This is a genomic window from Bacillus sp. LJBS06 (assembly GCF_016924995.1).
GTDB lineage: Bacteria > Bacillota > Bacilli > Bacillales > Bacillaceae > Bacillus > Bacillus stercoris.
Genome location: NZ_CP070483.1, coordinates 149,538 through 264,880, shown reverse-complemented (window position 1 = coordinate 264,880; position 115,343 = coordinate 149,538). Strand labels below are relative to the sequence as shown.

General features: G+C 44.5%; 97 protein-coding genes, 11 tRNA genes, 9 rRNA genes and 1 pseudogene (1 of these 118 only partly in view). 34 read left to right on the top strand and 84 right to left on the bottom strand.

Features of this window, described 5'->3' with window-relative positions:
* Positions 1 to 309, bottom strand: the start of a protein-coding gene (glnK, locus tag JQX68_RS01455) for a two-component system sensor histidine kinase GlnK (RefSeq protein WP_080478299.1). The gene continues 924 nt to the left of window position 1, outside the view; only the first 309 of its 1,233 coding nucleotides appear in the window; the start codon lies at positions 307 to 309; its stop codon lies off the left edge, out of view.
* A 301-nt stretch (positions 310 to 610) separates the two neighbouring features.
* Between glnK and JQX68_RS01450 the strand changes: the two genes are divergently transcribed.
* The 4 genes from JQX68_RS01450 (at position 611) to mmuP (ending at position 5,659) form a co-directional block, all read left to right on the top strand.
* Positions 611 to 1,594, top strand: coding sequence for a glutaminase (locus JQX68_RS01450; protein WP_205440467.1), 984 nt, complete (start codon positions 611 to 613; stop codon positions 1,592 to 1,594).
* Positions 1,595 to 1,615: 21 nt separating this feature from the next.
* Positions 1,616 to 3,052: an alanine/glycine:cation symporter family protein gene (locus tag JQX68_RS01445; protein WP_014662627.1), complete on the top strand. Its 1,437-nt coding sequence runs from the start codon at positions 1,616 to 1,618 to the stop codon at positions 3,050 to 3,052.
* Positions 3,053 to 3,178: 126 nt separating this feature from the next.
* Positions 3,179 to 4,126 carry a homocysteine S-methyltransferase gene (mmuM, locus tag JQX68_RS01440; RefSeq protein WP_205440466.1) on the top strand — a complete coding sequence of 316 codons (948 nt, stop codon included), beginning with the start codon at positions 3,179 to 3,181 and terminating at the stop codon, positions 4,124 to 4,126.
* Between the two features lie 120 nt (positions 4,127 to 4,246).
* Positions 4,247 to 5,659, top strand: a complete 1,413-nt coding sequence (gene mmuP, locus JQX68_RS01435; RefSeq protein WP_205440465.1) for an S-methylmethionine permease — start codon at positions 4,247 to 4,249, stop codon at positions 5,657 to 5,659.
* 36 nt (positions 5,660 to 5,695) lie between these two features.
* On the opposite strand, the gene JQX68_RS01430 is transcribed toward mmuP, so the two are convergent.
* From JQX68_RS01430 to gamR, 3 genes are all read right to left on the bottom strand, one after another.
* Entirely contained in the window at positions 5,696 to 6,766 is a 1,071-nt protein-coding gene (locus JQX68_RS01430) for a branched-chain amino acid aminotransferase (protein ID WP_041521238.1), read from the bottom strand.
* Positions 6,767 to 6,975: 209 nt separating this feature from the next.
* Entirely contained in the window at positions 6,976 to 7,251 is a 276-nt protein-coding gene (locus JQX68_RS01425; RefSeq protein ID WP_069148885.1) for a DUF1648 domain-containing protein, read from the bottom strand.
* 33 nt (positions 7,252 to 7,284) lie between these two features.
* The gene (gene gamR / locus JQX68_RS01420) at positions 7,285 to 7,992 is read right to left on the bottom strand and encodes a transcriptional regulator GamR (RefSeq protein WP_003234841.1); all 708 of its coding nucleotides are present in this window, start codon (positions 7,990 to 7,992) and stop codon (positions 7,285 to 7,287) included.
* Positions 7,993 to 8,210: 218 nt separating this feature from the next.
* Here gamR and nagB point away from each other — a divergent pair, with 218 nt between their 5' ends.
* From nagB to gltP, 3 genes are all read left to right on the top strand, one after another.
* The gene (gene nagB, locus JQX68_RS01415) at positions 8,211 to 8,960 is read left to right on the top strand and encodes a glucosamine-6-phosphate deaminase (RefSeq protein ID WP_040084296.1); all 750 of its coding nucleotides are present in this window, start codon (positions 8,211 to 8,213) and stop codon (positions 8,958 to 8,960) included.
* Between the two features lie 20 nt (positions 8,961 to 8,980).
* Complete coding sequence (gene ptsG, locus JQX68_RS01410; protein WP_205440464.1) at positions 8,981 to 10,876, top strand: glucose-specific PTS transporter subunit IIBC; 1,896 nt, start codon at positions 8,981 to 8,983, stop codon at positions 10,874 to 10,876.
* A gap of 136 nt (positions 10,877 to 11,012) precedes the next feature.
* Positions 11,013 to 12,257: a glutamate-aspartate/proton symporter GltP gene (gene gltP / locus JQX68_RS01405; RefSeq protein WP_069148882.1), complete on the top strand. Its 1,245-nt coding sequence runs from the start codon at positions 11,013 to 11,015 to the stop codon at positions 12,255 to 12,257.
* Between the two features lie 34 nt (positions 12,258 to 12,291).
* Here gltP and trhO read toward each other — a convergent pair whose 3' ends face one another.
* The 11 genes from trhO to purT form a co-directional block, all read right to left on the bottom strand.
* Complete coding sequence (trhO, locus tag JQX68_RS01400) at positions 12,292 to 13,260, bottom strand: oxygen-dependent tRNA uridine(34) hydroxylase TrhO (protein WP_014662617.1); 969 nt, start codon at positions 13,258 to 13,260, stop codon at positions 12,292 to 12,294.
* Between the two features lie 208 nt (positions 13,261 to 13,468).
* On the bottom strand, positions 13,469 to 14,347 hold the full coding sequence (locus tag JQX68_RS01395; RefSeq protein ID WP_136654912.1) for a helix-turn-helix transcriptional regulator: 879 nt from the start codon (positions 14,345 to 14,347) through the stop codon (positions 13,469 to 13,471).
* Positions 14,348 to 14,455: 108 nt separating this feature from the next.
* A complete protein-coding gene (locus JQX68_RS01390) occupies positions 14,456 to 15,796 on the bottom strand; it encodes an erythromycin esterase family protein (RefSeq protein WP_147772846.1) in 1,341 nt (446 codons plus the stop codon).
* Positions 15,797 to 15,901: 105 nt separating this feature from the next.
* Complete coding sequence (locus tag JQX68_RS01385; RefSeq protein WP_014662615.1) at positions 15,902 to 16,180, bottom strand: hypothetical protein; 279 nt, start codon at positions 16,178 to 16,180, stop codon at positions 15,902 to 15,904.
* A 54-nt stretch (positions 16,181 to 16,234) separates the two neighbouring features.
* On the bottom strand, positions 16,235 to 17,026 hold the full coding sequence (locus tag JQX68_RS01380; RefSeq protein WP_040084306.1) for a phosphatidylserine decarboxylase: 792 nt from the start codon (positions 17,024 to 17,026) through the stop codon (positions 16,235 to 16,237).
* Positions 17,019 to 17,507 carry a DedA family protein gene (locus tag JQX68_RS01375; protein ID WP_014662613.1) on the bottom strand — a complete coding sequence of 163 codons (489 nt, stop codon included), beginning with the start codon at positions 17,505 to 17,507 and terminating at the stop codon, positions 17,019 to 17,021. The genes JQX68_RS01380 and JQX68_RS01375 overlap by 8 nt, the downstream gene beginning before the upstream one ends.
* Positions 17,498 to 18,031, bottom strand: a complete 534-nt coding sequence (gene pssA, locus JQX68_RS01370; RefSeq protein ID WP_040084308.1) for a CDP-diacylglycerol--serine O-phosphatidyltransferase — start codon at positions 18,029 to 18,031, stop codon at positions 17,498 to 17,500. The genes JQX68_RS01375 and pssA overlap by 10 nt, the downstream gene beginning before the upstream one ends.
* Positions 18,032 to 18,229: 198 nt before the next feature.
* Positions 18,230 to 19,114 (bottom strand): enantioselective carboxylesterase CesB, encoded by an 885-nt coding sequence (gene cesB / locus JQX68_RS01365; RefSeq protein ID WP_147772845.1) that lies wholly within the window; start codon positions 19,112 to 19,114, stop codon positions 18,230 to 18,232.
* 171 nt (positions 19,115 to 19,285) lie between these two features.
* The gene (locus JQX68_RS01360) at positions 19,286 to 19,684 is read right to left on the bottom strand and encodes a YbfJ family protein (protein WP_069148878.1); all 399 of its coding nucleotides are present in this window, start codon (positions 19,682 to 19,684) and stop codon (positions 19,286 to 19,288) included.
* Complete coding sequence (gene mpr, locus JQX68_RS01355) at positions 19,647 to 20,588, bottom strand: extracellular metalloprotease Mpr (protein ID WP_014662610.1); 942 nt, start codon at positions 20,586 to 20,588, stop codon at positions 19,647 to 19,649. Before mpr ends, JQX68_RS01360 begins: the two co-directional genes overlap by 38 nt.
* Positions 20,589 to 20,732: 144 nt before the next feature.
* Positions 20,733 to 21,902, bottom strand: a complete 1,170-nt coding sequence (gene purT, locus JQX68_RS01350; RefSeq protein WP_255220397.1) for a phosphoribosylglycinamide formyltransferase 2 — start codon at positions 21,900 to 21,902, stop codon at positions 20,733 to 20,735.
* Between the two features lie 191 nt (positions 21,903 to 22,093).
* On the opposite strand from purT, the gene JQX68_RS01345 reads away from it, so the two are divergent.
* From JQX68_RS01345 to JQX68_RS01330, 4 genes are all read left to right on the top strand, one after another.
* On the top strand, positions 22,094 to 22,921 hold the full coding sequence (locus JQX68_RS01345; protein ID WP_014662606.1) for an AraC family ligand binding domain-containing protein: 828 nt from the start codon (positions 22,094 to 22,096) through the stop codon (positions 22,919 to 22,921).
* The gene (locus JQX68_RS01340; RefSeq protein WP_205440463.1) at positions 22,918 to 23,838 is read left to right on the top strand and encodes a DMT family transporter; all 921 of its coding nucleotides are present in this window, start codon (positions 22,918 to 22,920) and stop codon (positions 23,836 to 23,838) included. The genes JQX68_RS01345 and JQX68_RS01340 overlap by 4 nt, the downstream gene beginning before the upstream one ends.
* A gap of 73 nt (positions 23,839 to 23,911) precedes the next feature.
* On the top strand, positions 23,912 to 26,101 hold the full coding sequence (locus JQX68_RS01335) for a glycoside hydrolase domain-containing protein (protein ID WP_205440462.1): 2,190 nt from the start codon (positions 23,912 to 23,914) through the stop codon (positions 26,099 to 26,101).
* Between the two features lie 76 nt (positions 26,102 to 26,177).
* A complete protein-coding gene (locus JQX68_RS01330) occupies positions 26,178 to 26,603 on the top strand; it encodes a hypothetical protein (RefSeq protein ID WP_205440461.1) in 426 nt (141 codons plus the stop codon).
* Between the two features lie 34 nt (positions 26,604 to 26,637).
* Here the strand turns inward: JQX68_RS01330 and JQX68_RS01325 are convergent, their stop codons facing one another.
* The 3 genes from JQX68_RS01325 to JQX68_RS01315 form a co-directional block, all read right to left on the bottom strand.
* Positions 26,638 to 27,888 carry an MFS transporter gene (locus JQX68_RS01325; protein WP_205440639.1) on the bottom strand — a complete coding sequence of 417 codons (1,251 nt, stop codon included), beginning with the start codon at positions 27,886 to 27,888 and terminating at the stop codon, positions 26,638 to 26,640.
* A complete protein-coding gene (locus tag JQX68_RS01320; protein ID WP_205440460.1) occupies positions 27,885 to 28,802 on the bottom strand; it encodes a bifunctional helix-turn-helix transcriptional regulator/GNAT family N-acetyltransferase in 918 nt (305 codons plus the stop codon). The genes JQX68_RS01325 and JQX68_RS01320 overlap by 4 nt, the downstream gene beginning before the upstream one ends.
* Before the next feature lie 89 nt (positions 28,803 to 28,891).
* Positions 28,892 to 29,140: a YbeF family protein gene (locus JQX68_RS01315; RefSeq protein ID WP_040084322.1), complete on the bottom strand. Its 249-nt coding sequence runs from the start codon at positions 29,138 to 29,140 to the stop codon at positions 28,892 to 28,894.
* A 292-nt stretch (positions 29,141 to 29,432) separates the two neighbouring features.
* Between JQX68_RS01315 and glpT the strand changes: the two genes are divergently transcribed.
* Together glpT and JQX68_RS01305 are read left to right on the top strand one after the other, a co-directional pair.
* On the top strand, positions 29,433 to 30,767 hold the full coding sequence (gene glpT / locus JQX68_RS01310; protein WP_069150741.1) for a glycerol-3-phosphate transporter: 1,335 nt from the start codon (positions 29,433 to 29,435) through the stop codon (positions 30,765 to 30,767).
* Between the two features lie 98 nt (positions 30,768 to 30,865).
* Positions 30,866 to 31,756 carry a glycerophosphodiester phosphodiesterase gene (locus JQX68_RS01305; protein ID WP_147772841.1) on the top strand — a complete coding sequence of 297 codons (891 nt, stop codon included), beginning with the start codon at positions 30,866 to 30,868 and terminating at the stop codon, positions 31,754 to 31,756.
* Positions 31,757 to 31,784: 28 nt separating this feature from the next.
* On the opposite strand, the gene JQX68_RS01300 is transcribed toward JQX68_RS01305, so the two are convergent.
* On the bottom strand, positions 31,785 to 33,410 hold the full coding sequence (locus JQX68_RS01300) for a Na/Pi cotransporter family protein (protein WP_147772969.1): 1,626 nt from the start codon (positions 33,408 to 33,410) through the stop codon (positions 31,785 to 31,787).
* Between the two features lie 205 nt (positions 33,411 to 33,615).
* On the bottom strand, positions 33,616 to 35,235 hold the full coding sequence (locus JQX68_RS01295) for a glutamate/serine transporter AimA (protein WP_040084326.1): 1,620 nt from the start codon (positions 35,233 to 35,235) through the stop codon (positions 33,616 to 33,618).
* 266 nt (positions 35,236 to 35,501) lie between these two features.
* Here JQX68_RS01295 and JQX68_RS01290 point away from each other — a divergent pair, with 266 nt between their 5' ends.
* Positions 35,502 to 35,762 (top strand): hypothetical protein, encoded by a 261-nt coding sequence (locus JQX68_RS01290; protein WP_003234883.1) that lies wholly within the window; start codon positions 35,502 to 35,504, stop codon positions 35,760 to 35,762.
* Positions 35,763 to 35,801: 39 nt separating this feature from the next.
* On the opposite strand, the gene cypC is transcribed toward JQX68_RS01290, so the two are convergent.
* Positions 35,802 to 37,055 (bottom strand): CYP152 family fatty-acid peroxygenase CypC, encoded by a 1,254-nt coding sequence (gene cypC, locus JQX68_RS01285; RefSeq protein WP_147772840.1) that lies wholly within the window; start codon positions 37,053 to 37,055, stop codon positions 35,802 to 35,804.
* A 172-nt stretch (positions 37,056 to 37,227) separates the two neighbouring features.
* Here cypC and blaOXA point away from each other — a divergent pair, with 172 nt between their 5' ends.
* Positions 37,228 to 38,031, top strand: a complete 804-nt coding sequence (gene blaOXA, locus JQX68_RS01280; protein WP_147772839.1) for a class D beta-lactamase — start codon at positions 37,228 to 37,230, stop codon at positions 38,029 to 38,031.
* Between the two features lie 26 nt (positions 38,032 to 38,057).
* Here the strand turns inward: blaOXA and JQX68_RS01275 are convergent, their stop codons facing one another.
* From JQX68_RS01275 to JQX68_RS01260, 4 genes are all read right to left on the bottom strand, one after another.
* Positions 38,058 to 38,249, bottom strand: a complete 192-nt coding sequence (locus JQX68_RS01275; RefSeq protein ID WP_003234886.1) for a DUF5370 family protein — start codon at positions 38,247 to 38,249, stop codon at positions 38,058 to 38,060.
* A gap of 18 nt (positions 38,250 to 38,267) precedes the next feature.
* Complete coding sequence (gene csgA, locus JQX68_RS01270; protein ID WP_069148869.1) at positions 38,268 to 38,516, bottom strand: sigma-G-dependent sporulation-specific acid-soluble spore protein CsgA; 249 nt, start codon at positions 38,514 to 38,516, stop codon at positions 38,268 to 38,270.
* Positions 38,517 to 38,626: 110 nt separating this feature from the next.
* Complete coding sequence (locus JQX68_RS01265; protein ID WP_014662593.1) at positions 38,627 to 40,015, bottom strand: amino acid permease; 1,389 nt, start codon at positions 40,013 to 40,015, stop codon at positions 38,627 to 38,629.
* 315 nt (positions 40,016 to 40,330) lie between these two features.
* A complete protein-coding gene (locus tag JQX68_RS01260; protein ID WP_069148868.1) occupies positions 40,331 to 41,515 on the bottom strand; it encodes a DUF4885 domain-containing protein in 1,185 nt (394 codons plus the stop codon).
* A gap of 131 nt (positions 41,516 to 41,646) precedes the next feature.
* On the opposite strand from JQX68_RS01260, the gene JQX68_RS01255 reads away from it, so the two are divergent.
* Together JQX68_RS01255 and JQX68_RS01250 are read left to right on the top strand one after the other, a co-directional pair.
* Positions 41,647 to 42,504, top strand: a complete 858-nt coding sequence (locus JQX68_RS01255; RefSeq protein ID WP_103031472.1) for a hypothetical protein — start codon at positions 41,647 to 41,649, stop codon at positions 42,502 to 42,504.
* 85 nt (positions 42,505 to 42,589) lie between these two features.
* Positions 42,590 to 43,360 (top strand): serine/threonine-protein kinase, encoded by a 771-nt coding sequence (locus JQX68_RS01250; RefSeq protein WP_014662590.1) that lies wholly within the window; start codon positions 42,590 to 42,592, stop codon positions 43,358 to 43,360.
* Here the strand turns inward: JQX68_RS01250 and JQX68_RS01245 are convergent.
* The 15 genes from JQX68_RS01245 to JQX68_RS01175 all read right to left on the bottom strand — a co-directional run bounded on the left by JQX68_RS01245 (position 43,345) and on the right by JQX68_RS01175 (position 57,302).
* Positions 43,345 to 43,608 carry a hypothetical protein gene (locus JQX68_RS01245; RefSeq protein WP_081483590.1) on the bottom strand — a complete coding sequence of 88 codons (264 nt, stop codon included), beginning with the start codon at positions 43,606 to 43,608 and terminating at the stop codon, positions 43,345 to 43,347. The genes JQX68_RS01250 and JQX68_RS01245 overlap by 16 nt on opposite strands.
* Positions 43,609 to 43,666: 58 nt before the next feature.
* Positions 43,667 to 44,653 carry a two-component system sensor histidine kinase YbdK gene (gene ybdK, locus JQX68_RS01240; protein WP_014662588.1) on the bottom strand — a complete coding sequence of 329 codons (987 nt, stop codon included), beginning with the start codon at positions 44,651 to 44,653 and terminating at the stop codon, positions 43,667 to 43,669.
* On the bottom strand, positions 44,650 to 45,321 hold the full coding sequence (ybdJ, locus tag JQX68_RS01235) for a two-component system response regulator YbdJ (RefSeq protein ID WP_040084337.1): 672 nt from the start codon (positions 45,319 to 45,321) through the stop codon (positions 44,650 to 44,652). Before ybdJ ends, ybdK begins: the two co-directional genes overlap by 4 nt.
* Position 45,322: 1 nt before the next feature.
* Positions 45,323 to 46,300: an alpha/beta fold hydrolase gene (locus JQX68_RS01230; RefSeq protein WP_147772838.1), complete on the bottom strand. Its 978-nt coding sequence runs from the start codon at positions 46,298 to 46,300 to the stop codon at positions 45,323 to 45,325.
* Positions 46,301 to 46,552: 252 nt separating this feature from the next.
* Positions 46,553 to 46,978 (bottom strand): sporulation killing factor biosynthesis/export protein SkfH, encoded by a 426-nt coding sequence (gene skfH, locus JQX68_RS01225; protein WP_147772837.1) that lies wholly within the window; start codon positions 46,976 to 46,978, stop codon positions 46,553 to 46,555.
* A 4-nt stretch (positions 46,979 to 46,982) separates the two neighbouring features.
* Positions 46,983 to 47,498, bottom strand: coding sequence for a sporulation killing factor biosynthesis/export protein SkfG (skfG, locus tag JQX68_RS01220; protein ID WP_147772836.1), 516 nt, complete (start codon positions 47,496 to 47,498; stop codon positions 46,983 to 46,985).
* Positions 47,499 to 47,858: 360 nt separating this feature from the next.
* On the bottom strand, positions 47,859 to 49,031 hold the full coding sequence (locus JQX68_RS01215; protein ID WP_147772835.1) for an MFS transporter: 1,173 nt from the start codon (positions 49,029 to 49,031) through the stop codon (positions 47,859 to 47,861).
* Positions 49,032 to 49,157: 126 nt separating this feature from the next.
* Entirely contained in the window at positions 49,158 to 49,460 is a 303-nt protein-coding gene (locus JQX68_RS01210; RefSeq protein ID WP_003234907.1) for an ArsR/SmtB family transcription factor, read from the bottom strand.
* 518 nt (positions 49,461 to 49,978) lie between these two features.
* Entirely contained in the window at positions 49,979 to 50,341 is a 363-nt protein-coding gene (locus JQX68_RS01205; RefSeq protein ID WP_014662581.1) for a Na-translocating system protein MpsC family protein, read from the bottom strand.
* 57 nt (positions 50,342 to 50,398) lie between these two features.
* Positions 50,399 to 50,689: a DUF6407 family protein gene (locus JQX68_RS01200; RefSeq protein WP_014662580.1), complete on the bottom strand. Its 291-nt coding sequence runs from the start codon at positions 50,687 to 50,689 to the stop codon at positions 50,399 to 50,401.
* Positions 50,690 to 50,747: 58 nt separating this feature from the next.
* The gene (locus JQX68_RS01195; RefSeq protein WP_040084347.1) at positions 50,748 to 51,275 is read right to left on the bottom strand and encodes a carbonic anhydrase; all 528 of its coding nucleotides are present in this window, start codon (positions 51,273 to 51,275) and stop codon (positions 50,748 to 50,750) included.
* Between the two features lie 68 nt (positions 51,276 to 51,343).
* The gene (locus JQX68_RS01190) at positions 51,344 to 53,956 is read right to left on the bottom strand and encodes a DUF2309 domain-containing protein (RefSeq protein WP_147772834.1); all 2,613 of its coding nucleotides are present in this window, start codon (positions 53,954 to 53,956) and stop codon (positions 51,344 to 51,346) included.
* Between the two features lie 14 nt (positions 53,957 to 53,970).
* Positions 53,971 to 55,488, bottom strand: coding sequence for an NADH dehydrogenase subunit 5 (locus tag JQX68_RS01185; RefSeq protein ID WP_014662577.1), 1,518 nt, complete (start codon positions 55,486 to 55,488; stop codon positions 53,971 to 53,973).
* A 658-nt stretch (positions 55,489 to 56,146) separates the two neighbouring features.
* Positions 56,147 to 56,680 carry a methylated-DNA--[protein]-cysteine S-methyltransferase gene (gene adaB / locus JQX68_RS01180; RefSeq protein ID WP_147772833.1) on the bottom strand — a complete coding sequence of 178 codons (534 nt, stop codon included), beginning with the start codon at positions 56,678 to 56,680 and terminating at the stop codon, positions 56,147 to 56,149.
* A complete protein-coding gene (locus JQX68_RS01175) occupies positions 56,664 to 57,302 on the bottom strand; it encodes a bifunctional transcriptional activator/DNA repair enzyme AdaA (protein ID WP_147772832.1) in 639 nt (212 codons plus the stop codon). The genes adaB and JQX68_RS01175 overlap by 17 nt, the downstream gene beginning before the upstream one ends.
* 272 nt (positions 57,303 to 57,574) lie before the next feature.
* Between JQX68_RS01175 and JQX68_RS01170 the strand changes: the two genes are divergently transcribed.
* Entirely contained in the window at positions 57,575 to 58,486 is a 912-nt protein-coding gene (locus JQX68_RS01170; protein WP_040084352.1) for a DNA glycosylase, read from the top strand.
* Between the two features lie 140 nt (positions 58,487 to 58,626).
* Here JQX68_RS01170 and JQX68_RS01165 read toward each other — a convergent pair.
* The 12 genes and pseudogenes from JQX68_RS01165 to JQX68_RS01110 all read right to left on the bottom strand — a co-directional run bounded on the left by JQX68_RS01165 (position 58,627) and on the right by JQX68_RS01110 (position 66,673).
* Positions 58,627 to 58,766, bottom strand: a pseudogene (locus JQX68_RS01165) (hypothetical protein).
* 44 nt (positions 58,767 to 58,810) lie between these two features.
* Complete coding sequence (glmS, locus tag JQX68_RS01160; protein ID WP_040084354.1) at positions 58,811 to 60,613, bottom strand: glutamine--fructose-6-phosphate transaminase (isomerizing); 1,803 nt, start codon at positions 60,611 to 60,613, stop codon at positions 58,811 to 58,813.
* A 433-nt stretch (positions 60,614 to 61,046) separates the two neighbouring features.
* Positions 61,047 to 62,393: a phosphoglucosamine mutase gene (gene glmM, locus JQX68_RS01155; protein ID WP_014662570.1), complete on the bottom strand. Its 1,347-nt coding sequence runs from the start codon at positions 62,391 to 62,393 to the stop codon at positions 61,047 to 61,049.
* An 18-nt stretch (positions 62,394 to 62,411) separates the two neighbouring features.
* Positions 62,412 to 63,854, bottom strand: coding sequence for a CdaA regulatory protein CdaR (gene cdaR / locus JQX68_RS01150; RefSeq protein WP_040084356.1), 1,443 nt, complete (start codon positions 63,852 to 63,854; stop codon positions 62,412 to 62,414).
* Positions 63,847 to 64,668, bottom strand: coding sequence for a diadenylate cyclase CdaA (gene cdaA, locus JQX68_RS01145; protein ID WP_014662568.1), 822 nt, complete (start codon positions 64,666 to 64,668; stop codon positions 63,847 to 63,849). Before cdaA ends, cdaR begins: the two co-directional genes overlap by 8 nt.
* A gap of 159 nt (positions 64,669 to 64,827) precedes the next feature.
* On the bottom strand, positions 64,828 to 65,454 hold the full coding sequence (rsiW, locus tag JQX68_RS01140; RefSeq protein ID WP_040084357.1) for an anti-sigma-W factor RsiW: 627 nt from the start codon (positions 65,452 to 65,454) through the stop codon (positions 64,828 to 64,830).
* Positions 65,455 to 65,467: 13 nt separating this feature from the next.
* The gene (sigW, locus tag JQX68_RS01135; RefSeq protein ID WP_003223646.1) at positions 65,468 to 66,031 is read right to left on the bottom strand and encodes an RNA polymerase sigma factor SigW; all 564 of its coding nucleotides are present in this window, start codon (positions 66,029 to 66,031) and stop codon (positions 65,468 to 65,470) included.
* A gap of 229 nt (positions 66,032 to 66,260) precedes the next feature.
* Positions 66,261 to 66,332, bottom strand: a tRNA-Gln gene (locus tag JQX68_RS01130).
* A gap of 4 nt (positions 66,333 to 66,336) precedes the next feature.
* A tRNA-Tyr gene (locus tag JQX68_RS01125) sits at positions 66,337 to 66,421 on the bottom strand.
* A gap of 21 nt (positions 66,422 to 66,442) precedes the next feature.
* A tRNA-Thr gene (locus tag JQX68_RS01120) sits at positions 66,443 to 66,515 on the bottom strand.
* A 4-nt stretch (positions 66,516 to 66,519) separates the two neighbouring features.
* Positions 66,520 to 66,595: transfer RNA gene (locus JQX68_RS01115), tRNA-Val, on the bottom strand.
* Positions 66,596 to 66,598: 3 nt separating this feature from the next.
* A tRNA-Glu gene (locus JQX68_RS01110) sits at positions 66,599 to 66,673 on the bottom strand.
* A gap of 179 nt (positions 66,674 to 66,852) precedes the next feature.
* Between JQX68_RS01110 and JQX68_RS01105 the strand changes: the two genes are divergently transcribed.
* From JQX68_RS01105 to JQX68_RS01045, 13 genes are all read left to right on the top strand, one after another.
* The gene (locus tag JQX68_RS01105) at positions 66,853 to 67,308 is read left to right on the top strand and encodes a 2-thiouracil desulfurase family protein (RefSeq protein ID WP_069148854.1); all 456 of its coding nucleotides are present in this window, start codon (positions 66,853 to 66,855) and stop codon (positions 67,306 to 67,308) included.
* A gap of 12 nt (positions 67,309 to 67,320) precedes the next feature.
* Positions 67,321 to 67,803: a GNAT family N-acetyltransferase gene (locus JQX68_RS01100; RefSeq protein WP_069839729.1), complete on the top strand. Its 483-nt coding sequence runs from the start codon at positions 67,321 to 67,323 to the stop codon at positions 67,801 to 67,803.
* Positions 67,804 to 67,912: 109 nt separating this feature from the next.
* On the top strand, positions 67,913 to 68,827 hold the full coding sequence (gene murQ, locus JQX68_RS01095) for an N-acetylmuramic acid 6-phosphate etherase (protein WP_147772831.1): 915 nt from the start codon (positions 67,913 to 67,915) through the stop codon (positions 68,825 to 68,827).
* 16 nt (positions 68,828 to 68,843) lie between these two features.
* Entirely contained in the window at positions 68,844 to 69,695 is an 852-nt protein-coding gene (locus tag JQX68_RS01090) for a MurR/RpiR family transcriptional regulator (RefSeq protein ID WP_147772830.1), read from the top strand.
* Between the two features lie 26 nt (positions 69,696 to 69,721).
* Complete coding sequence (locus JQX68_RS01085) at positions 69,722 to 71,089, top strand: PTS transporter subunit EIIC (protein WP_014662563.1); 1,368 nt, start codon at positions 69,722 to 69,724, stop codon at positions 71,087 to 71,089.
* 56 nt (positions 71,090 to 71,145) lie between these two features.
* Positions 71,146 to 72,471 (top strand): N-acetylmuramoyl-L-alanine amidase, encoded by a 1,326-nt coding sequence (gene amiE, locus JQX68_RS01080; RefSeq protein ID WP_147772829.1) that lies wholly within the window; start codon positions 71,146 to 71,148, stop codon positions 72,469 to 72,471.
* Positions 72,472 to 72,498: 27 nt separating this feature from the next.
* Positions 72,499 to 74,427: a beta-N-acetylhexosaminidase gene (gene nagZ / locus JQX68_RS01075; RefSeq protein ID WP_147772828.1), complete on the top strand. Its 1,929-nt coding sequence runs from the start codon at positions 72,499 to 72,501 to the stop codon at positions 74,425 to 74,427.
* 13 nt (positions 74,428 to 74,440) lie between these two features.
* A complete protein-coding gene (locus JQX68_RS01070; RefSeq protein WP_147772827.1) occupies positions 74,441 to 75,685 on the top strand; it encodes an exo-beta-N-acetylmuramidase NamZ family protein in 1,245 nt (414 codons plus the stop codon).
* Positions 75,686 to 75,874: 189 nt separating this feature from the next.
* A complete protein-coding gene (gene btr / locus JQX68_RS01065; RefSeq protein ID WP_147772826.1) occupies positions 75,875 to 77,464 on the top strand; it encodes a bacillibactin transport transcriptional regulator Btr in 1,590 nt (529 codons plus the stop codon).
* Between the two features lie 89 nt (positions 77,465 to 77,553).
* Positions 77,554 to 78,507 (top strand): iron ABC transporter substrate-binding protein FeuA, encoded by a 954-nt coding sequence (gene feuA, locus JQX68_RS01060; RefSeq protein WP_014662558.1) that lies wholly within the window; start codon positions 77,554 to 77,556, stop codon positions 78,505 to 78,507.
* Between the two features lie 18 nt (positions 78,508 to 78,525).
* Positions 78,526 to 79,530, top strand: a complete 1,005-nt coding sequence (locus tag JQX68_RS01055; protein WP_014662557.1) for a FecCD family ABC transporter permease — start codon at positions 78,526 to 78,528, stop codon at positions 79,528 to 79,530.
* Positions 79,523 to 80,533, top strand: a complete 1,011-nt coding sequence (gene feuC / locus JQX68_RS01050; protein WP_014662556.1) for an iron ABC transporter permease FeuC — start codon at positions 79,523 to 79,525, stop codon at positions 80,531 to 80,533. The genes JQX68_RS01055 and feuC overlap by 8 nt, the downstream gene beginning before the upstream one ends.
* Positions 80,530 to 81,282: an alpha/beta hydrolase gene (locus JQX68_RS01045; RefSeq protein WP_147772824.1), complete on the top strand. Its 753-nt coding sequence runs from the start codon at positions 80,530 to 80,532 to the stop codon at positions 81,280 to 81,282. The genes feuC and JQX68_RS01045 overlap by 4 nt, the downstream gene beginning before the upstream one ends.
* A 9-nt stretch (positions 81,283 to 81,291) precedes the next feature.
* Here JQX68_RS01045 and JQX68_RS01040 read toward each other — a convergent pair whose 3' ends face one another.
* The 5 genes from JQX68_RS01040 to JQX68_RS01020 form a co-directional block, all read right to left on the bottom strand.
* Positions 81,292 to 82,212: a bile acid:sodium symporter family protein gene (locus tag JQX68_RS01040; protein WP_080478297.1), complete on the bottom strand. Its 921-nt coding sequence runs from the start codon at positions 82,210 to 82,212 to the stop codon at positions 81,292 to 81,294.
* 145 nt (positions 82,213 to 82,357) lie between these two features.
* Complete coding sequence (locus JQX68_RS01035; protein WP_069148843.1) at positions 82,358 to 83,794, bottom strand: SulP family inorganic anion transporter; 1,437 nt, start codon at positions 83,792 to 83,794, stop codon at positions 82,358 to 82,360.
* Between the two features lie 241 nt (positions 83,795 to 84,035).
* Positions 84,036 to 85,082 carry a zinc-dependent alcohol dehydrogenase gene (locus tag JQX68_RS01030; protein WP_147772823.1) on the bottom strand — a complete coding sequence of 349 codons (1,047 nt, stop codon included), beginning with the start codon at positions 85,080 to 85,082 and terminating at the stop codon, positions 84,036 to 84,038.
* Entirely contained in the window at positions 85,057 to 86,007 is a 951-nt protein-coding gene (locus JQX68_RS01025; RefSeq protein WP_147772822.1) for an inositol monophosphatase family protein, read from the bottom strand. Before JQX68_RS01025 ends, JQX68_RS01030 begins: the two co-directional genes overlap by 26 nt.
* A complete protein-coding gene (locus tag JQX68_RS01020) occupies positions 86,004 to 87,272 on the bottom strand; it encodes an aspartate aminotransferase family protein (protein WP_014662550.1) in 1,269 nt (422 codons plus the stop codon). Before JQX68_RS01020 ends, JQX68_RS01025 begins: the two co-directional genes overlap by 4 nt.
* Before the next feature lie 268 nt (positions 87,273 to 87,540).
* On the opposite strand from JQX68_RS01020, the gene JQX68_RS01015 reads away from it, so the two are divergent.
* Positions 87,541 to 88,764 carry an MFS transporter gene (locus tag JQX68_RS01015; protein ID WP_147772821.1) on the top strand — a complete coding sequence of 408 codons (1,224 nt, stop codon included), beginning with the start codon at positions 87,541 to 87,543 and terminating at the stop codon, positions 88,762 to 88,764.
* Between the two features lie 37 nt (positions 88,765 to 88,801).
* Here the strand turns inward: JQX68_RS01015 and rrf (JQX68_RS01010) are convergent.
* The 15 genes from rrf (JQX68_RS01010) to JQX68_RS00940 form a co-directional block, all read right to left on the bottom strand.
* Positions 88,802 to 88,917: ribosomal RNA gene (gene rrf, locus JQX68_RS01010) — 5S ribosomal RNA — on the bottom strand.
* 54 nt (positions 88,918 to 88,971) lie between these two features.
* A 23S ribosomal RNA gene (locus tag JQX68_RS01005) occupies positions 88,972 to 91,899 on the bottom strand.
* Positions 91,900 to 92,068: 169 nt separating this feature from the next.
* Positions 92,069 to 93,618, bottom strand: a 16S ribosomal RNA gene (locus JQX68_RS01000).
* Between the two features lie 188 nt (positions 93,619 to 93,806).
* Positions 93,807 to 93,922 (bottom strand): 5S ribosomal RNA (gene rrf, locus JQX68_RS00995).
* Positions 93,923 to 94,055: 133 nt separating this feature from the next.
* Positions 94,056 to 96,983: ribosomal RNA gene (locus tag JQX68_RS00990) — 23S ribosomal RNA — on the bottom strand.
* A 169-nt stretch (positions 96,984 to 97,152) separates the two neighbouring features.
* Positions 97,153 to 98,702 (bottom strand): 16S ribosomal RNA (locus tag JQX68_RS00985).
* Positions 98,703 to 98,874: 172 nt separating this feature from the next.
* Positions 98,875 to 98,950 (bottom strand) — tRNA-Ala (locus JQX68_RS00980).
* Between the two features lie 7 nt (positions 98,951 to 98,957).
* Positions 98,958 to 99,034: transfer RNA gene (locus JQX68_RS00975), tRNA-Pro, on the bottom strand.
* Between the two features lie 27 nt (positions 99,035 to 99,061).
* Positions 99,062 to 99,138 (bottom strand) — tRNA-Arg (locus JQX68_RS00970).
* Positions 99,139 to 99,169: 31 nt separating this feature from the next.
* Positions 99,170 to 99,244, bottom strand: a tRNA-Gly gene (locus JQX68_RS00965).
* A gap of 61 nt (positions 99,245 to 99,305) precedes the next feature.
* Positions 99,306 to 99,378, bottom strand: a tRNA-Thr gene (locus JQX68_RS00960).
* A gap of 2 nt (positions 99,379 to 99,380) precedes the next feature.
* Positions 99,381 to 99,455, bottom strand: a tRNA-Asn gene (locus tag JQX68_RS00955).
* A gap of 45 nt (positions 99,456 to 99,500) precedes the next feature.
* Positions 99,501 to 99,616 (bottom strand): 5S ribosomal RNA (gene rrf, locus JQX68_RS00950).
* A gap of 133 nt (positions 99,617 to 99,749) precedes the next feature.
* Positions 99,750 to 102,677, bottom strand: a 23S ribosomal RNA gene (locus JQX68_RS00945).
* 170 nt (positions 102,678 to 102,847) lie between these two features.
* A 16S ribosomal RNA gene (locus tag JQX68_RS00940) occupies positions 102,848 to 104,396 on the bottom strand.
* The 16S, 23S and 5S rRNA genes sit together here with 6 tRNA genes alongside, the layout of an rRNA operon.
* A 351-nt stretch (positions 104,397 to 104,747) precedes the next feature.
* Between JQX68_RS00940 and pdaB the strand changes: the two genes are divergently transcribed.
* Positions 104,748 to 105,512, top strand: coding sequence for a polysaccharide deacetylase family sporulation protein PdaB (gene pdaB / locus JQX68_RS00935; protein WP_015252978.1), 765 nt, complete (start codon positions 104,748 to 104,750; stop codon positions 105,510 to 105,512).
* On the opposite strand, the gene kbaA is transcribed toward pdaB, so the two are convergent.
* Positions 105,513 to 106,109: a KinB-signaling pathway activation protein gene (kbaA, locus tag JQX68_RS00930; RefSeq protein WP_041521235.1), complete on the bottom strand. Its 597-nt coding sequence runs from the start codon at positions 106,107 to 106,109 to the stop codon at positions 105,513 to 105,515. It lies immediately after the preceding gene.
* 109 nt (positions 106,110 to 106,218) lie between these two features.
* Here kbaA and gerD point away from each other — a divergent pair, with 109 nt between their 5' ends.
* Entirely contained in the window at positions 106,219 to 106,776 is a 558-nt protein-coding gene (gene gerD, locus JQX68_RS00925) for a spore germination lipoprotein GerD (RefSeq protein ID WP_014662546.1), read from the top strand.
* A 36-nt stretch (positions 106,777 to 106,812) separates the two neighbouring features.
* Here gerD and salA read toward each other — a convergent pair whose 3' ends face one another.
* The 11 genes from salA to rplQ all read right to left on the bottom strand — a co-directional run bounded on the left by salA (position 106,813) and on the right by rplQ (position 115,327).
* Positions 106,813 to 107,871 (bottom strand): iron-sulfur carrier protein/transcriptional regulator SalA, encoded by a 1,059-nt coding sequence (gene salA, locus JQX68_RS00920; protein WP_014662545.1) that lies wholly within the window; start codon positions 107,869 to 107,871, stop codon positions 106,813 to 106,815.
* Between the two features lie 94 nt (positions 107,872 to 107,965).
* Positions 107,966 to 108,679 carry an N-acetylmuramoyl-L-alanine amidase CwlD gene (gene cwlD, locus JQX68_RS00915; protein WP_014662544.1) on the bottom strand — a complete coding sequence of 238 codons (714 nt, stop codon included), beginning with the start codon at positions 108,677 to 108,679 and terminating at the stop codon, positions 107,966 to 107,968.
* 59 nt (positions 108,680 to 108,738) lie between these two features.
* The gene (locus tag JQX68_RS00910) at positions 108,739 to 109,182 is read right to left on the bottom strand and encodes a YbaK family protein (protein WP_014662543.1); all 444 of its coding nucleotides are present in this window, start codon (positions 109,180 to 109,182) and stop codon (positions 108,739 to 108,741) included.
* 184 nt (positions 109,183 to 109,366) lie between these two features.
* Complete coding sequence (locus JQX68_RS00905; RefSeq protein ID WP_147773087.1) at positions 109,367 to 110,134, bottom strand: class I SAM-dependent methyltransferase; 768 nt, start codon at positions 110,132 to 110,134, stop codon at positions 109,367 to 109,369.
* A 453-nt stretch (positions 110,135 to 110,587) separates the two neighbouring features.
* Positions 110,588 to 110,980, bottom strand: a complete 393-nt coding sequence (rpsI, locus tag JQX68_RS00900) for a 30S ribosomal protein S9 (RefSeq protein ID WP_004399691.1) — start codon at positions 110,978 to 110,980, stop codon at positions 110,588 to 110,590.
* A gap of 20 nt (positions 110,981 to 111,000) precedes the next feature.
* Positions 111,001 to 111,438: a 50S ribosomal protein L13 gene (rplM, locus tag JQX68_RS00895; RefSeq protein ID WP_003241966.1), complete on the bottom strand. Its 438-nt coding sequence runs from the start codon at positions 111,436 to 111,438 to the stop codon at positions 111,001 to 111,003.
* A gap of 161 nt (positions 111,439 to 111,599) precedes the next feature.
* Entirely contained in the window at positions 111,600 to 112,343 is a 744-nt protein-coding gene (truA, locus tag JQX68_RS00890; RefSeq protein ID WP_014662541.1) for a tRNA pseudouridine(38-40) synthase TruA, read from the bottom strand.
* Between the two features lie 9 nt (positions 112,344 to 112,352).
* Positions 112,353 to 113,150: an energy-coupling factor transporter transmembrane component T family protein gene (locus tag JQX68_RS00885; RefSeq protein ID WP_095432289.1), complete on the bottom strand. Its 798-nt coding sequence runs from the start codon at positions 113,148 to 113,150 to the stop codon at positions 112,353 to 112,355.
* The gene (locus tag JQX68_RS00880) at positions 113,147 to 114,016 is read right to left on the bottom strand and encodes an energy-coupling factor ABC transporter ATP-binding protein (protein ID WP_147773086.1); all 870 of its coding nucleotides are present in this window, start codon (positions 114,014 to 114,016) and stop codon (positions 113,147 to 113,149) included. The genes JQX68_RS00885 and JQX68_RS00880 overlap by 4 nt, the downstream gene beginning before the upstream one ends.
* Entirely contained in the window at positions 113,992 to 114,837 is an 846-nt protein-coding gene (locus JQX68_RS00875; protein WP_147773085.1) for an energy-coupling factor ABC transporter ATP-binding protein, read from the bottom strand. The genes JQX68_RS00880 and JQX68_RS00875 overlap by 25 nt, the downstream gene beginning before the upstream one ends.
* A gap of 127 nt (positions 114,838 to 114,964) precedes the next feature.
* Positions 114,965 to 115,327 (bottom strand): 50S ribosomal protein L17, encoded by a 363-nt coding sequence (gene rplQ / locus JQX68_RS00870; RefSeq protein WP_003225836.1) that lies wholly within the window; start codon positions 115,325 to 115,327, stop codon positions 114,965 to 114,967.
* Positions 115,328 to 115,343: the final 16 nt, after the last annotated feature.

The following is a 115,343-nucleotide window of genomic DNA, read 5'->3' as shown; positions in this document are numbered from 1 at the left end:
AATCGGCCGTTCACGGAAACGATTGGCCTTTAGTATGTAAAACAGGCAGGCGTAAGTCATATAAAAGAAAAAGCTAGACGCTTGGTCATACAGAATCGGAGTCAATCCGTTGTGCCCCCCGCCCCATAATTCCAGAAAGACGCGAAAGATAAAAACAGCCGCTCCAGTCAGAAAACCCGGCAGCACAGCGGGCACATGCCGCAACAACGATAAAAAGAAGAAAAAAACCGGTGCGCCAAAGCTGACCCGGAATTCTTCATTGAGGGGATAAAATTTCAGTTCACCGGCCAGCGGCACCGTAATCAGCATGAGAGCCAGTATATATCCGTCTTTTTCGATAAAACGTTCCAGTTTTATGATGATCACATCCTCGCTTTTTATTTTGGAGAAACGGGAGAAAACCTGCAAATTGCTTTTGACCCAGAAAATCAGGTTTTTATAAATCTTACTGCTTATTTTCAAAATGTTTTTGTCGTATTTTGTATGATTCTGTAGTCGCCATTATACAGTAAATATACCATCCGCTTTTATGAAAGCGTTTAACGCCCCTTCAGCCTTCGCTTTGATAAACCTCAGTCCTTAAAGAAGAAAATCAGTGAGGAGGAATTCGATGAAAGAATTGATAAAAGAGACTCTGAAAGAAATAAACCCGGCGTCACAGCTGCATCAATGGGTTGAGCATTATCGCCCCTTTGCCGCCAATGGACAAAGTGCAAACTATATCCCCGCTTTAGGAAAAGTCAATGACTCACAGCTCGGCATTTGTATATTGGAGCCTGACGGAACGATGATACATGCCGGCGATTGGAACGTCCCTTTTACCCTGCAAAGCATTTCCAAAGTGATCAGCTTTATCGCCGCCTGCATGAGCCGCGGCATTCCCTATGTGCTGGACCGCGTAGATGTCGAACCGACAGGCGACGCCTTTAATTCAATTATTCGGCTCGAAATCAACAAGCCGGGAAAGCCCTTCAATCCCATGATCAACGCGGGCGCCCTCACCATCGCTTCGATTCTTCCCGGAGAATCGGCATACGAAAAGCTCGAGTTTCTTTACTCGGTGATGGAAACTTTGATAGGAAAACGGCCGAGAATTCATGAGGAAGTATTTCGTTCTGAATGGGAAACCGCCCACCGCAACAGAGCGCTGGCCTACTATTTAAAAGAAACAAACTTTTTAGAAGCTGAAGTAGAAGAAACACTTGAGGTGTACTTGAAGCAATGCGCTATGGAGAGCACCACAGAAGATATTGCGTTGATCGGCCTGATCCTTGCTCATGACGGGTATCATCCGATTCGACGCGAGCAGGTGATTCCAAAAGATGTGGCAAAATTGGCCAAGGCGTTAATGCTGACGTGCGGCATGTACAACGCTTCAGGCAAATATGCGGCGTTTGTCGGCGTGCCGGCCAAAAGCGGCGTCTCCGGCGGCATCATGGCGCTGGTGCCTCCAAGCGCCAGAAGAGAACAGCCTTTTCAATCCGGATGCGGCATCGGCATTTACGGGCCTGCAATTGATGAATACGGTAACAGCCTCACTGGCGGTATGCTGCTGAAGCATATGGCACAGGAGTGGGAACTCAGTATTTTTTAAACATAAAAAAGAGGTGATTGTATGCAGCAAATCCTGGAACATATCGTCGGTATCGCAAATGATCTTTTGTGGTCAAAGCTATTAATTGTATTGCTTCTTTCTCTTGGAATCTATTTTACGTTCAGGCTTAAGTTTTTACAGGTTCGCATGTTGAAAGAAATGGTGAGAGTGTTAAGAGAAGGTGCTGCTTCCCGGTCGAAAAACACCATTTCTCCGTTTCAAGCTTTTTGCATCAGCATGGCAGCCCGTGTCGGAACGGGAAATATTACGGGCATTGCCATCGCCATTGCACTCGGCGGGCCCGGTGCAATCTTCTGGATGTGGATTATCGCCATTATCGGATCAGCATCCAGCTTTGTGGAAAGCACACTGGCTCAGATTTATAAAGTGAAAGATGTAAACGGCTTCCGCGGCGGGCCGGCGTATTACATGGAAAAAGGGCTGAACAAAAGGTGGATGGGCGCGCTGTTCGCTGTGTTAATCACCCTATCGTTCGGTATCGTCTTCAACTCGGTTCAATCCAATACAGTCAGCCTTGCCTTTGAAAACGCGTTCGGCACAAACCGCCTGACATTGGGACTCATTTTAATTGCTGTATTCGGCACGATCATTTTCGGCGGAGTCAAGCGCATTGCAAAATTGGCTGAATCCATTGTCGTCGTATTGGCTGTTCTGTATATCGGAGTTGCGTTTTTCGTCATTTTCACCAACATTACGCAGCTGCCAGATGTGCTTGCGCTAATCGTGAAAAATGCGTTTGGTTTTGACCAGGCCGCCGGCGGGGCTTTGGGCGCGGCACTCATGCAAGGCGTCAGACGGGGAATCTTTTCAAACGAAGCGGGAATGGGGAGCGCACCGAATGCCGCTGCCACCGCCACAACAAGCCATCCCGTCAAACAGGGGCTGATCCAAGCTTTTGGTGTGCTTACTGATACACTGGTCATTTGTACAAGCACCGCCTTTATCATTCTGTTTTCGGATGCCTATCATACTCCGGGTCTGAGCGGAATCGCCTTGACACAAGCCTCTCTAAGCTCCCATGTCGGATCATGGGCATCAGGCTTTCTCGCCATTCTGATTTTGTTATTCGGATTCTGTGCTTTAATCGGAAACTATTATTATGGCGAAACCAATATTGGCTTTTTGAACAAAAGCAAAAAACTGATATTCGTTTACCGTATCGGCGTGCTGGCGATGATTGTGTTTGGCTGTGTCGCCAAAGTCCAGCTCGTCTGGGATCTTGCTGATTTGTTCATGGGCTTGATGGTCGTCGTGAATTTAATAGCAATTTTCTTATTATCAAAGGTCGTTTTTACAGCGCTGAAGGACTATACACGCCAGAAAAAAGCTGGCAAAGATCCGGTCTTCTATAAAGATGTGCTCAAAAACCACAACGGCATTGAATGCTGGCCGCTTTCTGATACATCGTCAGACTCACACAACAAACAAATATCATAAAAAAGAGGTGTTCAGACATATGGGCTGAACACCTTTCTCTATTTGCGTTTATTGACAAACACGTAAGCCTCCATTACGATTTTCATATCTTTTTAAAAAATCTGAAAGAAGGCATCGGTACATTCTATGAATCCTATCCAACACATACTAGATACATTCCCGCTTATTGTGCTAGACGGCGCCATGGCGACCGAGCTTGAACGCAAGGGCTGTGACTTGAACGACAGTCTGTGGTCGGCAAAAATCCTGATGGAAGAGCCGGACCTGATTAAACAAGTTCATACTGATTATTTCGCAGCAGGTGCCGATTGTGCGATCACCGCCAGCTATCAGTCCACATTTGAAGGCTTTGCCGCACGCGGGCTGAGCGAAGCGGAAGCACGCCGGCTCATCGAGTTGTCCGTCAGCATCGCAGCTGAAGCACGTGATGAATTTTGGTCGTTTGAAGAGAACCGTTTGAATCGGCCAAAACCGATCATTGCGGCTTCTGTAGGCCCTTATGGCGCTTATCTTGCAGATGGTTCTGAGTATCGCGGCAACTATGCAATATCAGAAGATGAACTGATTGAATTTCATCGTCCCCGGATGAAAGCGCTGATTGAAGCCGGAGCTGATGTTTTGGCATGCGAAACGATCCCGTGTCTGACTGAAGCAAAAGCGATTGTGCGGCTGTTGAAGGAATTTCCCGAAACGTATGCGTGGATCAGCTTCAGTGCCAAAGACGGCCTGCATATCAGTGACGGAACACCGGCCGCTGACTGCGCGGCTTGGCTTGATGAACATCGCCAAATTGCAGCGCTCGGCATCAATTGTACGCCGCTTCAGCATATTTCTTCCTTGATAGAGGAGTTAAAAAAGAACACGTCAAAGCCGATCATCGTCTACCCGAATTCAGGTGAGCAATATGATCCGGGAACTAAAACGTGGAACGGCGCAGCATGCGCAGAATCTTACGGGGCAAGCGCCCGCATCTGGCATGAAAAAGGTGCGAAGCTGATCGGCGGCTGCTGCCGGACAAAACCCGAAGATATTCAAGAAATCGCGGCTTGGGTCCGCTCTTTAAAAACAACTTGACTTATCGGAATTGTTTGTATATTCTAACTTAAAGCCGGTTCGCCGGAGTCTCGTGTCACTACCTGACATGAGATTTTTTATTAGGAAGGAAATAAATCGCCGATAGAAAGTTGGAAAAAGATGGACTCTGCTCACAACAAGAATGAGACAACCTTTCAGAGAAGTATGAAAAGCCGGCACCTCTTTATGCTTTCCTTAGGAGGTGTCATCGGAACAGGACTGTTTTTAAGCTCTGGCTATACCATTCAGCAGGCAGGCCCCGCTGGAACGATACTTGCCTACTTAGTCGGGGCCGGAATTGTCTATCTGGTCATGCTATGCCTCGGTGAGCTGTCAGTCGCCATGCCTGTGACCGGCGCCTTTCACACCTATGCAGCCAAATACATAGGGCCTGGCACCGGCTTTACGGTCGCTTGGCTGTACTGGCTGACATGGACCGTGGCATTGGGATCGGAATTCACAGCAGCCGGCCTGTTAATGCAACGCTGGTTTCCCCATACGTCGGTTTGGATGTGGAGTGCCGTATTTGCACTGTTCATTTTCTTGCTTAACGCATTTTCGGTCAGGTTTTTCGCTGAATCAGAATTTTGGTTTTCCAGCATCAAAGTATTAGCCATCATATTATTTATTCTTTTAGGCGGTTCTGCCATGTTCGGCCTCATCCCCATCAAAGGCGGAGAAGCCGCTCCGATGCTGTCTAACTTCACGGCGGAAGGCGGGCTCTTTCCCAATGGATTTGTTCCGATATTGATGACGATGCTGTCCGTCAATTTCGCCTTTTCGGGAACGGAACTGATCGGAATCGCAGCGGGTGAAAGTGTTGATCCGGACAAGACGATACCAAAAGCGATTAAAACAACGGTCTGGCGCCTCTCACTCTTCTTTGTCGGAACAATTTTTGTGCTGTCAGGGCTGATTCCGATTCAAGATGCAGGTGTCATCAAAAGCCCGTTTGTCGCTGTCTTTGATAGAGTCGGTGTACCATACGCGGCCGATCTCATGAACTTTGTTATCCTGACAGCGATCCTGTCAGCGGCTAATTCCGGACTCTACGCTTCTTCCCGGATGCTGTGGTCTTTATCAAAAGAAAAAACGCTTCATCCGACATTTGCAAAGCTGACGTCAAAAGGAACCCCGTTTAACGCGCTGGTGTTCAGCATGATCGGCGGCATTCTGTCGCTGCTGTCCAGTGTATTTGCACCAGACACTGTATACGTTGTGCTCGTGTCGATTTCCGGTTTTGCTGTCGTTGTCGTGTGGATGGGAATCGCTGCATCTCAATTCATGTTCAGAAAACGTTATATCGAAGCGGGAAACAAAGTTACTGATTTGAAATACAGAACGCCTTTGTATCCGATCGTGCCGATTGCAGCGTTTCTGTTATGCCTGGCTTCCGTCATTGGCATTGCCTTTGATCCGAATCAAAGAATCGCACTGTATTGCGGCGTTCCGTTTATGGCCGTTTGCTATGCAATGTATTATGTGAAAAACCGCAAAAGCCTGCCGGCTGCTGATATGACTCATTCAAAATAAAAAGAACCTGCCTTCAGGCAGGTTCTTTTTCAATTTTTACACTTCCACTGTCCAGTTGAACGGGCCTTTTACCTTGCCAAGCTGGATATCTGTTATCGTTTCATACAGCTTTTTCGAGAGATCCCCGATTTGCCCGTCGCCTACAATCACCGTTTTTCCATGAATGTTGAGTTCACCGACAGGCGTAACGACGGCTGCCGTGCCTGTGCCGAAGACCTCTGTCAATTCTCCGCGTGCAGAGGCTGCATACACCTCATCAATTGATATTCTCTCTTCACGAACCGGAATGCCCCAGCTTCGAATCAATTCAATCGCAGACGCGCGTGTCACCCCGCTTAAAATGCTTCCGCTTAAAGCAGGTGTGACAGCTTCCCCGTTTATGACGAAAAAGATGTTCATGCTCCCTACTTCTTCCACATATTTCTTTTCAATGGCGTCCAGCCACAGTACCTGGTCATAGCCCAGCTCATTCGCTTTCCGCTGTGCCTGAAGACTGGCCGCGTAGTTTCCAGCCGTTTTTGCAAATCCGACTCCGCCGTTGACCGCCCGCACATACTCATCTTCGACATAGATTCTAACCGGCTTCAGCTGATCGTCGCCATAATAGGAGCCGACAGGCGAAAGCACGATCATAAATGTATAGCTCCTGGATGCCTTCACACCGAGACTCGGTTCTGTGGCAATGACAAAAGGACGAATATAAAGTGACGTTCCTTTTTGCTTTGGAACCCAATCTTTCTCCAGCTCAACTAATTGCGTCAATGCCTCAAGCACAAGCTCTTCGTCTAAAGGGGGCATGCTCATTCGCTCACACGATCTGTTCAGCCGTTTGATATTTTGATCCGGACGGAACAGCAGCACCCTGCCATCCTCTGTTCTGTATGCTTTTAACCCTTCAAAAACAGCCTGCCCGTAATGAAAAACAGAGGAAGACGGATCGAGCGTAAGCGGTGCGTACGGTGCAATTCTAGGATGATGCCATCCAATTCCCTCTTCGTAGTCCATCACAAACATATAATCTGTAAAATATTGTCCAAACCCCAAGGAAGACGGGTCGGGCTTTTCCTTATAATATCCAGTTTTTTCTCGTTCAATAAGCTTATTCAATCTGATCAGCACACCTTTCATACAATTGTTTAAATATTCAGTCTTTTTAAAGCTGCAAAAAATATACAGCCCTTCCTTTCATGATACGCCGCTCCACACCGATAAATTTCAGAATATTCTTTAGGATCATCAGCTATTATACACCACATTCATTGTCAGATGAAGCTGAAATTAAAGAAAAACAGCCAGTTTTATTCTGGCTGTTTGATTTAGACCGCTAAACATAGGACGACAATGTGGCAAATCAGCAAAATATACACTGCGAACACTAATTGCCAATTGATCTTCCGCGCCCATGCAAACACCACCATCAAAACAGGCAGCAGCACAGTCCCCGCCAGCTTGTTCACTGTCAGATCCGGGCTGTTCGCTACATCATAATGAATCGGCATCTGCGCCGGCAGAAAAGGGTAAAACACGAGTGAAAGGATAAATGCAGCAATCACAGCTCCCCACAGCACTTTTCCATTCGTCAATAGAAACATAGAACGACCATTCCCTTCTTATCACGTATTGCTTTATGAATGATATGACTGTTCTACGGTGAATTTCGTTCGGTCTCCCCGCGTAATAATTTGCGCATACTCCACCACTTCTTCATTTTTATCATAGGTAAGGGATTCTGATAAAAACGCAGGCGCTCCGACATTGGTTAATAAGTGGCCGCTGATCGTTTCATCCGTTAAAATCGGTTCGATCGATTCCGTTCCCCTGCTGATTTCAATATTGTATTTTGTCCTTAACAATTCAAACAGCGAGCCGGTGCATTCCTCCTGCGCCAGCCCCGGTGCCGCCTTCCAGGGAATATACGAGGTATGATACTGCAAAGGCTCCCCCTCGGCGTATCTGACTCTGACAAGCTTGTTGACAGGTTCATTCTCTTTCATTTTCAAAAGCTCGGCAATGGAGTGATCAGCGGGTATCACCACAAGCTCAAGCACTTTTGATTCAGAACGCAGGCCTCTCATTTGTTCTGCAAAGCTCGTAATCTTATGCGGAATCGGCGTTTGTATTTTTGCCGCCGATACAAACGTCCCTTTCCCCTGAATTCTCTTAATATATCCTTCAAGCTCTAGCTGCTGCAGGGCCAGTCTCACAGTTGTTCTGCTGACATCATATTGTTCGCAAAACTCACTCTCCGTCGGCAGCTGATCATTCGCCTGATATTTGCCCGACTTAATTAATTCAATGATTTTAAACTTGATAACAGAATATAAAGCTGTCATTTCATTCTCCCCATTCTGTATGCAATCCGTTCTTTTTCATTGAGACCATAATACCATTTGCCATCCCAATATGAAAGATTTGTATCCTTCCTTTATAACAAATTTTCAGAAATTTATATTGACAGTTTGATAACGCTGGTGCTAAATTCGTAATGACAAGTATCGAAAATTGGTCATAACAAATATGGTGCTTGTCTATCTCTTTGAGGGGGTGTCACATGAAGATTCTGATCGCTAATCACTACGATGAACTCTGTAAGTTAAGCGCTACCATTATTAAAGAGCAAATACAAGCTAAGAAAGATGCCGTTCTCGGCCTGGCAACCGGAAGCACGCCGGTCGGCTTGTACAAGCAGCTGATTTCAGACTATCAGGCAGGTGAAATTGATTTTTCAAAGGTTACTACATTTAATTTGGATGAGTACGCTGGTCTCTCTCCATTTCATCCTCAAAGCTATAACAAATTTATGTATGAGCATCTTTTTCAGCATATCAATATGCAGCCTGATCATATTCATATCCCGCAAGGAGACAATCCGCAGCTTGAGGCTCAATGCAAGGTATACGAAGATCTCATCCGCCAGGCGGGAGGCATTGATGTCCAGATTCTCGGCATCGGCGCCAATGGCCATATCGGTTTCAATGAACCGGGATCTGATTTTGAGGACCGGACACGTGTTGTGAAGCTTTCAGAAAGCACGATACAGGCAAATGCCAGATTCTTCGGCGGTGATCCGGTGCTGGTGCCGAGACTCGCGATTTCAATGGGCATTAAAACCATCATGGAATTCAGCAAACATATTGTGCTTTTAGCAAGCGGCGAAGAAAAAGCAGACGCCATTCAAAAGATGGCTGAAGGTCCTGTCACGACAGATGTACCGGCCTCCATTCTTCAAAAACACAATCATGTAACCGTTATCGTCGATAATAAAGCAGCTCAAAAATTAAAGAGTGCACCATACTCATAACACAATAAAAGGAGACTGTCATGTTTAAAAAGGCATTTCAAATTCTGCAGCAGCTTGGCCGCGCGTTGATGACTCCGGTTGCCGTCCTGCCGGCAGCGGGCCTTTTGCTCCGTTTCGGAGACAAAGACTTACTGAACATCCCTATTATAAAGGATGCGGGCGGCGTTGTATTCGATAATCTTCCGCTGATTTTCGCCGTCGGGGTCGCGATCGGATTAGCCGGCGGCGAAGGTGTAGCCGGACTTGCCGCTGTCATTGGATACTTAATTTTAACCGTTACCCTCGACAATATGGGAAAATTACTCGGCCTTCAGCCTCCGTATGAAGGAGCCGAGCACCTGATTGATATGGGAGTTTTCGGAGGAATCATCATCGGGCTTCTCGCCGCCTATTTATATAAGCGGTTTTCATCAATCGAGCTGCATCCGGTCCTTGGATTTTTCTCTGGAAAACGCTTTGTCCCGATTATTACGTCCGTCAGTTCATTAGTGATCGGTGTCATTTTCTCATTCGTTTGGCCGCTGATCCAAAATGGAATTAACGCAGCCAGCAGTTTAATTGCCGATTCAACAGTCGGCCTGTTCTTTTATGCAACGATCTATCGTTTGCTGATTCCTTTCGGCCTGCATCATATTTTTTATACACCTTTCTATTTTATGATGGGAGAATACACAGACCCGTCAACAGGCAACACCGTAACCGGCGACCTGACAAGGTTTTTCGCGGGAGACCCGACAGCAGGGCGCTTTATGATGGGGGATTTCCCTTACATGATTTTCTGTCTGCCGGCAGTTGCTCTTGCCATTATCCATACCGCGCGTCCGGAAAAGAAAAAAATGATCTCCGGCGTTATGATTTCTGCGGCGCTCACATCTATGCTGACCGGAATTACAGAACCGGTTGAGTTTTCTTTCTTATTCGTTGCACCCGTGCTCTATTTTATTAACTCTATTCTTGCCGGCGTCATCTTTGTCGTTTGTGATTTATTCCATGTCCGCCACGGCTATACGTTCTCAGGCGGCGGAATTGACTACGTCTTAAACTACGGACTGTCAACAAACGGCTGGGTTGTCATTCCTGTCGGGATCGTGTTTGCTTTCATTTATTATTATTTGTTCCGATTTGCGATTCTGAAATGGAATTTGAAAACGCCCGGCCGTGACACAGATGAAGACGGTCAGAATGAGGAGAAAGCTCCAGTCGCAAAAGACCAGCTTGCCTTTCACGTGCTGCAGGCCTTGGGCGGACAGCAAAATATCGCTAATCTGGATGCGTGTATCACAAGGCTTCGCGTGACCGTTCATCAGCCAAGCAAAGTCAGCAAAGATGAATTAAAACGGCTTGGCGCAGTAGGTGTGCTCGAAATCAACAACAACTTTCAGGCGATATTCGGAACAAAATCCGATGCCTTAAAAGACGACATCAAAACGATCATGGCCGGAGGCGTCCCTGACACCGCCGCCGCGCTGGACACGGAAACGGACAAGCAGCAAAATCCTGTTTCCGACGAGGCCTTTATTTATCCGCTCAAAGGAGAAACAGTCTCTCTGGGGGACGTGCCTGATCAAGTCTTTTCAGAAAGAATGATGGGCGAGGGGTTCGCGATTAATCCAACAGAAGGAAAAGTCGTTGCACCTGCGGACGGCGAGATCGTCTCGATCTTTCCAACAAAACACGCCATCGGCTTTATGAGCGCCGGAGGCACCGAAATCCTGATTCATGTCGGCATTGATACTGTCAAATTGAATGGGGAAGGCTTTGAAGCACATGTCACGAGCGGACAAGCCGTCAAACAAGGTGAACTGCTTCTCACATTTGATCTTGATTACATCAAGCAGCATGCCGCTTCAGCCGTAACACCGGTTATTTTTACAAATATCTCTGAAGATAATATGAAGCACATTCAAATGAAGTAAAAAAGTCCCCCCTGCTGCAGGGGACTTTTTCGCCAACATAATGAAAGCGTTACCAAAATAAAATAACTTGAAAAAAGGGGTTTGCATTAGAATCACGAATGATATGAATATGCCTTCATTCTAAAGGGGGATTCATTTGAAAAAATTAATCGCGTTTCAAATTTTAATCGCTTTGGCTGCCGGAGCGGTGATCGGCCACTTTTTTCCTGATTTCGGGATGGCACTCAGGCCTGTCGGAGATGGATTTATCCGCTTGATTAAAATGATTGTTGTGCCGATTGTGTTTTCTACCATTGTCATCGGAGCCGCAGGAAGCGGAAGCATGAAAAAAATGGGCAGCCTCGGTATCAAGACAATCATTTGGTTCGAAGTGATTACCACGCTTGTATTGGCGCTCGGTCTTTTATTAGCAAATGTCTTAAAACCAGGTGTCGGGCTTAATCTTTCCCATTTGGCGAAAAAAGATATCAATGAACTGTCAGGCTACACTGAAAAAGTTGTTGATTTCAAACAAATGATCCTCGATATTATCCCTACAAACATTATTGATGTCATGGCCAGAAATGATTTGCTTGCCGTAATTTTCTTTGCGATTTTATTCGGTGTCGCCGCTGCCGGTATTGGCAAAGCCTCTGAACCCGTGATGAATTTCTTTGAATCCGCCGCTCAAATTATGTTCAAACTCACGCAAATCGTTATGGTCACTGCTCCTATCGGCGTGTTAGCCCTGATGGCAGCTTCTGTAGGCCAATATGGCATTGAACTCCTCCTTCCTATGTTTAAGCTGGTTGGCACAGTATTCCTTGGCCTGTTCCTAATCCTCTTTGTCCTCTTTCCGCTTGTCGGTCTCATCTTTCAGATTAAGTATTTCGAAGTATTGAAAATGATATGGGATCTGTTTTTAATTGCATTTTCCACCACCAGCACTGAAACCATTCTCCCTCAGCTGATGGATAGAATGGAGAAATACGGCTGTCCCAAACGAGTGGTATCATTCGTCATTCCCTCCGGCTTGTCATTGAACTGTGACGGCTCAAGCTTATATTTGTCGATTTCTTGTATCTTTCTGGCGCAGGCCTTTCATGTAGACATGACATTGTCCCAGCAGCTCCTCATGATGCTTGTGCTTGTGATGACCAGTAAAGGCATTGCAGCTGTTCCCTCTGGCTCGCTTGTTGTGCTGCTGGCGACTGCCAATGCTGTAGGACTGCCGGCTGAAGGCGTTGCCATTATCGCGGGTGTTGACCGCGTCATGGACATGGCGCGAACAGGCGTGAACGTTCCGGGACATGCGATCGCCTGCATCGTGGTGTCAAAATGGGAAAAAGCCTTCCGCCAAAAAGAATGGGTTTCCGCAAACAGCCAAACCGAAAGCTTATAAAAAAAGAACACCTCATTCCGAGGTGTTCTTTCCATTATTCAACAGAAGCATGTTCTTCTGTTTCAATCGCTGCCAGTCTTGCATTTACTTCTTCTTCTGTCATATTATGCTCTTTCACATACAGGTTTCTTGGATTCGTGCGGCACTCGTGGCTGCAGCTGCGCATATATTTATACTCATTTTCCGGTGTGCATATCATTTTTTTATTGCAAGATGGATTCGCGCAGTTCACATAACGCTCACACGGTTCTCCTGTAAAGTAGTCTTTTCCGACAATCACATGCTCGACACGGTTGACAGGCACGCTGATTCTTTCATCAAATACGTAGCACTGGCCGTCCCAAAGCTTGCCTTGCACCTCAGGATCTTTTCCGTATGTCACGATGCCGCCGTCAAGCTGGGCTACATCTTCAAAGCCTTGCTTCACCAGCCATCCTGAAAACTTTTCACAGCGTACGCCGCCTGTACAGTACGTTAAAATCTTTTTGCCTTCAAGCATATCTTTGTGTTCTTCGATCCATTCCGGTAATTCGCGGAAGGCTTCGATGTCAGGACGGACTGCACCTCTGAAATGGCCAAGGTCGTACTCGTAATCATTACGCGCGTCGATTACAATTGTGTTTGGGTCCTGCATCTTCTCATAAAATTCTGCTGGCTTCAAATGTTGACCTGTTGTTTCATTCGGATCGACATCATCTTCAAGACGAAGCGTGACAAGCTCTTTTTTATGGCGCACGAAGATTTTTTTGAAGGCATGGCCTTCTACTTCATCAATTTTAAATACCATGTCCGCAAAACGAGGATCAGCTTTCATTGTTTCCATATATTTTTCAGTCTGTTCAACCGTTCCTGATACCGTACCGTTAATTCCTTCAGAAGAAACAAGGATACGGCCTAACAAACCAAGCTCCTTACAAAAAGCCAGATGCTGCTCTCTAAACGCCTCTGGATCTTCAATCGGAACATATTTATAGTAAAGTAATACTCTGTATTGTTTTTCCATGTTTTAAACACCCTGTTCAATTATAGTTAGTTGCTATGCACACTCTTACTATATCATACAGGAAAATGCCGCAAAGATGAACAGATCCGCCCAGACTGATAAAAATATCCAAGCTCTTACAAACCTGCGTGGTACAAGGGTTTCTGAATGACGGATAGTATTTTCCATTAACTTACTAATAAATGTAGTTGTCTGAAAACTATTATTATCATTCCTCTTCAAAAGATAAATTTACCGGTTCATCTAAAAGCTCTCCCGGCATTTCAAGATTTGTTGAAGGTACGCTCTTATCTACCTCTTCAAAAACAACATGATCCATCCACACCTGCCCCGGTCCAGATAATTGAACGCCAAAGGATATCACTGCGCTATTTTCTGGAACATCTAAAACGATAGCATAATGATTCCAATTGGTTGTTCCAGTAATAGGTCTGTTGCTCATATTATCAAATTGGAGAACATCATCAGCGGCACTGTCAACCCTCATCCAAAGCGAGGCAAAATGCTGCACTCCTTTTGTTTTGATAAAACTTGATAGACGAAGCCTTTTTCCAAGATAGCGGCCTGCTTTGAATTGCTGCATCATCGTCGCAAATTCACCGATATCCTGCACCATTGTTGACTTTAAATACCCTGAAGCTTTTCCCTGATGTACATTTTCCCGGTCAATCCCCATTTCGAATTGGAACGGATGGCTCCCGCTCAATACCCAGCCCTTCATTTTTTTCTCCATGTAAGATTCCTCCTTTTTTGAAGTAAAGCGTTTCATAAATGTTCGGTATGCACCTGGCGGCATGTGATACATCTTTTTGAACGTCCTCGTAAATGCTTCTTGAGATTCAAACTGAAAATACAAAGCAATATCGATAATACGAAGATCTGTATAAAGCAAAGCCGCTGCCGCATTCGCAAGACGTCTTAAGCGAATATAAGAAGCAACCGACATACCGACTTCTTTTTGAAAAATCCGATGAAAATGGAATTTTGAAAAGCTTGAAACGTTTACAATATCCTCGTTTGATATTTGCTCATGTAAATGTGATTCAATCCAATTGATTGTTTTCTGGACAGCCTTTTCATAATACATTGCACGCTCTAATCTCCTTTCTGTTTTAGAATAATGGATCACTGATTATATGTTTTGATTATTTTTGCGATATGTAAAAATCCCCTGTTAGAGCACAGGGGACACTGGTCACTTGATAATGACTGACGGCGTGATATGCTCCAGCCAAATGACACCGTCATATTGTTCCTTCAGGATCATCTGCTCTTCCATGTTCCCCCAATAGAGCGCAGTCCGCGGGGTATACATCCACGAAGTGCCTTTCTTGTTTTTTGTATGGAGAAAATCAACAAAGAGAGCAGGATGGTCCGCAGCTTTTAGCAAAGCTTCAAGACTTCCAGACGGCGGCGGGCTTGTAACCGGCATAACCGTCTTATTATCGGAACTATTCAGACTTGCACCAGAGTAAGCATAAATGCCAATCGTATATGTTTGTTTCTTCAGCCGCTCCGGCAAATAATCACCCATGTTAGGGCCGTTTAGCTGTACCCAGTCCTTTATCATTTTCGTATTCTGTTTGCGAAGATGGTAATTGTGGCCCCAGACAATGATTTTCTTTTTCGGATAAAGGGTTTCGGCTACCCACTGAAATTGTTCAGCCATCATGCGGTCTCTCATAAAGAATGAAAAATCCTCAATATTCTCCGGATACTCCTCTAGTTTTTCTTTCATTTCTTCCAGCATATACGTTTCCATGACGTCAATTCTCAGCTGAAGAGAATGCATAAACATCTCATAAGCTTTCGGCTCTTTTGGAAGGTTTTCTTTTAGCTCTGAAGCATGTGTTTTAGTGAACTTGATCAGCTTCTGATAGTTTTTCACAAGCTTTTCCTTCTTTTGCGAAAATTTATCAAACGTGTTGCTGTCTGTCACTAATGTTGAAAAATCATTTTCTGATTGGGAGAGCAACTCTGCTTTCTCAGGGTCCACCGCTTTTACCCATTGAGTCGCAGCATCATTGAATGAATTCTTCATGCTTTGAATATCAAAACCGGTAAGGATCAGCGGATCCCCTTTCTCTTTTTGCTCTTTCATGTAATCAAACAATTCAACGACATCTTCTGTGTGCCATATAGCGTAAATGGAGTTTTTCATCGTGCTTTTAGGGGTTAATTGGTCCATATTAAGGTAGGATGCATTTGTATCAGGAAAGCCGGACTCAAAGGCCAATACATCGTATCCCAGCTCTTCGTGGAGGTATTTGATCATTCTGACCTTTGTGGCATTCATTTCGCCAGCGCCATGTGTCGTTTCTCCTAATTGAACAATTCGTTTCCCTTTCAGCACCTTCTTCAGGAATCGAAGGTCTTTGTTTGAAGCATGGGAAGCATCCAGTGGCTGTGCATGTCGTTCAATCCAGGAATCCCAATGTTTTTCTTCAGAAGCAGCACGAGCGGAGGCTGAAAAAGAAGAAAACGCCAGACAAACGATCAGTAGCGGCAGGGTCATTCTCACTATGATTCGTTTCAATTCTATCTCTCCTTTTCTATTAGGTTCTCTAGTCGTTACGAGATAGATATTGAAAAAGTTTCCTTTTTTCCGCCAACAAAAAAAGCTTCTCTGTTGAAAGAAGCTTTAGCTGGATTCTCTCATCACCTGATGAAAGTAAAACCGATATGTATTTCGTAAAAATGTCTCAACCGGAAGCTGCACATCCGCTTGGTATTTGCTGATGATAAAGGGAAACCGCTCGATTCCTTTTTCGCGCAAATTGTTCGCTTGCTCTTCATCTATTGCCGTCTCTTGCAAAACCGCTTCAATAATCGGACAGCACGCTTTCCGCACTTGCCTCAGGACGGCTTCATCTCCGGTGTTCTGATAATCTGTAATCCAGCTGATGATTTGTTTCTCCATGGGTCTCACCTTTCTTCAAAAAAAGAGGCGCTGCGTCTATGCAAGCTCCTCTTTTTACTCTTCGTAACCTATCAGTTCTCCGACTTGAACTTCTTGGCCTTCTGTTAAATTGGCGGAAGGCTGGAATGCGTCTTTTTCAAAAATCAAAATGACGGTTGATCCAAATGAAAAGTATCCCAGCTCCTCGCCGATCTCCAATTCAGCACGGGTATTTGTCTGCACGATAGAATTAATATTCATCGCGCCGACAGGAATCATCAGGACATTTCGGCTGCCGCCATTCAGTTCATACACAAACCGATAATTTTTCGACAGCACATCTTTTCCGTATTTTAAGCCTAATTGATTTACCGGGTATGAGCGATTTCCGAGCTCGGCCAGCTTTTGATACCTGCAGCTGATCGGAGAATGGAAACGGTGATAATGACGCGGGCTTAGATACAGCACAACGAAGTATCCGCCGTTGTATTGATGGTCTGCGCTTTTACAGCCAGTCAGCTCAGCGAATGAGTAATCTTTTCCCTTTACCGTAAAGGTTTGATTCGGGTTGATGATTCCTACCGTCTGAACCACACCGTCAACAGGGCTAACCACCGCATGCGCCTCTTTTGAAACAGGGCGCCGCTCCAGATTAATTTGTCGAATGAACAATTCGGACAGCGATCCGTAATCAGCAGCCGTCCCGTCCACATCATCCCAATTCAGCCGAAAATGTTTTGAGAACAGCGGAATGACCGGTTTGCTGATTTTCGACTCGCAAAATCCTTTAATCAGATAGGATGACAGACGATGATTCGTCAGCTCTATCAATGATCGATACAGAATCTTTACAGCCGTATTAAACATGAATAATCCCTATTACCCTTCCGATTGTAATAAAAACAAAGCACCACAAAAAGGCACCGATTGCCGCAAACGCAATATACGTTTTCAAATCCATTTTGCCGATCCCCGAAAAGTAGCATGTCACATGTCGGACGCCGGGAATAAAATAACCTAAAATAAGAGAATATGGACCGTATTTCTTCATCCATTTTTCCACTTTCATCATTCTTTTTTCTTTTAAGCCGACCCACTTGCCGTACTTATCGATAAACGGGCGTCCGGCTTTTCTGCCAATCATGTAGCTGATCAGCATACCTAACAAAGCCCCGACAAAACTGATCAATATCGAAAGCTCATAATTCAATACATCGGTATGCGTGAAATAGCCAACAACGGTCATCATCACTTCATCTGGAATCGGCAATCCTACAATCCCTAATACGAGCATCAAAAAAATAGCGAGATAACCGTAATCCGCTATGAGCTGCTGAACTAATTCCATCTCCCAGACTCCAGGTTTTCTGCCGCATGTTTTTTAAAATGAGGGAATTTTATTTTACTCACCATTAAATATGAAAGTCCGCAAGCGCCGATTGCCAGAAGGATCGGGTTATAGGTGAAGCTTAGAATAACAAGGCACATGCCCGCAAATGGAATCGGCATACCAATAAATGTCGGGAGTTTGCTTTGTTCAATGTTAAATTTAGAGAGACGAAGCATTCCGCAAATGCTGTACGTCAATGCGCATAAGATCCCTATAAATGGCAGGGTATACAACGCGACACTGTAAGCAAGCATAGAGGGAGCCACCCCAAACGTAACCAAGTCGGCAAACGAATCCAATTCTTTTCCCATATCAGAAACGGCATTCAGCTTACGTGCAGCCATACCGTCAAAGAAATCAAGGAACATGCCGGTAAAAATGAATAGCACTGCTGAATGAATGTTGTGATAGAGCAAGGAATGAATCGCCAGCAATCCGCAAATGAAGTTTCCTATCGTAATCATACAGGGGATGTAATTCACAGTGTAACCAAACCTCCAATTGTAAAACCATCTATATTATTCGACGATAGTAATCGAATAGCGTTTCAGGAAAAAATTTCTTCAATAAGCATGATAACATAAAAAGCCCCCAAAAAAGCAGCATTCAAATTCTATTATTATACAACATTTGTTACCATTTGAAAAATGAATGCCAATCTTTTCATGCCTTTTACTCATTTATTCTCCGCCCAAAAAGGACAAAACGCGTTGATTGACGTACTCTGGCTGCTCCAGAGATAACAGGTGTCCGGCGTCCTTTACGATTTCAGCCTGAATTCCCGGCACCAGCACCGACGCCCGCTCATAAGCCATTTGCTGATGGTACATAACCTCGTGCTCACCGAACATCAGCAGTACCGGGACTTGTATTGATTTCAATTCCTGGTCTGTGAACACGTACGGAAAGCCATTTTCTGTCGGCTTCAGGCTCCTTTGTTCATCCTGCCACGCCGCGCCCTCCATAATTTGGCTTTGCAGTAAAGGATGCAGATCATATCTGTTATCTGTGATCCACTTGATATATGCTTCAGCTCCTCTTGCCCCTGTAAGCGCCGCAGCGTATTTATAGACATCCGGATGAAATGAAATAAACGCTTCAGCGGGACTCATAACAACCGCCCGCTCTACTCTTTCAGGCGCTTGAAGCAAAAAATTCACGATATGGGAGCCGCCAAGCGAAAGACCGGCCAGGTGTGCTGTCTCAAGTCCAAGAGAATCAAAGATATCTTTCATCCATTCTGCAAAATCAGCTCTTGTTTCCATCGCTGCTGATGGTATACTTTTATTTTTGTCTCCTATTATATCGACCGCATATGTACGAAATTGACTGCTCCACGCCGCGATATTCGGATACCACATCGCAGAGCTAAAAAGGCCTCCGTGAAGCAAAATGAGCGAAGGTGCGCCCTTTGGCCCACTTGCAATGATATGTGTTTTTCCAAAACGAGTAGAAACATAGAATGCTTCCGACTCAATCGGCCACAAAGAAAGGCTTTGATTATACGCCTTGTAAAAGCGAAGACCGCTTTCTACCGCGGCAAGCTGCATCGAATCTTGTGTCATCTTCTTCTTTTTCCTCCGGGTTTGATTGATATAAATGAAAGGATAGCGCCCCTTTTGTCTCGTAAGAAAAAATACCTATTTCTTATTATCTCATATTATAAATTTCCAGTATATAGTTTGGCTTCCTGTGATCAATAAAAAAGGCAGTTTCCCTTAAAATCAGGGAAACTGCTATTCTTTGAAGACCAATGGAATGGTGTGATCTTTTTTATCCTCTGTTAATGAAATTTGATGGGTTACTGATGTTTCACCCTTCGTCAACGCGACTGAATAATCGCCTTTTTTACCGGTATCCCATTTGATGTCTCCGTTTTTGTCTGTTTTACCGAGTATCTCGCCGATCTCTGTACTCGGCTCCTCATCTGACGCAGGCGCTTTGACAATCGTCACTTGAACTCCTTCGACCGGAAGCCCCTTAGCATCCTCCACATGAAGAGTGACAGGAATCGTCATTTCTTTTTGTGAAGAATGCGTCTGCGAACTGCATCCGCATAAAAACAAAATAGATATGAATATGGCTAGTTTGCTGTATTTATTGATTTGCCCAATATTGAATATTGTTGAATACATCGTTCGTCACCCTTGTTCCCAAGTTATATGACGATCCCCCGTTCGTGTGAATGGCAATAGCTGTCTGCCCTGTATCACTGTAGTTTCGATATACAGGCGATCCGCTTTGGCAGCCGTACGTATCGGTTGTATAGGTCAGCTTATACGTTTCAGCAGATCGAATCGGCTTTGTATCAGACCACATCGTACCAAAGGTTTTGTCACACGGGAATCCTGTCACTGACGAGGAAAGGCCCACGGGACTGCTGCTGTTTGTAGTCCGATAGCCGTACCAGCCAACCGTGTTTCCAGGAGAACCGTTTAATTTAATAGCTCCGTAATCATAATTGGTGTCTTTGCTTTCCGTCCATCCTTTGACTGAATAAAACATCGTGCCGGAATAAGTTCCGTATGGATATGAAGAATCATTGCGTCCCGGCGCGGCGGTTATCGTTGAAGCCCATCCATGATCCTGGCTGTACACACAATGTCCAGCCGTGACGACTGTATTTGGATTGACTAAAAATCCGGTACATCCATAAGTGCTTGAAGTGTTGGGATACTTGATTGATAGCTGAACGGTTGCTCTATATGGAAAAGAAGTCGTGCTGGAGATTCTGGTGCGTTCATCAGTTCCGATAATGCTCGAAGGCTGTAAGGTTTGAATGTTTTTTTCCAGTTGCGTTTGGCCGCCGTATAATGATTTGCTTGTTTTCCCAGTTCCCTCATAAGGTGCGGAAACCTGTTCTGCTTTTGACGTTTGGTTTTTCGTGGCATCAGCTTCTTTACCGGTATTCGATACAGAAGTTTGCGGATTCTCTGCTGCTTTTGCCGGTACACCGAAAGATACCGCTGCCGCCAAAGCCAAACACAAAACCGTTAAGTAAGCGAACCATTGTTTTCTGAATCTTGGAACTAATTTCATTTTGTCATCTCCCTCCTTTAGTGTCAACCACCCGTATTGATGGAAGACTTTTACATTATAATCAGGTTTCGGATTCTTATGATAAAACTTTTATGGAGAGAGAAAAAAAACAGGCCTTGTGCGATGACAAAGCCTGCTCAAACTCTATTTTATCGTTAGCTGATCCAATGCTTTCTTAGCGTTCTCTCTCGCCGTTTCGACTGTATCAGCAGCAGAAAGCGCAACTGCCATACGCCGTCCGGCTTTCGTTATTGGCTTTCCAAAGACGCGCACTTGTGTCTGTGGGACTGCCAGTGCGTGTTCCAGTCCTTCAACAGTGTAATCCGCTAATTCTTCTGGTGCTTTGAGGGGCCTGCTGGCGCCAGGAGAAAGCTGTGTGATTTCTGTAATCGGAAAGCCGAGAATCGCCCGGACATGCAGCGCGAATTCTGACAAATTTTGCGTTACCAGCGTGACAAGGCCTGTATCATGCGGACGGGGAGATACCTCACTGAAATATACCTTATCTTTCGCAAGGAACAGCTCAACACCAAACAGGCCGTATCCGCCAAGCTCATCCGTGATTGCTTTTGCAATATGCTTCGCTTCTTCTATTTGCTGCTCTGTCATATCATGCGGCTGCCACGATTCGATATAATCCCCGTCCTTTTGCACATGACCGATCGGCTCACAAAATGCCGTACCGTTAACCGCACGTACGGTTAAGAGTGTGATTTCTGATTCGAAAGGGATAAACTCCTCAACGATCACGCGGCCGTTTTTCACCCGTCCGCCTTCCATCGCCGTCTCCCAGCAGCTCTCTAAATCCGCTTCAGAGCGGCACACACTTTGGCCTTTTCCAGAAGAACTCATCAAGGGCTTAACGACACAAGGAAAACCGATCTGAGCTGCCGCTTGTATAAATTCATCATATGTATTCGCAAATTCATAGCCAGCCGTCGCAAGTCCAAGCGTTTCCGCCGCAAGCCGTCTGATGCCTTCCCGATCCATCGTCAGCTTGGCCGCACGGGCATTCGGGATAACGTGAAATCCTTCTTCTTCAAGCTTCAGCAATTCATCCGTCGCAATCGCCTCAACCTCAGGCACAATCAAATCCGGCTTTTCTTTCTCAATGATGGCTCTGATCTGCTCGGGGTCAAGCATATCAACGACATAGCTGTTATGCGCCACCTGCATCGCCGGAGCATGCTCGTAACTGTCAACTGCCACCGTCTGTACCCCAAGACGCTGGGCTTCAATCACTACCTCTTTACCTAACTCACCTGAACCTAACAATAAAACCTTCTTTGATTGATACATCTTTGCCCCTCCTATCTGTTCCAAACCATTATAACTGAAATATTTGAAAAATAAATTTTTATTAAAATAGAAAATATTATAATTTGATTCCTAAACGAAAGCAGGCCAATAAAGATTAGCTTTTTTAAACAGCAACATCATACAAGAAATCCCCCAAAACCATGCTACACTTAATCCAAGACCACCATACCGACAGGAGGCATCCCATGCAAAACGAAACCCGCACACTGCAGCTTGACCCACATCTTCATATAGAAGCCTACCGCTTCAAGGGGATTATGCAAAAGTTCCCGAACCACTTTCACGATTATTATGTGATTGGATTTATTGAAAAAGGGCAACGGTATCTGGCCTGTCAGGATCAAGAATATATCATCAATCCAGGTGATCTTCTCCTCTTTAACCCCCGTGACACGCATAGCTGTGAACAGATTGACGGCCGGACGCTTGATTATCGGTGTATCAATGTCATGCCGGATGTCATGGAGAAGGCAGTGAAGGAAATTACCGGCGCCGGGCATCTCCCTTATTTCTCCCAGCATGTGTTATTCCGCCATGAGCTGACAGCCAGCCTGCAGGAATTGCATATTTTGATATCAGACGAAAAACAAGCTTTGCGTAAGGAGGAGCTGTTTCTTCATCTGCTGGAAGAGCTGATTCGCCACTATTCGGATGTTACGTTCCTTAATAGCGTTCCCGAACCATCCGACGAAGTCAAATTGGTTTGCGAATTTTTAGAAGAGCATTATGCCGAAAACGTCACGCTCAATGATTTGAGTGAATTAACAGGATGGAGCAAGTATCATTTATTGCGTTCGTTTACAAAACAAAAAGGAATTACGCCTAATAGCTATATGGAAACAATCCGGATTAATCAAGCGAAAAAACTTCTTGAACAAGGGGTAAGACCAATTGATGCCGCATTTCAGACAGGGTTCAGTGATCAGAGCCATATGACGAAGTTTTTTAAACGGCAGGTGGGGCTGACACCGAAGCAATACATGAAGATTTTTGAAAAGGAGCTTCACAGATGAACATACAAAGAGAAACTTCCGGGCATATCGCAGCCATTGTGACCATTCTGATTTGGGGGACGACCTTTATTTCGACAAAGGTTCTGCTGGCTGACTTCTCTCCAATGGAAATATTATTTTATCGGTTTTTGATGGGCTTTATCGCTCTGATCCTCGTTCGTCCCAACATGATTCCGTTCAGAAATTGGCGGCAGGAGCTGTTGTTTGCCGGGGCTGGTTTATTTGGCGTAACCTTATACTTTTTATTAGAAAATATAGCTCTCACCTATACATACGCATCCAATGTCGGCATGATCGTGTCCATTATACCGATGATCACTGCGGTTTTGGCCCATTTTCTGCTCGAAGGCGAAAAACTGCGTCTGACTTTTTTCATTGGATTTGTCTCGGCACTGATCGGGCTTTTATTGATTACGTTTAACGGCAATGTGGTACTGCGTCTGAATCCGCTCGGAGACATCATGGCAGCCGGGGCCGCTCTCGTGTTTGGAGGCTACTCGATATTCATGAAAAAATTAAGCGCTTACGAATACCACATCATCGAGCTGACACAGAGAGTATTTTTGTACGGCTTATTGTTTATGGTGCCCGCCTTATTTTTGTTCGACTTCCATTTTGGCCTGAGCCGATTTTCATCCGCTTCGAATGCACTTAACATGCTTTTCCTAGGCATTGGCGCTTCTGCCCTGTGCTTCGCCACTTGGAATTATTCAGTCGGCGTGCTCGGAGCCGTCAAATCCAGTGCGTATATTTACATAGTCCCGGTTATCACAATCGCCGCTTCCGTCCTGATTCTGCACGAAAACATGACATGGATCGCTCTTCTAGGAGGCGCGCTTACACTTTTAGGCCTCTACATTTCAGAGCTGAAACCGAAAGCGAAGCTGATGGAGAACGGATCTAGAATGGATGCTTAACGGCATCTATTTTTTATTTTGTCCTACGTTTGCCACCTATAAATGAACGCGATCTAATAAAGGAGGAAACGAAATGGTTGATGAAATGGTCTTAATCACACAGCAATGGCTGAACGCTACGTACAGCGGCAAACATGGGTATAACCCTGTAGAAGAAAGCGGGAAAACTGGGTGGGATACGATCTACGGTCTGACTCGGGCGCTTCAAATTGAATTGGGTATCTCAGAGCCAGCCGATAACTTCGGGCCGACAACACAGCGCTTATTTAAACCCCTTAAACGCCAAGCTCCAGATTCAGAACCAAGCAACATGAATTATATTTTACAGGGTGCTTTATGGTGCAAAGGCTTTAATCCCGGCGGTTTTACAGGCGTCTTTTACGAAAAAACAGAAAATGCGCTGAAAGAATTTCAAAAAGCTGCCGGACTGACAACACAGGATGGGATTGTCACCACGTTAATTATGAAAGCCTTATTGGACATGAGTGCTTTTAAGCTGGTGTCTGGGGGCGATTCAAGAATCCGCCAGATTCAACAAAACTTAAACCGGGACTACAATGACTATATCGGGTTGATGCCTTGTGACGGACTGTATGGCCGCGATACAAATAAAGCTCTTATTTATGCCCTGCAAAAAGAAGAAGGCATGAGCACAAGTGTTGCCAATGGATTTTTCGGAAATGGCACCACAAGTTTATGCCCTACTTTAACTCCCGGCGATTCAAGAACAGGATTTGTCTTAATTGTTCAGTACGCCCTTTATTGTAACGGAAAATCGTTCGATCCCGGTGAGTTTGACGGCAAATATGGTGTTGGTGTTGTTTCAGCCGTTAAAGCATTTCAAGAGTTCATGTGTCTGCCGCAAACAGGTTATGCAGATATGCCAACCATTAAAGCTTTATTATCAAGCTCAGGAGACACAACTCGCGCCGCTTCTGCTTGTGACACTGCTACAATTATGACCTCAGAAAAAGCTCAAACACTGCGGAATAACGGTTATAAAACGGTTGGCAGATATTTGACCGGAAATGTGCGGACAAGCAGCGGCCTCACATCAAAAGCCCTGACATCTAAAGAACTTGCAGTTATCCTTGATGCTGGATTGAAGGTTTTCCCAATTTATCAAGACGGCGGCTATGAATCTTCTTATTTTGTCAAAGACCAAGGCACAAGAGATGCATATAGTGCCGCTTCTGCTGCTAGAAGATTAGGTTTTCCGTCAGGCACGACCATTTATTTTGCTGTCGATTTTGATGCATACGATTATGAAGTGACCGATAAAATCATTCCTTATTTCCAAGAGATTAAGTCAGCATTTACAAAGATGCAGACATTTTCAACCGCACCTAAGTATGAAATAGGGGTTTACGGACCAAGAAACATTTGTATCCGCACATCAGAAGCAGGACTGACAAAGTATAGCTTTGTGGCCAATATGTCAACAGGGTTTAGCGGCAATCTCGGCTATCCGATGCCAAACAACTGGGCCTTTGATCAATTTTATGAAGGAACCATCGGAAGCGGCTCTGGAAGCATCGGGATTGATAAGGACGGGTTTTCAGGAAGAGACGCAGGTGCAAGCAATGTAAATCCGCCGTCTGATCCGGTATATGATGCAAGGCTACATACACTGACAGACATTTTATCTACCATTCCGGCTTTAGAAAATCTAACAAGCTTGGCAAACGCGATGTTTGAATTTGATACGACAGAAACCATTTTCACATCACCTGAGTTGGATATTATTCTATCAACATCACTTCTGGCAACCATACCAAGTGAAGGTTCTCCAAACACAATTACCATTACAAATGGTAAACCTGGTGCCTATATCACGGGTTTATTAGGCGACACTCAAACGTCTCTCACTGCGTCACAAATCGACTCTTATCAAAACCTTTTAAATAGTCTCAGCTTATCAGTACGCAACGGCTATTTGGAGGTCTATGTAAATCCAACAGCTGAATCTTTAAATATTCAAATTAAAATTTATACACCTGATATTCCAGTAGGTGACAATGTCACAACTGGACTAGCGACTACGATTACGTTTAAAATAAAACAGAAGCACTTTACTTTACCAGATACTGAGGAAGTATACTCACCAGATTGGGAATCTACTCTCACTCATATTACATTTGGAGTGGCTGCTGTATTAGGAATTGCTGCCTTGCTAACGGCTATACCTGAAACCTTAGCAGTAGGTGGAGCTGTAGCTTTTATAAGTGCGTTTTTAGCTTTATTCCCTTCTGCAAATAAATAATATAGATCGGCACTACATGGGTCTATGGATCTTTATCATTCCTCATGTAGTGCTTTACTTTTAAGGAGGATACTGGATGACTCTAAATCAACAAACATTTAAAGAGACTGTAAAAATGGCCGAAACTATTAAACAGTACAAGGAAAATGATAAAGAGATCCTGGCCTTTCTAACCAAACAGGATTCTATCATGCTGAATCAACTAAAAGTATTCTTTAGTGAGCCTCAGCTGACTCTTATACATAGTATAAAAACAGTAATCTACGGCACATTAGTTACTCTATTTTTATATTTTACAACGAATGAATTACCCCATGCAGGGAGTTTACTTGCTAGATTATTTTTTGTTGTTGTCGGGTTTATCTGGCTTGCCTCTTGTTTTAAAAACGCAAAAGCCATTCAAGTCTCCCAAAACTTCAAACAAAAATCCGAAAACGCTCGCGTTGTCGGTATGATCGACTTCGTGTTAGAACAAAAATACAAAAAAAGCATCTCTGAATAATTCCGAAATCAGAGATGCTTCCCCTCTGCCCTTATCATTTCTCTATCACAGCCGTACTGTCACGCGTGACCGCCGCGGGCTCCCTCAGCATCACATTCATCACGCTCGCCAGCACGAGCATTCCAATCGACAAATAAAAAGCCAGTGTATACTCACCTGTTATCGTATAGATGACGCCAGGCACGTACGCGCCAAGTGCCGATCCGATCTGGTGGGCGAGTGAGAGCCAGCCAATCATGAGGCCGATCGAGTAGTTTTGAAAGTACTGGGTGGCGAGCATTTGAGTCGGTGCTACCGTTGCAAAGTCCACTAACCCAAACAGAATCGCAAAGGCTAAAAGCAAGTAGGGCTCGTGGCTGTATATGAGAATCACGATCGACATCGCGCGCACCGCATATAAAAAGCAAAGGATTTTCCGGCTGCTCCACCGGTCCGCTACAATTCCCGACAGTAAGATGCCGGCAATATTAAAGCCTGCCAGCAGACTGACAGCGGCACTCGTGACCGTCGTGGAAAAGCCGTGATCGTGAGAAAAGGGAATCAAATGGGTATCCATCAGCCCCACGGTCGTAAATCCGCAGATCAAAAACGGCAAAATCAAAAACCAGAATTGCCTCATTCGAAACATCCCGGTCACTGAAAGAGCAGTTGTTTTAGGTGCTGTGTCTTTTTCTGAAGCAACCAGTCCGCCTATCGGCTCTGTCTTCTTTTCTGAAGGATTGTTCCTCAGCATCAGCAGGGCAGCCGGAAAAACAATCACGATTAACAGCAGCCCCAACACCACAACCGTCAGCTTCCAGCTAAACCAATGGATCAGCATGAGTGAGCCAGGGACGAGAAGCATTTGCCCCGCGCCAAATCCTGCTTCCATGATCCCAAAGGCTAGTCCCCGCTTTTTGCTGAACCAATTGACGACCAATACACTTGCTGCCACATTCGATGCTCCGCCAACCCCAAGCGAGACACCCAGCCCATAAAGCAAAAACAGCTGCCAAGGCGAAGTCACAAGGTATGTTAAGAAAATGCTGACGCCTGTCAGTAACGCACTCCATGCCAAAACAGCCCGAGCACCCCACTTGTCCACAAGCCGGCCGATCACAGGCTGTGATATGCCGTAAACAATAAAGCTCATCGTCGAAATCAACGAGATGGTGCTTCTATCCATTGAAAATTGCCGTTCCCACGGCTCCACAAATGCACCAAACGACAGCCGCACCCCCTGAACCGCCAATAAGATCAAAAAGGTGACGGAGACGATGATCCAAGCATAGTGCAGTCTTTTCATGCCAGCTCCAAATCCCACCGTTCTTCTGTCAGCTGCTGTCCCCATAATGGCGCTTCTTGTTTCACTTCACTTATCCTGAATCCAAATTTTTCGTAGAGCGGACGAGCCTCAGCCATGGTGCTCACCGTCCAAAGGAAAATGCGGTCAAATTTCATGTCTTGGCAGTATGCAACCAGATGCTCCAGCAATTGAGTGCCGAGCCCCCTGCCCCGAAAAGCCGCATCAACCAGAAACCATCTGAGCTGGACTGTCTTATCATCATGCTTGACCAGCCCGACAGAGCCGGCAAATTTCCCGCCGCTTTCCGCAATCCATATGTTTTCGATGTCAGCGTCAAATGTCTCCTGAAGGTAAGCTAAAAACGTGTCATCCCAGCCGTGAGCCTCCGCGTAAAATTGTCTTTGTTTCTCAATAAGGAGTTGAAGATCATCCGACAGAAAATAATCTCTAATCGATATCTCAGATGTTCTGGCAGAAAGCGACTGTGAAAGGATCACTTCAATCTCTGCCATCGCCTCGGCAAGCTTGTGCTGCTCCTTTTGGTTGATTTCCTTCAGCATCAGTTCCACTTGTTCGTTGGCTTTCTCCTCCAGCTTTTTATAAATCGTTTTTCCTGTTTCTGTGACAAAAATATAATGGTGGCGGGCATCCTCTTTGCTCCTCTGTTTATAGATCAAACCTTCTTTTTCAAACTGCTTCACAATCCTGCTGACATATCCCCGGTCAAGCCCCAGCTTATCCTGAAGGGCTTTTGCCGTACAATTAGGCGTATTATAAACTTCAAATAATATCCGTGTTTCCGTTAAGGAAAACGGGCTGTCGTAAATGTGCTCATTAAGGAAACCAAGGACGTTTGTATAAAATCGATTGAACTTTCTGAATCTTAATCCGATAGATGATTCACTTGTTTTCAAATCAATCCCCACTTTCTAATATCGTTGACTAAGCCAATTATAATCACATATAGTTGCCTCAGTCAACAATCCGTTAGAAAGTGAGGATTTTATTTTCCTGATTCTTTCTTTTTCCTTATCACAATCAATGTGATATAGGATAAAGCCAGGGAAATCAAGCTATAGACTACAGCCCATCCCAAAAATGATTCATTAAAAATGGTAAAGGTGAGCACTAGAGAAATCACCAAACTAAGCATTGGCATCAGATACGCGTTTTTACAAATACAAGTCCCGACAATCGACAACAGCATAATTCCTAACGGTAAAATACCGAATGCGATATCTAATTCATCCACCTGCAACAGCCTCCCTCCAGATTTTTATGCTGCCAGTAAAAAAACATAACTCCATTTAGTAAAAGGATTATATTTACTTTCTCAATACCCAATTTGAAATTACCCGTTTACATTCACTCTAGACTATGATAACTTAAGAAAGCGCTATCATAATAAGTTAATAGCTTGGATGGAGATGAGGAGAGCCAGGAATCCAACCCCTTTTGACAAGGGGTGTTTTCTGGCTCTTTTTGTTTTTCAGAAAGGAGGCACGCATACATCCAGCACAAACAGCAAAGGGGGATAATTTTTGATGCTTCATATATTTAAACCGGCTCCTCACATTGAGAGACTGGATGATTCAAAGAGGGATGCGGCTTATAAACGGCTCAGGCTGCAAGTATTCATTGGTATTTTCATTGGCTACGCAGGCTACTACCTGCTGCGGAAAAACTTTGCCTTTGCCATTCCTTATCTGCAGGAACAGGGCTTTTCCAAAACAGAACTAGGTTTGGTGCTGGCCGCTGTGTCCATTGCGTACGGCTTCAGCAAATTCATCATGGGAATGGTGTCTGACCGCTGTAATCCGAGATATTTTCTCGCAACAGGCCTATTTTTATCAGCAATCGTCAATATTCTATTCGTTTCAATGCCGTGGGTGACTTCGAGCGTCACCATCATGTTTATTTTTATGTTTATCAACGGATGGTTTCAAGGAATGGGCTGGCCGCCATGCGGCAGGACAATGGCCCATTGGTTTTCTATAAGTGAACGCGGCACAAAAATGTCGATCTGGAATGTCGCACATAACATAGGCGGCGGTATTCTTGCTCCGCTTGTCACTCTTGGCATCGCGATGTTCGTCACTTGGAAAAGCGTGTTTTTCTTCCCTGCCATCATCGCCATTATCATTTCATTTTTAATTGTTTTATTGGTTCGTGATACGCCTCAATCCTGCGGACTCCCGCCAATTGAAGAGTATCGGAATGACTATCCAAAACACGCTTTTAAAAATCAGGAAAAGGAATTAACAACAAAAGAAATCCTTTTTCAATATGTGCTGAATAACAAATTCCTTTGGTATATCGCGTTTGCCAATGTATTTGTCTATTTCGTGCGATACGGCGTGGTTGACTGGGCGCCTACTTACTTAACAGAAGCCAAAGGCTTTTCTCCTGAAGACTCGCGTTGGTCCTATTTTCTTTACGAATATGCCGGTATACCGGGAACCATTTTGTGCGGCTGGATCAGTGACCGATTCTTCAAAAGCCGCCGGGCACCGGCAGGCGTTTTGTTTATGGCGGGTGTTTTCATTGCCGTATTGGTGTACTGGCTGAATCCGGCCGGCAATCCGCTCGTAGACAATATCGCCTTGATCAGCATTGGCTTCTTAATCTACGGACCTGTTATGCTGATCGGCCTGCAAGCGATTGACCTAGCACCGAAAAAAGCAGCCGGAACTGCAGCCGGTTTGACCGGATTTTTCGGATACATCGGCGGATCTGCTTTCGCAAACGCCATTATGGGCTTTGTCGTTGACCGGTTTGATTGGAACGGCGGCTTTATCATGCTGATCTCTTCCTGCATTCTTGCTATCGTCTTCTTAGCTTTGACATGGAATACAGGCAAACGGGCAGAGCACGTTTAAAAAAGCCACATAAAAGATTAATCATTTTCCAACACGCCGTTTACATCCGTTTTTTAATATGAAAGACAGGTAGTCTTTATCAATAAGGAGGAGAAATCATGAGAAAAAATAGAATACTTGCCTTGGTTGTTCTGTCGCTGGGCTTACTCTCATTTATGGTAACGCCTGTGTCGGCAGCGTCAAAAGGAAACCTGCTGTCGCCTGACCGTATCCTGACTGTTGCGCATAGAGGGGCTTCTGGATATGTGCCTGAGCACACGATTCTGTCTTACGAAACCGCTCAGAAAATGAAAGCTGATTATATTGAATTGGACCTGCAAATGACAAAAGACGGGAAATTGATTGTCATGCACGACGAAAAACTGGACCGTACCACAAACGGAACGGGCTGGGTGAAAGACCATACGCTCGCAGACATTAAGAAGCTGGACGCCGGTTCTTGGTTTAATGAAGCTTATCCGGAAAAAGCGAAGCCGCAGTACGCCGGCCTTAAAGTTCCTACATTAGAAGAAGTATTAGACCGTTTCGGAAAGCACGCGAACTACTACATTGAAACAAAATCGCCTGACACCTACCCTGGTATGGAAGAAAAACTGATCGCTTCCTTACAGAAACATAAATTACTAGGCAAACATTCTAAGCCCGGCCAGGTGATCATTCAATCGTTCAGCAAAGAAAGCCTGTTAAAAGTCCATCAATTACAGCCAAAACTGCCGACCGTTCAATTGCTGGAAGCCAAACAAATGGCGACAATGACAGATGCTGAACTGGAAGAAATCAAAACATACGCTGTTGGTGCAGGCCCGGATTATAAAGCTTTGAATCAAGAAAACGTCCGTATGTTCCGCAGCCACGGCCTCCTGCTGCACCCTTACACAGTCAATACAGAAGCAGATATGCGCCGCCTGCTTGATTGGGGCGTGACAGGGGTGTTCACAAATTACGCTGATGTCTTCCAGAAGGTGAAAAAAGACTACAAAAAAGCATAGAATCCTAGGATTCTATGCTTTTTCCTTATCAATTTTCACCAATAACAGCTTCAGCAATATTGACCGCATGATCGCCGATACGCTCCAGGTTGCTGATCATATCAACAAAGACGATGCCCGCTTGTCCAGTACACAGCCCTTCATTCAAACGGATAATATGCTTTTTGCGAAGCTTCCGTTCCATTTTGTCAATGTCATCTTCTTTTTCAATGACTTGTTCAGCTATCTTTGCATCATTGTGGTGCAAAGCTTCAATGGACGCCTTCACAGTAGAAATCGTCAAATCCATCATTTCAGTTAAATCCGTCATGGCAGATTCAGTTATAACCACACGATGCGCCTGCTGGTATTCTATCAATTCAATCACATTTTCGAAGTGATCTCCGATTCTTTCAATGTCTCTGACCGTATCCATCAACATATGATGCTCCTCAGACTCGTGCTCTGAGAGAGAACTTGAAGAAAGTTCGATCAAATAATCGGTAATTTTCCAGTCGAGATTGTTAACCGCATCCTCTATCTGATAAGCATTGGCCGCATATTTTGGCTGTTTTGCTACCAAAAACTGCTTTGTGACTTCCAGCCCCTGCACCGCAAAATTCCCCATTTGGATCACTTCTTCTTTTGCCTGTCCGAGAGCAATAGATGGTGATTGTTCAATAAAAATCGGATCAAGATGCGACTTGTATTCGACCATTGAATCCTTGCCCGGAATCAGTTTTGTTACGATCAAAGCCAATATCCCGACAAAAGGAAGCTGTATAATCGTATTGGTCGTATTAAAGATTCCATGTGCGAATGCAATTGTCATTTTCGGATCAAGCCCCATCGAAGCCTGAAGTGACAAAATCAATGCTGTAAACGGCTTAAGAAAAATCAGGAAAATTGCTGTCCCGATTAGGTTAAACAGCACATGAGTAGCAGCAGCACGCCTCGCCGCAACAGATGCACCTAAAGATGCAAGAACCGCGGTGATCGTCGTCCCGATATTATCACCGAACAACACTGGCAGCGCACCGTTAATATCAATCAGCCCATCTGAGAATAAACCTTGCAAGATGCCGATCGTGGCGCTGGAGCTTTGCACAAGAACCGTAAACAAAGTCCCAATGACAGCACCTAGTAACGGATTAGAGCTCATACTGACAGTTAAATCATGAAATGCCTCAAGTGAACGGAGCGGTTTCATGCCGCCGCTCATTAACTCCAGCCCATAAAACAGAGCCCCAAATCCAAACACAATCTGGCCGGCATTTTGCACATGTTTATGCTTAAAGAAAAACAGTAAAAATCCGCCGACAGCAATAATCGGCAATGCATAAGCCCCTATGTCAATCCCGATAATAAACGCGGTAACCGTTGTTCCAATATTGGCTCCCATAATAACGCCAATGGCTTGACGAAGCGTCATAAAGCCCGCACTGACAAGCCCGACGGTAATTACCGTCGTTCCTGAGCTGCTTTGAATCAAAACCGTCACAATGATGCCCGCCAATACGCCCATCAGCGGATTGCTTGTAAAACGGTCTAATATATTTCTCAATCTATCCCCAGCCGATTTCTGAAGTCCCTCTCCCATGAACTTAATTCCAATTAGGAAAATACCGAGACCCCCAAAGAATTCGAACAGTAATGTTTGGATATCAATCGTCAACGCTTTCACCTCTGTCTCGACATATATCAACAAAACTCCCTATGATTATGTTTCAAGTTCATATGAATGTAAATGAATCTTCTAACAAATTTACACTAACTTAACAATGGGCCTTTAAAACCCAAATTGAATTTACAATGGTGTAACATTTCGATATGAAGCAAATCAACAAAAAAACCTTGCGCCCTCCGCGCAAGGTTTTCATTTATTCTTTTCCGGCAGCAGCTTCTGACTGTCCATTAAGCAGCTGAGAATTTATCTCTTTCGCATCCTTTAAGTATTCTGTCTGGTAGCCGCTCTTCAGCGCCCACACATAGAATACAAGTGATACCATCGCAATCAGAACCATATCCCAGCCATAATGAATGACATTCAGGCCGCCGAATTTATCACTGCCCAAATAAGAAATGACCATCATGGCCAGCAGATAAAACACCATCCAGACGCCGGCTTTAAAGTTTCGGCCAAACCCTTTCCATTTCGCCTTCGCCTGATAATAGAAGTAAATCGGCAGACCGATCAGGATAATAAACAGCACCTGTCCTGTTAACGGCCAGCGGGCCCAATACAGCACCAGCGACGCAAAGATAAATCCAAGCGGCGCAATCACGTTTAAGCCTTTTAAACGAAGAGGCCTGTACAGGTCTTTCCCCGTCCGTCTCAATGTCATCACTGTAACCGGGCCGGTGATATAAGAAATTAACGTAGCAACAGAAATAATTTCCGCTAACACGCCCCACCCTCTGAACAGGAACAAAAAGATGAACGAAACAATCAAGTTAAAGAACATTGCTTGTCTGGGCACGCCGTAAATCGGGTGAAGTTTCCCGAATATACTCGGCATATATTTGTTTTTTTCCATTCCGTAAATCATTCGGGACGTTGTCGCTGTATACGTAATCCCAGTTCCAGACGGTGATACAAATGCATCCGCATATAACACAATCACAAGCCAGTTAATATTCAGTGCAATCGCCAAATCAGCAAAAGGAGAATTAAAGTTCAGGTGGCTCCAGCCGTGAGCAATATCAGAAGGATTCACCGCTCCGATGAAGGCGATCTGCAGCAGAACATAAATGACTGTTGCTACGAAAAGAGAGCCGACAACTGCAATCGGAATTGATTTTCCCGGATTTTTTGCTTCACCCGCCATATTAATCGGGCTTTGGAAACCATTAAACGCAAAAACGATACCGGAAGTGGCCACCGCTGTCAGCACACTCGCCCAGCCATTCGGCGCAACGCTTTGACCGTCAGTAAAGTTTTCTCCGTGGAATCCGACAAACAGCAAAGCTCCAATCGTCAGACCCGGAATAATAATTTTAAAAATTGTAATGAATGAATTCGCTTTAGAAAATAGATTGACTGTCCAGTAGTTCAGCAGGAAATAAATGAGAAGCAATACAGAGGCAAATGCCAGTCCCTCCCCAGTCAGTGTTCCATTCTTCACCAAACCGCTTGTCCATTTTGCCCATTCCCAAGGCCAAGAGCTCATATATTGAACAGAGGCAACGGCTTCAACCGGAATAACGGATACAATCGCAATCCAGTTGGCCCAGCCTGCGATAAAACCGATAAACGAACCGTGTGAATATTGCGTATATTTTACCATTCCCCCGGCTTCAGGGAACATAGATCCTAATTCACTATAAGAAAGAGCAATAAATAAAATGACGACCATTCCAATAATCCATGAAATAATAGCAGCTGGTCCTGCTATTTGGGCCGCACGCCACGCCCCGAACAGCCAGCCTGAGCCAATCATCGACCCGAGCCCGACCATCATGAGGGAAAACGTTCCCATTCTTCGATGCAATTGATTCATATCGTAAACACCTTTCATGTATGATGGCATTCTCTTGCTAGTTATATTATTATTCTGATTACTTGACCTTGTCAATATTTATCGAATTTTGACTAAAATAATAATAAATCAATGTATATTACCTTCCAATACAGGAATGAAGTCACTAGTTTTTCAAAAATGGAATTTACTGAAAATGCGAATGATAAAAACTTAATAGGTTTAGCTATAACCAAAACGGGAATGATACAGGAAACACTACTCTTAAAATAGAAAGGAGTATCACCATGAAACAAAAACTGTTACTTTCAGGTCTCGCTGTTTCAACTGTCGGCATCACTTCTTATCTATTAAAAGACCCGTCAAATCGCCAAAAAGCAAGAGAATTCATTCACAGCATGAAGATGAAAATAACAAAACAGCCAGACATGGAAACGTTCCCAGTCGATAAAGCCGGCCACCCGGACCCGCAAGATATCGAGGACAACAAAATGGTATCAGAAGGCTCCATGTATCCCGTCCAATACTACGATGAAAAAAAGAAGTAATCAAAAAAGCTCTCTTCGATAAGGAAGAGAGCTTTTGATTTACCTTTTCTGCCTGATTCCGCTCATGATAAAGCCGCTTTCAGGCAATGACGGCATTCTGGCGAGACTGTAGTGCAGTGATTGTTCCGGAACGTCGTATTCAATCTGATTGACGAGAAAATCCAGGCTCGCTTTCATGACTTCAATTGTAATGCCTTCCCCTGGACAGCGATGGCCTTTCTCGGCGTGCCCCCCGCCTTGAGGAATCAAATCAAACGGATTTTCCTCCCTCTCCGCAAATCGTTCCGGCCGGAATTCATCGGGATGATCCCATAGACGAGGATCGTGATTCGTTCCATATACATCAAGTAATACCGATGTTCCCTTCTTAAACTCACAGTTATTCCATACAAAGTCCTTTTTGACAAGCGCACCTAAAAACGGGCCGAACGGATAATATCTGCGGACCTCCTGCACAAACATTTCTCTTTCCCGGCAGCTTCCCGACCGCAGCCATTCCTTATACTTCGGATGCTCATGAAGCGCCAAAGCTGAAAACACAAGAAAGTAAGAAATGGCCACAATAGGCCGCAGTACATTAATCAGCTCAATGGCTGCTATCCGGGAATCCAACTCGCTTCCATCTTCTTGTTTGTGAAACGCCATTTCATGCAGCGCTGTTCCGGCAGGTGTTTTGAGCAAGCCGGCACGCACATCTTCAATCATGACTTCAATCCACTCTTCCGCACGCGGCCTTGCTCTTCTTCCCTTCCAATGCCGCGGTCCCACAGCACCGAACGCATCGACCATGTCAATGAAGTCATCCGCTCTCTCTTTGACTTCCGTTTCCTTCAACGGAACACCTGCCCAATAGCACGCTACCCGGCACAGGATTTCTTTTGCTTCTTCAAATAACACAACCTGATCTGCCTTCTCCCATCTTGTGACTGCTGCTTTCCACTCCTCTGTCATCAACTCAGCCAAACGTTTTTGATGCGGCGATGTCATCAATGACAGAAAAAGCATCTTCCGATGGATATGCGCGCTGCCATCCATTCCCTGAATCGCATTGACACCAAACAGCGATTTCTGCACCCGCTTCGGCAAAGCGTTCTGCCGCTGGAATCGATTCGTATCATAAAACACCTTCGCCGCCTCAGCGCCAGTCATGCAAATAAAGTTTTTCCCCAACAAACGGGCCTGAAACAAATCTGAATTGTAGCGCTCTGTTCTGTTTTTAATAAATAAATACCCTTCCTTCAGCAGTGTCAGGCTGTTATCGAGACTTTTGTCATGTGGAATCTGCTCATTCATCCGCTTACCCTGCCTTCCTTTTTACCCTCTATTTTCACGTTATCTTCCGAATATAAACCCAGTAACAGTATTTGTTTGCAAATCCAAATTTAAGCGCTTTTTGATTATTTTTTAAAGGAAGAACAAACGAAAGAGAGAAAAGGTAGTTAATCAAAACAAAGGGGAGAACAAAATGAAGAAATGGATATATGTTGTGCTTGTGCTGAGTATTGCAGGGATCGGTGGCTTTTCCGTGCACGCAGCATCATCTGCTCATGAAAAACACTTGAATGTCAGCAGAATGAATGTCGATGATGAATTCAAGGATACGGATGGAACCTTCATTCTCCACGATTTGCAAAAGGATCAGACATTTGTCTACAACAGAGAACGGGCAAATCAACGACAAACTCCGCAGTCCACCTTTAAGGTCGTAAATGCCTTAATCGGTTTGCAGGTCAAAGCTGTACGCGATGAATACGATGTTAAACGATGGGACGGGGTCAAGCGTGAATTCGAATCATGGAACCGCGACCATACACTTGGCTCGGCCATGCGTGAATCCGCAATCTGGTATTATCAAGCACTAGCGCGGGATATCGGCGAGGAAAGAATGAAAACATGGCTTCATACACTATCTTACGGCAACGAGGATATCAGCGGGGGAATCGACCAGTTTTGGCTGCAAAGCTCTCTGACAATATCGCCGCTGGAACAGGAAGCCTTTTTGAAGAAGTTATTTAAAGAGGAGCTTCCATTTGACAAGCCAGTGATGAAAACCGTCAAGCGCATGATGATTCAAGAGGAAGGCGATCATTACACGCTTTACGGGAAAACCGGAACCCGCCTGACCGATATGGGATTAGGCTGGTTTGTCGGATTCATCAAAACAGAGCATGGCTCTTATGTCTTTGTCACCAATGTCGATGATTCCGGCACAAAAGCCAAAAACATCACCGTGGATATCCTGAAAAAGTATGGCTTGATCACATCATAAATGAAAGAGCCCTGCATAGCAGGGCTCTAAATCTCATGCTCAAAACAATAATGATTCACAAGCTCTTCAATCAAATCATGATCAGGATATTCTCCATTAAATTCAAATTCGATTTCTTCCACAAATTCTCCTTGATGGTACACATGGATGGCTCCGTTTTGACGGACAACGCTAAACTCCGGCTGAAAAGTATATCCGCTTCGTTCAATTGCTCCCATTCCTTTTTCCCGCCTTTCTCAAAGCAGTAATTCATACACCTCATTTAATTCCTTAGCCCGCTTTTGATCCTGTTCATTCTGCGCATACTTAATTTCCTTTTCTAATACACGGTTCAAAAAAGACATTTCATTATCATCTAAGTCTTTTACAAATTCCTCTTCATTCGCATACCGCTTCGCCAGCATTTTCTTGCAAATCCGCTGGCAGACTTCATTTTCAAGATGATTCGAAAGTGATTCACGCAAATAACCGAGTGTAACATCCATTTTATGAACACCTTTCCTTCTGCTATCTTTACACTATAGCTTGCTAAAACAGGGAAAATCCATACGCGAAAAATAAAAAAAGAGACATCCGTGAATGTCTCTTTTTATCGTTATTCAGCTGCTTGTTGGCTTTTTGTCAAATTGGCTTGTGTGCGTTTGCCTATCCCAAACACATAATAACTAATGACCACAAGCGCTAAGAAAATCACGCCTACAATCAGAGAGATACGAGTATCATCGTTAAACCACATGCCTACCAGAACCATCAGCAAGAAAGCAATCGTCAAATAGTTTGTAAAAGGAGCAAATGGCATCTTGAATGGATGTTTATCTAATGCGGCGCCCTTCGCTTTTCTGAATCCGATATGGCTGATCAAAATGATAAACCAAGGAATCATCCCAGGAAGCACGCTTGCGCTGTATACATAGACAAAGATCTTCGGCGGCGCGATATAGTTTAGTACAACACCGACAGCCAAACCGATCAGCACCGCAATTGTGCCATACAGCGGCACACCGTTGCGTGAAATCTTCGTAAAGAACTTCGGTGCTTGTCCATTTACACCCAGTGTATACAGCATGCGGCCCGCACTGAAAATGCCGCTGTTACAGCCCGACATTGCCGCTGTAATCACGACAAAGTTAATAATGCCGGCCGCTGCCGTGATTCCGATTTTCGAGAACGTTGACACGAACGGACTTCCGAGTGAATTGAGCTCATCCCAAGGATACACCGTCACAATCACAAAAATAGCGCCAATGTAGAAAATCAAAATGCGCCAGATAATACTTTGAATCGCGTTTCTTAGCGTGTTTTGCGGGTCCTTCGCTTCGCCCGCTGTAATCCCGATCAGCTCAACTCCTTGATAAGCCGCAATGACAAGCGACAGTGCAAAGAAGAAACCTGAGAAACCTCCTGCAAAGAAGCCCCCGTGAGACCACAGGTTCGACAATCCGATCGCATCTCCGCCGTTGCCAAAACCGAAGAAAATAATTCCGATCCCCGCAATAATCATCAAGATAATCGTCACGATTTTAATCATCGCAAACCAAAATTCAAATTCACCAAACGACTTAACAGAAATTAAATTCGCTGCGCCAAGAATCACCATTGCCACGATACCAGGTATCCAAGCAGGCAAATCCGGGAACCAATACTTCATATAAGTACCGACAGCGATAATTTCTGACATGCCGACGATAATCCACTGGAACCAGTTGCTCCATGCTGTTATATAACCTGCCATCGGATGAATATATTGATGGCCGAATGTCGCAAAAGAACCTGTGCTCGGCTCGACATACAGCATTTCACCCATCGCACGCATAATAAAAAAGATAAAAATTCCGCATATTGCATAAGCCAGAAGGACAGATGGGCCAGTCCATGAAATTGTGCTGGCAGACCCCATAAACAAGCCAACACCGATCGTGCCGCCCAAGGCGATCATCTGAATATGACGCGCGCCCAGGCCCCTCTTTAATTCTTTATTTGCCACTCCTCTTCCTCCTCCTCACAAAAATACTCACAAATGAGAAAACAGCAGATCTGCTTGCCCTCACATCACTCAGTAATAACAATCAGAAAATTCAAACTCAAAATTGTTATATAATCTCCTAAATTACTTATTTCATCATAATAAATTTCTCTGGAAAACACAATTGTTTTTTTCAGGTAAACACCTTTGTGCTAAGTTCTGAATCATTCACTTCATTTAAAATCTTCTATATAAAAATAATAAAATTATTTGAATATTAAAATTATAATTTTTAGATTTTCATAAAAAATAAGCTGTTCTACATGAACAGCTTACCTAATAATTTACGCCCGTTTGACGCTTTAATGCTTCAAGCCACCCGGTATCTCCGGTTCCATAGCTCTTGCTTTGTCCCACATCTCTCAGAGATCCATTGCTGTAATCAATTGATAGGATGAAATCCGGAATGGCATCATACCCAGCTTCCGCAATTTCACTAAGCTCTGAACGATAGTGAGATATAGCATAAGAGGCCGTCTCTTTTTGCACAGGATCTTTTTCAAGCTCTTCTTTATAGACGTCTAACAAGTCACGTCCATCAGGCGTTACATACCGCCCGTCAATCACTTCTAAATCCTTCAAATGGTAGCCTGTGACTTCGTACATCTCACGAGCTGCCTGATACTTTTTATAGGCCTCTTCGGAAAATTGTGTTGAATCACTGCTTTGGCTTTTCATGATGTGTAAAAATAGTTCTTTGCTGTTGTCTCCAGATTGCAGTACTTGCTCAATTTGCTTGATCAGATCCTGATCGTCTGTCCCGCTCACACGCACCTGATAGTCAATCGGCGTAATCGTAAACGTCAGCTCCGTCCCCTCTGGAATGTGAATATGGTTCCGATTCAAAAGCACTTGCAGCTGCTGGTTCACCTGGCTCCGCTGATACACCTTTTCATTCTCAGCTTCCACTTCCCCATTAAATGTAACATTGCGAAACGCAGCATCCTGGAGGTTATAGTTTTGGGCTTTGCCTTTGAATAGCCATTCTGTTTCATTATCGTAAGCAGCCTGTCTTTCTGCGGCAGACAGATCACTTCTGAAATAAGGAGACTTTGAATTTTGATACTTATCCTTAATATAGCCTAAGGGATCAGACTTTGCTTTGTTTATGGCATTCATCCTGCTGTATTTTTCATCTAGTATTTTGATTCTGATATCACTCTCAGAGTCATAGGGGTTATTGGATTCGATCACTGTTTCTTTCCCTGTATCTGTCACTGTTCGGTCATTCGCTGATTGATACACTTTGCTGAACGTCCCACTGTTTCCCGACACGCTGGTTTTAGAATAGTTGAACTGATCGATTCCCACACTTGAAGATCGCGGCTCAAGCCTGCTGTATGCCTTTTCCAGAACTGCCGCTGTACTTTCAGTCAAATTCTCTCGTTTGGCAGGCGCATTCTTGCTTAATATATTCTGTGCCATCAGCTGAGTGCGGATAAATTGCCGATTCAGACGCATTGAATTCCCTCCCGAGTATTCTCTCTTATTCTTTTTTATCGGCAATGGTTATGTATATATTAACCTCTAAAAACATTTATTTACACCCATACAGTTATTATGTATGATGGAAATAAAAGGAGGTTGTTTACATGGCGAAAAAATGGCTTATTCCATTTGCTATCATGCTGTCTGTCTTATTCACCTTTACGTATTCGGCATCAGCTGCCGGGGTCACTGCGATCACAGGAAACAATTCATTTGATACCGCAATGCCTATCGGTTATTGGAAATATAAAAATATCGATACAACGATACTGGAAGCTGGTCAAGATGAAGCCTATTTCACTTTTACGGCTAATAAGGGAGAAAAGGTATACGTGAGGAGTACATACCAGAGCGCGTATACAGGGATGAAAATTGAAATTTACGATAAGAACAGAATACCTGTTTCTCAAGGCACAGAAGTCATTAACCCCAATACGTTCTCCTCTTTTATTTATGCAAATGCAGACGCCCAAAACACGACGGATACCTTCTATGTGAAGGTGTCACGAGGCACCTATACCGGAAACATGTACTTTACGCTTTCAATTGAAGACCGAATCAAATCAGGCAGCGGAACATTCCAATTCAGCGGCATTGCTGAAAATAAAGGAAATACAAGCCTTAGCCCCTCAGGTTCTGACTCCAGCGTGATCAAGGCTGATTTAACAAACCAATCCGGGATACCGCGTGATGCCATTGTAACCAGAGTGCAAACAACCGCCACTCAAACACCAAGCCAAGGAAATACACGCCATCTGATCATGACAAGCGAAAATAACGAATGGCGCCGTGCCCTTGTAAACAGCTCGACTTCAGGGTCTTATGATATCTCTTTGTCGGATCAACTCAGTGTGGCAAAGGTATGGAGTTTTAAATATAATACATTAGCGACTGCCAGATCGACGATGAGCAATGTTAAAGCAAAAATAGATTATGAATACGACGTAACAAAGCAGTTTTAACTTATACCGAGCCGGTTATCCGGCTCTTTTTTATTCTTAGCCTAGAAGGTAAACTATAGTCAGTACAACCAAGGGAAGTGCAGACATGGCATTAAAACTTCTAAAAAAACTGCTTTTTGACCGCCCTCTAAAGAACGGCGTTATATTAAATCATCAATACAAAATCGAAGAATGCCTCGGCATGGGCGGCTACGGTTTGGTTTATTTGTGCACCGATATCCTAACTCAAACACCTTATGTCTTAAAACAGCTGCGGCCGACAAAAGCCAAAAAGGAAAAAGAAAAAGTCCGGTTCCAACAGGAAATAAAACTGCTCAAAAGCATTCACCATCCGCAAATTCCGGGCTTCATAGATGAGTTCATCATAGACGGACAGACTTATTATGTCATGCAGTTCATTGAGGGAGAGAATATAGAAGAATTATTATTTTTTCAAAAACAGCCGTTCACAGAGCTTATGGCATTACGATTGATTTCGCAGCTGCTTGAGATTATAGAATACCTGCATGATCACCTTATCTTTCACAGCGATATCAGAACGCCTAATATCATCATCAATAACGGCAGGCTCTGTCTCATTGATTTCGGCCTTGCCAAACAATTGACTTCTGAAGAAACGGAGGAAATAAAGGTGAGAAAACAGGATGACTTCTTCGATCTCGGAGAAACGCTGTTATTTCTGCTGTACTCTCAATATAAAGGAAAAAAGAAGAAAAACGGCACTTGGCTGGAGGAATTAACGCTGACAAAAGAAGTAACCCTGCTGCTGAAAAAATTATTGGGCATTGATGAAGAGTATCAGCACACCGCTTCCATTCGCGAGGATCTAAACCGGGCCATTCAATCGGTCACATAAAAAAACCCTTGTCCCAAAAGCGGAACAAGAACTTTTTTCGGATTAACTGCTGCTGTAGCTCCGGCGTTTGTAACGATGACTCCCGCCATAACGGTCGTAGTGTCTTCTTTTGCCCGAGCTGCTGCTATAGCTGCGATAATGTCTGCGCCGGCTGCTGCTGTAATGCCGGTGTCTGCGATATCGGTCACTAGAACTGCTTGAGAGGTTTTTGATCGTTTTGATGAATTTTTTAAACATATACTGATCACCTCATTTCTTTCTTCCTATTATATATAGTTTATGGGAGAAAGAAAAACATCAGCGGGGTCACTCTTTTGAAAACAAAAACCGCGTTCCATACTCATTTGTCTCCAACTCATAAGTCATCGCAAGCAGTCTGCATATATCCTCAATAATCTTCAACCCAATCCCCTCACTGTTCTCATTCCGATCAAATCCAATACCATCATCGCGGATAGAAACAGTGCCATTTTCGATCCTGACTTCCATCTTTTCAGCTTTTGAATGCTTTAACGTATTTTGAAAAATATTATCAAACAGCCTTTGCATCCATAACACGTTGCTCATCCATATCACATCTTGATCTGCCGGCTTAAAGTGCAATTCAATCCCATTCATACTATATAAATAATCCCACTTTTTCACCGCTGTTTCTAACAGCTCATTTAGACGCACTTCTTCATTTACGATATAAGAGCTTTCTAGCGTTTCGGCGGAATATAGATTGAATTCATTGGTTAATTCCGAGATATAATCGATTTGCTGATACAACGATTCGAATACGGCCTGATCATGACATTGGCCTTCCAAATAAAACAACTGCAGCCTGAGAGCTGTTAAAGGTGTGTTAATGTCATGACGCAGTTTTTGCAAAAGCTCCTTTTTGATTTCCTCCTGCTGTTTCAATTCCAGTTCACGATATGTCGTCCGTTCAATTAACAAATTGACCGACTTGATCAGCTCCCCGATTTCATCAGCGCGTTTCACTTCTATTTTATCCGGCACCTTTTGATCACTCGCCAGATGCCGAATGGTATGATGTAATAGATTGATTTTATGCAGCAGAGAATGAATCGACTTCGAAAATAAAAAAGCTAACAATAAGAGTGATAACAAAAATACAATGAGCATTGCCGGATACGCAAACGACCTATGAAAAGGCGTACCGTGATTCATTGATTTAAACATGTTTTCATAAATGACAGACATCAAAATACTAACCGCCAGCAATAGCACCGGGACACTAATGACAGCCGTACATAATAACAACATATATTTTGTCTTTAACTTCATTTCTTCACAACGGTATTCAGCCGATACCCTTCTCCATATATATTTTCAATAATCTCACCCGCTTGATCGTTGATTTTGGCTCTTATTTTTTTAATGTGCACATTGACGATATTCGGGTTTCTATCTTCGAGCTGCCACAGATATTCAAAGAAATGATCCTTTGTCAAGGTGCTGTCCCTATTTTCATATAAATAAAAGAAAATTTTCCGCTCAATCGCAGTAAACAACACCTCATCATGCAGGCTTTCATTGAACACTTTTTTGGTTTTAGCATCAATATACAAGTGCTTGATTTGCGTAAAGGTCCCATAATGATGCTCAAGCATATTCTGCATTCTTAACAGCAGCTCTCTCGGATCAAAGGGCTTCACCATATAATCCTCGCCGATTTTCAACCCTTGGAGCTTACTGTCCATGTCATTGCGGGCCGAAAGAAAAATGACCGGAATGCGCAGCCCCAGCTTTTTGATTTTTGCAGACATTTGATACCCGTCCTCACCCGGCAGCATCACATCCATAATGACCAAATCCACCTTCTGTATGACCGAAAGCACATCCGCTCCATCTGTTTTCCATATCACACGATATCCCTCACGCTGCAAAATCTTTTGCAGCAAATCACCAATCATCACATCGTCTTCAACGATTAAAATATGATAACCCTTCATCCTAGCGAACCTTTCTCATAAACTCCATGGAAAGTTTATATATTTGATCAGGCTGATATAAATAAATACTGTGTGTTCCCCTCAGTTCCTTTATATCGGCAGTATTGAATTGAGCCGCAAACGCTTCATAGTCTTTTCGGTTTCGTATGGCATACTTTGAATGTCTATTTTGGTCAGAAACCGCATCTAAAAATAAGACAGGAGTTTCTTTTGGCGCCGGCAAATTCACAGATTTCCTGCCGTTTTGGTAAGACTGTAACAGCTCATGCTCCATATCAGCATTAAAAAATTGCTTAAAGTTAATGGCTTTATAGATTTCTTTTTCTTTATCGGTTAAAAACGACTGACGAATCACCTCAAGGTTATATACAGCGGAAGGCATAAACCGATGAAAACCAATCGACGTTAACAGATGGAATCCTCTCACTTTCATTCTGTCGATCCCGCTCAATTTATACGTGACGTACTGCTGGGGCAATCCAATATCCATCGCAATAATCGCCTTGATTTCCTTAGGATATTTCTGTGCCCAATACATCGCTTCAATCCCGGATATCGAATGAGGCATTAAAATATAAGGAGGCTTATTTCCGCTTTTCATAAGCGCTTTCCTTGTCTGTTCCAGTATCGTATCAATATCTCTGTCATCGTTAGACACATCACTGTATCCATAACCTGCCCGATCAACAACAGCAATCTTGTTTTCCTTTGAAAACTTACTGTACAAACCTTTCATCTCATAAGCAGGCGCAGCAATCCCCGAGCCGGACATAAACACAAACGTATCCTTCCCGCTTCCCTCTTGATACACATTCATCTTTTTACCGTCAACATCGACCAATGTGCCTTCTTCTTTAAGAAGTGCTGCTTCCTTATTTAGTTGGTAATGGTGATAAATAAATACCGAGACGGATACAAGCAAAACCAAAGCAGCTAAGCTGCAAAAAAAGATTTTTACGACTTTCCATAATGTTTTCATAAGATGCTCCTTTCACGTGATACTGAAAGGATACGATATGAAAATAAATTTCTGATTAACTTTGGAGAGATTTTATTTCCACATTTGACTTTGTCCTTACGGAAAGGTGTACATTTGGAGCATAGCGGAACATTTGATGAATTTACCCACAAATAAAAAAATATTTCATTAAAAAACCTTCCTGCTTATAGGAAGGACCGTTGCATCATAATATTCAACCGTTTGTCGCACATACATACAAGACGGAAAATTTCACAAGCCTGCAATCTTTTTTAACATCTTACCCCAACCAACATCTCCCATCGTTTTAGTAATGATCTGACCGTATTGACTTAATAGACAAAAGCTGGGGATGCCTTGTACGTGACAAGTTGTGACGATCTCATAGTTTTGGTCTAATACAATCGGAATAGCTAGTCCCCTATCAAGAGCATACGTCGAGACAACCTCCATAGATTTCTCTTCTTCTATATAAGGGACATGTACTCCGATTACTTTCACATTCATATCCTTTATATCTTGAAGGACTTTGTCCGTTAATTGGTGGCAGTTTGGACAGCTCATTGACCAAAAATAAAGAAGAAGATATGTGTCACTTGGAAATGTAAAATCATTCTGTGATTGATTCAACCATGGTAAATGACTTGGCCATTCAGTCAACATTTGTTCATCTTTCATACTTTCAGTCCTCCTTATCTTTCAGCTGAAAAGCAATCAGCTTTCCTAATGCCTCTTCAGCCGCAAACGGAGCAACTATTCCTGAAGGATGTTCATGCTCGTATTTTAGACATTTATACATCTTAGGTTCAATGCAAGACGGATCAATCCATGCAATACACCAAGATGCCCAAAAGCACGATTGACCTTCACTTTCTTGAGCGATTTTGATGACAAAGGGCAGACTGGGCTTCCCGATTCTCATTAGTGAAATCGCCGCTGCCATTCTTGTATCTTCGGCATGACTTTTTAATAAACATGATAGCTCCTCCGCTGCTTCACTCGCGTCTTCCCCAAACTCACCTAAAACAGCCGCAGCAATATTACACAAAGAGCCTTCCTCTTTTAAGGCCTCAACCAAAACTGGTATTGCATCTTTTCCCGATTTCTTTAACTCCCCTATCGCTTGAACAATTGTGATCTCATTTGTATTTGCCAAATTCTGAACAGATAACGACAATTTATCACCATTTGATTTCATAAAAGGGCCCCCTCTCTCGTTTGATAATAGACACTCAGCGTATTCCATAAGGATATACCGGAAAGTGCATTATCTTCCAATTAACATTTAAATACTACAAACACTGTAAATAATCCTGTGAGATCCCATTATAAGAAACTCCGCCGCCTTTTTTAATGTTCTCTCGCATCTGCTGAGCACTGACACAAAAGACCCCTTTGGTCAGTTAACCAAAGAGGTCTTATTCATTAAATTCATCTCATCTTATAGAATCAAAATATTCCTAACGATCTAAAAAGGATGGCTCTACATGGACTGGTAACTATGCAATCAATATATATTAGGGCAATTGAATTTTAAGAACTAAAACAAAATAGTGTATTATTGATTGATATCTCTTAGCATCTGTTTCGGTTGCGAATTGAAAATCATCAATGATGCAATAATGGCAATCATAACCCCCAATGCACCAATCCAGGTAATCGAGGCCAATGATACGTTTTCCACAAAAACCCCTCCTATTCCTGCGCCGACTGCCATGGCGAGTTGCATCATGGACTGATTCATGCTGAGCAAAACACCTGACATTTCCGGTTCTATTGTAGCCAAGTGAAATTGCTGTGTCGGACCGGTAGACCATGCGGCAAACGACCATAATATGAGAATCACCAACACGCCGATATAGGAATGAGTAACAAGTGACAGCAGAATCAGTGTGACGATATGCAACGTCATCCCGCCAACGAGTGTAAAGGGCACTCCCCATTTATCGGTGCTATATCCCCCAAACTTCGATCCAACCAAACTGGCAATTCCAAATATAAGCAAAACACCGCTAAGCAGCTTGCCGTTTATACCTGAGATGTTCAAGAGATACGGTGACAAATAAGTGTAAGCAACAGAATATCCCCCGAGCCAGAAGAAAGTGATTGATAACCCCATAGCCACTTTCCGTTTTTTGAAAAGAGCAAGCTGTTGAAGCAAAGGCACAGGCTTATCACCTTTAGTATGCGGAAGAGTAAAGAAAATAACGGCCATTGCGATCAATCCCAACAAAGCAATGGCACCAAATACGGACTTCCAGCCTAATGCTACTGCTATCATTCTTCCAAGCGGAACACCTATGATTAAAGAAGCGGTAAATCCCATCACGACAGTAGCGATGGCACTGCCCTGCTTTCCTTCCGATGCAATCTTAGCGGCAATGGTTAAAGCGGTAACAACAACCACACCTGCTCCCATCGCCATAATGATCCGCGCTGCAATAAACCATCCATAACCAGGCAGTACAAAAGCCAGGACATTACCGAACACAAACAAACCGAGGGCATACATCATCAATTTGCGTCTATCCATACTTGCTGTCAACGCCATAAGTACGGGTGTAGAAAGAGCATATACAAGTGAGAAAATGGTAATAAGCTGGCCCGCGGCAGCTATAGTGATCCCGAGAGTATGAGCAATTTGATCCAAAATTCCCGAAATGATGTATTCTGAGGTTCCAACTAAAAAGCTGACAATGGCTAAAATATAAATTTTCCAAGTATTAGACATAAAGCATTCACTCCTTAATTGTTAATAAACATATCACGATATATCGATATGTTATTATAAAAAATAAACACATCGTAATATGTCGATATGTATAGTGTAAAAATAAACATCTTTTGATGTTTATTTTTATATCTCTGTTTTAAGAAAGTCAGCAAGTTTCCCAATGGCTTCTTCATCTCTTTTGTAATATGTGTACTTTCCAATACGCTCCGCCTTAATCAAGCCGGCTCTTAAAAGGATGGTAAGATATTGAGAAGCTGTCGATTGCGTCATTTTCAATTTGTCTGTTATTTGACTGACACATACCCCGATTGTGTTCATATCAATCCCTTCATGGGGTGCAAAATGACGATCGGGCTCCTTCAGCCATTGTAAAATTTGCAGCCTTGATTCATTTGATAAAGCTTTGAATACTTCAATTGGCTCCATATCAATTATTATATCGTTATATTTCGATATGTCAATTCGTTTTTTGGTACTCATTTCGAGGAATGAAACTGAAGACAGCATATCAAAAACCCTACACTTTCGAATGGGTCTCATTATCATGTTATTCTTGGGGGAAATCGGCGGTGACTTTGTTAACCGAAGCAAAGCTTCTAATTTAAATCAATAAAACATTTTGATTTTGGCTAAGGGAGTAAACAACACTATTCGCTAGAGGCTTAAGTTTTCCGGGATATTTGTTCAGGTATTTTGGATGTTTTTAATGAATTTGGCATTGACTAAGCACCAGCACCAAATTCATGCATTTTAATTAGATGTGAAAAAACATCCGCTCGTAACAAAAGCGGATGTTAGATCTTTCAGCAGGAATAACAAGTCCGCTCGTGGGTTATGAATTAAAAATAGTAATGATGACATAACTGTAAAGCAAAAGAAGCGGCAGGTAATATTTTGAATGCCCTCTCCCTGGCTTGAATAGCAGGGATCATCAAACATTTATATTAAAGATTTTTCTCTAGATCATTACATAATTTAAATACCATTACTCGTTCACCTGTCCGGGAGCTTAAATCAGTAAAAAAACTTATCACTTTTTCTCCGGTGATTTTTAGGATAATATCCTTAAGACCTTCTATACCTGATTCGACTAACTCCGAGCGAGTTTGTTTAATAGATAACATACCCTCTTTTGATCCACACACTACATATTCAGCTGGTGTTAAAATCCCTTTTAAATTGACGATGACCATATCCCGGAGTATATCAGTTTTAACAGATACAGACCCGCGCCCAAGATAATCTTTCTCCCATTGAGTAATGGATTTACTGATCTCTGATTCAATAGAACCTTTCGATTTTTTCATATATCATACATCTCCTGAGCAAAAAAATTGGCATATTCTATTTGTGATTTCGTCTCATTAATATTCTCTTACAACATGTCCTTCATATACACCTTCAATATCCAAATCAGTATTACCGTTTCTTGTGACCACTATCATTTTGGATAACATATTTTCCTCCATCATAGAGTGTATATGCAAAAATCGAATGCTTCCTAAATGGGTTTCCTCAACTTCTTCATAAGATTGTAGATGATAAAAATCAATTGCTTTTCTTATTACCTTTTTCATACATTCCATATTTTCACGATCAAACGAGTTCATGTCCTCTATTGTTTTCGTGACAAAATCAGTTAAATTAGAGTCCATACCTTCTCCTTAGAGCTGTTTTTTTCATATATAGGTGTATAGAAGTTCTTCCATTTCATCATGACAAGCAATGATCAGGTGAGGTTTGACCTGTTTTCATAGCAGGAACCTCCACCATTGATGATGTTCCATCCTCTTGATTAATGATTAAACCTCGAACTTTAACATATGACGGCACTAATGGATGATGACGAATGATATCAACACTTTTTTCAATGGTGTCACTGCTATTTTCATGTAGCCATTCATCGACCGTACCACCTAAAAATTCAGGTTTGCAATTCTGAAAGAGATAATCCAATGTTTGTATTTTATCTTTCATTGCTTCAAGTTGAGTAAGTCTATGACCTGTGGAAGTTTTCTTATCTTTTGTTCCTACTACAAAAATCTCCTCAACATCTTCCTGGAAAATCGCAAAAATAACAGACCTCATGATTTCTCCATAAGGATGTGAAATACTGGCACCATAGCTTTGTATAGTCAACATACTTTCTGCAGGAGTGTTAGTCACTTCTTGTAAAATAGGCTCCAAGCCGTTTTCAATGTCCGTCAAAAATAATACTTTTTTATTTTGATTTCCATTCATATAGCACACCTCTTCCTTATGTTTAGTATTGAGTAACAAATCCATTTAATAAATGTTTAGATTCATAATTACCAGCTTTCCCAACATCCTTCTGGATCAATACTAGCCAGTCGGACCCATCCATTTTGAACTTTTTGCATAAATGCTGAGTCATTGTTTAATAACCGTTCTACATATTCTTTAGGTGCTTGAATGAGTATCAACAAACGAAGCGGAGAATGATAGGCTTCGTGATCTGATTTCATGACGGATTGCCAAGGCAGTCCGGCTAACAAGTCACTTGCATTCCCCTGCATAACGCCGAGACCTGCTGTAACGGTTTGAGTTGCTTTATTTCCGCTGCCATAATAATGAGGTGCTACCGTTGATGCGTAATATTGTAAATTAATCCATTGGGCCACGGTTCCAGGTCCTGCAATAATATTTGCTAGGATTTCGCCGCTTTCATCCTGTTTCCAATCATAATTATGGAGAAAGGCTCTTCCTTCCAAATCACAATCCTGGGTTAATTCACGTTGGCCGATAATAAAAGCAGCATTACGAGCCAGCCCCCATTCCGGGCGTATCTCACTCCAATCCTCCGCAAATCGGTGTGCCTCAGCCTTCGGATTTTTAAATTCCGAATGGAAATTCGGTAATTGGGCTAGACGTTCTGCATTTACATGATGTCTCACTTTCGGCATAACAGCTTCAATTTGCTCAAATGCTTCTTGTGCAGCTTCAGAAAGCTCCGGTACATAAAGCCAATGTAATTCATCCACCGTTGTATTATGTTCAGCTGCTGCAAACACCGTATCCTCAGGGATTTTAATTCCTTCAGTTAAAAGTGCTTCTCTCACCTCTGAAAGATTACATAAAGCAGCTAAAACTCTTGCATTGAATCCACCGGCCGCTCCACCGCAGGCACCACAGTCAAGGGCTGCGGAATAAGGATTATTGGTACTTTGACTGCCGTGCCCGCATATCACGACCAATGGTGCGATGTTTTCTGTTAACCCCATCATTTTTAATGCTTGGCGAGCATAGTTCACTTTTTCTTCATCAGTAAAACCCACAGGTATTTCTGCCTCTGTAGCATCATGATGAAGCGAGAGTTTTGTATCAGGTTTGCGCAACCAAGCCTCACGGAGATTTCGAATGAAACGACCCGCCTTTCTTGGCACAAAGCTACGGGCTGCCATTTGCAGAGTAAGCCAAGGTCCGCTTAGCTCAGGCAGAAGTAAGCTTGAAAGCACATTCTGTTTCATCGTTTTAAATGTATAGCTTAACGATTGAACTGCTTGCTTCCGTTGATTGTATTTGTTGAATACATCCTCATCCGCGAACTCTTTTATTTTATTTTGCGGTTTTTGTATGATCGGCAAGGAGGCATGACTGTGTTTACTGCCAAGTTCACAAGTTGCAATCGGCACCCCGAAGAAACCTGCGATGCCAATCGTTTCAAACGGACCTTGTTTTTCTAGATGACGGCGAAAAGGTTCTGATCGTACATCAATGCAGAATGCTAATTGAGCTAATGCAGATTTTTTACCGGTTTCACGTTGTTTCGAGATGATCTTCTGGCTCAATCGATCAGTGTAAGTTTGTTCCCAAGCTTCTAACCAAAGTTTCCTGCGCAGTTTCTCATCAAAGCTGTAGGCAAATGATAAATATTCATTTTGTTCACTGACCGGCATCTGTGACCATTCCTCTAATGTAAGCCCACCCCAATGAATCCAAGCTGCTATAAAGGGAGCAATCGAAATTTTTTTCTCAGCTCGTTCATTAGTCAAGGGCAAATATGGCTTTATCAGAGCCCACTCCATGGATAATCGAACCGCTAAATATTCTGTTAAGAGTGCATGTTCATGGCTCGATTGTTGCGAGCGCCAAAGCATCATCCCTGCCCATCCAGGTAAGGAAAGTAAGTGAGCTTCAAGATAAGCCTGGATTTCTGATTCAGGGATTCCTAGTGCGAATAAGGCTTCTTGTAAAGCCAAATGCGCCTCTTGCGGCAAACCTTTTAACCTTTCACGCTGCTTTTTGCTAAGTGCTGGATCATATTGTATGAGCTGCTGCCAGGCACGATAGAAGCCTTCCTCACGATTGGGCATTGTCCAACCGGCTTGAGAGTCATCAAGATATAATTTACTCCACTTAATGACATGATGATCTAGTATAGTGACTAGCCTTTCACCATCTTGATTCTCTATATACGAACTTAGTGGTTCCATAAAAACATTATCGATAGGATCCAATCCTCTACATCCACTTACTAATTTCTCCATCTCGTGTGATGATAAAAGGTCGGAAGGTAATGGATCTAATTGTAATCCCGCATGACAAAACCGTTCTGCCACGTCCCGTGGGATGTGAAAGGAATGTGAATCAAGCCAACGCTGCAGCCCCATTTCCACAAAAACTTCATCAATCTCACCTTTATTCTTTGCTGAACGGATCATAGACGCACTTGGGTATATATCAACATCACGCGTATTTTTCAACCAGCTTGCAACCTGATCAAAAGTCTGGTTTTCAAGTCCCATCCACGGATTGCGTGCAGCAAATGTAGAAATAGGCCAAAGTGGCGCAATCACTCGGCTGGCAGATGTAATGAAAACGTTAAGATCCCTTTCTTGAACATCAATATCTGTATCTATCTTTTTTACATTTTCTTTCGTTAATACGGATGTAATGCCCATCTCAGATTAGCTCCTTATGATAAATATTGTTTAAGGTAGTCTGGGTGACTCTCCACTGACTTTGGTTTTGCTTCACCTAACCGAACCAGCCAAAGATAGAGTATCGTGAAGAAAGCGGAAGAACGATGACGAGCAACCCACGAACCTAAAGCACTGCCAAATAGGAAAAGACATACGACAATGATGACAGCTGGCATTGGAGGCTGAACAGTTTGAGAAACGGCTGCATGCAGCCAATCATAGAAAAGGTTATGAATGATAAAATATATAAAGGCTGCTCCTCCTAAAACGATTAAGCCGGCAATTCGGCCAATTCGCCCCTCTCCAAAAGCTACAAGCTGAGTCCAGGAAACGGACAATGACCACCCTAAGATCAGCGCACTCATTAATTGATATCCGTCTCCAGGAGCAGTGAGCCAAAAAGCAACGCCTATAACTAAGGCTAACGTACGACCAGCCACGAGCCATAAATAGGATGATCTCTCTTTAACACGAGTCGATACTTCATGACGCTGTACGGCTGAACCAGCCTGTAAAAACAACGTAGCTTTAAATAAACCATGTAAAATAAGATGAATAATGGCTGCTATATAGGCCCCTAGTGCACACTGAATGAGCATAAATCCCATTTGTCCAATCGTGGAGCCTACTAATTGGCGTTTATAATCAACTTGGACTAAACTAATACCAGTTCCAATCAATACAGAAATGCCAGCAAGCAGAAGTAAGATAATCGAAGCGATACCACCATGAAATAGAGGTGAAAATCGAGTTAGTATTATTCCTCCTGCATTTACTAAACCTGCATGCATAATTGCAGAAACAGGGGTTGGAGCAACAATAGACTCAACTAACCATCTTTGGAATGGCCATTGGCCTGCAGGAATAATTACCGCCAGTACAATCAATAGCTGAATCCCTGTTCTCTCCCATTCTCCCAGCCCAGCTAAACTTTCATTTGTTACAACCAATGATAACTGCCATTGACCTGTGGCATGAAAAAGCCACATCATCGCAAAAAACAAAGAAAACCAACTTAACAAAAATAACCGGCCAGAAATTTTGGCTGCTTCACTAGCCACTTGCCAAGCACTGTTTAACCTTATCAGTAAAGTTAAACCAACAAGAGTTGCTCCCCAAAATAAAACCATCAAACGGAGATCGCCACTTAACCACGTCATTGAAGCAGCACCTGTTGTAAAAGTAAAAAGCGCAAAATATTTGCGATAAGATCGATCCCCCATTAAGTAACGTACAGAAAAACGCTGAATGATGAATCCAATTGCAAGAACAAAGAAAGTCATTAAACAAGCTAAGGTATCTAAGTGCCAAGGGCCAACATTTCCACTCACACTGCTATTGGCAAGGATCAGTAAGGCAACCAAAAGTGGTAAAGCCAAAATCCCAATATGAATGCGGACAAAACTCAAGGGCACTCGGGGATGTAAAAACAAAAGTCCACTTATCCCAGAAGCAATAAGCATAATAAAAAATAATGTTAATAATGATGACAAACTCAGCGAAACTAACATTTCAAATTCTCCCTTTTTAAATGTCGTTATTGCTCATACGACCTTTAAATCAGATCATATTTTTCTATAATGGATACAAATTTTATGTATCTCTATTTTTTTCCAACAAAAAAACCGACAACCTCAAAATTTCAATGATGATTGCAGATCATTGAATCTTGAAAATTGTCGGCTTCACTTCAACTAACTTCAGCGAAGTTTTTTGAAGAGCTACCTTATTATTGGTCATTTTATTTTATACAATATTTTAAGTTCATTCTAAAGGAATGAAATCACCGCTACACTTTAATATAGTGCTTGATTATAGATAAATCGCCTTATGTTTCTCTTTCATTTAAATTAGGATACTTTTTCATCCTGTCAAGATTAGTTGAAAGAATGCTAAAGTCCTATTCACAAACGAAAATAAACATCTGGTTGCGATTTTTAAGTTAAGTATAAGATATGCTAAATCTTAAACATTGTCAAGATGTTGGATTACAGAGAAAGACCAAACCCCTGCATCGCGGTTTAATATCAGCTTCACAAACTGCATTCATTTGACTAACTCTGGTGCCTTTTGTTCTTCGATTATAAAACATTTCATATTTGCACCTTATAGGGCAGCTGTCCTCATCATTGTGAAATGAGATCCATAACCAAAAGTGGTCCGGCACAATTACTCATTGCTAGATGAAGCTCGTTTTTCCAGATCAAGGAGCAGTGCCTTCATTTCAAATCCGCCCCGATAGCCAGTTAACGAGCCATTCTTCCCTATTACACGATGGCACGGTACAGCAATTAATACCGGATTAGCCCCAATAGCCGCGCCTACAGCACGAACAGCTGCTGGTTTATTTATATCATGTGCAATGTCGGAATAGGATTTCGTCTGTCCATAAGGAATTTCACAAAGTGCATTCCAGACTGCTAGCTGAAATGGCGTACCAACGTACTCAAATGGCACAGTAAAGTTTTTCCGCTTTCCTTCTAGATACTGAGTGATTTCAGTAATGTAGGGTTCAAGCTTACTATCATCTTCAACAAGAGGACTTCCTGGAAAGTGTTTCTGAGCCCATTCGAATAATTCCTCAAATGGTTTGTTCTGTGAACCTACAAACACAATCCCCTTTGAAGTGGAAGCAATATAAAAGCTCCAATCCTTAAACATCAGTAAAGACCAATAAAGGGTTGGCTTATTCTTTGTTTCCATTGTACGTTTCCTCCATTTTTCTCATTTGGCGAAATTGTGCTGGTGTCTGTCCAGTTTTCTTTTTAAATAAAGTAATAAAATAAGGTGCGTTAGCGATACCCACACATATAGCGATATCTCCAATCGCTTTATTTGTCTGAATCAAATACTTTTTAGCCGCCTGAACTCTAACCTGTTGTATATACTCAACCAGCGTAATACCTTTCATCTTTTTAAATGTTCGATGCATATGATACGGACTCCCATGGCAAATATCTGCTAACGATTCTAGAGTTAGTTTTTCTGTGAAATTTTTATCAATGTATTCAGTAATGAGATCAACCCACTCGCTATCAGGCATTTTTTCATTATTAGGCTTACAGCGTTTGCAAGGGCGAAAATTTGCGCGGAGAGCTTGTTCTGCGTTTGGAAAAATGCATACATTTTCTTTTTTCGGAACGCGAGATTTACAGGATGGTTTACAAAATATCCCTGTCGACTTCACAGCGTAGAAAAATTGGTTATTGTACGTTGCGTCATTATTTATAATTGCTCGCCACTTTTCATCTGTTAGCATTTCTACATCATTTAAAGTTCTCTGACCATGGCTCTCTTTATGTCCGTTATTGATACTATCCGACATTTATCTCACCCCTCCTTACAATGCTCATCTAATTCATTTTGAATTGAATCCCAATTTACGTTTTCGACACGCGTTTTTATAACTTGGGCGATTTTAATCCACTCCCGTTTAGCATTCTTGATAACTAACACTATAACCTCATAAATAGAAAAAATTAAGGTGGTTAGAATGTAATAGCAAGATAACAAAATGAGTAAAGCTTATTATGTGATAAAGTAAAATTCAATCAGTGTGAGTTTTCTATCATTATTTAAGATAAGGAGAATGAATAAGTGACATGGCATGAAATCAATGACGTTATTGTCATTACATTACCTGAAATTTTCGACATGAATGCGAACCTAGGCTATCTAACTAGGGAAAAAAATGAATGCATGTATGAAATAGAGAACGATATCATTACAAAAGTTATTGCCATAGGGGAAATTCGGTCCTTAGTGCAGGTAAGCGTAATCAATAATAAACAAATGGTTGTCAAATTCCTAAACGATTCTAGACCTATTGAAAAGTGGAAACGGGAGGAAATTGTAAAATATATTCATGAATGGTTTGATCTTGATTACGATTTAACACCATTTTATGAAATGGCAAAAGCAGACCCATTACTTAAAATGCCTGCCCGACAATTTTATGGATTGCGGCTTGTCGGCATTCCCGATTTATTTGAAGCATTATGTTGGGGAGTTTTAGGGCAACAAATTAACTTAGCCTTCGCGTACTCCTTAAAGAAGCAATTTGTAGAAGGATTTGGCGATTCTATCGAATGGAATGGGAACAAGTATTGGGTATTCCCACCGTACGAACGAATAGCACGGTTAACACCTACCGACCTAGCAGATATTAAAATGACGGTAAGAAAAAGCGAATATATCATTGGAATTGCCAAATTAATGGCCAGCGGAGAATTATCGAGGGAAAAATTAATGAAAATGAACTTTAAAGATGCTGAAAAATACTTAATTAAAATACGGGGAATAGGTCCTTGGACAGCCAATTATGTTCTAATGCGCTGCCTTAGGTTCCCGACAGCTTTTCCAATAGATGATGTGGGTCTTATTCATTCGATAAAAATATTACGTCATATGAACCGAAAGCCTACGAAAGATGAAATCATAGAAATATCGTTTCCTTGGAAAGAATGGGAATCATACGCTACCTTTTATTTGTGGCGTGTCCTTTACTGAATCATTACGACTTAAACCACGAATGACTCAATAATAAGGTTGTTATTACAATAGGCTCTCCGGTTATTCCAAGTTCACCTGCAATTACATTAGAAAAAAGCCGTTTCTCTCCACTGAAAAATTCATGCAGCCTACTAGTTTTAAAGCCTTTTAAGCTCGTTAACTGGCCTTATGTGAAAACATCTTAAATCTATAGCAACGGCCGATCGATAGTCGGGTCCTGTACCACACTTTTTTTAATCCATTTTTCCACTGTAGATGTTCTTTTTCTTTTGGACATAAAAACACCCCTTTAGACAATCATATCCAAAGGGGTAAAACACTTTATTCTACAGTAACACTTTTCGCAAGGTTACGCGGTTTATCAACATCACAGCCGCGATGAAGCGCAGCATAGTAAGCGATCAGCTGCAATGGAACAACAGATACCAACGGAGCAAGCGCTGGGTTTACTTCCGGCAGTACGAATCTGTCATCCGCATCGTCTAGGCCTTTCAGTGAGATGATGCATGTGTTGGCTCCGCGAGCAGCAACTTCTTTGACGTTTCCGCGGATGCTTAGGTTTACGTGCTCTTGTGTTGCCAGTGCGAATACCGGTGTGCCTTGTTCGATCAGGGCAATCGTTCCGTGCTTCAGCTCTCCGCCGGCAAAGCCTTCTGCCTGGATGTAAGAAATCTCTTTCAGCTTCAGTGCGCCTTCGACACATACGAAGTAGTCAAGACCGCGTCCGATGAAGAAAGCGTTTCTGGATACAGTCAGATATTCACGGGCGATCATTTCCATTTCGTCTTTCTGGTCGCATAAAGCTTCCATTGCGTTTGCCGCGATACCGAGTTCTTTGACGAGGTCAAATCCGATATCGATGCCGTTTTTGTCAGCAGCCACAGAAGCAAGAACCGCAAGAACTGCGATTTGTGCAGTGTATGCCTTCGTTGACGCAACAGCGATTTCAGGGCCTGCATGAAGCAGCAATGTATAGTCAGCTTCACGAGAAAGCGTTGATCCAGGTACGTTTGTGATTGTCAGGGCTTTGTGTCCGAGCGCTTTGACTTGAACGAGAACCGCGCGGCTGTCTGCTGTTTCTCCGCTTTGAGAAAGGAAAATGAAGAGCGGTTTCTTAGACAGAAGCGGCATGTTGTAGGAGAATTCACTCGCTACATGCACTTCAACCGGCACGTTTGCCCACATTTCAATATATTGTTTACCGACTAGTCCTGCATGGTAGCTTGTTCCGCAGCCAATGATATAGATGCGGTCCGCTTCCGCTACAGCGGAAGCGATATCGCCAGGCACAGACAGCTTGCCGTTTTCATCTTGATACGTTTGGATGATTTTGCGCATAACAACTGGCTGCTCATCCGTTTCTTTCAACATGTAGTGAGGGTACGTGCCTTTTTCGATATCACTGGCATCAAGCTCAGCAATATAAGACGCACGTGTGATCACGTCACCATCAAGGTTTTTGATGACAACTTGGTCATCAGTGACGATAACCATTTCTTTATCCATCAGCTCAACATATTCGTTGGTTACTTGAAGCATCGCCATTGCATCAGATGCTACGACGTTGAATGTGTCTCCAAGGCCTACTAATAGAGGGCTTTTGTTTTTCGCTACAAAAATCGTTTCTCTGTTGTCGTTATCGAATAAAGCAATTGCATAAGAGCCTTTTAACAGTGTAAGTGTTTTGCGGAACGCTTCTTCTGTCTCAAGTCCTCCATTGACGAATTGCTCGATTACTTGAACGACCACTTCTGTATCGGTGTCACTTTTAAGCTCTACATCTTGCAAATACTCTTGCTTCAGCTGAACATAGTTCTCGATCACGCCGTTATGAACAAGTGTAAAGCGGCCCAGTGCGCTTTGATGCGGGTGAGCGTTCAGATAGCTTGGTTCGCCGTGTGTTGCCCAGCGAGTATGCCCAATTCCGGCTTTCGCTTCTATATTGGCATCCACAACTTCACGAAGATCTGCAATGCGTCCTTTTTCTTTGAACACATGGATTCCCTGTTCATTGGCAACAGCAATACCAGCAGAGTCATATCCGCGATACTCAAGCTTTTCTAACCCTTTTAATAAAATTTCCTTCGCATCAAGCTGACCGATATAACCTACGATTCCACACATATTTTTCTTCCTCCTAAGATGGTAAAAGGAGACGAAGAAAGTCAAATTTCAAGGGGACTTTCAATCGTCCCCTCCTACATGTTTTTTGGAAGATCATGTGATTTCTCTTTGTTCAAGGAGTCACCCCCTTGGTTTGAAGAAATCCTTACGGCTGTGATCTGTATACTCAGCCGGGAGGCATCCGCCGAAAATTCGATAACCTCCATCCTCGTCAACTAAGCCTTTTTCCGGGCGCTTAGTTCGGGCGCTATAATTATAGGTAAATCCATAATCCCGTCTACTTTTCCTATTAAGAAAGTAAGAACAAGACAAGCTTGATTTTACAGCATGTGGCATAAACGGTCAATTGTTTTTTAAACAACTTTGCCGTATGTCTCACAATTATCATATGTAAACGTCGCTTGTCTTGTTCGCTCTCTGATTAGAGACTTCGTTACTCTAATCCCATTTCTGACCGGACGACTTCAACAATGCGATTGACATACTCATCGCACAGCTCTTTCGTCTTCGCTTCAGCCATGACACGGACGAGCGGTTCAGTTCCTGAAGGGCGCACCAAAATCCGTCCGTCGCCGTTCATTTCTTTTTCAACTTCAGAAATAACTGCTTTTACTTTTGCATTTTCTTCAACTTTATATTTATCAGTCACTCTCACATTGACTAACAGCTGCGGAAACTTTTGCATTTCAGCTGCAAGCTCTGACAGCGGCTTGCCTGTTGCTTTCAAAGTGTTCATCAGCATGATAGCAGACAATAATCCGTCCCCTGTCGTGTTGTAATCAAGGAAAATAAGATGTCCTGACTGCTCTCCGCCGACATTATAGCCATCTTTTTTCATTGCTTCTACTACATAGCGGTCACCGACAGCTGTCTGCACGCTTTTGATGCCTTCTTTCTCGAGCGCCTTATAGAAGCCGAGGTTGCTCATCACGGTTGAAACCACTGTATCATCCTTTAAGCGACCCTCTGATTTCAGGTGTTTTGAGCATATGTACATGATTTGGTCGCCATCAACGATATTTCCTTTTTCATCAACAGCAATCAGGCGGTCGCCATCACCATCGAACGCAAGGCCGAGATCAGCGTTTTTCTCTTTGACAAACGCGCTGAGCGCTTCAGGGTGAGTCGATCCGACGCCGTCATTAATGTTTAATCCGTTCGGGGAAGTACCCATTGTTGAAACATCGGCATCTAAATCAGCAAACAGGTGTGTCGCCAAGGATGACGTTGCGCCATGAGCACAGTCAAGTGCCACATGAATGCCTGTGAAATCTTCATCGGCTGTCTGTTTTAAGAATTGCAGATATTTTTGTCCGCCTTCAAAATAATCGTTAACAAGCCCAAGATCGGCTCCGACCGGTCTTGGCAGCTTATCCTCAGGTTCGTCCATCAGGCGCTCAATTTCAGCCTCCTGTTCATCAGAAAGCTTGAATCCGTCTCCCCCAAAGAACTTGATGCCGTTATCCTGCACTGGGTTATGAGAAGCGGAAATCATGACGCCCGCCTCTGCATCCATCGCTTTTGTCAAATAGGATACACCCGGTGTAGAAATGACACCCAGACGCATGACTTCTGCGCCAATGGATAAAAGTCCGGCGACAAGGGCTCCCTCCAGCATATGGCCGGAGATGCGTGTATCGCGGCCTATCAGCACTTTTGGACGTTGTTTGTCTTTTGTCAGCACATAACCGCCGAAACGTCCGACTTTAAAGGCCAGCTCAGGTGTAAGCTCACTATTGGCGACACCTCTTACACCGTCTGTTCCAAAATACTTGCCCATTTTGTAATCGCTCCTTTTTTATTCCGATGAGGATTGTGAATCCGCAGTGGATTCATCCTCATCCTGATCTTGGTTTTCGTCTTGGTTTTGATCGTTGCTGTTTTTATCAGTGTTCTTTGTATCTTCTTTCTGATTGTTCTTTTGATCATTTGTTTGTTTGTCTGTGTCATCCTGATTTCCTGATGTATTGCTGCTGTTATCATTCGTTGATGTATTGCTTTTTTTGGATGTCAGCTTGATTTTGGCGTTTTTCTGCCCCAAGGACCAGGTTACATTCTGAGGTCCGTTTACTTCAAGCTTCACGCTATGCTCCCCGTCCTCTAAATCTGAAACATTCACATACAATTCGATATCTGATTTTTTCAGTTTTTTTATATTCGCGGGAGAGCCTTTAGCCGTTACGTCTATCGCTTGTGATTCAGGATCAAGAAATTCAATGTTTTGTGAACTGCTCAGCCCTACAGTCTTGATAGAGACATTCTCAAACTTCTGATCCGCTTCACTATCGACTTCTATATGCAAAGTCACCTTTGACGGCGAGATTTTTTTGACGCCATCAGGAAGCGGAATATCTGCCTCGATATCGGAATCCTTGTTAATTTTGCTTAAATCTAAGCTGACGCCATCAATAAATTCAAGAGAATCCAACACATCCTGTGAGCCGTAAACCGTTACCTCACTGGGGCTGGATTCAATATTCGCTATGCTGACACCGTCAGGAAGGCTTCCTGTCCGTTCAATTTTAAAGGGCACTTTTTTACTTGGGCTTGTCACCGGAACGGTAATCTTGATGACCGAGGGCTCAACGTCGACAGGAAGCGCGTTTCCGTCTTTATCATAGACAGTCACTTTCGCTTCCTTTTCAATCGTTTCATCCGCGTTTTCTAAATTCACTGAAGCTTTGACAAGAGAAATATTATCGATCACATTTTTAGATCCGGTAATCTGCACATTTTTCGGACTGACAATCGGCTGCTGCGGAGAATAGCCTTTTTTCATCTTGCTTTTATTGTAGTACTCCACTTCTACAGGAAAGCTTTTGGTCGTCCGTTCCTGTATGGTCACTGTCGTAACAGACGGATTAATTGAGATTGTCAGCCCATCCGACACGTTTTTGGCCTTAAGCTCCACCTTATGTGTGCCGGTTTTCAAATGTTCCATATCGGCGTATATTTCAAAGTTCTTGGTCTGCCTAGCCTTTTTCACGGCACTTGTCGAGCCTTTTATCGTGACATTAACCGTTTGCGGAACACCTGTCACGACGTAATTTTCATCATCATAATACGCTTTAACCGGAATATCGGTCAGAGTTGCTTCATCAGTTGTTGATGTCGGAAAGAAAGATTCACCCGGTTTTTTCGGAGTCGGTGCTTGGTTGCTGTTAACCGCCACATAAAGCAAGAGCGCGAAAAGCAGAGCAATGATTTTCACAGCCCAGCGGTTGTTTAAGAATTTATCCATTTTTCTTGCCCCTCCAATACCAGCGGATAGAAGAAGTGTCTCTGGTGTTTTTCTTAAACTCGGCTTCAAGCATTTCTTTCAGCGCTTCTTCTGTCAGCTCTCTGTGAAGGTCGCCGTTCTTTGCCACACTGACGCCGCCGGTCTCTTCAGACACAATAATCGTCAAACTGTCTGTTACTTCACTGATTCCGACAGCCGCTCTGTGCCGCGTGCCCAATTCTTTTGAAATAAATGGGCTTTCAGAAAGCGGCAAATAACAGGCGGCCGCGGCAATTTCATTATTCTTCATAATCACCGCACCGTCATGAAGCGGGGTGTTTGGGATAAAAATATTAATCAGCAGCTCAGAGCTGACTTTGGCATTCAGTGGTATGCCGGTCTCAATATAATCCCCCATTCCAGTATCCCGCTCAATGGTCAGCAGGGCGCCTATACGGCGTTTCGCCATATAATTGATCGCTTTTGTGATGGCCTCAATCGTTTTCTGCTGCGCTTCTTCTACAGGCGTGCCGCTCCTTGAAAAAAAGCGGCCGCGGCCTAGCTGTTCAAGCGCTCTTCTCAGCTCAGGCTGAAAGATAATAATAATTGCTAAAAATCCCCATGTTATCGCTTGGTCCATCAGCCACTGAAGTGTGCTGAGGCCCAAATATTGGCTGGCCATACGAACAAGCACGATGACTACAATTCCTTTTAACAGCTGAACCGCTTTCGTGCCGCGTATCACCATAATCAATTTATATATCACATACCAAACAAGGAGAATATCAACGGCATTGCCGAGGTACTGCAAAAAAGGGATATCCTCAAAAGCCATTTCCTCGTCCTCCAAGATTTCAGTCATTTCGTATTTTGTGTTTTACGTGTTACGCATATGTACTTTACATAGCGAGCCCATTATACCACATATCGATTTAGCAAGTGAAATGTGTCAGCCGCTCAGCCCGCAAAAAAAGAGCAAAGCAGCTAACGCGCTTTACTCTTCTCCGTTCGGATTGAATGCATTGAGTACACTTTTCCCCGCAGACTTCATCTTGTACCATGTCCAGTCGAATAATTGATTGATTTCTTCAATTTGACCGGTGACTTGTCCAGCAGAGGCCATATACTTTTCGCCGTTCACGACGGTTACATCCCCGTCTATTTTGCCTTTAATAATCAGCTTGCCGTTTTTGACAGTGACATCACCTTTAACCGTCTCACCTTCCGGCACGGTCACAGTATGGTTATGAACCACAAGATTCGGCTGCTTGGACACGCTGAAATTGTGGTCATTATGCCAGCTGTTAAAAAAACCTCCGCCCATCAAAATGATGAATACCGCAGCAGCTGCGATAACGGGATGGCTTCTGAACCATCTTTTCACAGAAGCTCTTTTCTTCTCCTTAGGCAATTTTGCCATGACATTAGCGGTAAAATCCGCGGGGGCTTCGACATGCGATGTGCTCCGTACGAGCGCTATAGATTTCTCCATCTCGTAAAAATGCTTTCTGCATGTCTCGCATGTCTCCAGATGTTCATTTAATACGTGTTCATCTTTTGGAAGGATATCTCCATCAAGATGCATATGCATAAGCTGCACAATTTGTTCAGGACAGCTCATTTCATCACCCCACTTAAAGATCCCTTAATTGTTTTCTAAGAGCCTCTCTGCCCCTGTGAATCCGCGTTTTCACAGTCCCCACAGGAATGTTTAGAATCTCCCCGATTTCAATTAATGAGAGTTCGTCAATATACTTTAATACGATGACTGTTCTGTATTTGTCAGGAAGCTTTAAAATTTTCTGCTGAATCGTGTTTGAGAGCTCCAGCGACACAACTGCATCTTCAGGCAAAACACCATCTGCGGCGATTTGGGAATACATGGTCAAGCCTTCTGTACCAGCCACCTCTGCATCGAGGTAATAATCCGGCTTCTTTTTGCGAATGCGGTCAATGGTCAAATTGGTCGCGATTCGATAAAGCCAAGTTGAAAATTTCCGGTTAATATCAAAACTGTCGATATTAACGTACGCTCTGATGAAAGCCTCCTGTGCAATATCCTCCGCCTCATGCACATTGCCAAGCATACGGTAGCAAAGCTGATAAATTTTATCTTTGTAAATATCTACGATGTCCGCAAATGCATCCTGGTCGCCTTTTTTGACTTGTTTAATTCTTTTTTTAATCATCATTTCCATATTTATCTAACCTCTGCCTTCACCGGTCTGTATGTATACGAGCTTCGTTTCAAAAGGTTTCAATTTTTTTATAAAATAAGTTTATCAAATTTTTGGCAGGGTGTAGATGGTAATTCGTGAATAAACTACCTTAACATATTTTTAAAATTATTATACAGACTGAACAGTTAGAAGTTGGAATGAATTTTAAAAAAGAAAAAAGACACCTTTTGGTCAAAGGTGTCTGTGACTGGGCTAGCTGGATTCGAACCAACGCATGACGGAGTCAAAGTCCGTTGCCTTACCGCTTGGCTATAGCCCAATAATGGTGGAGGGGGGCAGATTCGAACTGCCGAACCCTGAGGGAGCGGATTTACAGTCCGCCGCGTTTAGCCACTTCGCTACCCCTCCACATTAAATTTTGAAAAACAGTGCCGGCAAGAGGACTTGAACCCCCAACCTACTGATTACAAGTCAGTTGCTCTACCAATTGAGCTACACCGGCAAGATGGTGGAGGATGACGGGCTCGAACCGCCGACCCTCTGCTTGTAAGGCAGATGCTCTCCCAGCTGAGCTAATCCTCCAAATGGTGACCCGTACGGGATTCGAACCCGTGTTACCGCCGTGAAAGGGCGGTGTCTTAACCGCTTGACCAACGGGCCGTTGTGTTCTCGTCGAGCTGACAAAAGTTATTATATACAGGTCACTCCCTGTTTGTAAAGAGAAAAATTAAATTTTTTATTTTCAAACTTTTTAACTCCTTTTTTAACTGAAAAAGCCTCCCAACGAAAGTCATTTATTTTATGATAGAGACAAGCAAAGCAAGAGAGGAGAAACCAATATGATTCTAGTCAGTTCTTGCCTTGGAGGCATTGAGTGCAGATATAACGGCTCTCACGCAGCGTCTGAGAAAATCAGAAAACTCGTCGCTGAAAATAGAGCAGTCATGGCTTGCCCTGAACTTCTTGGCGGCTTTTCAACCCCCCGTGAACCCGCAGAAATCATAGGAGGCACCGGCGAGGATGTCCTCAATGGAACAGCGAAAATCGTGACAGCTTCAGGTGAAGATGTCACAGAGCTATATATGGAAGGTGCCGCGAAAACATTGGCTTACGCAAAAGAAATCAACGCCACTGCCGTCATATTAAAAGAAAACAGTCCATCTTGCGGAAGCGGCTTTATCTATAACGGCACATTCTCTGGCAAAAAAATCCACGGCAGCGGAGTAACCGCCGCACTGCTAAAACAAGCGGGCTACCGCGTCATTTCAGAAAACCAGCTAGACGACATATTGTAAGGAGGCCACCCCATGACTCAAGACATTTCTTTATCCTTCTATAAGCCTGAACACTTGCCCGAGCTTCAATCATTCACGCTCACCAACGATGACAAACGCTTTACCTCCCTCCCGAAAGAGGTGCTGTCTCAGGCTCTGGGCATACAGGACCGATACCCGGTTGTCATCTTAAAAGACGATCTTCCAGTCGGTTTTTTCATTTTACATGCATCAAAAGAAACGCTAGCCTCCTATTCTAACAATCCATTTGCCTTACTGCTCAGCTCCCTGTCTTTAAATGCTGTGCATCACGGAAAAGGGTACGCGAAAAAAGCCATGCTTTTGCTTCCCTCTTTTGTGAGCGGATATTTTCCATGGTGCGACGAAATCATCTTGGCCGTCAATCATCTGAACATACGCGCAAAACACCTTTATATGAAATGCGGGTTCATTGATAAAGGACGGCGAAGAATCGGGCCGCTTGGAGAACAGTTGATCCTTCATCATTTCTTATAGTCTTGAGTGAAATAAAATTTCGAAAATGTAAAAACATAGTTGAAATATCATAACAGAAATGAATATACTGAATATTGAGATATATTATTTTAAAACAGGGGGCATCCTCATGTCAGAATCATTAAACCTTCATCATCTTACAACGGAATCACGCAATAGCCAAACGGTTGAAATCCACAAAGCAAACACTCTCGGCATCCTCAAAATGATCAACAACGAAGATATAAAAGTCGCTGCAGCCGTTCAGGAGGTTCTCCCCGACATCAAAACAGCTGTAGAATGCGCGTATGATTCATTTCAACATGGAGGCCGGCTCATATATACAGGCGCAGGCACAAGCGGCAGACTCGGCGTCATGGATGCTGTTGAATGTCCTCCCACTTACAGCGTAAGTCCTGATCAGGTCATCGGAATCATGGCTGGAGGTCCCGAAGCCTTTTTAAAGGCAGCAGAGGGCATTGAAGACAGTGAAAAAGCAGGAGCTGAGGATTTAAGAAACATACAGCTCACGTCAAATGACACCGTCATTGCCATCGCAGCAAGCGGCCGTACACCTTACGCCGCAGGCGCCCTAAGATACGCCCGCGAAGTCGGAGCGCACACCATCGCCCTTACTTGCAATGAAAATTCCGCCATCAGCAAGGATGCGGATCACAGCATTGAGGTTGTCGTCGGACCTGAGGCCATTACAGGATCAACACGTATGAAAGCTGCAACCGCTCATAAAATGATTCTAAACATGATATCTACCGCTGTAATGGTCAAAATCGGCAAGGTCTACGAAAACTTGATGGTAGACGTCAACGTCAGCAACAAAAAACTAAAAGAACGCGCCATCAGCATCATCCAAAGCCTTACAAACGCTTCATACGAAACAGCCAGGAAAACCCTGGAACAATCCGATCATCACGTCAAAACAGCAATCGTTATGCTCAAAACCAGCACAGATCAGAAACAAGCAAAGACATTACTCGATGAAGCAAACGGTTTCATTGATAAAGCAATCGAAAATTACCATCCATGATAAGGAGAGAACTAGAATGGCAACAGGCGGTTTAGCGATCATCCAATCAATGAAGCATAAGCTCCCTCCATCCGAGCGTAAACTTGCAGATTATATCCTCACCCATCCCCACAAAGCAATCGAAAGCACCGTCAGCGAAATCAGCGCCTTAGCCAATTCAAGTGACGCTGCCGTCATCAGGCTCTGCAAATCACTCGGATTAAAGGGATTTCAAGATTTAAAAATGAGAGTAGCGGGCGATCTGGCAAAGCCTACGTTTCAGGGCTACCGTGATATTGTTCCCCACGAGCCGCTGCCCTCTATTTCCGAAAAAGCGGCCGGCAATGCCATTCAAGCCATTCAGGATACTTCAGACCTGATGGACTACAAAGAACTGGAACAAGCGGTTTCCCTGCTTCTCAAAGCTCACACTGTGCATTTTATCGGCGTCGGGGCTTCCGGCATTGTCGCCAAGGACGCCCAGCAAAAGTGGCTTCGCATTCATAAACAAGCAACCGCGTTTACAGACACTCATCTTGTGGCATCTTTAATCGCAAATGCAGATAAAGACGACATCGTATTCGCCATTTCGTTCTCAGGAGAGACGCAGGAAATCATTGAACTGCTTGCCATGGCTAAGGAAAAAGGCATCACAACGATCAGCCTCACACAATTCAGTCAGACATCCGTCTCCGCACTGGCTGACGTCCCATTGTATACAGCCCATTCCAACGAAGCCTTGATTCGAAGTGCAGCCACTTCCTCCCGCCTCGCCCAGCTTTTTATGATAGATGTATTGTTTTTAGGCATGGCGGCTGAGCAATATGAAGAAACAACCAGCTATATCGATAAAACAAGAGAAGCCATAAAATCTATGAGAAAAAAATAAAGCATCTTGAAGGGGAGGGTTTTTTAATGAGCAAAGAAAATAACTACCATCAACTCGCAAAGAAAATCCTCGAGTTATGCGGGGGGAAATCCAATATATCCTCATTTACGCATTGCATGACAAGGCTGCGTATTACACCTTACGATGAAAACAAAGCAGATGCTCAGGCTTTAAGAGCGCTTGACGGGGTATTGGGGGTCGTCGAGGCTGAAACCTTACAAATCATCCTCGGCACAGGAGTCGTCAATCATGTTACAGCGGCTTTCTCCAAGCTCATGTCAGCGGAAGATGGTGTCGATGTGAATGAAGCAGCCGCCAAAAAGAAAGCCGATATCAATCGAAAGAACGCCACTCCTTTTAAACTTTTCTTACGTAAAATCGCCAGCATCTTTATCCCTCTTATTCCCGCCCTTGTCGCTTCCGGTTTAATTACCGGGATTACCAAAGCAAGTATTCAAGCCGGCTGGCTTTCTGCAGAATCACAAATTGCTGTTATCCTGACAATCATCGGATCAGGGCTGTTCACTTATCTCGGCATTCTCGTGGGTATCAACGCTTCAAAAGAATTTGGCGGGACACCCGCTCTTGGGGCTTTGGCCGGGATCTTGATTATCAATCCGGAGATCGCAAAGATCAGTTTATTTGGAGAAGAGCTTCTTCCGGGCAGGGGAGGCCTGATCGGCGTCCTTTTCGCTGCTATATTCATTGCTTACACCGAACAATTTATTCGCCGCTTTATTCCTCAATCACTCGATATCATTGTCACACCCACCGTTTCACTGTTAATCACCGGAATCGTAACATATGTCGTATTCATGCCTTTAGGCGGATTCATTTCTGACGCCATTACATCCGGCCTTCTGTCCATCCTGGACATCGGAGGCATCGCTGCGGGCTTTATTCTGGGCGCAACCTTCCTTCCTCTCGTCGTAACCGGATTGCATCAAGGCTTGACGCCTGTGCACATGGAACTGATCAATTCAATTGGCAATGATCCTCTCCTCCCTATTTTGGCTATGGGAGGTGCAGGACAGGTAGGCGCGGCCTTTGCCGTCTTCGTGAAAACGAAAAAAACAACACTGAGAAAAGCAATCGCCGGCGGGCTTCCGTCAGGCCTGCTCGGCATTGGTGAACCGCTCATTTTCGGAGTCACGCTGCCGCTTGGCCGTCCGTTTTTAACGGCATGCTTAGGTGCTGGAATCGGCGGCGCCTTTCAAGCTTATTTTCAAGTAGCCACCATTGCGATTGGTGTCTCCGGACTGCCGCTTTCCTTTCTAGTCCTGCCTTCGCAAATCATCCTGTATATCGTTGGGCTCTTTATTTCCTACGCGGCCGGCTTTTTATTGACCTATGCATTCGGATATAAAGATGAAATGGCTTCTCAGTTCGATTAAATTGTTTCTGTTTTAGGGATAGTAAACGGGATAGAAGCACAGAAAGGGGATAACCTGTGAAAACAAGGACACTGTTGTTATTCAGTGCCATTTTAACCCTATCGATATTGGCGCCAAATGAAACCTTCGCGCAAACAGCAGACAGCTTGGTTGAGCCGAAAACCATAAATGCAGAAACTGCACAATTCTCGACGAAGAAGCTAAGGAAGGTAGATCAGATGATAGAACGGGATATTGCAGCAGGATTTCCAGGCGCCGTTCTTGTCGTCGTGAAGGATGGACGCATCATAAAAAAAGAAGCATACGGCTACAGTAAAAAGTACGAAGGATCAGAGCTGCTGCGCCGTCCGGCAAAAATGAAAACCCGCACGATGTTTGACTTAGCCTCAAATACAAAAATGTACGCCACAAATTTTGCATTGCAGCGCTTAGTCAGCCAAGGAAAACTTGACGTCTATGAAAAAGTTTCTGCATATTTGCCTGGTTTCAAGGATCAGCTTGGAGACCCCATAAAAGGAAAAAACAAGATACGTGTCATTGATGTTCTTCAGCACCAATCAGGGCTTCCATCAAGCTTTTACTTTTACACGCCGGAAAAAGCCGGCAAATACTATTCCCAGGAACGTGACAAAACGATTGAATATTTGACGAAAATTCCGCTCGATTATCAAACCGGGACAAAACACGTATACAGTGACATTGGGTATATGCTCCTCGGCTGTATTGTCGAAAAACTCACCGAAAAACCGCTTGATGTCTACGCGGAGCAAGAGCTCTACAAGCCGTTGAAGCTGAAGCATACCTTGTACAATCCGCTGCAAAAAGGCTTTAAACCAAAGCAGTTCGCAGCTACTGAACGCATGGGCAATACACGTGACGGCGTTATTCAATTCCCTAACATACGCACAAACACGCTGCAAGGAGAAGTGCATGATGAAAAAGCGTTTTACTCAATGGATGGCGTGTCTGGCCATGCCGGGTTGTTCTCAAATGCAGATGATATGGCCATTCTGCTGCAAGTCATGTTAAACAAAGGATCATACCGAAACATTTCTTTATTTGATCAGAAAACAGCTGACTTGTTTACAGCACCTTCAGCAACAGATCCGACATTCGCTCTTGGCTGGCGGCGGAACGGAAGCAAAAGCATGGAATGGATGTTTGGCCCTTACGCCAGCGCAAATGCTTACGGGCATACAGGCTGGACGGGGACAGTTACAATCATTGATCCAGCATACAATTTAGGCATCGCATTGTTAACAAATAAAAAGCATACCCCAGTTGTTGATCCAGAAGAAAATCCCAACGTCTTTGAGGGTGATCAATTTCCAACAGGCAGTTATGGAAGCGTTATAACCGCGATTTATGAAGCAATGGAATGAATGATTAGACGATAGGAGGAAGTTTCTATGAAACCTGTCTTTCCGCTTATCCTTTCAGCCGTTCTTTTTCTTTCATGTTTTCTCGTGGCTAACCAGAAAGAAGCCACTGCATCTAAAAGTTCAATCGATGCCAATCAGATTGTCAATCGTATGTCATTAGATGAAAAACTCGGTCAGATGCTGATGCCTGATTTTAGAAATTGGCAAAAGAAAGGCGAGTCCTCACCGCAAGCCCTTACGGAAATGAATGAGGAAGTCGCCAGCCTCGTCAAGAAATATCAATTCGGAGGCGTCATTCTTTTTGCAGAAAATGTAAAAACAACAAAGCAAACGGTCCAGCTGACAGACGCTTACCAAAAGGCAAGTCCCAAAATCCCACTCATGCTTAGTATTGATCAGGAAGGCGGCATTGTAACGAGGCTAGGGGAGGGCACTAATTTCCCAGGGAATATGGCGCTGGGCGCAGCCAGAAGCAGAATCAATGCGTATCAGACCGGCAGTATCATTGGAAAAGAGCTCTCGGCCTTAGGCATCAATACAGATTTCAGCCCTGTCGTAGACATTAACAATAATCCTGATAATCCTGTAATCGGCGTACGGTCATTCAGCTCCAATCGAGAACTGACATCACGACTCGGTTTATACACGATGAAAGGGTTGCAGCGGCAGGATATCGCCTCTGCCCTCAAACATTTCCCGGGACATGGAGACACGGACGTTGACAGCCATTACGGACTGCCGCTCGTTTCCCATAACCAAGAGCGGCTTCGAGAGGTCGAACTCTATCCTTTTCAAAAAGCAATTGATGCCGGTGCTGATATGGTGATGACAGCCCATGTTCAATTCCCTGCCTTTGACGACACCACATACAAAAGCAAACTCGATGGATCGGACATTTTGCTTCCAGCTACACTTTCGAAAAAAGTGATGACAGGCCTTCTTCGTCAGGAAATGGGCTTTAATGGGGTCATCGTTACCGATGCGCTCAATATGAAGGCAATCGCAGATCATTTCGGACAGGAAGAGGCTGTGGTCATGGCCGTAAAAGCTGGTGTCGATATTGCATTAATGCCAGCCTCAGTTACTTCATTGAAAGAAGAACAGAAATTCTCACGTGTTATTCAAGCTTTGAAAGAAGCCGTGAAAAACGGAGACATTCCTGAACATCAAATCAACAAATCAGTTGAAAGAATCATTTCCCTGAAAATAAAACGCGGCATGTATCCAGCACGGAACGACGACAGTACAAAAGAAAAAATAGCCAAAGCCCAAAAAATCGTAGGAAGCAAGCAGCACCTGAAAGCAGAGAAAAAAATAGCTGAAAAAGCAGTAACTGTATTAAAAAATGAACAGCACACTTTGCCGTTCAAGCCCAAAAAAGGCAGCCGAATCTTAATTGTGGCACCTTACGAAGAACAAACTGCTTCAATCGAACAAACCATTCGCGATCTCGTCAATCGTAAGAAAATCAAACCCGTATCTGTCGACAAAATGAATTTTGCCAACCAAGTATTTAAGGCCGAGCATGAAAAACAAGTAAAAGAGGCTGATTATATCATTACCGGTTCCTATGTCGTCAAAAATGACCCTGTCGTCAACGACGGTGTCATCGACGACACCATATCTGATTCAAGCAAATGGGCTACCGTGTTTCCGAGAGCTGTCATGAAAGCCGCACTGCAGCACAATAAACCTTTTGTCTTAATGAGTCTGCGCAATCCCTATGATGCCGCCAATTTTGAAGAAGCAAAGGCACTGATTGCTGTCTATGGCTTTAAAGGATACACAAATGGCCGTTATCTTCAACCTAATATTCCGGCCGGAGTGATGGCGATATTCGGCCAGACAAAACCTAAAGGCACACTTCCAGTTGACATTCCGTCAGTCACGAAACCAGGGAACACCCTTTATCCATTTGGCTACGGTTTAAATATCAAAACGGGAAAACCGCTTTAATGAGGAGGAACATATGAGAAAAACAATATTCGCTTTTCTCACAGGGCTCATGATGTTCGGAACGATAACCGCTGCCTCTGCTTCACCCGATTCAAAGAATCAAACGGCTAAAAAACCTAAAGTCCAGACCGGCATAGACACGCTTTTGCCAGATTACAAAAAACAGCTCAAGGGAAAACGAATCGGACTGATCACCAACCCAACGGGAGTAAATGCATCTCTGAAAAGCAGTGTCGATATACTTTTCGAGAATCCAGAAATCAAACTGACAGCTTTATTCGGCCCTGAACACGGCGTCCGCGGTGACGCCCAGGCTGGAGACGAAGTAGGCTCTTACATTGACGAAAAAACCGGGATTCCCGTATACAGTCTCTACGGAAAAACGAAGAAACCGACACCAGAGATGCTGAAAAATGTTGATATTCTACTATTTGATATACAGGATGTCGGGACCCGTTTCTACACGTACATTTATACAATGGCATACGCAATGGAAGCCGCTAAAGAAAACGACATTCCGTTTATGGTGCTGGACCGCCCGAACCCTCAAGGCGGAAATCATATTGAAGGACCAATCTTAGAACCTGAATACGCCTCATTTGTCGGATTGTATCCCATTCCGTTGAAGCATGGGATGACGATAGGCGAATTGGCTATATTGTTCAACAAAGAGTTTGACATTGATGCCGAGCTTACAGTCGTGAAAATGAAACACTGGAAACGAAAAATGGATTTTGACGATACCCGATTGCCTTTCGTCCTCCCTTCGCCTAACATGCCGACAGTGGAAAGCACATTTGTTTATCCTGCAACCGGGCTGATTGAAGGAACAAATATATCTGAAGGGCGAGGGACAACAAAACCATTCGAATTGATCGGAGCTCCCTTTATCAAAAGCACAGAGCTTGAAGAAACATTAAACAGCCTCCATTTGCCGGGCGTGACATTTAGGGCAGCATCCTTTACCCCAACGTTTTCTAAACATCAAGGAACGCTTTGCCACGGTGTGCAGCTCTATGTGACAGACAGAGATAAGTTTGAAGCCGTTAAAACAGGTCTTTCAGTCATTAAAACCATACACGATCTCTATCCTGAGGATTTTGAATTCCTCTCAACAGGTTCATTCAATAAACTGGCAGGCAACGGCTGGATCAGGACAAAAATCGAAAATGGAACTTCTATTGAAGACATCATAGACAGCTATGAAAAAACACTCCAACAATTCAGCAAAACAAGAAAAAAATATCTCATTTATTAAGGCGTAAGCATCGTATGTTACACGTGTAACATATTCTTACTGAACGAAAGACCCTTACTTTCACACACGAGTAAGGGTTTTTTTCGTGCTAAAAACCCACCCGCTTTATATAGGAAAACTTTCATTTATTTGGTACAATTTTATTGAAAATGATTATCAATTGAAAGTTTCTGAAAAGGTGGTCTACTCTTGCCAAACGCAGTGATTTATCAACCCATACAAATTGAATATCTAAAAAAAACAAGTGATCTCTTCTCAGAACAGCAATTAGCCGATTCATTCGTTCTGATCTTTCATTTAAAAGGAAACGGCCATATTTCGATCGGAACAAACACCAATCCTCTGCAAAAAAAGACACTTTATGTTTGCCCGCCTAACGAGACCTTTGGCTTTACACCAGCAGCCAATGGACATATAGATGCCTGTCTGATCAGGCTTCAAAGCTATATCAAGGAAAACGGCCAAGATATGTTCACACCATGCGCAGAATCAGAATTAGCCAAACTGAAGCTTGTGAATGTTTCGCATATCGAAAACCTTGCAGTCCGGCTTCAAGAGCTTGCAACACTATGGAATGAATCGTCTCAGCTTTCTCAGCTTAAATGCGTGATTGAAGTACAAAGCCTGATTTATGACCTCTTTACTGCCAGTTTATCTGAGCAAACGGATACACATTCAGCAATCGAAAAAACAAAACACTATATCGAAACCCATGCCCATTCAAAAATCACGCTTGCCAAGCTGGCACAAATCGCAGGAATCAGCGCCAAACACTACAGCGAAAGCTTTAAAAAATGGACTGGACAGAGCGTAACAGAATTTATTACGAACACAAGAATCACCAAAGCGAAACAGCTCATGGCAAAATCAAACGGCAAATTGAAAGAAATCGCTCACCAATCCGGTTATCAAGATGAATTTTATTTCAGCAGAATCTTTAAAAAATATACAGGGTGTTCACCTACAAGCTATATGAAAAAACGACGAAAAAAGATCGCCGCTTATGGAAGGGGGACCATGGGCCATCTCATTCCTCTTCATCACATACCCTTTGCCGCTGCTCTGCATCCGAAATGGACGTCTTACTACTATCAGCATTATTCGACAGATATACCCGTCCAGCTCAGTGCATACCGCTTTAATGAAAAGTGGGAAGAAAACCTGTACACATTATCGCAGGCAGAACCAGATGTGATTGTCAGCATGGATTCTATTTCTCCGGAAGAACAATATCACCTGAATCGCATCGCAGAAGTCATGTACCTTCCTTCAGAAGAAAGCTGGAGAACCCACTTTCTGCAAACGGCCTCATTTTTAAAGGAAGAATCCGAAGCAGAAAAGTGGCTCTCGGCTTATGACCGGCAGACAACAGCCGCCAAAAAAACACTTCAGCACGTTCAAGGGCTGCGTTTTCTCTTTTTGAGGCTGCATAAGCAAAACTTCTATCTGGCACATAACCGAAGCGTCCGCGAAGTTTTCTTTGGAGATTTAGGATTCAGCTCGGCAACAACAGCTGACACACCTTCAGAGCAAGCGATTCCGTTAGAAAATATCGCAAATTACCAAGCTGACTGCATGATGCTTTTTCTTTTTAAAGAACCAGAGACCATAGCCTATTATCAGCAATTACAGCTGACAGAAGCATGGCAGAACCTAAGCGCCGTAAAGAATAACCGTGTTTATCTTTTATCCCTTGACCCGTGGAATGAATACTCAGCTTGCGGGCACGAACGCATCGTTCAGCAAACTATTTCTTTACTATCCGGAGATTGTCCATGATAAATCAGAAATTTGTCCATGGTGTTATATCTATTCATTCTCTATAATTCTAATTGATAATAGTTATCAATTGACAGGAGGCCCTATAGATGAAAAAAATATCTCTAACCTTATTAATCTTGCTTCTCGCGCTGACAGCAGCAGCCTGCGGCAGCAAAAACGAATCGACCGCCAGCAAGGCAAGCGGCACAGCATCGGAAAAGAAGAAAATTGAATACCTGGATAAAACATATGAAGTAACTGTACCGACAGACAAAATTGCCATTACGGGAAGCGTTGAATCAATGGAAGATGCCAAACTGCTTGACGTTCACCCGCAAGGCGCGATTTCATTCTCAGGCAAATTCCCTGATATGTTCAAAGATATTACTGATAAAGCCCAATCAACCGGAGAAAAAATGGAGCCAAACATTGAAAAGATTTTAGAAATGAAGCCAGACGTCATCCTTGCTTCAACAAAATTCCCGGAAAAAACACTGCAAAAAATAAGCACAGCCGGCACAACGATCCCAGTTTCTCATATCTCTTCAAACTGGAAAGAAAACATGATGCTGCTTGCCCAGCTGACTGGAAAAGAGAAAAAAGCGAAAAAAATCATTGCAGATTATGAACAGGATCTAAAAGAAACAAAAACTAAAATCAATAATAAAGCGAAAGATTCAAAAGCGCTTGTCATCAGAATCAGACAAGGCAACATTTACATTTACCCTGAACAGGTGTATTTCAACTCCACGCTATACGGTGATTTAGGCCTTAAGGCGCCGAGCGAAGTAAAAGCTGCAAAAGCGCAAGAGCTGATTTCATTAGAAAAATTAAGTGAAATGAACCCAGATCATATCTTCGTCCAATTTTCTGATGATGAAAATGCAGACAAACCTGATGCCTTAAAAGATCTGGAGAAAAATCCAATCTGGAAAAGCCTGAAAGCAGTCAAAGAAGATCATGTGTATGTCAACTCAGTGGACCCTCTCGCACAAGGCGGCACAGCTTGGAGCAAAGTCCGTTTCCTGAAAGCGGCTGCTGAAAAATTGACACAAAACTAATTCAGAGTAGGTTTTTGTATGTATTCAAAACAGTGGACACGTATCATATTGATTACTTCTCCATTTGCTATAGCACTGTCGCTTTTGCTTTCAATCCTTTATGGAGCAAAGCATCTTAGCACAGATATTGTTTTTACATCTCTTATTCATTTCGATCCGGGAAACACAGACCATCAAATTATATGGCATTCTCGGATTCCAAGGGCTGCCGGCGCTCTGCTCATAGGGGCAGCCCTTGCTGTTTCTGGAGCGCTTATGCAAGGCATTACGCGCAATTATTTAGCTTCGCCCTCCATTATGGGCGTTTCAGATGGTTCCGCGTTTATCATCACGCTCTGTATGGTTCTGCTCCCGCAATCATCGTCGATTGAAATGATCATTTATTCTTTTATCGGCTCAGCGTTAGGGGCTGTGTTAGTATTCGGCCTTGCCGCCATGATGCCGAACGGATTTACCCCCGTGCAGCTCGCCATCATCGGCACAGTCACAAGCATGCTGCTCAGCAGTTTATCAGCGGCCATGTCGATTTATTTTCAAATTTCTCAGGATCTCAGTTTCTGGTACAGTGCCAGACTTCATCAAATGAGTCCGGATTTCCTGAAGCTTGCCGCTCCGTTTTTCCTGATTGGCATCATAATGGCCATGTCTCTCAGCAAAAAGGTGACTGCCGTATCCTTAGGCGATGACATTTCTAAAAGTCTGGGCCAAAAGAAAAAAACCATAAAAATCATGGCGATGCTTTCCGTCATTATTTTAACCGGCAGTGCCGTAGCGCTGGCCGGAAAAATTGCGTTTGTTGGTTTGGTTGTTCCGCATATCACGAGATTTCTCGTCGGCTCTGATTACAGCAGGCTGATTCCGTGTTCCTGTATTTTGGGCGGAATCTTTTTAACCCTGTGTGATCTCGCAAGCCGATTTATCAACTATCCGTTTGAAACACCGATTGAGGTCGTAACATCCATTATCGGCGTACCTTTCTTCCTTTATTTGATTAAACGAAAAGGAGGGGAGCAAAATGGCTAAAAAATATGCATTGTTCATCGTTTTGATTCTCGTTGTCAGCTATTTCAGCTTAACGAGCGGATCATTTTCTGTTCGTCCGGCTGAGCTGCTCTCCACTCTTTTTCAAATCGATCCGAATCCGCAGTATGAAATTTTGCTGTTCGATCTAAGACTTCCGAGGGTTGTCATGGCTGCTATAATCGGACTCGGTCTTGGCATTGCAGGCGCTGTCATCCAGGCCATCACAAGAAACGGGCTTGCTGACCCGGGAATTCTCGGAATCAACGCAGGGGCAGGAGCCGGTATTGTGGCGTTTATGCTCTTGTTCCAAGGCCAGAAGGAAGTGACATCCATAGCTGCAGCGATGGGGATGCCGCTCTTTGGATTGATAGGCGGGCTCATCGCGGCGCTCCTGATTTACATATTTGCATGGCACAGAGGCAATTTAGATTCAGGAAGAATTATTCTGGTAGGAATCGCGATCAATTCAGGATTCAGCGCCCTTTCTTTGTTTTTATCATTAAAAATGGACCCGCAAGACTATCAAATGGCCATGGTGTGGAAAAACGGAAGCATCTGGTCTGCCAACTGGACGTATATCACAGCCGTTCTTCCGTGGATGCTGCTGTTTATACCGATTCTTATTGCCAAATCCCGCTTGCTCGACACCATTCGTTTTGATGAAGACACAGTCAGAAGCCTTGGCATATCATCAAATAAAGAAAAAACCATCCTGCTCGTCGCCTGTGTAGCAATCATCAGTGCCTGTGTCTCCGTAGCGGGCAGCATGGCGTTTGTCGGCTTAATTGCTCCCCATATTTCACGGAGGCTGTCCGGCGTCGAACATCGCTATATTCTGCCACTGAGCGGTTTAATCGGGATGCTGCTTGTGATAAGCGCAGACTTTGCAGGAAAACTGTTTTTTCAGCCCGCGGAAGTGCCCGCAGGCATCATTTTGGCGATCCTCGGTGTTCCTTATTTCTTATATTTGCTTTTTAAGCAAAAAAAGGGGGAGAATGCTTGAAAGGATCTCTTTCAGAACACAAAACCGGCAACAGGAGGTTCACACTGTACCTCCCTCCTTCCTACAGCGCAGACAGCGGGGAATTCCCTGCTGTCTATGTGCAAGATGGCCATTCTTTGTTTCACGGCCAAATTGAATTATTAGAAAGCATGTTTCAACAGCAAAGGCTCCCTGAACTTGTACTAATTGGTATCGAACCTGAAAATCGGCTTGATCAATACACGCCATGGCCGGCTGCATCACTCAGTGATCGGTTCCCGGACTTCGGAGGCATGGGATATGACTATCTGTCTGACATGACAAACCGGTTCATTCCGTTTATCGAAGAAAACTGGAACATCGCCAGGAAACTGCAATCAAGAGGAATGATCGGCGCCTCATTAGGCGGCCTCATCTCAATGTTCGCCTTATTAAAGTATCCGTCAGTGTTTGGGAAAATAGGTTCTATCTCAGGTTCATACTGGTACGAGAACGCAGCGGAAACCATTCATATTTCTTCTTTAACACCCGGCACTGCGCGTATTTTTATGTCTGTCGGCAGTGAAGAAGGCCGTGGAAAGCAATCCATTCAGCGGCATATGCTGAATAAAACAAAGCAAGTTCACCAAAGTCTAAAAGAAAAAGGCTTCACTGAAGACCAGCTTTGTCTTTCAATCGAAAAAGGGGCGGTGCACCACCGCAAGTATTTCTGCAAACAGTTCATCACCGCTCTCGAATGGCTATACGGAAAAAACCGCTCAATCCAATGAGCGGTTTTTTCATGCTTTCTGCAAAACAGGTTTTAATTCAAAACGATTCAGCATATAGCCAAACAAAGCAGCCAATATCTGCTGGAACAGCATGCCGATCACAACAGGAACGGCAACCTGAGACGGGAAGAACGTAACGGCAAGAACTGCGCCGGCACTAATATTCCTCATGCCTCCCGTAAATATAAGAGAGACTATTTCCTCTTGGCGCCTTTTCATCATTTTTCCGATCAGCCAAGCAGCGGCATAGCCTGTTAACGCGATAAAGAAGACCGTTACAGCTATTCCTGCAAATCTCAAATCAATGGCTTTGAAATAAGGAGCAATCGCTGAACTGTTAATCGCAATCACTGCCATCAAGCAAAGCTTTGAAAAAGGCGACAGCGCGCTGCTCACAGATGCAGTTCGTTCAGGAGATGACATCTGATTAAACAGCATGCCCAGAAAAGAAGGAATCACGACCATTACAATCAGGCCTTTCATCATTCCCCACACGTCCATATGAACCTGAGCGCCTGCCAGCAATGAAAGGCTCAGCGGTACGATTAGCGGTGACAGCACAGTATCAACTAAGATAATCGAAAGCGTCAAACCGACATTCCCTTTGTACATCGCTGCCCAAATCAAGCTTGTAATCCCAGTAGGAATTACGACAGCCAACGTTAAACCAGTGATCGTTAAAGGGTCGCCTTTAAAGATAAGATGGCCGCTGCCCCAAGCAAAAAGCGGCATAAAAATATGAAGAACAAATAGTGCAAGAATCATAGGAAGAGGGTGAGATAATGCATGTCTCAAAGATTGAAAGTTCGCGCTTAAACTGCCTGCAAACGTAATAAACGCAAAGATCCAAGGCACTGCGCTTTCATATCCATTTAAAAATTGAGACAACAGCACGCCCAACACCACACTAGTCGGGGTTAAAAGCGGCATCACCCTCCCCAATACACGGTTCAGCTTCTGAAGCATCATATGCAAGTCCCCTATTTTAAATTTCTCTTCTCTCTATTATATCAATGCTGCTTAACCGTATGTTATATAAAAAAGCCCAGATCTCGTTAATCTGGGCTTCCCTATTTTATGCCATCTGTTTCATTAGAGACTTACTCGCTTTATTCAAACCTTTTAACTCGGCTTCAATGCCTTGTTCTTTAAACTTCGCAACAATCTTATCAAGTGCTGCCGCTCCAGAATCATCCCATACATGAGCTTCAGTTAAGTCAATCACGACCCGCTCAATATCCTCTTGATAAATAAACGCATTTGCAAGATCCGTCACTGACGCAAAAAAGATCTGCCCCTTCACTTGATAGGTTCTAAGCTTTTGATCCTCTGCATGAGAAACGATTTTCAGCTTCGAGATTTTTGCCACAAAGAACACGGCACTTAAAAGAACGCCGACAAATACACCCTTAGATAAGTCATCCGTCACAACAACCGTTATCACAGTCACAACCATGACAATCGAGTCCGTGAGCGGCGCTTTTTTAAGTCCTTTTAAAGAAGACCAATCAAATGTGCCGACAGACACCATAACCATTACAGCCACTAACGCAGCCATTGGGATTTTCACCACGACATGACTTAACACCGCAATTAAAAACATCAGAAAAGCACCGGCCACAAATGCTGACAAACGTCCGCGCCCGCCCGCTTTTGTATTAATGACAGATTGTCCGATCATAGCACAGCCTGCCATGCCGCCAAAGAATCCGGTCACGATATTCGCAATTCCCTGTCCTCGGCTCTCTTTATTTTTATCACTGTCCGTATCCGTCATTTCATCAATAATCTGTGCTGTCAGCAAAGATTCAAGCAACCCGACAAACGCTAAAGCAATCGAATAAGGAAAAATAATTTGCAGTGTTTCAAAGGTTAACGGAACATCAGGAATTAAGAAATGAGGCAACGAACTAGAAATATTGCCCATATCGCCAACCGTCCGCACATCAACATGGAAAGTGACCGCAATAATTGTCATCACAATAATCGCAACAAGCGGGGACGGAACAGCAGTCGTAAACCTCGGCAGCACATAAATAATAACAAGCGACCCGGCAAGCATCGCATACATACTCCAAGAAGCACCTTCAAACTGAGGAAGCTGCGCAGAGAAGATAAGGATCGCCAGCGCATTTACAAACCCGATCATGACAGAACGCGGGATGAATTTCATTAATCTCGCTATTTTACTGATACCTAAAATCACCTGAATAATGCCTGTCAAAATCGTAGCCGCAAATAAATACTGAAGCCCATGATCAGCAACCAGCGACACCATAACGACTGCCATTGAACCAGTCGCAGCTGAAATCATGCCAGGTCTGCCGCCAAAAATAGAAATAATAATGGCTATACAAAATGACGCATATAGACCGACCATCGGATCCACACCGGCTATAATAGAAAAGCCGATCGCCTCAGGAATTAATGCTAACGCAACCAAAATGCCAGCAAGAATGTCTTTTCGGATATTCCCGAACCATTGCTGTTGTAATGTAAAACTATTATTCAAATATAACGACTCCTTCTTATAAAAAAATAAATCCGCACCATATCTATTGTATTGGGAGCTTTTTTTATTTCACGGGAGAAAATGAAAGAAAAACGACCGGGGAAAACGGGGAAACGTTGAGTATATTGTATTGAGGCAAGGAGTTGTCACCAAGGAGTATCATAATAAATTTTCATCAATTACGCAAGATGAATGCTGAAGAAAAAAATGGCTCAAACATAGTCTGAGCCATTTCGCTGGATTATATCATATCCGGATGAGACACAAGAATCGTTTTAATGGCAGTAATATCTTTTCTCTCATTTGGCAACGCACCTATACCCATCAATTCCTGGATGGCAGCCTCGTAGTTCTCAAGCGGAGTTTTCTCCGTAATTAATTCAGAAAGCTGAGGCATGTCCGCAGCACATGATACCGCATCCTCCATAATTTGGCGCGCCTCTCCGGTTCCAACAATCGTCACACCGTTAGAAAGCAGCTGGAAAGGCCTGATTTTCATCTCATACGTATCATCAAATCCCATAGGCACAAGTCTTCCGCCCTTGTTAATTAACGGATATGCCCATTCAAGCTGATTACCGATCGCGTCAAAGATCACGTCAAATGTTCTCCCTTGGTTAATCCGTTTGACCTCATCTACCGTTAAATCCTGAGGGTGATAAACATAGTCAGATATTCGGCGCGCCGCTTCTGAACGGTACTCACCAACCTCGGTCGCAACTGTCAGCCTAGCGAGTTTTTTTACCATGATTTGAACAAGCAGTCCAATCGGCCCTGAACCTAATACCAGTACAGAATCGTCAGGTTTGATAGCAGCCCGCTCAATCACATTTAATACACAAGAAAGCGGCTCAATTAAAGTGGCTCGTTCCCATTCCATAGCGTCCGGGATTTTATACATAAATCGGTCCTCGCCCACATAATAATCGGCAAATGTGCCATGTGCCCCTAATCCCAGCTGCCAGTCTTCAAATGTTTCACAATAACAAGTTAAACCTTTTCTGCAATAATAACACTTCCCGCAAAACTGAGTCGGATCGATCACCACACGATCACCAGGCTTAACGTTTTTAACCTCAGGTCCTGTTTCAGTCACCACGCCCACAGATTCATGACCAAGGATCATACCGTGAGTCGCGCGCATCTTTCCTTTTAGAACATTTAGATCCGTTCCGCAGATGCCTGTCCCGTATATTTTTACTTTTACATCGTTCATTTTTTTAATTTGAGGTTCTTCTACTTCTTGCAATTCCAGCCGTTCATTAGGAGTCCAGACCAACGCTTTCATATGTCTCTTCCTTTCTGTCCCAGCGAATTTGATCCAGCAGCTTCTGATGCAGCTCCTTCGTTGACGCGGCGATGCATGACTGCTGGTTATTGTAGCTAAGATCCGTCAGAAGTGTGTCATCCAAGGACTTTCCATACGCGTCAGTAATGACAACACCCGCTTTTTTCGCCAAAAACACACTTGCGGCAATATCATAAGGAAACAGATGCAGAACCTGCCCATTTCCTACAGCCTGAAAATCTTTTAGCAGTGCAGGATCGTCCTTTAATAAACGATTGCCGATATCCACATAGGCATCCATCTGCCCTGTGATAATTCTGGAGATAGAATATGAAGCGCTATTGAAAACAAAAACGCCTCCATTATTCGCTGACTGATCTATCAAATGACCGTACGCATCAATCATCAGATGCGAGGGATGCCCATTAAACTCAAGGCTCCAAAACATATGTTTAATGTCTTCCACCTTGCTCAGGTTTGGCAGGGTGCCACGATAGCCTTCATAATAGATCCCCTCAGAATAAACATCCGCGTACATATAGGCTCCTGTTTTCAGCTCTAGCAGAAAAGCAAATTCAATATCCTTAATTTTTGCGTCAGGCTTGTACGCTGCTAATGCGATAGAGATACAAGACATTTCAAGACCTGCAGCTGCCGGACGCGTACCGTCAATCGGATCAACAATCAAAATATATTGAGGATTTTCTCCAAATATCTTCAATCCCCCATCTTCCGTATAAAACGCGACTGACTCCTTTTTGCTTTGCACATAATCCAGCACTGCGTTCTCAGCAGCCGCATCAATATTAAACTGTGCATCTCCGCCTGGGGAGTACCCGTTAACTAACCGGTTTTTCAGTGTTCCTTTCTGACCCTTTACTTCCTCATAAACAAATTTTCCAAGCTCTACAATATATTCTTTCACTTGATATCCTCCAATAGCTTACGAAGTTTGAAACAAAGTACCTCAGCCTCACTAAGCGTAATCGTGAGAGGCGGACGGATTTTAAATACATTTCCGAATCCGTAACGGGAAGTCCGTAAAATTAACCCATAATCCATAGCCCGTTTTGCAATATAATTGGTCAGTTCTACATCAGGCTCATTATTCTCTTTTACAATTTCAACGCCGATCATCAAACCTACGCCTCTGACGTCAGCAATAAAGGTAAATTCTTTCTTCATGTGCTCTAAAGAATCCATAATGTAATTCCCGACAATTGTTACATTTTCTAAGAAGCCAGGACGCTGCATGATTTCGATGGTCTTACAAGCCGCTGCCGAGGCCATCACATTTGAACCATAAGTAAATGAGTGATTATGGCCGGCTAATCCCATGTACTTATCCTCTGTAAGTGTAGCGGCAACCTGGAACCCCGTGCCGCCCAAACCTTTCGCGACCGTCATCATATTCGGTTTCACATCAAAGTAATCAGCGGCAAACATCTTGCCTGTACGGCCGAATCCAGTTTGAATTTCATCAAAAATAAGCGCGATATCATGCTCATCACAGAGCTTTCTTAATTGCTTAAAGTATTCCTTAGGCGGAACGATGTTTCCTCCATTACCGGAGATCGGTTCAATAATCATCGCGGCAATTTTTCCGTTGCTCGCATATTCGATAAAGTCATTAATTCTTTCTACACAAAGCATTCCGCATGAATCTGGTTTCTGATTGTAAAAACAACGGTTGCAATAGGGGTCAGGCACCTGCAAGCCAAAAGAAAACTGAGGGGGGAACGGCTCTCTTCGAAACGAATTTCCGGATAACGCAGACATCATATACGTTTGGCCAAGATGGCTTCGGAATAAAGAAATGACATCTGTTTTCCCTGAATAGTTTTGAGCCATTTTGATAGCTCCTTCATTCGCGGCAGAACCGCTGCTGACTTTGGGGTGAACTTTCGTGAGATTGTCGGGGGAGATTTCTACAAGTTTTTCAGCTAGTTTATTAACGGCGTTGGTTTGGTAGGATGAAGTGACATGTATCAGCTGGTCAGCCTGTTCTTTGACTGTATCAATAACTTCTTTATTGGTATAACCCAAATTCAAATTGAAAGTAGCAGAAGCACAATCAATATACTCATTGCCCTCTGAGTCGTATAAATAAATGCCTTCTCCTCTTTCCATGACAACATCATCCACTTTGTAATACAAACTGTCTGGATTCGTAACTTCTTTAGTCCCCACTATCAACACCCCTATTTAATAAAATATGTAAAACTCGTTAATCATCGTATGAATTCTAGAAATTAATGTCAACTAGTTAAATAGTAAAAATTGTTAATTATTTGTTAACGTTTGCATAGGGGGTTCCTATTTAAACAGCTTATGTTAAGATAGAAATAAATGGATTTATTGTAAAAAACTAAATATAAACTACATAAACGCTTATTTTGCTGCCAGTCCTATCATAAAAATTGTAGAGAGTATTATTTTTATCAAAGGAGATTAATGAATGAAAACTCGTTTACTGTGGATTGGATGTTTATCTTATGGGTCGATCGCCTTTACTCTCGTTATACTTGGAGCCGTCCTGCCGGAATTACTTTCCCATTACGCCCAAAGCTACAGTAATGGCGGTGTATTAGTTTTTTCACAATTTATGGGGTTTTTAATCGGCGTATTAGGGATGCCTTATGCTGTAAAAAGAATGGGACGCAGAAAAGTCGTTGTAATTGGGCTAGCCATGATCAGCTGCGAGTTGTTTATTTATTTCCTCCCTCCATGGCCGCTGCTCTTTCTTCTTGTCAGTATGGCTGGACTTGGGGCTGGGCTGGTAGAATCCTGTGTAGGAACAATCATCCTAACAGCAATTAAAGAAAAACAAGCAATCGCTATGAGTAAGATGGAAGTAGCATACGGTTTAGGGGCACTTTTCATGCCATTGCTGTCTGGTTTTTTAATCAGCAATCATGTATGGGCATTGGCTTTTCTTGTATTGGGGGTAAGTTCATTTCTTTTAATGGTTGTTTGGAGCCGGATGAGTTTTGGCAGTTTAGACGATTTACTCAATCGTCAAACAGACACCTCGGCCGATGGAAAGCAACAAGCACCTACAAGTTTTCGAAAGCATGGCTTACTGTTTATTTGTTTAGCAGCTGCTTACTTCTTTTTTTATGGAGGCAGTGAAGTATCAATTGTTCACTTTATCCCTTCTATCTTTGCTGAGAAATGGGATATTTCAAACTCCTTAGCAACCATAACGGTAACAATATATTGGATCGGTATGATCATTGGCCGTTTACTGACCGGGCCGGTTTCCGAAAAATTAACCTATCATCGTTATCTTAGGCTGATAAATATCGGCGGCCTCATTTCACTCTGTATTTTGGCAATCAGCAAAACAGCTTTTGCTGGGTTTGTTCTTTGTTTCTTCTTAGGATTATTTATGGCCGGCATGTTCGCCATTGCTTTAATTATCACTAATCAATTTTACCCTGGAAAAACCGAACAAACGACAAGCATGCTGCTCGCTGCCAATGGATTAGGCGGCTCTATCCTGCCAATCGCAGTCGGATGGAGTCTAGATGAGTTTCCCGTACAAACTGCATTTTGGTTATTTACAACGCTCATGTTGATCATGCTTGCGATTGTATTGGTATTAAAAATGTTAGAGAACTTAAAAAGCAGAAAGCTCAATAAAATGGATACCGACGAAAACAAACCGGTACAGATATAAAACAAAAAACCCAACTCAATGAGTTGGGTTTAAACTTGCTTGGCGGCGTCCTACTCTCACAGGGGGAAACCCCCGACTACCATCGGCGCTGAAGAGCTTAACTTCCGTGTTCGGTATGGGAACGGGTGTGACCTCTTCGCTATCGCCACCAAACAAATTGAGAGTGTTCTCTCAAAACTAGATAACAGGTATAACATCATTCAAAATGTGGTTAAGTCCTCGATCGATTAGTATCTGTCAGCTCCATGTGTCGCCACACTTCCACCTCAGACCTATCAACCTGATCATCTTTCAGGGATCTTACTTCCTTGCGGAATGGGAAATCTCATCTTGAGGGGGGCTTCATGCTTAGATGCTTTCAGCACTTATCCCGTCCGCACATAGCTACCCAGCGATGCCCTTGGCAGAACAACTGGTACACCAGCGGTGCGTCCATCCCGGTCCTCTCGTACTAAGGACAGCTCCTCTCAAATTTCCTGCGCCCGCGACGGATAGGGACCGAACTGTCTCACGACGTTCTGAACCCAGCTCGCGTACCGCTTTAATGGGCGAACAGCCCAACCCTTGGGACCGACTACAGCCCCAGGATGCGATGAGCCGACATCGAGGTGCCAAACCTCCCCGTCGATGTGGACTCTTGGGGGAGATAAGCCTGTTATCCCCGGGGTAGCTTTTATCCGTTGAGCGATGGCCCTTCCATGCGGAACCACCGGATCACTAAGCCCGACTTTCGTCCCTGCTCGACTTGTAGGTCTCGCAGTCAAGCTCCCTTGTGCCTTTACACTCTGCGAATGATTTCCAACCATTCTGAGGGAACCTTTGGGCGCCTCCGTTACCTTTTAGGAGGCGACCGCCCCAGTCAAACTGCCCACCTGACACTGTCTCCCCGCCCGATAAGGGCGGCGGGTTAGAAGGTCAATACAGCCAGGGTAGTATCCCACCGATGCCTCCACCGAAGCTGGCGCTCCGGTTTCCAAGGCTCCTACCTATCCTGTACAAGCTGTACCAACATTCAATATCAGGCTGCAGTAAAGCTCCACGGGGTCTTTCCGTCCTGTCGCGGGTAACCTGCATCTTCACAGGTACTATAATTTCACCGAGTCTCTCGTTGAGACAGTGCCCAGATCGTTGCGCCTTTCGTGCGGGTCGGAACTTACCCGACAAGGAATTTCGCTACCTTAGGACCGTTATAGTTACGGCCGCCGTTTACTGGGGCTTCAATTCGCACCTTCGCTTACGCTAAGCGCTCCTCTTAACCTTCCAGCACCGGGCAGGCGTCAGCCCCTATACTTCGCCTTACGGCTTCGCAGAGACCTGTGTTTTTGCTAAACAGTCGCCTGGGCCTATTCACTGCGGCTCTCTCGGGCTTGCACCCTAACAGAGCACCCCTTCTCCCGAAGTTACGGGGTCATTTTGCCGAGTTCCTTAACGAGAGTTCTCTCGATCACCTTAGGATTCTCTCCTCGCCTACCTGTGTCGGTTTGCGGTACGGGCACCTCTCACCTCGCTAGAGGCTTTTCTTGGCAGTGTGGAATCAGGAACTTCGCTACTATATTTCGCTCGCCATCACAGCTCAGCCTTATGGGAAACGGATTTGCCTATTTCCCAGCCTAACTGCTTGGACGCGGATATCCAATACCGCGCTTACCCTATCCTCCTGCGTCCCCCCATTGCTCAAATGGTGAGGAGGTGGTACAGGAATATCAACCTGTTGTCCATCGCCTACGCCTTTCGGCCTCGGCTTAGGTCCCGACTAACCCTGAGCGGACGAGCCTTCCTCAGGAAACCTTAGGCATTCGGTGGAGGGGATTCTCACCCCTCTTTCGCTACTCATACCGGCATTCTCACTTCTAAGCGCTCCACCAGTCCTTCCGGTCTGGCTTCACAGCCCTTAGAACGCTCTCCTACCACTGTTCGAAGAACAGTCCGCAGCTTCGGTGATACGTTTAGCCCCGGTACATTTTCGGCGCAGAGTCACTCGACCAGTGAGCTATTACGCACTCTTTAAATGGTGGCTGCTTCTAAGCCAACATCCTGGTTGTCTAAGCAACTCCACATCCTTTTCCACTTAACGTATACTTTGGGACCTTAGCTGGCGGTCTGGGCTGTTTCCCTTTCGACTACGGATCTTATCACTCGCAGTCTGACTCCCAAGGATAAGTCATTGGCATTCGGAGTTTGACTGAATTCGGTAACCCGGTAGGGGCCCCTAGTCCAATCAGTGCTCTACCTCCAAGACTCTTACCTTGAGGCTAGCCCTAAAGCTATTTCGGAGAGAACCAGCTATCTCCAGGTTCGATTGGCATTTCACCCCTACCCACACCTCATCCCCGCACTTTTCAACGTGCGTGGGTTCGAGCCTCCATTCAGTGTTACCTGAACTTCACCCTGGACATGGGTAGATCACCTGGTTTCGGGTCTACGACCACGTACTCATGCGCCCTATTCAGACTCGCTTTCGCTGCGGCTCCGCATCTTCTGCTTAACCTTGCACGGGATCGTAACTCGCCGGTTCATTCTACAAAAGGCACGCCATCACCCGTTAACGGGCTCTGACTACTTGTAGGCACACGGTTTCAGGATCTCTTTCACTCCCCTTCCGGGGTGCTTTTCACCTTTCCCTCACGGTACTGGTTCACTATCGGTCACTAGGGAGTATTTAGCCTTGGGAGATGGTCCTCCCGGATTCCGACGGAATTTCACGTGTTCCGCCGTACTCAGGATCCACTCAGGAGAGAACGAAGTTTTGACTACAGGGCTGTTACCTCCTATGGCGGGCCTTTCCAGACCTCTTCATCTACCTCGTTCCTTTGTAACTCCGTACAGAGTGTCCTACAACCCCAAGAGGCAAGCCTCTTGGTTTGGGCTAATCCCGTTTCGCTCGCCGCTACTCAGGGAATCGCATTTGCTTTCTCTTCCTCCGGGTACTTAGATGTTTCAGTTCCCCGGGTCTGCCTTCTCATATCCTATGAATTCAGATATGGATACCACTCCATTACGAGTGGTGGGTTTCCCCATTCGGAAATCTCCGGATCAAAGCTTGCTTACAGCTCCCCGAAGCATATCGGTGTTCGTCCCGTCCTTCATCGGCTCCTAGTGCCAAGGCATCCACCGTGCGCCCTTTCTAACTTAACCGTTAAAAAGAATCACTATGTGATATCTTGTATTACTAATTGAATGTGATGTCTACTGTTATCTAGTTTTCAAAGAACACGTTTCGAAGGAATGATCCTTCAAAACTAAACAAGACAGGGAACGTTCTGTTTATAAGACCCAAGGTCTTATATTCCGTAAATATCCTTAGAAAGGAGGTGATCCAGCCGCACCTTCCGATACGGCTACCTTGTTACGACTTCACCCCAATCATCTGTCCCACCTTCGGCGGCTGGCTCCTAAAAGGTTACCTCACCGACTTCGGGTGTTACAAACTCTCGTGGTGTGACGGGCGGTGTGTACAAGGCCCGGGAACGTATTCACCGCGGCATGCTGATCCGCGATTACTAGCGATTCCAGCTTCACGCAGTCGAGTTGCAGACTGCGATCCGAACTGAGAACAGATTTGTGGGATTGGCTTAACCTCGCGGTTTCGCTGCCCTTTGTTCTGTCCATTGTAGCACGTGTGTAGCCCAGGTCATAAGGGGCATGATGATTTGACGTCATCCCCACCTTCCTCCGGTTTGTCACCGGCAGTCACCTTAGAGTGCCCAACTGAATGCTGGCAACTAAGATCAAGGGTTGCGCTCGTTGCGGGACTTAACCCAACATCTCACGACACGAGCTGACGACAACCATGCACCACCTGTCACTCTGCCCCCGAAGGGGACGTCCTATCTCTAGGATTGTCAGAGGATGTCAAGACCTGGTAAGGTTCTTCGCGTTGCTTCGAATTAAACCACATGCTCCACCGCTTGTGCGGGCCCCCGTCAATTCCTTTGAGTTTCAGTCTTGCGACCGTACTCCCCAGGCGGAGTGCTTAATGCGTTAGCTGCAGCACTAAGGGGCGGAAACCCCCTAACACTTAGCACTCATCGTTTACGGCGTGGACTACCAGGGTATCTAATCCTGTTCGCTCCCCACGCTTTCGCTCCTCAGCGTCAGTTACAGACCAGAGAGTCGCCTTCGCCACTGGTGTTCCTCCACATCTCTACGCATTTCACCGCTACACGTGGAATTCCACTCTCCTCTTCTGCACTCAAGTTCCCCAGTTTCCAATGACCCTCCCCGGTTGAGCCGGGGGCTTTCACATCAGACTTAAGAAACCGCCTGCGAGCCCTTTACGCCCAATAATTCCGGACAACGCTTGCCACCTACGTATTACCGCGGCTGCTGGCACGTAGTTAGCCGTGGCTTTCTGGTTAGGTACCGTCAAGGTACCGCCCTATTCGAACGATACTTGTTCTTCCCTAACAACAGAGCTTTACGATCCGAAAACCTTCATCACTCACGCGGCGTTGCTCCGTCAGACTTTCGTCCATTGCGGAAGATTCCCTACTGCTGCCTCCCGTAGGAGTCTGGGCCGTGTCTCAGTCCCAGTGTGGCCGATCACCCTCTCAGGTCGGCTACGCATCGTCGCCTTGGTGAGCCATTACCTCACCAACTAGCTAATGCGCCGCGGGTCCATCTGTAAGTGGTAGCCGAAGCCACCTTTTATGTTTGAACCATGCGGTTCAAACAAGCATCCGGTATTAGCCCCGGTTTCCCGGAGTTATCCCAGTCTTACAGGCAGGTTACCCACGTGTTACTCACCCGTCCGCCGCTAACATCAGGGAGCAAGCTCCCATCTGTCCGCTCGACTTGCATGTATTAGGCACGCCGCCAGCGTTCGTCCTGAGCCAGGATCAAACTCTCCGATAAAGTAGTTTGACTGACTACGCACATCGCTGTGCGATTTATAAAAAAATGAATTAACAGGTACGTTTTGTCTTGTTTAGTTTTCAAAGATCATTTTGTTTGTCTGCTTTGTTAAAGCAACTTTATTAGTATACAATGTCGCTTTTTCAAAGTCAACAACTTTTTTAAGAAAATTACACTAACGTGCAATTGCTTGGCGGCGTCCTACTCTCACAGGGGGAAACCCCCGACTACCATCGGCGCTGAAGAGCTTAACTTCCGTGTTCGGTATGGGAACGGGTGTGACCTCTTCGCTATCGCCACCAAACAAATGCCTTCAGGATGAAGGTACTGGGCGTTTCTCACAGGATGTGAGAGCCCTTAGCGGAGTTTCCTTGCCTTTCCGCCTTTAGAGAGGTGTTCTCTCAAAACTAGATAACAGGTGTGACATCATTCAAAATGTGGTTAAGTCCTCGATCGATTAGTATCTGTCAGCTCCATGTGTCGCCACACTTCCACCTCAGACCTATCAACCTGATCATCTTTCAGGGATCTTACTTCCTTGCGGAATGGGAAATCTCATCTTGAGGGGGGCTTCATGCTTAGATGCTTTCAGCACTTATCCCGTCCGCACATAGCTACCCAGCGATGCCCTTGGCAGAACAACTGGTACACCAGCGGTGCGTCCATCCCGGTCCTCTCGTACTAAGGACAGCTCCTCTCAAATTTCCTGCGCCCGCGACGGATAGGGACCGAACTGTCTCACGACGTTCTGAACCCAGCTCGCGTACCGCTTTAATGGGCGAACAGCCCAACCCTTGGGACCGACTACAGCCCCAGGATGCGATGAGCCGACATCGAGGTGCCAAACCTCCCCGTCGATGTGGACTCTTGGGGGAGATAAGCCTGTTATCCCCGGGGTAGCTTTTATCCGTTGAGCGATGGCCCTTCCATGCGGAACCACCGGATCACTAAGCCCGACTTTCGTCCCTGCTCGACTTGTAGGTCTCGCAGTCAAGCTCCCTTGTGCCTTTACACTCTGCGAATGATTTCCAACCATTCTGAGGGAACCTTTGGGCGCCTCCGTTACCTTTTAGGAGGCGACCGCCCCAGTCAAACTGCCCACCTGACACTGTCTCCCCGCCCGATAAGGGCGGCGGGTTAGAAGGTCAATACAGCCAGGGTAGTATCCCACCGATGCCTCCACCGAAGCTGGCGCTCCGGTTTCCAAGGCTCCTACCTATCCTGTACAAGCTGTACCAACATTCAATATCAGGCTGCAGTAAAGCTCCACGGGGTCTTTCCGTCCTGTCGCGGGTAACCTGCATCTTCACAGGTACTATAATTTCACCGAGTCTCTCGTTGAGACAGTGCCCAGATCGTTGCGCCTTTCGTGCGGGTCGGAACTTACCCGACAAGGAATTTCGCTACCTTAGGACCGTTATAGTTACGGCCGCCGTTTACTGGGGCTTCAATTCGCACCTTCGCTTACGCTAAGCGCTCCTCTTAACCTTCCAGCACCGGGCAGGCGTCAGCCCCTATACTTCGCCTTACGGCTTCGCAGAGACCTGTGTTTTTGCTAAACAGTCGCCTGGGCCTATTCACTGCGGCTCTCTCGGGCTTGCACCCTAACAGAGCACCCCTTCTCCCGAAGTTACGGGGTCATTTTGCCGAGTTCCTTAACGAGAGTTCTCTCGATCACCTTAGGATTCTCTCCTCGCCTACCTGTGTCGGTTTGCGGTACGGGCACCTCTCACCTCGCTAGAGGCTTTTCTTGGCAGTGTGGAATCAGGAACTTCGCTACTATATTTCGCTCGCCATCACAGCTCAGCCTTATGGGAAACGGATTTGCCTATTTCCCAGCCTAACTGCTTGGACGCGGATATCCAATACCGCGCTTACCCTATCCTCCTGCGTCCCCCCATTGCTCAAATGGTGAGGAGGTGGTACAGGAATATCAACCTGTTGTCCATCGCCTACGCCTTTCGGCCTCGGCTTAGGTCCCGACTAACCCTGAGCGGACGAGCCTTCCTCAGGAAACCTTAGGCATTCGGTGGAGGGGATTCTCACCCCTCTTTCGCTACTCATACCGGCATTCTCACTTCTAAGCGCTCCACCAGTCCTTCCGGTCTGGCTTCACAGCCCTTAGAACGCTCTCCTACCACTGTTCGAAGAACAGTCCGCAGCTTCGGTGATACGTTTAGCCCCGGTACATTTTCGGCGCAGAGTCACTCGACCAGTGAGCTATTACGCACTCTTTAAATGGTGGCTGCTTCTAAGCCAACATCCTGGTTGTCTAAGCAACTCCACATCCTTTTCCACTTAACGTATACTTTGGGACCTTAGCTGGCGGTCTGGGCTGTTTCCCTTTCGACTACGGATCTTATCACTCGCAGTCTGACTCCCAAGGATAAGTCATTGGCATTCGGAGTTTGACTGAATTCGGTAACCCGGTAGGGGCCCCTAGTCCAATCAGTGCTCTACCTCCAAGACTCTTACCTTGAGGCTAGCCCTAAAGCTATTTCGGAGAGAACCAGCTATCTCCAGGTTCGATTGGCATTTCACCCCTACCCACACCTCATCCCCGCACTTTTCAACGTGCGTGGGTTCGGGCCTCCATTCAGTGTTACCTGAACTTCACCCTGGACATGGGTAGATCACCTGGTTTCGGGTCTACGACCACGTACTCATGCGCCCTATTCAGACTCGCTTTCGCTGCGGCTCCGCATCTTCTGCTTAACCTTGCACGGGATCGTAACTCGCCGGTTCATTCTACAAAAGGCACGCCATCACCCGTTAACGGGCTCTGACTACTTGTAGGCACACGGTTTCAGGATCTCTTTCACTCCCCTTCCGGGGTGCTTTTCACCTTTCCCTCACGGTACTGGTTCACTATCGGTCACTAGGGAGTATTTAGCCTTGGGAGATGGTCCTCCCGGATTCCGACGGAATTTCACGTGTTCCGCCGTACTCAGGATCCACTCAGGAGAGAACGAAGTTTTGACTACAGGGCTGTTACCTCCTATGGCGGGCCTTTCCAGACCTCTTCATCTACCTCGTTCCTTTGTAACTCCGTACAGAGTGTCCTACAACCCCAAGAGGCAAGCCTCTTGGTTTGGGCTAATCCCGTTTCGCTCGCCGCTACTCAGGGAATCGCATTTGCTTTCTCTTCCTCCGGGTACTTAGATGTTTCAGTTCCCCGGGTCTGCCTTCTCATATCCTATGAATTCAGATATGGATACCACTCCATTACGAGTGGTGGGTTTCCCCATTCGGAAATCTCCGGATCAAAGCTTGCTTACAGCTCCCCGAAGCATATCGGTGTTCGTCCCGTCCTTCATCGGCTCCTAGTGCCAAGGCATCCACCGTGCGCCCTTTCTAACTTAACCGTTAAAAAGAATCACTATGTGATATCTTGTATTACTAATTGAATGTGATGTCTACTGTTATCTAGTTTTCAAAGAACACGTTTCGAAGGAATGATCCTTCAAAACTAAACAAGACAGGGAACGTTCTGTTTATAAGACCCAAGGTCTTATATTCCGTAAATATCCTTAGAAAGGAGGTGATCCAGCCGCACCTTCCGATACGGCTACCTTGTTACGACTTCACCCCAATCATCTGTCCCACCTTCGGCGGCTGGCTCCTAAAAGGTTACCTCACCGACTTCGGGTGTTACAAACTCTCGTGGTGTGACGGGCGGTGTGTACAAGGCCCGGGAACGTATTCACCGCGGCATGCTGATCCGCGATTACTAGCGATTCCAGCTTCACGCAGTCGAGTTGCAGACTGCGATCCGAACTGAGAACAGATTTGTGGGATTGGCTTAACCTCGCGGTTTCGCTGCCCTTTGTTCTGTCCATTGTAGCACGTGTGTAGCCCAGGTCATAAGGGGCATGATGATTTGACGTCATCCCCACCTTCCTCCGGTTTGTCACCGGCAGTCACCTTAGAGTGCCCAACTGAATGCTGGCAACTAAGATCAAGGGTTGCGCTCGTTGCGGGACTTAACCCAACATCTCACGACACGAGCTGACGACAACCATGCACCACCTGTCACTCTGCCCCCGAAGGGGACGTCCTATCTCTAGGATTGTCAGAGGATGTCAAGACCTGGTAAGGTTCTTCGCGTTGCTTCGAATTAAACCACATGCTCCACCGCTTGTGCGGGCCCCCGTCAATTCCTTTGAGTTTCAGTCTTGCGACCGTACTCCCCAGGCGGAGTGCTTAATGCGTTAGCTGCAGCACTAAGGGGCGGAAACCCCCTAACACTTAGCACTCATCGTTTACAGCGTGGACTACCAGGGTATCTAATCCTGTTCGCTCCCCACGCTTTCGCTCCTCAGCGTCAGTTACAGACCAGAGAGTCGCCTTCGCCACTGGTGTTCCTCCACATCTCTACGCATTTCACCGCTACACGTGGAATTCCACTCTCCTCTTCTGCACTCAAGTTCCCCAGTTTCCAATGACCCTCCCCGGTTGAGCCGGGGGCTTTCACATCAGACTTAAGAAACCGCCTGCGAGCCCTTTACGCCCAATAATTCCGGACAACGCTTGCCACCTACGTATTACCGCGGCTGCTGGCACGTAGTTAGCCGTGGCTTTCTGGTTAGGTACCGTCAAGGTACCGCCCTATTCGAACGATACTTGTTCTTCCCTAACAACAGAGCTTTACGATCCGAAAACCTTCATCACTCACGCGGCGTTGCTCCGTCAGACTTTCGTCCATTGCGGAAGATTCCCTACTGCTGCCTCCCGTAGGAGTCTGGGCCGTGTCTCAGTCCCAGTGTGGCCGATCACCCTCTCAGGTCGGCTACGCATCGTCGCCTTGGTGAGCCATTACCTCACCAACTAGCTAATGCGCCGCGGGTCCATCTGTAAGTGGTAGCCGAAGCCACCTTTTATGTTTGAACCATGCGGTTCAAACAAGCATCCGGTATTAGCCCCGGTTTCCCGGAGTTATCCCAGTCTTACAGGCAGGTTACCCACGTGTTACTCACCCGTCCGCCGCTAACATCAGGGAGCAAGCTCCCATCTGTCCGCTCGACTTGCATGTATTAGGCACGCCGCCAGCGTTCGTCCTGAGCCAGGATCAAACTCTCCGATAAAGTAGTTTGACTGACTACGCACATCGCTGTGCGATTTATAAAAAAATGAATTAACAGGTACGTTTTGTCTTGTTTAGTTTTCAAAGATCATTTTGTTTGTCTGCTTTGTTAAAGCAACTTTATTAGTATACAATGTCGCTTCTTCAAAGTCAACAACTTTTTTTAAAACTTTTGGTGGAGCCTAGCGGGATCGAACCGCTGACCTCCTGCGTGCAAAGCAGGCGCTCTCCCAGCTGAGCTAAGGCCCCATGAAAATGGTCGGGAAGACAGGATTCGAACCTGCGACCCCATGGTCCCAAACCATGTGCTCTACCAAGCTGAGCTACTTCCCGATTTCCTATCTATTCTATTAAGAGATATGGCGCGCCCGAGAGGAGTCGAACCCCTAACCTTTTGATCCGTAGTCAAACGCTCTATCCAATTGAGCTACGGGCGCAATTAAATTTATAATATCCCGTTGGGATAAATGGAGCGGAAGACGGGATTCGAACCCGCGACCCCCACCTTGGCAAGGTGGTGTTCTACCACTGAACTACTTCCGCATGTCGCAATAAAAAAAGCTTTCTCCTTTTTGAGAAACCTTAGTAATAATACATTTAATAAAGCTTCCAAGCGGGCTCGAACCGCTGACCTCTTCCTTACCATGGAAGTGCTCTACCTGCTGAGCTATGGAAGCAATGGCTCCGCAGGTAGGATTCGAACCTACGACCGATCGGTTAACAGCCGATAGCTCTACCACTGAGCTACTGCGGAATAATATAAAGCTTCATAAACAAACATGGTAGAAATAATAAATCTGCTTGGCGGCGTCCTACTCTCACAGGGGGAAACCCCCGACTACCATCGGCGCTGAAGAGCTTAACTTCCGTGTTCGGTATGGGAACGGGTGTGACCTCTTCGCTATCGCCACCAAACAAATGCCTTCAGGATGAAGGTACTGGGCGTTTCTCACAGGATGTGAGAGCCCTTAGCGGAGTTTCCTTGCCTTTCCGCCTTTAGAGAGGTGTTCTCTCAAAACTAGATAACAGGTGTGACATCATTCAAAATGTGGTTAAGTCCTCGATCGATTAGTATCTGTCAGCTCCATGTGTCGCCACACTTCCACCTCAGACCTATCAACCTGATCATCTTTCAGGGATCTTACTTCCTTGCGGAATGGGAAATCTCATCTTGAGGGGGGCTTCATGCTTAGATGCTTTCAGCACTTATCCCGTCCGCACATAGCTACCCAGCGATGCCCTTGGCAGAACAACTGGTACACCAGCGGTGCGTCCATCCCGGTCCTCTCGTACTAAGGACAGCTCCTCTCAAATTTCCTGCGCCCGCGACGGATAGGGACCGAACTGTCTCACGACGTTCTGAACCCAGCTCGCGTACCGCTTTAATGGGCGAACAGCCCAACCCTTGGGACCGACTACAGCCCCAGGATGCGATGAGCCGACATCGAGGTGCCAAACCTCCCCGTCGATGTGGACTCTTGGGGGAGATAAGCCTGTTATCCCCGGGGTAGCTTTTATCCGTTGAGCGATGGCCCTTCCATGCGGAACCACCGGATCACTAAGCCCGACTTTCGTCCCTGCTCGACTTGTAGGTCTCGCAGTCAAGCTCCCTTGTGCCTTTACACTCTGCGAATGATTTCCAACCATTCTGAGGGAACCTTTGGGCGCCTCCGTTACCTTTTAGGAGGCGACCGCCCCAGTCAAACTGCCCACCTGACACTGTCTCCCCGCCCGATAAGGGCGGCGGGTTAGAAGGTCAATACAGCCAGGGTAGTATCCCACCGATGCCTCCACCGAAGCTGGCGCTCCGGTTTCCAAGGCTCCTACCTATCCTGTACAAGCTGTACCAACATTCAATATCAGGCTGCAGTAAAGCTCCACGGGGTCTTTCCGTCCTGTCGCGGGTAACCTGCATCTTCACAGGTACTATAATTTCACCGAGTCTCTCGTTGAGACAGTGCCCAGATCGTTGCGCCTTTCGTGCGGGTCGGAACTTACCCGACAAGGAATTTCGCTACCTTAGGACCGTTATAGTTACGGCCGCCGTTTACTGGGGCTTCAATTCGCACCTTCGCTTACGCTAAGCGCTCCTCTTAACCTTCCAGCACCGGGCAGGCGTCAGCCCCTATACTTCGCCTTACGGCTTCGCAGAGACCTGTGTTTTTGCTAAACAGTCGCCTGGGCCTATTCACTGCGGCTCTCTCGGGCTTGCACCCTAACAGAGCACCCCTTCTCCCGAAGTTACGGGGTCATTTTGCCGAGTTCCTTAACGAGAGTTCTCTCGATCACCTTAGGATTCTCTCCTCGCCTACCTGTGTCGGTTTGCGGTACGGGCACCTCTCACCTCGCTAGAGGCTTTTCTTGGCAGTGTGGAATCAGGAACTTCGCTACTATATTTCGCTCGCCATCACAGCTCAGCCTTATGGGAAACGGATTTGCCTATTTCCCAGCCTAACTGCTTGGACGCGGATATCCAATACCGCGCTTACCCTATCCTCCTGCGTCCCCCCATTGCTCAAATGGTGAGGAGGTGGTACAGGAATATCAACCTGTTGTCCATCGCCTACGCCTTTCGGCCTCGGCTTAGGTCCCGACTAACCCTGAGCGGACGAGCCTTCCTCAGGAAACCTTAGGCATTCGGTGGAGGGGATTCTCACCCCTCTTTCGCTACTCATACCGGCATTCTCACTTCTAAGCGCTCCACCAGTCCTTCCGGTCTGGCTTCACAGCCCTTAGAACGCTCTCCTACCACTGTTCGAAGAACAGTCCGCAGCTTCGGTGATACGTTTAGCCCCGGTACATTTTCGGCGCAGAGTCACTCGACCAGTGAGCTATTACGCACTCTTTAAATGGTGGCTGCTTCTAAGCCAACATCCTGGTTGTCTAAGCAACTCCACATCCTTTTCCACTTAACGTATACTTTGGGACCTTAGCTGGCGGTCTGGGCTGTTTCCCTTTCGACTACGGATCTTATCACTCGCAGTCTGACTCCCAAGGATAAGTCATTGGCATTCGGAGTTTGACTGAATTCGGTAACCCGGTAGGGGCCCCTAGTCCAATCAGTGCTCTACCTCCAAGACTCTTACCTTGAGGCTAGCCCTAAAGCTATTTCGGAGAGAACCAGCTATCTCCAGGTTCGATTGGCATTTCACCCCTACCCACACCTCATCCCCGCACTTTTCAACGTGCGTGGGTTCGGGCCTCCATTCAGTGTTACCTGAACTTCACCCTGGACATGGGTAGATCACCTGGTTTCGGGTCTACGACCACGTACTCATGCGCCCTATTCAGACTCGCTTTCGCTGCGGCTCCGCATCTTCTGCTTAACCTTGCACGGGATCGTAACTCGCCGGTTCATTCTACAAAAGGCACGCCATCACCCGTTAACGGGCTCTGACTACTTGTAGGCACACGGTTTCAGGATCTCTTTCACTCCCCTTCCGGGGTGCTTTTCACCTTTCCCTCACGGTACTGGTTCACTATCGGTCACTAGGGAGTATTTAGCCTTGGGAGATGGTCCTCCCGGATTCCGACGGAATTTCACGTGTTCCGCCGTACTCAGGATCCACTCAGGAGAGAACGAAGTTTTGATTACAGGGCTGTTACCTCCTATGGCGGGCCTTTCCAGGCCTCTTCATCTACCTCGTTCCTTTGTAACTCCGTACAGAGTGTCCTACAACCCCAAGAGGCAAGCCTCTTGGTTTGGGCTAATCCCGTTTCGCTCGCCGCTACTCAGGGAATCGCATTTGCTTTCTCTTCCTCCGGGTACTTAGATGTTTCAGTTCCCCGGGTCTGCCTTCTCATATCCTATGAATTCAGATATGGATACCACTCCATTACGAGTGGTGGGTTTCCCCATTCGGAAATCTCCGGATCAAAGCTTGCTTACAGCTCCCCGAAGCATATCGGTGTTCGTCCCGTCCTTCATCGGCTCCTAGTGCCAAGGCATCCACCGTGCGCCCTTTCTAACTTAACCGTTAAAAAGAATCACTATGTGATATCTTGTATTACTAATTGAATGTGATGTCTACTGTTATCTAGTTTTCAAAGAACACGTTTCGAAGGAATGATCCTTCAAAACTAAACAAGACAGGGAACGTTCTGTTTATAAGACCCAAGGTCTTATATTCCGTATAATATCCTTAGAAAGGAGGTGATCCAGCCGCACCTTCCGATACGGCTACCTTGTTACGACTTCACCCCAATCATCTGTCCCACCTTCGGCGGCTGGCTCCTAAAAGGTTACCTCACCGACTTCGGGTGTTACAAACTCTCGTGGTGTGACGGGCGGTGTGTACAAGGCCCGGGAACGTATTCACCGCGGCATGCTGATCCGCGATTACTAGCGATTCCAGCTTCACGCAGTCGAGTTGCAGACTGCGATCCGAACTGAGAACAGATTTGTGGGATTGGCTTAACCTCGCGGTTTCGCTGCCCTTTGTTCTGTCCATTGTAGCACGTGTGTAGCCCAGGTCATAAGGGGCATGATGATTTGACGTCATCCCCACCTTCCTCCGGTTTGTCACCGGCAGTCACCTTAGAGTGCCCAACTGAATGCTGGCAACTAAGATCAAGGGTTGCGCTCGTTGCGGGACTTAACCCAACATCTCACGACACGAGCTGACGACAACCATGCACCACCTGTCACTCTGCCCCCGAAGGGGACGTCCTATCTCTAGGATTGTCAGAGGATGTCAAGACCTGGTAAGGTTCTTCGCGTTGCTTCGAATTAAACCACATGCTCCACCGCTTGTGCGGGCCCCCGTCAATTCCTTTGAGTTTCAGTCTTGCGACCGTACTCCCCAGGCGGAGTGCTTAATGCGTTAGCTGCAGCACTAAGGGGCGGAAACCCCTAACACTTAGCACTCATCGTTTACGGCGTGGACTACCAGGGTATCTAATCCTGTTCGCTCCCCACGCTTTCGCTCCTCAGCGTCAGTTACAGACCAGAGAGTCGCCTTCGCCACTGGTGTTCCTCCACATCTCTACGCATTTCACCGCTACACGTGGAATTCCACTCTCCTCTTCTGCACTCAAGTTCCCCAGTTTCCAATGACCCTCCCCGGTTGAGCCGGGGGCTTTCACATCAGACTTAAGAAACCGCCTGCGAGCCCTTTACGCCCAATAATTCCGGACAACGCTTGCCACCTACGTATTACCGCGGCTGCTGGCACGTAGTTAGCCGTGGCTTTCTGGTTAGGTACCGTCAAGGTACCGCCCTATTTGAACGGTACTTGTTCTTCCCTAACAACAGAGCTTTACGATCCGAAAACCTTCATCACTCACGCGGCGTTGCTCCGTCAGACTTTCGTCCATTGCGGAAGATTCCCTACTGCTGCCTCCCGTAGGAGTCTGGGCCGTGTCTCAGTCCCAGTGTGGCCGATCACCCTCTCAGGTCGGCTACGCATCGTCGCCTTGGTGAGCCATTACCTCACCAACTAGCTAATGCGCCGCGGGTCCATCTGTAAGTGGTAGCCGAAGCCACCTTTTATGTTTGAACCATGCGGTTCAAACAAGCATCCGGTATTAGCCCCGGTTTCCCGGAGTTATCCCAGTCTTACAGGCAGGTTACCCACGTGTTACTCACCCGTCCGCCGCTAACATCAGGGAGCAAGCTCCCATCTGTCCGCTCGACTTGCATGTATTAGGCACGCCGCCAGCGTTCGTCCTGAGCCAGGATCAAACTCTCCGATAAAGTAGTTTGACTGACTACGCACATCGCTGTGCGATTTATAAAAAATGAATTAACAGGTACGTTTTGTCTTGTTTAGTTTTCAAAGATCATTATAGCCACTTAACGAAGCAGCTTTATTACTATAACATTTAGCCTCTTTTAAGTCAACAACCTTTTTCAAAGTATTTAATGAAGCTTTTAGTTGATGTCAGCTGTTTCTCAGCGACGAATAATAATATACCACGGATATTATCAAAAGGTCAACAACCAATTTAGGCTATATGTAAAGAAACATTTTATCGGTTATATTCAATTGGCCATGCTCATAAGATGTAAAACAAGAATGATGGACAAGATAAGGAGGCATCATCAGTGAATCACTTCTATGTGTGGCATATTAAACGGGTGAAACAATTAATTATTATACTTATCGCCGCATTTGCAGCAGCCAGCTTTTTTTATATCCAAAGAGCTGTCCCGCTCCCCGTGTTTTCAACTGACACCGGGCCTAAAGCCATTTATAAAGGAGAAACAGACTCTAAAGATATTTCACTTACTTTCGATATCAGCTGGGGTGATGAGAGAGCAGAACCTATACTTAATACTCTGAAAGCAAACGGGATTAAAAATGCGACGTTTTTCCTTTCAGCTTCTTGGGCAGAACGGCATCCCGACACAGTGGCCCGTATCGTAAAGGATGGCCATCAAATCGGGAGCATGGGCTATGCTTATAAAAACTATGCCAATTTAGAGAGCAGCGAAATAAAAAAGGACATAAATCGCGCGCAAACAGCATTTGAAAAGTTAGGAGTCAAAGACATCCAGCTATTACGACCTCCTACCGGCCAATTCAATAAGAATGTTCTAAAGGTCGCAAAGCAATACAATTATACAGTTGTTCATTACAGTGTGAACTCTCAAGACTGGACAAATCCCGGAGTTGAAAAAATCATCGACAATGTGACCAAGCAAGTGTCCGGGGGAGACATTATTCTCTTACATGCCTCCGATTCGGCAAAACAAACAGAAGAAGCGTTGCCTGATATCATACATCAGCTGAAAGAAAAAGGATTAAAAAATGTAACCGTGGGTGATCTCATCGCAAATTCTGATGCCAAATCCGCAGAGGTAAAGTAATTACTTCTCTGCAAACTTAGGCAGCATCAACAATTGGAAGGCATTACACGCCATTAACGGAAATAGCATTAAATAAAGCCAGTCCTCATCATTTACTCTTAATGCAGGGAACCATTCTAAAGCGGTAATCACAACCATCAAAAACAACGATGACACAAATGTTTTCTTAGAGGACTGCTTTTGCTTTAAATAAGCTGTAATTACTCCAAAGATCAATAAAAACAATGGTAACCACGCATAGCCAGCCATTGAATCTCCACTTTCTCCAAAAAACAAAAAACGCACGTACATTAAATCAAAAGCAACAAACAGGATGAAAAACAACTGAAGCAAATTCCATAAAGATGAGGATCTTAATATCTCAAGCGCAAACCGATGAACTGTTAAAAACACGAAAAACCCCATTTGGCTGATCACACTGAAAATCATGCCTACACCGATAAACCAAAATAAAACAGAGAAAATCTGTCCCGCTTCAAATGTTAGAAACAGCCCTCTGTATTCTCCCCATTTTAAAGCAAAACCCACAATACTCGTGATAAGCGCTCCGACAGCTAAAATAGAAAAGAAAAAACGAACTAAACCACGGCTTTTCATTTCTTTATTCATCCCCTCAAAAATCGCGAACAGCGATATTTTGTTATGTATAATTCCTAACAGATGAATCATATTAAAGGTAAGACAAGTATGTGAAAGGAGCTTAAGCATGTCAAAAGCCAAAACGCTATTGATAAGCTGTTTTTTGTTATTATCTGTAACAGCTTGCGCTCCAAAAGACCAAGCAGCGGATATGGACTATGATCAGACCAAAAAAATGGTTGTTGATATATTAAAAACTGATGATGGAAAAAAAGCCATTAAGGAATTATTAAATGATGATGCCATGAATGAAGCGCTGGTGATTGACCAAGATGCGATTAAAGGAACAATAGAAAAAACACTCACATCTAAAAAAGGCGAAGAATTTTGGAAAAACATCTTTGAAGACACTGATTTTGCTGAGGGCTTTGCCAAAACTCTTCAGACAGAGCATGAAAAGGTGATTAAAAAGCTGATGAAGGATCCAGATTACCAAAAGATGCTGATGAACGTTATGCAGGATCCTGGTATGGATAAAAAGTACAGTCAGCTGGCAAAAAGCCAAGAATTCCGCAGTTATTTAGAAGAGGTTATTAACGAAACACTTTCTAGTCCGCTTTACAAAAAACAGTTCGAAGATGAACTGAAAAAAGCAGCAAAAGACACTGCCAAAGAAAGTGAATAAAGGGAAAGCCGGGATCTGGAATCCCGGTTCACTTTTTTATACTTGCACTGACATTTTTGCATCTATTTTTTTTGCGATGTCTTGATATATTTCTCCGATGGGATGATTTTCGTCATAAACAGACGGCGCAAATTGGTCCTTATCCCAATCGGGCTGCTTCAATGGGATTCTGCCCAGCAAAGGTACATTTAGTTCCTCAGCCAGTTTATCTCCCCCGCCTTTACCAAAGACATATTCTCTTTCCCCTGTCTTTGCACTTTCATAATAGGCCATGTTCTCTATGACCCCTACGACCTCATGATCGGTTTTAATCGCCATAGAGCCCGCTCTGGCCGCGACAAAAGCAGCTGTCGGATGCGGCGTCGATACGATGACTTCTTTGCAGCTCGGAAGCATTGTATGTACATCGAGAGCAACGTCCCCTGTACCAGGCGGAAGATCAAGAACGATATAGTCTACTTCTCCCCACTCTACTTCGTGGAAAAAGTTATTCAGCATTTTGCCAAGCATCGGCCCTCTCCATACGACCGGAGCATTTTCTTCTACGAAAAAGCCCATTGACATGACCTTTACTCCGAAGCGCTCAACAGGAAGAAGTTTCTCTCCCTCAACCGTTGGACGCACAGTGATACCCATCATATCCGGTACACTGAAGCCATAAATATCTGCATCAATTAAACCGACCTTTTTCCCAAGGCGAGCCAAAGAAATAGCTAGGTTTACTGACACAGTTGACTTGCCTACGCCGCCTTTTCCGCTTGCTACAGCAAGAAAGACTGGCGGGTTATCCATATTTAATAATGTTTTTTTCTCAGCTGACGGCGCTCGGAATTTAGCAACCGTTTCTTCAGGCAGCTCTTCAAATCGAAGGCCGACCGTCTCAGCTCCTGCCCCTTTTAATGCGTTTACGATCTCTTGCTGAATCTGCATTTGTTCTGCAGTTCCTGTTTTTGCAAGAGCGATTTTTACACTGACATGCCGTTTTTCAGGCTTTATTTTAATTTCCTTAACGGCATCCAATTCTCCCAGAGGTCTTTGAAGAAAAGGTTCGCGCATTTCTCCGACTAGTTTTCTTACTTCATCTTCTCTTATCATCGAACCTCACCCTTTTGTGTATTCGTTTACAATTATTATTATATCATACATAAATGGCGGGTGTCTTATGCTTAGAACTGCAAGTAAACCCTCCTTATTCCGGAGGGTCTCCTTTTTCTGTGAAATATCGCAAAATGCCTTTATATATGGAAGATGCCACTTTATCTTGATATTTCGGTTTACCGAGCAGCGTTGCTTCACTTGGATTGGATAAAAATCCGACTTCTATAAGCGCTCCCGGTTTAGTGACGTTTTGCATTAAGTAGATACCATGAATACGCTTTGCTTTCCGGGTCGTGTTTTCAAGGTTTCTTCTCAGCTCATCCTGAATGTATTTTGCGACTTTTTCATTTTCCGCATATTTTCCGTAATAAAAGCTTTGGGCTCCGCTCCATTTTTGCGACGGAATCGCATTGAGATGAATGCTGATATAGAGCTCTGCCTCTGAATGATTTATTAATTTGACCCGCTGTCTTAGGTCTTCCGCTTTACGTCTGCTATAACCCTTCGTTCCTTCAGGAGCGAGATCAGTATCACTTTCTCTGGTCATGATCACAAGCGCTCCTTGTTCTTGTAGATAATCCCTGACTCTAAACGCGACTTCCAGGGTAACATCCTTCTCTAACAGCTTTCCGCCGACTGCTCCGCCGTCAGGCCCGCCATGCCCTGGATCTAGGTAAATGATTTTCCCGCTCAAGGGCAGGCTCCACGGCTTCCAAGAATCATTATTGCTGAACTGATACTTGAACAGAAATAGTAATACGATGAAGCCTAGCAAAAAACTGAGCCATTTAAGCTTTTTCCTCATCCCTTCCCCTCCCGCTTGTCCGTTATTACATAACTATGGGACAGGGCCGGGAAATATGATTACCGCATGCGAAGCTTACACTGTTTTTCTCTTTGAACAAACCCTGCTGTCCACCAATCTTTAATGAACTTGCGTGCCGCTTCATAAACAGTGTTTTTATCAAATGTTGCGTATTGCTCGTGTATCCAATTATAGAGATAATCAAAAAACTCCATTCGAAGCTCTTCTTCTTCTCTTGCAGAGCGGGCACTGATACTTTGCATGGATTCTCCGTAATAGCCGAATATCCCAAAACGTCCGCCTAACAAATAGGCTTCAATCGCAAAATCAATACAGCCTTCGCTAATTATATCTCGTTCATCATGTAAAAAAGGGAATAATGGTTCCAAACAATCCTTAACAGACTGGATAATTTGTCTCAGAGAGAGTTCTTTGAGCAAGTTCTTTTCTAATTCAAAATCCTTTTGCCGTTTCACATCCATAAAAGACAGTACTTCTGCCATATAAATTCACTCTCCTTTTACCGATTATTTTGGGGTTTGGATGATGAAACAATGCCCGAATTCGGTTGGAAATTCGCCCAAATGAAGGTGTGAATCGATAAAAAGGCAGCTTTCTGAAGGGTATGGAACAAACGTTCTGTAATTAGTTATAAAAAAAGCAGCCCCTCTGACAGGTCGCTGCTTTTCATACTTTCACGCTTCTTGTTGCAGAATATGTATGGATATATTGATCTAACACAAACCCGCCTTTATCTTCATAAAAACCAGCGACGATAAAACCGGCATCTATTTGGCCTTTGATTTGGTCTTCTAAGGAATGGCCGAATTCCAGAGCCTCATTATTATCGATTAGTTTTTTCACTTTATGTTTCGGAAGATCTTCTGGGTCTGCATATGGAATGGAGTGCTTTACTTTTAAAATACCTTGCTGTTCTAATTCTACATCAAACAGAAATACGACAGGATTGACAAACCCTGAGATTAATACGCCATTTCTTTTCAATACACGGTGTGCTTCCATCCAGACCGGGAGGACATTCTCAACAAAAACATTGGCAACAGGATGTACAATGATATCAAATGATTCGTTATTAAATACACTGAGATCATCCATGCTTCCTTTGACAGTGTGTATTGTGAGACCATCTCGCTCAGCAACCATTCTATCCTGATTCAGCTGTTTTTCGGAGTTATCTAATACGGTGACATCCGCCCCCGCAGCTGCCAAAATTGGACCTTGCTGGCCGCCGCCTGATGCTAAACAGAGTATTTTCAGACCTTTGACAGGCGGAAACCAATCCTTCGGTACATCTTTCATTGGTGTTACTCTTATATCCCAATTGCCTTTTTTCGCTTGTTCGATAACCTGCTGATCAACAGCAACAGTCCATTCATTGCCTGTTTCTACTTTTTTATCCCAGGCTTTGCTATTATGAGCTACTAACGCATTCATGAATCTTCTCCTTACTTTAATGTATAGAGTATAACAAATATTTCTAGATTGATAACGCTTTCCCTTTGCATATTTAGAAAAAAGTTCATAAAAACGCAAAAAAATCACAAAGGAGATATGTGATTTACGTCATTACATTTATACTTACTTCTTTAAATAATGTCATTAGCAAAGAGCTATTGTTCCTCTGGGCTAAGAAATAGATGAGAATCAGCAGTAACTTTAACGGATGAGTGACAGGGATAGAATGGGCTGAGCTGGCGACGTAACGATTATAAACAATGACCACATTTCTAATGATTATGAAATGAAAGATATTATGATTATTACAAGTGAGACCGTTTATAAGCAAGCAATTTGTTTATAAACGTTATTCGTCCATTTATTGTTGCGGAACTAATAAAAGAAAAAAGCTCCCAACACAAGGTCGAGAGCTTTTTTGAAAACGCAAAATTAACGTTTTGAGAACTGAGGTGCACGACGAGCGCCTTTAAGACCGTATTTTTTACGTTCTTTCATACGAGCGTCACGAGTCAGAAGACCTGCACGTTTAAGAGTTGTACGGTATTCTGGATCTGCTTCAAGCAATGCACGAGCGATACCGTGACGGATTGCTCCAGCTTGACCAGATAAGCCGCCTCCATGTACGTTTACTAAAACATCATAAGTGCCAGCTGTTTCAGTCAAAGTTAATGGTTGTTTGATATCTTCGATTAAAGCTGCAGATGGGATGTGTTCGCTGATTTCACGATTATTAACGACGATACGGCCTTCTCCTGGAACTAAACGCACACGCGCTACAGAGCTTTTACGACGGCCAGTACCGTAATATTGAACCTGTGCCAAATTGGTAACCTCCTTTTTAATTAACCGCGAAGTTCGTAAACTTCAGGTTTTTGTGCTTCGTGTGGATGCTCAGAACCACGGTATACGTTCAATTTTTTGAACATTTGACGACCTAGAGAACCTTTTGGAAGCATGCCTTTGATAGCAAGCTCAAGCATTTTCTCAGGGTAGTTTGTACGCATTTCAAGAGCAGTTCTTGATTTTAATCCGCCTGGATGTTGAGTGTGACGGTAGTAGATTTTGTCAGTTAACTTTTTACCAGTTAACTCGATTTTTTCAGCGTTGATGATGATCACATGATCTCCAGTATCAACGTGTGGTGTGTAAGTTGGTTTGTGTTTTCCGCGAAGGATAGCTGCAACTTCTGAAGAAAGACGACCTAAAGTCTTGCCAGCAGCATCAACAACTAACCACTTGCGTTCAATAGTACTTGCGTTAGCCATAGGTGTTGTACGCATTGAATTTCCCTCCTAAATGATCTGTCATTTTCAATAAACTTCGATTACGTTCTATTTCACAACACAATAAGTTCCGGGGCTTATCGTGGGGTTGAAATACATACCATATGATATCTTATAACTTTATGCAGACTCTGTCAAGAAAATATTATACACCTGGTTTAGTTGTCATAGTAAACGTTCCATAAATATAGCCCGTGCCCCGGTGCTGTGCGTCCTGCCGCTTCGCGATCCTTCGCTTCCAGCATGGATTTCACATCATCGGGAGAAATTTTTCCAATACCTGCATCAAGCAAAGTACCGACAATAATTCTGACCATATTATATAAGAAACCGCTGCCTGTGATCCGCATTTGCAGGCCGTCATCCGTCTCAGTCCAATCAAGCTCGTAAATCGTTCTTACCTTGTCCTGCACTTCTGTTTTAGCCGCGCAAAAGCTCGTAAAATCATGTGTCCCTATAAGATGCTTTGCCGCTTCTCTCATGTCCTGCACATTAAGGCGATATGAAAAATGGTAAGCGTAATGCCGTTTAAATACGTCCGGGTGTTTCTCCGTGTATACAAAATAGCGATATTCTTTTTTGACTGCGCTAAATCGTGCATGGAACCCATCATCCGTAATTTCTGCCTGTTTGACTGCGATATCGTCCGGAAGCAGTGCATTTAAGGCATAAGGCCACCTTTCCGCCGGAATAGCCAGCGGAGTGTCAAAATGAATCACCTGTCCGGCTGCGTGAACCCCGCTATCTGTTCTTCCAGACGAAACGACAGGAATTCTTTCTTTTGACTTATGCAGGACAGCCAAAGCCTTCTCAAGTTCATCCTGAACCGTTCTTTTGCCCGGCTGAACCTGATAACCGTTAAACAAATGTCCGTCATAAGAAATCGTGCATTTCAGTCTCATACAGCACCTCTAAGCCCTTAAGAAAAATAACAAAGCAGCTAATATCATCAAGCTGGCAATGACAGAAGTGTCTTTTCCTGTCCATACAAGCTTTCTATATTTCGTTCGTCCTTCTCCGCCCTGATAGCCTCTTGCTTCCATTGCCACCGCAAGCTCTTCAGCACGTTTAAAAGCACTGACGAAAAGGGGGACAAGAAGCGGAACAATAGCCTTCACCCTATCTTTAACAGGTCCGCTTGTAAAATCAACGCCTCGCGCCATCTGAGCCTTCATGATCTTATCTGTTTCCTCCATCAGCGTCGGAATAAACCGCAAAGAAATGGACATCATTAGGGCCAGCTCGTGGACAGGAAGCTTTAATTTTTTCAATGGATTCAGCAGCTGCTCCATTCCATCGGTAATCTCAATCGGTGTTGTCGTAAGCGTTAATAAGGTGGTGATTAAAATCAGATAGACGAATCTAAGGGAAATGAATATCCCCTGAACCAGTCCGCCCTCATAAACTTTGAAAAAACCTATTTGAAAGATAACCGGTCCTTCATGTGTCATAAAAATGTGAAGAAGGAACGTAAAGAGGACAATCCAGATGATAGGCTTCAGCCCTTTCATTAAAAAAGAGAAAGGAACTCTTGTTAAAGAAACGACGCCAACTGTAAATAAACCAAGCAGCGCATATGTCTGCACATTATTGGCCAAGAATACGATGCAGACAAATAAAAAGATTGTGATAAGCTTTGTTCTGGGGTCAAGCCGGTGCACAAGTGAGGAGCCCGGTACATACTTGCCGATAATCATGCTGTCCATCATATGGTCTTCTCCCCCTGAAAAAGAGCACGGATTTCAGCTGCGGCATCTTCAATTGTGAGCATAGGCTCATTAAATTTCACACCCAGTGCAGCTTCAAGATGTCTTTGGAATTTTATCGTTTCCGGAAGATCCAGCCCCCATCCAGCCATCTCTTCACCCTTTAAAAACAGTTCACGCGGACTGCCTGATGCTTGTATCGTTCCTTTATGCATAACAATCATTTCATCAGCGTATGCAGCTGCATCCTCCATGCTGTGTGTCACAAGGATCGTCGTCAGGTTCCCACGTTGATGAAGCTCATAAAACATGTCCATAATCTCTTTTCGCCCTCTTGGGTCCAATCCTGCAGTCGGTTCATCCAGAACAAGCACCTCAGGATCCATTGCAAGTACGCCTGCAATTGCAACTCTGCGCATTTGTCCGCCGCTTAATTCAAAAGGGGATCTGTCCAGAAGCTCTTCTGATAAACCTACAAGCTTCAGCATCTCCCTCGCTTTTTGTTCAGCATCCTCTTTTTTAACCCCAAAGTTCATCGGTCCGAACGATATATCTTTAAGAACTGTTTCTTCGAATAATTGATGCTCAGGAAATTGGAAAACGATTCCGACTTTTTTACGAAGTTTTTTCAGCTCTTTATTCTTTTTCCCTGCCTGAATGACAGTGCTGCCTAGTGATAGCTGTCCCTTCGTCGGCTTCAGGAGACCATTTAAGTGCTGAAGAAGAGTGGACTTGCCAGAGCCTGTATGTCCGATAACGGCTACGTAGCTTCCTTCTTTAATCGATGCATTGATATCATACAGTGCCAGGCGCTCGAACGGCGTCTTCATCTGATAGCGATGCTCTACATCTTTGATTGTAATGTCCATAGCTCTTTCACCAGCCCTTCCTGAGTCAAATGGTTTTCTTCCAAAGCCAGTCCATTTTCTCTTAAAAGCTGGCTAAGCTGGAATGAGAAGGGTAAATCAAGCCCGATTTGAACAAGTTCTTTATTCAATTTAAAAATCTCTTCAGGCGACCCTTCAGCATATTTTTTACCGCCATTCATGACAATGATCCTGTCTGCTTTTGCTGCCTCATTCAGATCATGTGTAATGGATATGACAGTCGCCATGCCCTGTTCTTTTAAATGTCTTACCGTTTCAAGCACTTCTTCTCGCCCGATCGGATCAAGCATGGATGTTGCTTCATCTAAGATAATAATATCAGGACGTGCGGCAATAACTCCCGCAATCGCAACTCTCTGCTTTTGGCCTCCGGAGAGATGGTGCGGCTCTTGATCGAGAAAATCTTGCATATTTACCTGTTTTACTGCCCAGTCTACTCTCTCAATCATTTCTTCCCGCGGTACACCATTGTTTTCTAAACCAAAAGCCACATCATCGCGAACAGTCGTTCCGACAAATTGGTTATCCGGATTTTGAAAGACCATACCTATCTTCTTACGCACTTCCCAAACTGATTCCTCTGTCAATTGAATCCCGGCAACCTCAATGTCGCCTGATTCAGGAAGAATTAAACCATTCAATGCCCGTGCCAGTGTTGATTTCCCTGAACCGTTATGACCTACAATTGCAAGCCATTCACCCTCATACACCTGCAGGGAGACGCCGTCTAGTGCTCGTCTTTCTGCGTCCTTCCGATATCGAAATACGATATCCTCTACCGATATCAACTGATTCTGATTCATGGAAAACCGGCCTCCTCTCAGCTAATGCTCTGCTTGTCTCTATATAAAAAGTTGCAGTATCTAAAAAAAGGGCATAGATCCAGTTAGAAACTGTCCCGCCCTTCTTTAGACACACAAAAATATGTGATTAAACCAATTCGATAATTGCCATTGGTGCTCCGTCACCACGGCGAGGACCAAGCTTCATAATACGTGTGTATCCGCCTTGGCGCTCCTCGTAACGAGTTGCAATGTCAGAGAATAATTTTTGAAGTGCATCTTGGTTATTTTCTTCGTTTGCAACCTCGTTGCGGATGTATGCAGCAGCTTGACGGCGAGCGTGAAGATCACCGCGTTTGCCAAGCGTGATCATTTTTTCAACTACAGAGCGAAGTTCTTTCGCACGTGTTTCAGTTGTTTCGATTCTTTCGTTGATGATCAAATCAGTTGTAAGATCACGAAGCATAGCTTTACGCTGTGCACTCGTACGTCCTAGTTTTCTGTATGACATGTGATGTCCCCTCCTT

Excerpts from the sequence above, each read along its gene's own strand:
- rplM (WP_003241966.1), bottom strand. The coding sequence starts at position 111,438 with ATGCGTACAACACCTATGGCTAACGCAAGTACTATTGAACGCAAGTGG.
- cwlD (WP_014662544.1), bottom strand. The coding sequence starts at position 108,679 with ATGAGGAAAAAGCTTAAATGGCTCAGTTTTTTGCTAGGCTTCATCGTA.
- JQX68_RS01015 (WP_147772821.1), top strand. The coding sequence starts at position 87,541 with ATGAAAACTCGTTTACTGTGGATTGGATGTTTATCTTATGGGTCGATC.
- JQX68_RS01385 (WP_014662615.1), bottom strand. The coding sequence starts at position 16,180 with ATGGAGAAACAAATCATCAGCTGGATTACAGATTATCAGAACACCGGA.
- JQX68_RS01100 (WP_069839729.1), top strand. The coding sequence starts at position 67,321 with ATGACTCAAGACATTTCTTTATCCTTCTATAAGCCTGAACACTTGCCC.
- mmuM (WP_205440466.1), top strand. The coding sequence starts at position 3,179 with ATGAATCCTATCCAACACATACTAGATACATTCCCGCTTATTGTGCTA.
- cypC (WP_147772840.1), bottom strand. The coding sequence starts at position 37,055 with ATGAATGAGCAGATTCCACATGACAAAAGTCTCGATAACAGCCTGACA.
- JQX68_RS01305 (WP_147772841.1), top strand. The coding sequence starts at position 30,866 with ATGAGAAAAAATAGAATACTTGCCTTGGTTGTTCTGTCGCTGGGCTTA.
- JQX68_RS00875 (WP_147773085.1), bottom strand. The coding sequence starts at position 114,837 with ATGAATCAGAATCAGTTGATATCGGTAGAGGATATCGTATTTCGATAT.
- JQX68_RS01030 (WP_147772823.1), bottom strand. The coding sequence starts at position 85,082 with ATGAAAGCGTTGGTCTGGACTCCTAATGAACGGCTGGAATTGCAAGAA.
- JQX68_RS00880 (WP_147773086.1), bottom strand. The coding sequence starts at position 114,016 with ATGGACATTACAATCAAAGATGTAGAGCATCGCTATCAGATGAAGACG.
- mmuP (WP_205440465.1), top strand. The coding sequence starts at position 4,247 with ATGGACTCTGCTCACAACAAGAATGAGACAACCTTTCAGAGAAGTATG.
- JQX68_RS01230 (WP_147772838.1), bottom strand. The coding sequence starts at position 46,300 with ATGAAAACATTATGGAAAGTCGTAAAAATCTTTTTTTGCAGCTTAGCT.
- JQX68_RS01360 (WP_069148878.1), bottom strand. The coding sequence starts at position 19,684 with ATGTATTCAACAATATTCAATATTGGGCAAATCAATAAATACAGCAAA.
- JQX68_RS01215 (WP_147772835.1), bottom strand. The coding sequence starts at position 49,031 with ATGTCTAATACTTGGAAAATTTATATTTTAGCCATTGTCAGCTTTTTA.
- JQX68_RS01260 (WP_069148868.1), bottom strand. The coding sequence starts at position 41,515 with ATGCGTCTGAATCGGCAATTTATCCGCACTCAGCTGATGGCACAGAAT.
- feuC (WP_014662556.1), top strand. The coding sequence starts at position 79,523 with ATGGCTAAAAAATATGCATTGTTCATCGTTTTGATTCTCGTTGTCAGC.
- nagB (WP_040084296.1), top strand. The coding sequence starts at position 8,211 with ATGAAGATTCTGATCGCTAATCACTACGATGAACTCTGTAAGTTAAGC.
- JQX68_RS01335 (WP_205440462.1), top strand. The coding sequence starts at position 23,912 with ATGGTTGATGAAATGGTCTTAATCACACAGCAATGGCTGAACGCTACG.
- JQX68_RS01205 (WP_014662581.1), bottom strand. The coding sequence starts at position 50,341 with ATGAAAAAATCGAAAGGTTCTATTGAATCAGAGATCAGTAAATCCATT.
- JQX68_RS01445 (WP_014662627.1), top strand. The coding sequence starts at position 1,616 with ATGCAGCAAATCCTGGAACATATCGTCGGTATCGCAAATGATCTTTTG.
- kbaA (WP_041521235.1), bottom strand. The coding sequence starts at position 106,109 with ATGAAAAGCCGTGGTTTAGTTCGTTTTTTCTTTTCTATTTTAGCTGTC.
- skfH (WP_147772837.1), bottom strand. The coding sequence starts at position 46,978 with ATGAAAGATGAACAAATGTTGACTGAATGGCCAAGTCATTTACCATGG.
- JQX68_RS01055 (WP_014662557.1), top strand. The coding sequence starts at position 78,526 with ATGTATTCAAAACAGTGGACACGTATCATATTGATTACTTCTCCATTT.
- JQX68_RS01175 (WP_147772832.1), bottom strand. The coding sequence starts at position 57,302 with ATGTCGGATAGTATCAATAACGGACATAAAGAGAGCCATGGTCAGAGA.
- JQX68_RS01295 (WP_040084326.1), bottom strand. The coding sequence starts at position 35,235 with ATGAATCAATTGCATCGAAGAATGGGAACGTTTTCCCTCATGATGGTC.
- murQ (WP_147772831.1), top strand. The coding sequence starts at position 67,913 with ATGTCAGAATCATTAAACCTTCATCATCTTACAACGGAATCACGCAAT.
- JQX68_RS01290 (WP_003234883.1), top strand. The coding sequence starts at position 35,502 with ATGAAACAAAAACTGTTACTTTCAGGTCTCGCTGTTTCAACTGTCGGC.
- JQX68_RS01195 (WP_040084347.1), bottom strand. The coding sequence starts at position 51,275 with ATGAATGGAAATCAAAATAAAAAAGTATTATTTTTGACGGACATTGAA.
- JQX68_RS01085 (WP_014662563.1), top strand. The coding sequence starts at position 69,722 with ATGAGCAAAGAAAATAACTACCATCAACTCGCAAAGAAAATCCTCGAG.
- gerD (WP_014662546.1), top strand. The coding sequence starts at position 106,219 with ATGTCAAAAGCCAAAACGCTATTGATAAGCTGTTTTTTGTTATTATCT.
- JQX68_RS01185 (WP_014662577.1), bottom strand. The coding sequence starts at position 55,488 with ATGTTAGTTTCGCTGAGTTTGTCATCATTATTAACATTATTTTTTATT.
- JQX68_RS01105 (WP_069148854.1), top strand. The coding sequence starts at position 66,853 with ATGATTCTAGTCAGTTCTTGCCTTGGAGGCATTGAGTGCAGATATAAC.
- JQX68_RS01375 (WP_014662613.1), bottom strand. The coding sequence starts at position 17,507 with ATGGAATTAGTTCAGCAGCTCATAGCGGATTACGGTTATCTCGCTATT.
- rsiW (WP_040084357.1), bottom strand. The coding sequence starts at position 65,454 with ATGAGCTGTCCTGAACAAATTGTGCAGCTTATGCATATGCATCTTGAT.
- gamR (WP_003234841.1), bottom strand. The coding sequence starts at position 7,992 with ATGACAGCTTTATATTCTGTTATCAAGTTTAAAATCATTGAATTAATT.
- nagZ (WP_147772828.1), top strand. The coding sequence starts at position 72,499 with ATGAAACCTGTCTTTCCGCTTATCCTTTCAGCCGTTCTTTTTCTTTCA.
- JQX68_RS01425 (WP_069148885.1), bottom strand. The coding sequence starts at position 7,251 with ATGTTTCTATTGACGAATGGAAAAGTGCTGTGGGGAGCTGTGATTGCT.
- mpr (WP_014662610.1), bottom strand. The coding sequence starts at position 20,588 with ATGAAATTAGTTCCAAGATTCAGAAAACAATGGTTCGCTTACTTAACG.
- rplQ (WP_003225836.1), bottom strand. The coding sequence starts at position 115,327 with ATGTCATACAGAAAACTAGGACGTACGAGTGCACAGCGTAAAGCTATG.
- JQX68_RS01330 (WP_205440461.1), top strand. The coding sequence starts at position 26,178 with ATGACTCTAAATCAACAAACATTTAAAGAGACTGTAAAAATGGCCGAA.
- JQX68_RS01250 (WP_014662590.1), top strand. The coding sequence starts at position 42,590 with ATGGCATTAAAACTTCTAAAAAAACTGCTTTTTGACCGCCCTCTAAAG.
- JQX68_RS01090 (WP_147772830.1), top strand. The coding sequence starts at position 68,844 with ATGGCAACAGGCGGTTTAGCGATCATCCAATCAATGAAGCATAAGCTC.
- glmM (WP_014662570.1), bottom strand. The coding sequence starts at position 62,393 with ATGGGCAAGTATTTTGGAACAGACGGTGTAAGAGGTGTCGCCAATAGT.
- JQX68_RS00885 (WP_095432289.1), bottom strand. The coding sequence starts at position 113,150 with ATGATGGACAGCATGATTATCGGCAAGTATGTACCGGGCTCCTCACTT.
- JQX68_RS01200 (WP_014662580.1), bottom strand. The coding sequence starts at position 50,689 with ATGGACTCTAATTTAACTGATTTTGTCACGAAAACAATAGAGGACATG.
- JQX68_RS01380 (WP_040084306.1), bottom strand. The coding sequence starts at position 17,026 with ATGTTTAATACGGCTGTAAAGATTCTGTATCGATCATTGATAGAGCTG.
- sigW (WP_003223646.1), bottom strand. The coding sequence starts at position 66,031 with ATGGAAATGATGATTAAAAAAAGAATTAAACAAGTCAAAAAAGGCGAC.
- JQX68_RS01190 (WP_147772834.1), bottom strand. The coding sequence starts at position 53,956 with ATGGGCATTACATCCGTATTAACGAAAGAAAATGTAAAAAAGATAGAT.
- glmS (WP_040084354.1), bottom strand. The coding sequence starts at position 60,613 with ATGTGTGGAATCGTAGGTTATATCGGTCAGCTTGATGCGAAGGAAATT.
- JQX68_RS01070 (WP_147772827.1), top strand. The coding sequence starts at position 74,441 with ATGAGAAAAACAATATTCGCTTTTCTCACAGGGCTCATGATGTTCGGA.
- adaB (WP_147772833.1), bottom strand. The coding sequence starts at position 56,680 with ATGGAAACAAAGAATAAGCCAACCCTTTATTGGTCTTTACTGATGTTT.
- JQX68_RS01325 (WP_205440639.1), bottom strand. The coding sequence starts at position 27,888 with ATGAAAAGACTGCACTATGCTTGGATCATCGTCTCCGTCACCTTTTTG.
- cesB (WP_147772845.1), bottom strand. The coding sequence starts at position 19,114 with ATGACACAAGATTCGATGCAGCTTGCCGCGGTAGAAAGCGGTCTTCGC.
- JQX68_RS01450 (WP_205440467.1), top strand. The coding sequence starts at position 611 with ATGAAAGAATTGATAAAAGAGACTCTGAAAGAAATAAACCCGGCGTCA.
- truA (WP_014662541.1), bottom strand. The coding sequence starts at position 112,343 with ATGAGACTGAAATGCACGATTTCTTATGACGGACATTTGTTTAACGGT.
- salA (WP_014662545.1), bottom strand. The coding sequence starts at position 107,871 with ATGATAAGAGAAGATGAAGTAAGAAAACTAGTCGGAGAAATGCGCGAA.
- JQX68_RS01210 (WP_003234907.1), bottom strand. The coding sequence starts at position 49,460 with ATGGAGCCAATTGAAGTATTCAAAGCTTTATCAAATGAATCAAGGCTG.
- JQX68_RS00905 (WP_147773087.1), bottom strand. The coding sequence starts at position 110,134 with ATGAATGCGTTAGTAGCTCATAATAGCAAAGCCTGGGATAAAAAAGTA.
- trhO (WP_014662617.1), bottom strand. The coding sequence starts at position 13,260 with ATGGAAAAACAATACAGAGTATTACTTTACTATAAATATGTTCCGATT.
- cdaA (WP_014662568.1), bottom strand. The coding sequence starts at position 64,668 with ATGGCTTTTGAGGATATCCCTTTTTTGCAGTACCTCGGCAATGCCGTT.
- ptsG (WP_205440464.1), top strand. The coding sequence starts at position 8,981 with ATGTTTAAAAAGGCATTTCAAATTCTGCAGCAGCTTGGCCGCGCGTTG.
- JQX68_RS00910 (WP_014662543.1), bottom strand. The coding sequence starts at position 109,182 with ATGGCAGAAGTACTGTCTTTTATGGATGTGAAACGGCAAAAGGATTTT.
- ybdJ (WP_040084337.1), bottom strand. The coding sequence starts at position 45,321 with ATGAAGGGTTATCATATTTTAATCGTTGAAGACGATGTGATGATTGGT.
- glpT (WP_069150741.1), top strand. The coding sequence starts at position 29,433 with ATGCTTCATATATTTAAACCGGCTCCTCACATTGAGAGACTGGATGAT.
- JQX68_RS01340 (WP_205440463.1), top strand. The coding sequence starts at position 22,918 with ATGAACATACAAAGAGAAACTTCCGGGCATATCGCAGCCATTGTGACC.
- JQX68_RS01255 (WP_103031472.1), top strand. The coding sequence starts at position 41,647 with ATGGCGAAAAAATGGCTTATTCCATTTGCTATCATGCTGTCTGTCTTA.
- ybdK (WP_014662588.1), bottom strand. The coding sequence starts at position 44,653 with ATGAAGTTAAAGACAAAATATATGTTGTTATTATGTACGGCTGTCATT.
- csgA (WP_069148869.1), bottom strand. The coding sequence starts at position 38,516 with ATGGATGTTACACTCGGTTATTTGCGTGAATCACTTTCGAATCATCTT.
- JQX68_RS01395 (WP_136654912.1), bottom strand. The coding sequence starts at position 14,347 with ATGTATTATGAAAAGGCTGTCCAGAAAACAATCAATTGGATTGAATCA.
- skfG (WP_147772836.1), bottom strand. The coding sequence starts at position 47,498 with ATGAAATCAAATGGTGATAAATTGTCGTTATCTGTTCAGAATTTGGCA.
- JQX68_RS01275 (WP_003234886.1), bottom strand. The coding sequence starts at position 38,249 with ATGGGAGCAATTGAACGAAGCGGATATACTTTTCAGCCGGAGTTTAGC.
- feuA (WP_014662558.1), top strand. The coding sequence starts at position 77,554 with ATGAAAAAAATATCTCTAACCTTATTAATCTTGCTTCTCGCGCTGACA.
- JQX68_RS01345 (WP_014662606.1), top strand. The coding sequence starts at position 22,094 with ATGCAAAACGAAACCCGCACACTGCAGCTTGACCCACATCTTCATATA.
- JQX68_RS01040 (WP_080478297.1), bottom strand. The coding sequence starts at position 82,212 with ATGCCGCTTTTAACCCCGACTAGTGTGGTGTTGGGCGTGCTGTTGTCT.
- cdaR (WP_040084356.1), bottom strand. The coding sequence starts at position 63,854 with ATGGATAAATTCTTAAACAACCGCTGGGCTGTGAAAATCATTGCTCTG.
- blaOXA (WP_147772839.1), top strand. The coding sequence starts at position 37,228 with ATGAAGAAATGGATATATGTTGTGCTTGTGCTGAGTATTGCAGGGATC.